The 115343-nt window shown below is 72.7% G+C and carries 96 protein-coding genes and 1 pseudogene (2 of these 97 running past the window's edge); 51 read left to right on the forward strand and 46 right to left on the reverse strand.

The features are described 5' to 3' along the window. From ACGFI8_RS23540 to sthA, 4 genes are all read right to left on the reverse strand, one after another. A protein-coding gene (locus ACGFI8_RS23540; protein ID WP_392807918.1) for an aminotransferase class I/II-fold pyridoxal phosphate-dependent enzyme crosses the window boundary here: on the reverse strand, positions 1-1169 show its 5' portion. Its footprint begins 88 nt before the window's first position; 1169 of the gene's 1257 nt are visible here — the first part of the coding sequence; it begins with the start codon at positions 1167-1169; the stop codon falls past the left edge of the window. 16 nt (positions 1170-1185) lie between these two features. Next, on the reverse strand, positions 1186-4227 hold the full coding sequence (locus tag ACGFI8_RS23545; protein ID WP_392807920.1) for an EAL domain-containing protein: 3042 nt from the start codon (positions 4225-4227) through the stop codon (positions 1186-1188). Between the two features lie 407 nt (positions 4228-4634). Then, on the reverse strand, positions 4635-6200 hold the full coding sequence (locus ACGFI8_RS23550) for an NTF2-like N-terminal transpeptidase domain-containing protein (protein WP_392807922.1): 1566 nt from the start codon (positions 6198-6200) through the stop codon (positions 4635-4637). Between the two features lie 19 nt (positions 6201-6219). Beyond that, on the reverse strand, positions 6220-7623 hold the full coding sequence (gene sthA / locus ACGFI8_RS23555) for a Si-specific NAD(P)(+) transhydrogenase (protein ID WP_392807924.1): 1404 nt from the start codon (positions 7621-7623) through the stop codon (positions 6220-6222). Between the two features lie 61 nt (positions 7624-7684). Between sthA and ACGFI8_RS23560 the strand changes: the two genes are divergently transcribed. Continuing rightward, positions 7685-8194, forward strand: coding sequence for a type II toxin-antitoxin system PemK/MazF family toxin (locus tag ACGFI8_RS23560; RefSeq protein ID WP_392807926.1), 510 nt, complete (start codon positions 7685-7687; stop codon positions 8192-8194). A gap of 24 nt (positions 8195-8218) precedes the next feature. Here the strand turns inward: ACGFI8_RS23560 and ACGFI8_RS23565 are convergent, their stop codons facing one another. After that, on the reverse strand, positions 8219-8452 hold the full coding sequence (locus ACGFI8_RS23565; RefSeq protein WP_392807928.1) for a hypothetical protein: 234 nt from the start codon (positions 8450-8452) through the stop codon (positions 8219-8221). A 200-nt stretch (positions 8453-8652) separates the two neighbouring features. Here ACGFI8_RS23565 and ACGFI8_RS23570 point away from each other — a divergent pair, with 200 nt between their 5' ends. Next, positions 8653-8991, forward strand: a complete 339-nt coding sequence (locus tag ACGFI8_RS23570; protein ID WP_392807929.1) for an STAS domain-containing protein — start codon at positions 8653-8655, stop codon at positions 8989-8991. Between the two features lie 20 nt (positions 8992-9011). On the opposite strand, the gene ACGFI8_RS23575 is transcribed toward ACGFI8_RS23570, so the two are convergent. Both ACGFI8_RS23575 and ACGFI8_RS23580 read right to left on the reverse strand, forming a co-directional pair. Further along, positions 9012-9680, reverse strand: coding sequence for a DUF3159 domain-containing protein (locus ACGFI8_RS23575; protein ID WP_392808302.1), 669 nt, complete (start codon positions 9678-9680; stop codon positions 9012-9014). Positions 9681-9748: 68 nt separating this feature from the next. Next, the gene (locus tag ACGFI8_RS23580; RefSeq protein WP_392807930.1) at positions 9749-10876 is read right to left on the reverse strand and encodes an aromatic acid exporter family protein; all 1128 of its coding nucleotides are present in this window, start codon (positions 10874-10876) and stop codon (positions 9749-9751) included. A 169-nt stretch (positions 10877-11045) separates the two neighbouring features. On the opposite strand from ACGFI8_RS23580, the gene ACGFI8_RS23585 reads away from it, so the two are divergent. The 5 genes from ACGFI8_RS23585 (at position 11046) to ACGFI8_RS23605 (ending at position 16278) form a co-directional block, all read left to right on the forward strand. Then, positions 11046-11768, forward strand: coding sequence for a tyrosine-protein phosphatase (locus tag ACGFI8_RS23585; RefSeq protein ID WP_392807932.1), 723 nt, complete (start codon positions 11046-11048; stop codon positions 11766-11768). Further along, positions 11765-12700 (forward strand): 2-dehydropantoate 2-reductase, encoded by a 936-nt coding sequence (locus ACGFI8_RS23590; RefSeq protein ID WP_392807934.1) that lies wholly within the window; start codon positions 11765-11767, stop codon positions 12698-12700. The genes ACGFI8_RS23585 and ACGFI8_RS23590 overlap by 4 nt, the downstream gene beginning before the upstream one ends. 82 nt (positions 12701-12782) lie before the next feature. Further along, positions 12783-13676: a septum formation family protein gene (locus ACGFI8_RS23595; protein ID WP_392807935.1), complete on the forward strand. Its 894-nt coding sequence runs from the start codon at positions 12783-12785 to the stop codon at positions 13674-13676. Between the two features lie 5 nt (positions 13677-13681). Continuing rightward, positions 13682-14584, forward strand: coding sequence for a septum formation family protein (locus ACGFI8_RS23600; protein WP_392807937.1), 903 nt, complete (start codon positions 13682-13684; stop codon positions 14582-14584). Positions 14585-14709: 125 nt separating this feature from the next. Continuing rightward, on the forward strand, positions 14710-16278 hold the full coding sequence (locus ACGFI8_RS23605; RefSeq protein WP_392807939.1) for an ABC-F family ATP-binding cassette domain-containing protein: 1569 nt from the start codon (positions 14710-14712) through the stop codon (positions 16276-16278). Positions 16279-16469: 191 nt separating this feature from the next. On the opposite strand, the gene ACGFI8_RS23610 is transcribed toward ACGFI8_RS23605, so the two are convergent. Next, positions 16470-16985 carry a hypothetical protein gene (locus tag ACGFI8_RS23610; RefSeq protein ID WP_392807941.1) on the reverse strand — a complete coding sequence of 172 codons (516 nt, stop codon included), beginning with the start codon at positions 16983-16985 and terminating at the stop codon, positions 16470-16472. A gap of 87 nt (positions 16986-17072) precedes the next feature. After that, positions 17073-18116: an FAD-dependent oxidoreductase gene (locus ACGFI8_RS23615; protein ID WP_392807943.1), complete on the reverse strand. Its 1044-nt coding sequence runs from the start codon at positions 18114-18116 to the stop codon at positions 17073-17075. 152 nt (positions 18117-18268) lie between these two features. On the opposite strand from ACGFI8_RS23615, the gene ACGFI8_RS23620 reads away from it, so the two are divergent. The 3 genes from ACGFI8_RS23620 to ACGFI8_RS23630 are packed head-to-tail and all read left to right on the forward strand — an operon-like array spanning position 18269 to position 21616. Then, positions 18269-19237, forward strand: a complete 969-nt coding sequence (locus tag ACGFI8_RS23620; RefSeq protein ID WP_392807945.1) for a phosphotransferase family protein — start codon at positions 18269-18271, stop codon at positions 19235-19237. A gap of 46 nt (positions 19238-19283) precedes the next feature. Further along, positions 19284-21065 carry a PAS domain-containing protein gene (locus ACGFI8_RS23625; protein ID WP_392807947.1) on the forward strand — a complete coding sequence of 594 codons (1782 nt, stop codon included), beginning with the start codon at positions 19284-19286 and terminating at the stop codon, positions 21063-21065. Next, a complete protein-coding gene (locus ACGFI8_RS23630) occupies positions 21062-21616 on the forward strand; it encodes a GNAT family N-acetyltransferase (protein WP_392807949.1) in 555 nt (184 codons plus the stop codon). The genes ACGFI8_RS23625 and ACGFI8_RS23630 overlap by 4 nt, the downstream gene beginning before the upstream one ends. Positions 21617-21664: 48 nt before the next feature. Here the strand turns inward: ACGFI8_RS23630 and ACGFI8_RS23635 are convergent, their stop codons facing one another. The 4 genes from ACGFI8_RS23635 to ACGFI8_RS23650 form a co-directional block, all read right to left on the reverse strand. After that, positions 21665-22105, reverse strand: a complete 441-nt coding sequence (locus tag ACGFI8_RS23635; RefSeq protein ID WP_392807951.1) for a universal stress protein — start codon at positions 22103-22105, stop codon at positions 21665-21667. 48 nt (positions 22106-22153) lie between these two features. Beyond that, positions 22154-22690 carry an MgtC/SapB family protein gene (locus ACGFI8_RS23640; RefSeq protein ID WP_392807952.1) on the reverse strand — a complete coding sequence of 179 codons (537 nt, stop codon included), beginning with the start codon at positions 22688-22690 and terminating at the stop codon, positions 22154-22156. Between the two features lie 37 nt (positions 22691-22727). Next, positions 22728-23990 (reverse strand): cytochrome P450, encoded by a 1263-nt coding sequence (locus ACGFI8_RS23645; protein WP_392807954.1) that lies wholly within the window; start codon positions 23988-23990, stop codon positions 22728-22730. Between the two features lie 70 nt (positions 23991-24060). Continuing rightward, positions 24061-25248, reverse strand: a complete 1188-nt coding sequence (locus ACGFI8_RS23650) for a metallophosphoesterase (RefSeq protein WP_392807955.1) — start codon at positions 25246-25248, stop codon at positions 24061-24063. A gap of 122 nt (positions 25249-25370) precedes the next feature. Here ACGFI8_RS23650 and ACGFI8_RS23655 point away from each other — a divergent pair, with 122 nt between their 5' ends. After that, positions 25371-26660: an erythromycin esterase family protein gene (locus ACGFI8_RS23655; RefSeq protein WP_392807957.1), complete on the forward strand. Its 1290-nt coding sequence runs from the start codon at positions 25371-25373 to the stop codon at positions 26658-26660. Positions 26661-26680: 20 nt separating this feature from the next. On the opposite strand, the gene ACGFI8_RS23660 is transcribed toward ACGFI8_RS23655, so the two are convergent. The 3 genes from ACGFI8_RS23660 to ACGFI8_RS23670 all read right to left on the reverse strand — a co-directional run bounded on the left by ACGFI8_RS23660 (position 26681) and on the right by ACGFI8_RS23670 (position 30681). Then, positions 26681-28372: an MFS transporter gene (locus ACGFI8_RS23660; protein ID WP_392807959.1), complete on the reverse strand. Its 1692-nt coding sequence runs from the start codon at positions 28370-28372 to the stop codon at positions 26681-26683. Further along, entirely contained in the window at positions 28369-28791 is a 423-nt protein-coding gene (locus tag ACGFI8_RS23665) for a MarR family winged helix-turn-helix transcriptional regulator (protein WP_392807962.1), read from the reverse strand. The genes ACGFI8_RS23660 and ACGFI8_RS23665 overlap by 4 nt, the downstream gene beginning before the upstream one ends. A gap of 81 nt (positions 28792-28872) precedes the next feature. Further along, complete coding sequence (locus ACGFI8_RS23670; RefSeq protein ID WP_392807963.1) at positions 28873-30681, reverse strand: discoidin domain-containing protein; 1809 nt, start codon at positions 30679-30681, stop codon at positions 28873-28875. A gap of 228 nt (positions 30682-30909) precedes the next feature. On the opposite strand from ACGFI8_RS23670, the gene ACGFI8_RS23675 reads away from it, so the two are divergent. From ACGFI8_RS23675 to ACGFI8_RS23690, 4 genes are all read left to right on the forward strand, one after another. Continuing rightward, a complete protein-coding gene (locus ACGFI8_RS23675) occupies positions 30910-32400 on the forward strand; it encodes an MFS transporter (RefSeq protein WP_392807964.1) in 1491 nt (496 codons plus the stop codon). An 82-nt stretch (positions 32401-32482) separates the two neighbouring features. Further along, positions 32483-32890, forward strand: coding sequence for a VOC family protein (locus tag ACGFI8_RS23680; RefSeq protein ID WP_392807966.1), 408 nt, complete (start codon positions 32483-32485; stop codon positions 32888-32890). Positions 32891-33002: 112 nt separating this feature from the next. Further along, positions 33003-33359, forward strand: a complete 357-nt coding sequence (locus tag ACGFI8_RS23685; RefSeq protein ID WP_392807967.1) for a VOC family protein — start codon at positions 33003-33005, stop codon at positions 33357-33359. A gap of 214 nt (positions 33360-33573) precedes the next feature. Next, positions 33574-35955 (forward strand): ATP-binding cassette domain-containing protein, encoded by a 2382-nt coding sequence (locus tag ACGFI8_RS23690; protein ID WP_392807969.1) that lies wholly within the window; start codon positions 33574-33576, stop codon positions 35953-35955. Between the two features lie 100 nt (positions 35956-36055). Here the strand turns inward: ACGFI8_RS23690 and ACGFI8_RS23695 are convergent, their stop codons facing one another. Next, positions 36056-37603: a hypothetical protein gene (locus ACGFI8_RS23695; RefSeq protein WP_392807971.1), complete on the reverse strand. Its 1548-nt coding sequence runs from the start codon at positions 37601-37603 to the stop codon at positions 36056-36058. An 81-nt stretch (positions 37604-37684) separates the two neighbouring features. Next, the gene (locus ACGFI8_RS23700) at positions 37685-39901 is read right to left on the reverse strand and encodes a peptidase M6 immune inhibitor A (RefSeq protein WP_392807973.1); all 2217 of its coding nucleotides are present in this window, start codon (positions 39899-39901) and stop codon (positions 37685-37687) included. Positions 39902-40372: 471 nt separating this feature from the next. On the opposite strand from ACGFI8_RS23700, the gene ACGFI8_RS23705 reads away from it, so the two are divergent. Next, positions 40373-40795: an STAS domain-containing protein gene (locus ACGFI8_RS23705; RefSeq protein WP_392807975.1), complete on the forward strand. Its 423-nt coding sequence runs from the start codon at positions 40373-40375 to the stop codon at positions 40793-40795. 43 nt (positions 40796-40838) lie between these two features. Further along, positions 40839-41093, forward strand: a complete 255-nt coding sequence (locus tag ACGFI8_RS23710; RefSeq protein ID WP_392807976.1) for a YciI family protein — start codon at positions 40839-40841, stop codon at positions 41091-41093. 256 nt (positions 41094-41349) lie between these two features. Here ACGFI8_RS23710 and ACGFI8_RS23715 read toward each other — a convergent pair whose 3' ends face one another. The 3 genes from ACGFI8_RS23715 to ACGFI8_RS23725 all read right to left on the reverse strand — a co-directional run bounded on the left by ACGFI8_RS23715 (position 41350) and on the right by ACGFI8_RS23725 (position 43329). Next, positions 41350-41586 carry a hypothetical protein gene (locus tag ACGFI8_RS23715; protein WP_392807977.1) on the reverse strand — a complete coding sequence of 79 codons (237 nt, stop codon included), beginning with the start codon at positions 41584-41586 and terminating at the stop codon, positions 41350-41352. A 40-nt stretch (positions 41587-41626) separates the two neighbouring features. Further along, positions 41627-41980 carry an Lsr2 family protein gene (locus ACGFI8_RS23720; RefSeq protein ID WP_392807979.1) on the reverse strand — a complete coding sequence of 118 codons (354 nt, stop codon included), beginning with the start codon at positions 41978-41980 and terminating at the stop codon, positions 41627-41629. A 251-nt stretch (positions 41981-42231) separates the two neighbouring features. After that, a complete protein-coding gene (locus ACGFI8_RS23725) occupies positions 42232-43329 on the reverse strand; it encodes a serine hydrolase domain-containing protein (protein WP_392807981.1) in 1098 nt (365 codons plus the stop codon). 202 nt (positions 43330-43531) lie between these two features. Between ACGFI8_RS23725 and ACGFI8_RS23730 the strand changes: the two genes are divergently transcribed. Beyond that, complete coding sequence (locus tag ACGFI8_RS23730; protein WP_392807983.1) at positions 43532-44818, forward strand: ThuA domain-containing protein; 1287 nt, start codon at positions 43532-43534, stop codon at positions 44816-44818. A gap of 184 nt (positions 44819-45002) precedes the next feature. Further along, the gene (locus tag ACGFI8_RS23735; protein WP_392808305.1) at positions 45003-47135 is read left to right on the forward strand and encodes a cellulose binding domain-containing protein; all 2133 of its coding nucleotides are present in this window, start codon (positions 45003-45005) and stop codon (positions 47133-47135) included. 60 nt (positions 47136-47195) lie between these two features. Here the strand turns inward: ACGFI8_RS23735 and ACGFI8_RS23740 are convergent, their stop codons facing one another. From ACGFI8_RS23740 to ACGFI8_RS23755, 4 genes are all read right to left on the reverse strand, one after another. Continuing rightward, positions 47196-52655: a biotin carboxylase N-terminal domain-containing protein gene (locus ACGFI8_RS23740; protein ID WP_392807985.1), complete on the reverse strand. Its 5460-nt coding sequence runs from the start codon at positions 52653-52655 to the stop codon at positions 47196-47198. A gap of 223 nt (positions 52656-52878) precedes the next feature. Continuing rightward, on the reverse strand, positions 52879-54528 hold the full coding sequence (locus ACGFI8_RS23745) for a cellulase family glycosylhydrolase (RefSeq protein WP_392807987.1): 1650 nt from the start codon (positions 54526-54528) through the stop codon (positions 52879-52881). Between the two features lie 94 nt (positions 54529-54622). Then, on the reverse strand, positions 54623-55345 hold the full coding sequence (locus ACGFI8_RS23750; protein WP_392807989.1) for a hypothetical protein: 723 nt from the start codon (positions 55343-55345) through the stop codon (positions 54623-54625). Positions 55346-55470: 125 nt separating this feature from the next. Continuing rightward, a complete protein-coding gene (locus ACGFI8_RS23755; RefSeq protein ID WP_392807991.1) occupies positions 55471-56079 on the reverse strand; it encodes a hypothetical protein in 609 nt (202 codons plus the stop codon). Positions 56080-56141: 62 nt separating this feature from the next. On the opposite strand from ACGFI8_RS23755, the gene ACGFI8_RS23760 reads away from it, so the two are divergent. The 3 genes from ACGFI8_RS23760 (at position 56142) to ACGFI8_RS23770 (ending at position 59000) form a co-directional block, all read left to right on the forward strand. After that, positions 56142-56849, forward strand: coding sequence for a response regulator transcription factor (locus ACGFI8_RS23760; protein WP_392807993.1), 708 nt, complete (start codon positions 56142-56144; stop codon positions 56847-56849). Beyond that, the gene (locus ACGFI8_RS23765; RefSeq protein WP_392807994.1) at positions 56846-58135 is read left to right on the forward strand and encodes a HAMP domain-containing protein; all 1290 of its coding nucleotides are present in this window, start codon (positions 56846-56848) and stop codon (positions 58133-58135) included. The genes ACGFI8_RS23760 and ACGFI8_RS23765 overlap by 4 nt, the downstream gene beginning before the upstream one ends. Positions 58136-58196: 61 nt before the next feature. Beyond that, a complete protein-coding gene (locus tag ACGFI8_RS23770; RefSeq protein ID WP_392807995.1) occupies positions 58197-59000 on the forward strand; it encodes an alpha/beta hydrolase family protein in 804 nt (267 codons plus the stop codon). A 117-nt stretch (positions 59001-59117) separates the two neighbouring features. Here the strand turns inward: ACGFI8_RS23770 and mmsB are convergent, their stop codons facing one another. From mmsB to chvE, 3 genes are read right to left on the reverse strand one after another with little or no spacing between them, the layout of a single operon-like run. Next, entirely contained in the window at positions 59118-60341 is a 1224-nt protein-coding gene (gene mmsB, locus ACGFI8_RS23775; RefSeq protein WP_392807997.1) for a multiple monosaccharide ABC transporter permease, read from the reverse strand. Between the two features lie 25 nt (positions 60342-60366). Continuing rightward, on the reverse strand, positions 60367-61896 hold the full coding sequence (gene mmsA, locus ACGFI8_RS23780; protein ID WP_392807999.1) for a multiple monosaccharide ABC transporter ATP-binding protein: 1530 nt from the start codon (positions 61894-61896) through the stop codon (positions 60367-60369). A 55-nt stretch (positions 61897-61951) separates the two neighbouring features. Continuing rightward, positions 61952-63079, reverse strand: a complete 1128-nt coding sequence (chvE, locus tag ACGFI8_RS23785; RefSeq protein ID WP_392808002.1) for a multiple monosaccharide ABC transporter substrate-binding protein — start codon at positions 63077-63079, stop codon at positions 61952-61954. Between the two features lie 192 nt (positions 63080-63271). Between chvE and ACGFI8_RS23790 the strand changes: the two genes are divergently transcribed. From ACGFI8_RS23790 to ACGFI8_RS23800, 3 genes are read left to right on the forward strand one after another with little or no spacing between them, the layout of a single operon-like run. Beyond that, positions 63272-64666, forward strand: a complete 1395-nt coding sequence (locus ACGFI8_RS23790) for an acyl-CoA synthetase (protein ID WP_392808003.1) — start codon at positions 63272-63274, stop codon at positions 64664-64666. Positions 64667-64700: 34 nt separating this feature from the next. Continuing rightward, entirely contained in the window at positions 64701-65144 is a 444-nt protein-coding gene (locus ACGFI8_RS23795) for a cold-shock protein (protein ID WP_392808004.1), read from the forward strand. A gap of 1 nt (position 65145) precedes the next feature. Further along, positions 65146-66135, forward strand: a complete 990-nt coding sequence (locus ACGFI8_RS23800; protein WP_392808006.1) for an NAD-dependent epimerase/dehydratase family protein — start codon at positions 65146-65148, stop codon at positions 66133-66135. Positions 66136-66180: 45 nt separating this feature from the next. On the opposite strand, the gene ACGFI8_RS23805 is transcribed toward ACGFI8_RS23800, so the two are convergent. Continuing rightward, positions 66181-67062, reverse strand: coding sequence for a LysR family transcriptional regulator (locus ACGFI8_RS23805; RefSeq protein WP_392808008.1), 882 nt, complete (start codon positions 67060-67062; stop codon positions 66181-66183). A gap of 82 nt (positions 67063-67144) precedes the next feature. Here ACGFI8_RS23805 and ACGFI8_RS23810 point away from each other — a divergent pair, with 82 nt between their 5' ends. Next, on the forward strand, positions 67145-68365 hold the full coding sequence (locus ACGFI8_RS23810; RefSeq protein WP_392808010.1) for an MFS transporter: 1221 nt from the start codon (positions 67145-67147) through the stop codon (positions 68363-68365). Between the two features lie 105 nt (positions 68366-68470). Here ACGFI8_RS23810 and ACGFI8_RS23815 read toward each other — a convergent pair whose 3' ends face one another. From ACGFI8_RS23815 to ACGFI8_RS23830, 4 genes are all read right to left on the reverse strand, one after another. After that, a complete protein-coding gene (locus ACGFI8_RS23815; RefSeq protein WP_392808011.1) occupies positions 68471-69031 on the reverse strand; it encodes a DUF305 domain-containing protein in 561 nt (186 codons plus the stop codon). A 523-nt stretch (positions 69032-69554) separates the two neighbouring features. Further along, positions 69555-70421, reverse strand: a complete 867-nt coding sequence (locus tag ACGFI8_RS23820) for an aminoglycoside phosphotransferase family protein (RefSeq protein ID WP_392808013.1) — start codon at positions 70419-70421, stop codon at positions 69555-69557. 34 nt (positions 70422-70455) lie between these two features. Continuing rightward, complete coding sequence (locus ACGFI8_RS23825; protein WP_392808014.1) at positions 70456-71490, reverse strand: LacI family DNA-binding transcriptional regulator; 1035 nt, start codon at positions 71488-71490, stop codon at positions 70456-70458. A 76-nt stretch (positions 71491-71566) separates the two neighbouring features. Then, complete coding sequence (locus ACGFI8_RS23830; protein ID WP_392808016.1) at positions 71567-75040, reverse strand: discoidin domain-containing protein; 3474 nt, start codon at positions 75038-75040, stop codon at positions 71567-71569. Positions 75041-75366: 326 nt separating this feature from the next. Here ACGFI8_RS23830 and ACGFI8_RS23835 point away from each other — a divergent pair, with 326 nt between their 5' ends. Then, positions 75367-76776, forward strand: a complete 1410-nt coding sequence (locus ACGFI8_RS23835) for a GH1 family beta-glucosidase (RefSeq protein WP_392808018.1) — start codon at positions 75367-75369, stop codon at positions 76774-76776. Between the two features lie 28 nt (positions 76777-76804). Here the strand turns inward: ACGFI8_RS23835 and paaK are convergent, their stop codons facing one another. Continuing rightward, positions 76805-78103, reverse strand: a complete 1299-nt coding sequence (gene paaK, locus ACGFI8_RS23840) for a phenylacetate--CoA ligase PaaK (protein WP_392808019.1) — start codon at positions 78101-78103, stop codon at positions 76805-76807. 122 nt (positions 78104-78225) lie between these two features. On the opposite strand from paaK, the gene ACGFI8_RS23845 reads away from it, so the two are divergent. Then, complete coding sequence (locus tag ACGFI8_RS23845) at positions 78226-78444, forward strand: hypothetical protein (protein ID WP_392808021.1); 219 nt, start codon at positions 78226-78228, stop codon at positions 78442-78444. Between the two features lie 50 nt (positions 78445-78494). On the opposite strand, the gene ACGFI8_RS23850 is transcribed toward ACGFI8_RS23845, so the two are convergent. Further along, positions 78495-78824 (reverse strand): STAS domain-containing protein, encoded by a 330-nt coding sequence (locus ACGFI8_RS23850; RefSeq protein ID WP_392808023.1) that lies wholly within the window; start codon positions 78822-78824, stop codon positions 78495-78497. Between the two features lie 135 nt (positions 78825-78959). On the opposite strand from ACGFI8_RS23850, the gene ACGFI8_RS23855 reads away from it, so the two are divergent. From ACGFI8_RS23855 to ACGFI8_RS23865, 3 genes are read left to right on the forward strand one after another with little or no spacing between them, the layout of a single operon-like run. Then, entirely contained in the window at positions 78960-79388 is a 429-nt protein-coding gene (locus ACGFI8_RS23855) for a hypothetical protein (protein ID WP_392808024.1), read from the forward strand. Positions 79389-79390: 2 nt separating this feature from the next. After that, a complete protein-coding gene (locus ACGFI8_RS23860) occupies positions 79391-79612 on the forward strand; it encodes a helix-turn-helix transcriptional regulator (protein ID WP_392808026.1) in 222 nt (73 codons plus the stop codon). Beyond that, positions 79612-80568, forward strand: a complete 957-nt coding sequence (locus tag ACGFI8_RS23865) for an NAD(P)-dependent alcohol dehydrogenase (RefSeq protein WP_392808028.1) — start codon at positions 79612-79614, stop codon at positions 80566-80568. The genes ACGFI8_RS23860 and ACGFI8_RS23865 overlap by 1 nt, the downstream gene beginning before the upstream one ends. Here ACGFI8_RS23865 and ACGFI8_RS23870 read toward each other — a convergent pair. Further along, a complete protein-coding gene (locus ACGFI8_RS23870) occupies positions 80558-80998 on the reverse strand; it encodes a DUF309 domain-containing protein (RefSeq protein ID WP_392808029.1) in 441 nt (146 codons plus the stop codon). The two genes, ACGFI8_RS23865 and ACGFI8_RS23870, sit on opposite strands and share 11 nt — an antisense overlap. Positions 80999-81064: 66 nt before the next feature. Between ACGFI8_RS23870 and ACGFI8_RS23875 the strand changes: the two genes are divergently transcribed. Then, positions 81065-81325, forward strand: coding sequence for a hypothetical protein (locus ACGFI8_RS23875; RefSeq protein ID WP_392808030.1), 261 nt, complete (start codon positions 81065-81067; stop codon positions 81323-81325). A 293-nt stretch (positions 81326-81618) separates the two neighbouring features. Here the strand turns inward: ACGFI8_RS23875 and ACGFI8_RS23880 are convergent, their stop codons facing one another. Continuing rightward, positions 81619-82413 (reverse strand): maleylpyruvate isomerase family mycothiol-dependent enzyme, encoded by a 795-nt coding sequence (locus ACGFI8_RS23880; protein ID WP_392808032.1) that lies wholly within the window; start codon positions 82411-82413, stop codon positions 81619-81621. A gap of 106 nt (positions 82414-82519) precedes the next feature. On the opposite strand from ACGFI8_RS23880, the gene ACGFI8_RS23885 reads away from it, so the two are divergent. Both ACGFI8_RS23885 and ACGFI8_RS23890 read left to right on the forward strand, forming a co-directional pair. Further along, positions 82520-83362 (forward strand): phosphatase PAP2 family protein, encoded by an 843-nt coding sequence (locus tag ACGFI8_RS23885; protein ID WP_392808034.1) that lies wholly within the window; start codon positions 82520-82522, stop codon positions 83360-83362. 49 nt (positions 83363-83411) lie between these two features. Beyond that, positions 83412-84215, forward strand: coding sequence for a DUF2127 domain-containing protein (locus ACGFI8_RS23890; RefSeq protein ID WP_392808035.1), 804 nt, complete (start codon positions 83412-83414; stop codon positions 84213-84215). Between the two features lie 95 nt (positions 84216-84310). Here the strand turns inward: ACGFI8_RS23890 and ACGFI8_RS23895 are convergent, their stop codons facing one another. After that, positions 84311-84994 carry a GntR family transcriptional regulator gene (locus ACGFI8_RS23895; protein WP_392808036.1) on the reverse strand — a complete coding sequence of 228 codons (684 nt, stop codon included), beginning with the start codon at positions 84992-84994 and terminating at the stop codon, positions 84311-84313. A 266-nt stretch (positions 84995-85260) separates the two neighbouring features. On the opposite strand from ACGFI8_RS23895, the gene ACGFI8_RS23900 reads away from it, so the two are divergent. After that, positions 85261-88953 (forward strand): SpoIIE family protein phosphatase, encoded by a 3693-nt coding sequence (locus ACGFI8_RS23900; RefSeq protein ID WP_392808037.1) that lies wholly within the window; start codon positions 85261-85263, stop codon positions 88951-88953. On the opposite strand, the gene ACGFI8_RS23905 is transcribed toward ACGFI8_RS23900, so the two are convergent. From ACGFI8_RS23905 to paaI, 6 genes are all read right to left on the reverse strand, one after another. Further along, positions 88945-89427 carry a GNAT family N-acetyltransferase gene (locus tag ACGFI8_RS23905; RefSeq protein WP_392808039.1) on the reverse strand — a complete coding sequence of 161 codons (483 nt, stop codon included), beginning with the start codon at positions 89425-89427 and terminating at the stop codon, positions 88945-88947. The genes ACGFI8_RS23900 and ACGFI8_RS23905 overlap by 9 nt on opposite strands. A gap of 73 nt (positions 89428-89500) precedes the next feature. Then, the gene (locus ACGFI8_RS23910) at positions 89501-90328 is read right to left on the reverse strand and encodes an SDR family NAD(P)-dependent oxidoreductase (protein WP_392808041.1); all 828 of its coding nucleotides are present in this window, start codon (positions 90326-90328) and stop codon (positions 89501-89503) included. Next, positions 90306-91565 carry an MFS transporter gene (locus ACGFI8_RS23915; protein WP_392808043.1) on the reverse strand — a complete coding sequence of 420 codons (1260 nt, stop codon included), beginning with the start codon at positions 91563-91565 and terminating at the stop codon, positions 90306-90308. The genes ACGFI8_RS23910 and ACGFI8_RS23915 overlap by 23 nt, the downstream gene beginning before the upstream one ends. Then, a complete protein-coding gene (locus tag ACGFI8_RS23920; RefSeq protein WP_392808044.1) occupies positions 91562-92785 on the reverse strand; it encodes a phenylacetate--CoA ligase family protein in 1224 nt (407 codons plus the stop codon). The genes ACGFI8_RS23915 and ACGFI8_RS23920 overlap by 4 nt, the downstream gene beginning before the upstream one ends. Beyond that, positions 92778-93758: a RimK family alpha-L-glutamate ligase gene (locus ACGFI8_RS23925; protein WP_392808046.1), complete on the reverse strand. Its 981-nt coding sequence runs from the start codon at positions 93756-93758 to the stop codon at positions 92778-92780. The genes ACGFI8_RS23920 and ACGFI8_RS23925 overlap by 8 nt, the downstream gene beginning before the upstream one ends. Next, positions 93755-94141 (reverse strand): hydroxyphenylacetyl-CoA thioesterase PaaI, encoded by a 387-nt coding sequence (gene paaI, locus ACGFI8_RS23930; RefSeq protein WP_392808048.1) that lies wholly within the window; start codon positions 94139-94141, stop codon positions 93755-93757. Before paaI ends, ACGFI8_RS23925 begins: the two co-directional genes overlap by 4 nt. Positions 94142-94290: 149 nt before the next feature. On the opposite strand from paaI, the gene ACGFI8_RS23935 reads away from it, so the two are divergent. The 13 genes from ACGFI8_RS23935 (at position 94291) to ACGFI8_RS23995 (ending at position 110971) form a co-directional block, all read left to right on the forward strand. Further along, positions 94291-95268 (forward strand): RimK family alpha-L-glutamate ligase, encoded by a 978-nt coding sequence (locus tag ACGFI8_RS23935; protein ID WP_392808050.1) that lies wholly within the window; start codon positions 94291-94293, stop codon positions 95266-95268. Next, positions 95265-96551, forward strand: coding sequence for an MFS transporter (locus ACGFI8_RS23940; protein ID WP_392808051.1), 1287 nt, complete (start codon positions 95265-95267; stop codon positions 96549-96551). Before ACGFI8_RS23935 ends, ACGFI8_RS23940 begins: the two co-directional genes overlap by 4 nt. After that, complete coding sequence (locus ACGFI8_RS23945) at positions 96548-97357, forward strand: SDR family NAD(P)-dependent oxidoreductase (protein ID WP_392808053.1); 810 nt, start codon at positions 96548-96550, stop codon at positions 97355-97357. Before ACGFI8_RS23940 ends, ACGFI8_RS23945 begins: the two co-directional genes overlap by 4 nt. Positions 97358-97785: 428 nt before the next feature. Then, positions 97786-99771 carry a BTAD domain-containing putative transcriptional regulator gene (locus ACGFI8_RS23950; RefSeq protein WP_392808055.1) on the forward strand — a complete coding sequence of 662 codons (1986 nt, stop codon included), beginning with the start codon at positions 97786-97788 and terminating at the stop codon, positions 99769-99771. Between the two features lie 99 nt (positions 99772-99870). After that, on the forward strand, positions 99871-101202 hold the full coding sequence (locus ACGFI8_RS23955; protein ID WP_392808057.1) for an amino acid adenylation domain-containing protein: 1332 nt from the start codon (positions 99871-99873) through the stop codon (positions 101200-101202). Beyond that, positions 101199-101441: an acyl carrier protein gene (locus ACGFI8_RS23960; protein ID WP_392808059.1), complete on the forward strand. Its 243-nt coding sequence runs from the start codon at positions 101199-101201 to the stop codon at positions 101439-101441. Before ACGFI8_RS23955 ends, ACGFI8_RS23960 begins: the two co-directional genes overlap by 4 nt. After that, complete coding sequence (locus ACGFI8_RS23965) at positions 101438-102763, forward strand: flavin monoamine oxidase family protein (protein WP_392808060.1); 1326 nt, start codon at positions 101438-101440, stop codon at positions 102761-102763. The genes ACGFI8_RS23960 and ACGFI8_RS23965 overlap by 4 nt, the downstream gene beginning before the upstream one ends. A gap of 14 nt (positions 102764-102777) precedes the next feature. Further along, entirely contained in the window at positions 102778-104487 is a 1710-nt protein-coding gene (locus ACGFI8_RS23970; protein ID WP_392808062.1) for a class I adenylate-forming enzyme family protein, read from the forward strand. Further along, positions 104484-105767 (forward strand): KamA family radical SAM protein, encoded by a 1284-nt coding sequence (locus tag ACGFI8_RS23975; protein ID WP_392808063.1) that lies wholly within the window; start codon positions 104484-104486, stop codon positions 105765-105767. The genes ACGFI8_RS23970 and ACGFI8_RS23975 overlap by 4 nt, the downstream gene beginning before the upstream one ends. Positions 105768-105777: 10 nt before the next feature. Further along, positions 105778-106566 (forward strand): DUF3050 domain-containing protein, encoded by a 789-nt coding sequence (locus tag ACGFI8_RS23980; RefSeq protein ID WP_392808064.1) that lies wholly within the window; start codon positions 105778-105780, stop codon positions 106564-106566. A gap of 9 nt (positions 106567-106575) precedes the next feature. Then, complete coding sequence (locus tag ACGFI8_RS23985; protein WP_392808065.1) at positions 106576-107586, forward strand: threonine aldolase family protein; 1011 nt, start codon at positions 106576-106578, stop codon at positions 107584-107586. 137 nt (positions 107587-107723) lie between these two features. Continuing rightward, positions 107724-109643 (forward strand): Hsp70 family protein, encoded by a 1920-nt coding sequence (locus ACGFI8_RS23990; RefSeq protein WP_392808066.1) that lies wholly within the window; start codon positions 107724-107726, stop codon positions 109641-109643. A gap of 263 nt (positions 109644-109906) precedes the next feature. After that, positions 109907-110971, forward strand: coding sequence for a TetR/AcrR family transcriptional regulator (locus ACGFI8_RS23995; RefSeq protein ID WP_392808067.1), 1065 nt, complete (start codon positions 109907-109909; stop codon positions 110969-110971). 25 nt (positions 110972-110996) lie between these two features. On the opposite strand, the gene ACGFI8_RS24000 is transcribed toward ACGFI8_RS23995, so the two are convergent. Together ACGFI8_RS24000 and ACGFI8_RS24005 are read right to left on the reverse strand one after the other, a co-directional pair. Next, a complete protein-coding gene (locus tag ACGFI8_RS24000) occupies positions 110997-111626 on the reverse strand; it encodes an HAD family hydrolase (RefSeq protein ID WP_392808069.1) in 630 nt (209 codons plus the stop codon). A 4-nt stretch (positions 111627-111630) separates the two neighbouring features. After that, positions 111631-112389 carry a DeoR/GlpR family DNA-binding transcription regulator gene (locus ACGFI8_RS24005; RefSeq protein WP_392808307.1) on the reverse strand — a complete coding sequence of 253 codons (759 nt, stop codon included), beginning with the start codon at positions 112387-112389 and terminating at the stop codon, positions 111631-111633. A gap of 73 nt (positions 112390-112462) precedes the next feature. On the opposite strand from ACGFI8_RS24005, the pseudogene ACGFI8_RS24010 reads away from it, so the two are divergent. From ACGFI8_RS24010 to ACGFI8_RS24020, 3 genes and pseudogenes are all read left to right on the forward strand, one after another. After that, a pseudogene (locus tag ACGFI8_RS24010) lies at positions 112463-112816 on the forward strand (MFS transporter); the annotation flags it as partial. Between the two features lie 404 nt (positions 112817-113220). Beyond that, a complete protein-coding gene (locus ACGFI8_RS24015) occupies positions 113221-114423 on the forward strand; it encodes an ROK family protein (RefSeq protein WP_392808071.1) in 1203 nt (400 codons plus the stop codon). Positions 114424-114609: 186 nt separating this feature from the next. Then, positions 114610-115343, forward strand: the 5' portion of a protein-coding gene (locus tag ACGFI8_RS24020) for an alkaline phosphatase family protein (RefSeq protein WP_392808072.1). It continues 118 nt past the right edge of the window; the window shows 734 of its 852 coding nt (coding positions 1-734); its start codon is at positions 114610-114612; its stop codon lies off the right edge, out of view.

The raw sequence follows: 115343 nt of genomic DNA on the forward strand, positions 1-115343 counted from the left end.
TCGGTGTTGGCCGCGGTGACCTGCACCCGGAAGCCGACCTGGTCGCGCGGCACGCCCGGGTAGGGCGCGAGGGTCACGAACAGGCCCCGCTCCCACAGCAGCTCGGAGACCTCGACGAGGTCGCGGTCCAGCGCGATCGGCAGCTCGATGATCGGCGTGTCGTCGGTGTTCGGGGTGAACACGCCCAGGCCGCGGACGTGGTTGAGCACCCGCATCGACATGCGGTAGAGCTCGGCGCGCAGCTTGTCGCCGCGCTCGGCGTTGACGTCGAAGCCGGCCAGCACCGTGGCCAGCGACGCCGTCGGCGATGGGCCGGAGTACAGGTAGGGGGCCGCGGCCGCCTTGAGCCGGTTCTTGAGCACCGTCGGCAGCGCCAGGAACGCCAGCAGCGACGAGTACGCCTTGGAGAAGCCGCCGACGAGCACGACGTCGTCGTAGGCCTCCCCGAAGTACCGCACGATGCTGTTGCCCGCGACGCCGTAGGGGCTGGTCTCGTCCTCGCGGCGCTCGCCGATGACCCCGAAGCCGTGGGCGTCGTCGATGTAGAGGACGGCGCCGTGCGCCCGGCACAGATCCAGATATTTCCGGACATCGGGGATGTTTCCGGTCATGCTGTTGACGCCGTCCATGCACACCAGCACCGGCGCCGCCAGGGATCCGTCGGCCAGCAGCGACGCGAGCTCGTCCAGGGAGCGGAAGCGCGACAGCGTGGCACCCTGGGCGCGGGCGAAGACGCAGCCGTCCCAGATGGTCTTGTGCGCCCGCGAGTCGACCAGCAGCGTCCCCTGCTGGGCCAGTGCCGGGATCACCGACAGGTGGATCTGCGTGATGGTCGGCAGCACGAGCGCGTCGGGCGCGCCGAGCAGCGCGGCGAGGCGCTCCTCGATCTCGGGGTACAGCGCGGGGTTGCCCAGCATCCGCGACCACGACGGATGGGTCCCCCAGCGGCGTAACTTGTCCTCGACGGCGTCAATGATCTGCGGCTCGAGGTCGAAGCCCAGGTAGTTACACGAGGCCCAGTCGGTCAGCCAGTGCTCGCCGACGCGGATCCGCCGCCCGTCGATCTCGTCGATGACGGCGTCGTAGAAGCGGGTCTGCGAGCGCAGGCGGGCGATCCCGCTGTATCGCGGGTCAAGATCGACTTCCGTGGCGAGCTGTGCGACGTGCAAGTGTCCTCCTGATGGCTCAGGCCGCGGTGCGGCCTCCCCGTTGAGGCCCCGACGCATCGTCCGACAACCATTGACTTGCGTCACCGTAGCTCAACGGCCGCGAGAACAAGTACCCCTGGCCGTGGTCGCATCCCATCGACACGAGTAGTTCCCGCTCGGCGGGAGTCTCGATCCCCTCGGCCACGACCTGCAGTTTCAGCAGCCGGGCCAGCTGAACGATCATGTTCACGACCGCGTGCTGCTCGGTCGAGGAGACGACGGTGTCGATGAAGCTCTTGTCCAGCTTGAGCACGTCGACGGGCAGCCGGCGCAGGTAGGACAGCGACGAGAAGCCGGTGCCGAAGTCGTCGATGGCGATCCGCACGCCGGCCTGGCGCAGCGCGGCGAGCTCCACGGCGACCTCGCCGTCGTCGTGCAGCAGCAGGCTCTCGGTCATCTCCAGCAGCAGGGCGCCGGGCGGCAGGCCCATCCGGTCGATCTCGGCGAGCACCCACTGGGCGAAGTCCGGCGAGCGGAACTGCCGCGCCGAGACGTTGACCGAGACGTAGACCTCCTCGCTCGGGTATGCGATGCGCCACTGCGCGGCGGCGGTGATGGCGTTGCTGAGCACCCAGGCGCCCAGCGGCACGATGAGGCCGCTCTCCTCGGCGACGGAGATGAACTCGTCGGGCGGCACCATGCCCCGGGTGGGGTGGTTCCACCGCACGAGGGCCTCGAAGCCGCGGGTGCGGTCGTCGGCGAGGGTGACGATCGGCTGGAAGTGCAGCAGGAACGCCTTGTCGGCGATGGCCCGGTCGAGGTCTGCGCGCAGCTTGTGCCGCTCGACCACCGCGCTGTGCAGCGACGACTCGTAGCGCCGCCAGCGGTCCCGGCCGGCGTCCTTGGCCACGTAGACGGCGAGGTCGGCGTGGCGCAGCAGGTCCTGCGCGCTGGCCGCCTCGGCGGTCGTGGCCACCCCGATACTGGCGGTGGCGGTGACGGTACCGTGGGCGAGCCCGAACGGCGCCTTGAAGCTCTGCAGCACCCGCTCCGCGACCCGCTCCACGTCGGCGGGCGTGCCCGCCCGGCGCACCAGCGCCGCGAACTCGTCGCCGCCGAGCCGGGCGACGGTCCCGGCCGCACCGTAGGAGCCGTCGACGGCCCGCAGCGCCTCGGTGAGCCGCTGCCCCACCGCGACCAGCAGCGCGTCGCCGGCACCATGGCCGAAGGTGTCGTTGACGACCTTGAAGTCGTCGAGCTCGACGATGAGCACGCCGACGGTGGCCCCGGTCTCCGCACCGGAGGCGACCGCCTCCTGGACCCGGGTCAGGAACACCTCGCGGTTGGGCAGCTTGGTGAGCGCATCGAAGGTCGCCCGCTGGTACAGCTCGGCCTGCAGCCGGCTGCGCTCGGTCACGTCCCGCAGCGTGACCACCACGCCGCGCACGGTCGGCTCGTCGCGCAGGTCCCGGAACGCGGCCTCGACCAGCGCCGGCCGCCCGTCGGCGCCGGTCACCCGCAGGTCCTCGCCGGGCCGGTCGGCGCCGCCGGTGCGCACCTCGTGCAGCCGCCGCTCGACCTCGGTGGCGCTGCCGTCGGAGAACGCGGACGGCAGCGCGGTGCCGACGAGGTCGGAGCCGAACAGCGCCTGGGCCGAGGGGCTCGCGTAGCGGACCAGGTCGTCGGCGCCGACGATGAGGATCACGTCGGCGGTATTGAGCACGAGGGTGCGGAAGTACGCCTCACTGTTGCGCCGCCCGATCTCGTCGCCGAGCGCGATGCGCTCCAGAGCCATGGCGGTCTGGGTGGCGAGGATCTGGGCGGCGTCCTGCAGCCCGACGAGCATCACCTCGTCCGCCGCGACGTAGAGCGCCCGCTCCGCGTCCCGTCCGTCGGCGAGCGCCAGCGGGCAGCACAGTGTCACCTCGAAGTCGCCGAGCGCGACGGCGACGTCGGGGTCCACTGTGGACGTATACGGCATCGACACCTTGTCGCCGAGCGCCGGGCCGAGCGCGACCGCGTGGGAGCGGCCGGGCGGCAGCAGCTCGGCGACGGCGCCGCGCACCGTGCGGGCGACCGCCTCCTCGTCGGTGGCCATGAGCAGCGCGGCACCCGCGCTGCGCAGCCGCCGCTCGCGCTGAACGGTGAGCCGTTGTGCGCGAACCGCCCGGCCCAGCCGCAGCAGGACCAGCCCGGACAGCAGCGCCGACACGGCGGCTATGGCGGCGGCGTCGCGCACCCGGCCTCCCCGCATCTCGACGAACAGCACGATCGGTGCGATGAACAGCGACAGGCCCAGCAGCAGCAGCCGGCCGAGGCGCTCGTCGCCGCCGCGCTGGACCTTGGGCTCGGTGAGCTGCCGCATGGAAGGGTGCAGCGCCGCGACGCCCCACAGCACGTAGAACCCGGCCCAGCCGATGTCGACCGGGCCGCCGGTGTCCCAGTTGCCGGCGAGCTGACGCAGGCCGTACCCGACGTCCGAGCTCAGCAGCCCGATCCCGCCGGCGGCCAGCAGCGCGATCGCGGTGTTGAACCGCACCGAGGCGATGAGCCGCGCGCCGACGAGCAGCACGACGATGTCGGCGAGCGGGTAGGCGATGGAGATGGCCCGGTCCAGCGGGGACAGGCTCTGGTTGTCGACGTACGGGCGGATCAGGAAGATGTACGACAGCAGCCCGAGCCCGGCGGTCAGCGTGATGGCGTCGAACAGCCCGGCGGGGTCGCGGCGCACCACGCCCAGGCGGTAGAGCCAAACCAGGGCCGCGGCGATGAGCACGTAGACCGTGAGGTAGAACGTGTCGGCGACCGACGGGAAGCCGGGCCGGTGCAGCAGCCTCGTCAGCACGTCGGCGGCGAGGTCACCGCTGATGAAGCACGCGACCGCGGCGGCCAGCAGCAGCCACGGCGCCCGGCGGCGCGGCCGGTGCAGATACACGCCGAGCAGGATCGCCGCGACGCTCGCGTAGCCGATCGCGGACCACAGCACGAGGTGGAGTCCGGGCAGCGCAAAGTTGGCGATCACGAGGACCACCATCGTGCCGACGTACCCCGCCAGCACCCCGCGTGCCGACCCGCTCACTCCCAGCTGCCCTTACCTGAAACCCTTACCGGACCCCGCGTTTGCCCGCGGCGAGGCAGACGCTACCCAGTTCGTTGCCGAATGAGGAGTACCTGGCAGGATCGTTCCGAGCGGGCCGCACGACGCTATTCACGCCATTTGCGCATTTGGCGGTTTAGATGGTACTGCCGGAAGCCCGTCACATCTACGCCGCGCGACGAGTTGTTTTACGCACGGCAACCGGTTTCCTCATTCATTCACGCGTTCTTTCGCGATCGTTCGCCCCGCAACGGTCGCCGGGCCGGGTCACGGACGCTGCCGCGGCGAGCCCGGCCGGGGCCAGGCACCGCCGAGCGCCCGCGCGAGTACACCATCATGGCGGATCGCTCCGGCGCGGCCCCGGCGAGGGTGCCCCGGCGCCGCGCCGCCTATTGGATCGCCGCGAGGAACGCCTCCGCGACAGGGCCGGTGACGTCGGCGCCCGAGTCGGCGACGTAGACGCAGTACGCGATGTCGCCGCGGACCCCGGCGCTCAGGCCGGGCACGCTCAGCGCGCCGGAGACGGCGGGGCCGGCGGGGGCCGGGTCGCCCGGCGGCGGGCTCTTGACCAGCGCCGGCTGCTGCCACTTGCCGCGGGTGAGGGCGGCGGCCGCCGCGGCGTAGCCGATCGGGGCGGCGACGACGCCGTCCGGCACGGCCCGGCCGGTGAACACATCCGCGCCGAGGCGCCAGGGCGCGCCGACGCCGAGCGTGGCCGGGTCGGCGGGCCAGGCCGGGCCGGGCACCTCGCCGAGCAGCGCCAGGTCGTACCCGGCGGCGTCCGGGCCGTTGGCGACCGCGAGCACGGCGCCGTCGCTGACCCGGATCGCGACCAGCGCCGACTGCTTGGCCGTCTTGGCCAGGGCGGCGTCGGCGGCGTTCTGGACGCGCACGTCGAGCGTCGTGGCGACGGTGGCGCCGTCTTGAGCCGGGGCCGTGAACAGCGGTTCGCCGGCCTTTCCCGCGGCGGTGGCCACCGGCGCGGACGCCGACGCCGGCGGCGCGGGCGCCGGTTCGACCGGCACCACGCTCAGCGCGGGCAGGCCGCGCAGCTGGGTGTCGTAGCGCCGCTGCAGCCCGGTCAGGCCCGTGACGTCGCCGGCCTTGAGCGCGCCCTTGCTCGCGTCGATGAGCTCCTTCGTCGCGGGGCCGGAGGTGCCCAGCAGCGCGCGGGCGAACGTGCGGGTCATCGGCAGCGACAGGGTGCCCTCCCGGGTGCGCACGCCGTCGGTGCCGGTCAGGTCGCCGGCGATCTCGGTGTAGTCGGTCCGGCGCAGCGTGACCACGTCGACGAACGCGTCGGGCTTGGCGGCCCTGATCCGCGCGGGCAGCCCCTGCACGCCGACGTCGACGCGCACCGACCGGAACACGATGTCGAGCCGCTTGACCAGGGCGTCGACGTCCGGCACCAGCCGCGGCTCGACGCCGACGTAGACGACGGGCACGTCGCTGACGACCGGCGTGCCGTCGGCGGCGACGATCGTGCCGCGCCGGGCCGCCGTGCTGCGCAGCGTCAGCCGCTGGCCGGTCTGCAGGTTCGGGTAGACGGTCCCGGCGCCGAGGTACACGTGCCAGCGCCCGCCCAGCAGGCGCGCGCCGACCTTGGTGTCGTACGCCCACGTCCGCCCGTCCGGCAGCGGCCACGACACGCCGATGCTCAGCGTGGCGTCGGCGTGGTCGACGGCCGCCTTGCCGTGCGCGGTGAGCGTCGGCCGGCGGGCGGCGAGGTCGCCCTCGATGCCGGCGAGGGCCGCGTTCGCCGCGCCGGGCTCCAGCGCGCGCCCCTGGGGTGCGAGCAGGTCCTGGACGCCGGTGAAGTCCGCCTTGCGCCAGGCCGTCAGGAACGCGGCGAGCCGCTCGTCGACCGTAGGCGGGTCGTCGTCGCACGCCGCCAGGGCGGGCCCGGCCAGGGTCAGGGCCGCGAGCAGAAGCACTATCCCCCGAAGCTTCCTCACGGCCCGACCCTATCCCGGTCTATGCGGACAGCCGGGACACCGACCGCATCTTGTTCATCGCGTCAAGCGCGGCAACCTTGTAGGACTCCGCGAGCGTCGGGTAGTTGAAGACCGCGTCCACCAGGTAGTCGACGGTCCCGCCGCAGCCCATCACCGTCTGTCCGATGTGGACGAGCTCGGTCGCGCCCGTGCCGAACACGTGCACGCCGAGGATCTTCCGGTCCTCCGGCGAAACGATGATCTTCAACATGCCGTACGAGTCGCCGATGATCTGGCCGCGGGCCAGCTCCCGGTAGCGGGAGATGCCGACCTCGAAGGGGATGTTGTTGTCGGTCAGGTCGTCCTCGGTGCGCCCGACGAAGCTGATCTCCGGGATGGTGTAGATGCCGATCGGCTGCAGCGCCTGCATGCCGCGCACCGGCTCGTCGCAGGCGTGATGGGCGGCCAGCCGGCCCTGCTCCATCGACGTCGACGCGAGCGCCGGGAAGCCGATGATGTCGCCGACGGCGTAGATGTGCGGCACCTCGGTGCGGAAGTGCTCGTCGACCTTGATCCGCCCGCGCTCGTCGGCGGTCAGCCCCGCCTTGTCCAGCCCGAGCAGGTCGGCGGCGCCCTGCCGGCCGGCCGAGTACATGACCGCGTCCGCCGCGATCCGCTTGCCGCTGGCCAGCACCGCGACGGCGGCGCGGCCGTGCCGCTCCACCGCGGCGACCGACTCGCGGAACCGGAACGACACCGAAAGGTCCCGCAGGTGGTACTTCAACGCCTCGACGATCTCCAGGTCGCAGAAGTCCAGCATGCGCTCGCGCCGCTCGACGACGGTGACCTTGGTGCCGAGCGCGGCGAACATCGACGCGTACTCGATGCCGATGACCCCGGCCCCGACCACGACCATCGACCCGGGCACCTTGTCCAGGTTGAGGATGCCGTCGGAGTCGATGATCGTCACCTCGTCGAAGTCCACGCTGTCCGGCCGCGCCGGCCGCGTCCCGGCCGCGACGATGATCTTCTCCGCGGACACGTGGGACTCGCGCCCCTGCTCGTCCTCGATCACGATGGTGTGCGGGTCGACGAAGCGCCCGGTGCCCTGCAGCAGCCGTACCCGGTTGCGGGCCAGCTGGCTGCGGATGACCTCGATCTCCCGCCCGATCACGTGCGCGGTGCGGGCGCCGAGGTCGCCGACCGTGATGTCCTCCTTGACGCGGTAGCTCTGGCCGTACATCTCCCGCTGGTTGAGACCGGTCAGATACATCACGGCCTCACGCAGCGTCTTGCTCGGAATGGTCCCGGTGTTGATGCAGACCCCACCGATCATGTTGCGCCGCTCGATGACGGCGACCCGTCGGCCGAGCTTCGCCGCGGCGATGGCGGCCTTCTGCCCACCCGGCCCGGAGCCGAGGACGAGGACATCGAAGTCGTACATGGGCCACAGTGTCCCGGCCGCGCCCGGGCTCGTAAAGTCGGGGCCCGTTATGGTCGTCGGCGTGAAACGACTCCTTCAGGCGGTGGCGACGCGCCTCGGCATGCGCCGCCGGTCCGCTCCCGTCGCCGCCCCGGCCGCCCGTCCGGTCCCGGCGCCGCCCGGCCCGCACCACCCGGTGCCCGGCCCGCCGCCGCGGCACGAGACGCAGAAGCTGCTGATGTACGCCCCGCAGCTGGACGGCGACGCGGACCCCGGCGAGATCGTGTGGACGTGGGTGCCCTACGAGGACGACCCGAGCCAGGGCAAGGACCGCCCGGTCCTGGTCGTGGGGCGCAAGGGCAGCTCGGTGCTCGGCCTGATGCTGTCGAGCCAGTCCGAGCGCGACGGCCAGCGCAACTGGTTCGCGCTGGGCCCGGGCTCATGGGACCGTGAGCAGCGCCCGAGCTGGGTACGCCTGGACCGCGTCCTCACGGTCGCCGCCGACGGCATCCGCCGCGAGGGCGCGATCCTGGACCGCGAGCGCTTCGACCGCGTCGCCGCGGAACTGCGCTCGGGCTACGGCTGGTCCTGACCGCCGTGCGCGGGGTGGCGCGGCTCAGGACTTCGCCGGGGCCATCGACAGCATCCGGCCCAGTTCGTCACGCATGACCGCCGCCGCGGCGTCGAAGTCCTCGGCGGTGGTCTCGGTGCCGTCGCGGGTCACGACCCGCCGGTCGGCGTCGGTGAGCCCGAGCAGCCGCGGCGTCTCCCCCGGCCGGTCCCCGCTGGCCAGCACGAATGACAGTTCGGCGGCGGTCATGCTGAGCTGTTCGGTGGCGGTCCCGTCCATGGTGTCCATCCCGTCGCGGTCGCGGCAACGAAAAGCCGCGGTGATACGCCGCTGCGAAAGGGGGCATACACGCGTCGCTGTGCACAACGGCTCCGCACGGCCCGGGGTCACGCACCGAATCGTCCGGGGGCGGTAACATGCCGCGTGTCCGAGCGAGAGGTGCCACGATTGAGGCGGCGCAGCAGGCAGCGGGAGCGCGCATGACCGACGGCATCGCGACCGGCACCGTCGGCGGGTGCGTGGTGGTCACGCCCACCGGCGCGCTCGACGTCGCCACCTCGCCGGCCCTGCACACGCTGCTGCACCAGACCCTCGACGACGGCGCGACCCGGCTCGTGCTCGACCTGTCGCAGGTCGACTTCATCGACTCCACCGCGCTGCGGGTGCTGGTGTCGGTGCACAAGCGGCTGCGGGAGAGCGGCGGGTTCGCCGTGGTCTGCCCGCACGCACGGCTCCGGCGCATCTTCGACCTGACCGCGCTGGACCGGGTGCTGATCCTGACCGGCACCGTCGATGAGGCCCGCGCGGCGCTCGAGTAGCGCGCCGCCGGAGGACGGCGCTACCGGGGCTGCAGGACCCGCGGGTGGCGGATGCCCGGGTGGCCCTGCGGCAGCGAGCGGCGCAGCACCCACCAGCTGACCGCCAGGCACGCCGCCACGAGCGGCCAGGTCAGCACGGTCTGCGCGGCGGCGAGCCACAGCACCTGCCCGGCCCACCAGAGCGGGACGAAGACGAGCAGCCGCACGAGGTACTGCCCGACCCACACCCAGCTGGCCCGCTGGTACGCCCGCAGCAGCTGCGGATCGGCGCGCCACCGCGCCTTCTGCCCGAGCACCGTGCCGACGACCAGCCCGAGGAACGGCCAGCGCACCAGGATGCTCGCCGCCCACGCCAGCGCGCTGGCCGCGTTCGTGAGCACCCGGACCCCGAAGAAGTCCTCGGCCCGCCCGGTCCGCAGCGCCACCAGCGCCCCGACGCACACGACGAGCAGGCTGACCACGGTGCCGATCGGCCGGCGCCGCTCGGCCACCCGCCACGCCGCCACGCCCGCGCCGGCCAGCACCGCCACGCCCGCGCCCAGCGGGATGGAGTGCCCGCCGCCGAGCCAGCCGGCCGCGAACGCGAGCACCGGGACGGCGGTCTCCACGGCCGACCGCCAGCCGCCCAGCAGCTCGCTCAGCGTCTCCCCGGACTCCCCGGACTCCCCGGCCTCACCGTCGCGCGCCATCCGTCCCCCGCTCACCCGTTACAAACGAAGGTAAGCCTGCCCTATGCAGAACGGTCCAGGCAAGGAACTCAGCGGCGTGGGAGCGTGTCCGGGTCGATCAGCGCCTCCGCCTCCTCGCCGACGATGTCCTGGCGCAGCTGGTCGAGGCGGCCGAGCAGCGACACCGAGTCGAGCACGGCAAGCGCCGTCGGGAACACCGTGTGTACCTGCTCCACCGCGGCGATCAGCCCGGCCCGCAGCGAGGTGTCGTCGGACGGCTCGCCGTCGACGCGCTGCTCCAGCAGCTCGGCGAGCGCGGCGAGCAGCGCCCGGAGGGTGTCGCGCTCCAGCGCCGGCGCCTGGCCGGGCCGGTCGTAGAGCCGGTCGACCGCCAGCGAGATGGCCCGCACCTGCAGGGTCACGCGGGTCAGCCACAGCTGCTCGCGCCGCGCCTCGTTCACGTCGCGGCGCAGCCGGCGGGCGAAGACGTCGAGGAGGGTAACCTCCTCCACCCCGGCGATCGCGGCGCCCGCCTCGGCGCTGACGTCGTTGAGCTTGCGCGACTCGGGGATCCACCCGTGGCGGTCGTCCGGGCCGAGCGGCTCCTCGTCGCCGGCCCGGGCGACCAGCTCGTCGGCGATGCGGCACAGCACACCGACGCACGCCTGCCCCCAGGCGTTGAGGGCGGCGCGGACCTTGCGGGTGTGCGGCGGCTCCGGTACGACGACCGCGATGGTCAGGCCGACGACCGAGCCGATGGCGACGTCGATGAAGCGCCATTGGCCGTACCCCCGGGCGACCGGCGCCAGCACGAGCACCGCGAGGGTGGCGATGGTGACCTGGTTGCGCGCCAGCGGCGTGTTGGTGATCTGCCGGGCCACCGCGAGCGCGGCGAACGCGGCGAGCGCCAGCGACCACCAGGTGAGCCCGAGCAGCTGCGTCCAGCCGATCGCGAGCACCGTGCCGACGAGGTTGGCGAACAGCAGCTGCAGTCCGGTGGCGATCGAGCCGTACACGCTGGCCTGCAGCGTCAGCACCGCGATCACCGGCGCGAAGAGCACCGCCGCGTTCTCACCGAACTGCCGGGCGAGCACCCAGGCGGTCGTCGCCGCGGCGGTGGTCTTCAGGACGGTGAGCCAGCTGGGCCGGCTCTTCGGCACGCTGGCGAGCAGTGTGCCGAGGGGCTCGGTCACCACGGCGTGCGGTCTGCGCGGCACGCCACGATCCTCTCAAACTCCGGTTACCGCACCGAGTCGCGCGCCAGACGGCGGTACGCCCGCCGTCGACGTCGAGCCGGGCGTCTCCTTCAGACATCTCCGGCGGTTCGGGTTCCAAACGGACTCACCGGAAACAGACGATTCAGGAGTCGCACGCTATGGTCCTCGCGTGCGGAACTACGACCATCCCAACCTGTTCAACTTCCGCGACCTGGGCGGTTACCCGGTTCCCGGCGGCCGCAGCACCCGCTGGCGGCGGCTGTACCGCTCCGACTCGCTGAGCCGCATCGACCCCGCCGACGCCTCCTCGTTCACCGCGCTCGGCGTGCGCACCGTCATCGACCTGCGCCGGCCCCGCGAGATCGAGCGCGACGGGCGCATCCACGCGTTCGACGGGCTCACCTACCACCACCTCAACCCGATGCACGCCGAGTGGGAGGAGGCCACCGACCACGACGAGCCCAGCGACGCGCGATGGCTGGCCAACCGCTACCTCGACCTCGCCGAGCACGGCCACGCCGCGATCTCCGCCGCGGTCGAGGTCATCGCCGAGGCCGACAACGCGCCGGTCGTCGTGCACTGCGTCGCGGGCAAGGACCGCACCGGCGTGGTGTCGGCGGTGACGCTCGGCGCGCTCGGCGTGCCCGACGAGGTCATCGCCGAGGACTACGCGCTGACCAGCGCCGCGACCGACCGGACCATGGCGTACCTGCGCGGGCTGCACCCCGAGATCGCCAAGATGCCGGACCGGTGGCTGCTCTCCCCCGCCGAGACGATGCTGATCTTCCTGGGCGACCTGCGGGCCCGCCACGGCTCGATCCGCGCATACCTGGGCCTACCGGAGGACACGTACGCCCGCCTGGAGGCGAGCCTGCTGGAACCCACGGCATGACGCGGGTCTGCGTGGTCGGCGCCGGGGCCGTCGGGGCGGTCTTCGGCGCCCGGATCGCCGGGCCGCTGTCGGTGCTCGCCCGCGGCGCGACCCTGGCGGCGCTGCGGGCCCACGGCTGGGCCCTCAACGGCGCGGCCCGGCCGGTGACCGCGAGCGACGACGCGGCCGACCTCGGCGAGCAGGACGTGGTCATCCTGACCGTGAAGGCGCACGCGCTGCCCGCCCTCGCCCCGGCCCTGAAGCCGCTGCTGGGGCCGGACACCGTGGTGATACCGGCGCTCAACGGCGTGCCCTGGTGGTTCTTCCCCGACCGGACCCTGCGCAGCGTCGACCCGCACGGCACGGTCGGCGCCACGCTGGACCGGTCCCGGGTCGTCGGCTGCGTGGTGCACCTCAGCGCCGCGGTGACCGCGCCCGGCGAGGCGGTGCTCACCGCGGGCAACGGGCTCATCCTCGGCGAGCCGGACGGCGGCGGCAGCGAGCGCCTCGACGCCGTGGCGCGGCTGCTGGAGGCGTTCGACGTGACGCTTTCCGCCGACATCCGGCGCGACGTGTGGTACAAGCTCTGGGGCAACATGACGGTGAACCCCATCTCGGCGCTGACCGGCGCGACGGCCGACCGCATCCTGGACGACCCGCTCGTCAACGGGTTCGCGCACGCCGTCATGCGCGAGGCGGCCGCGATCGGGGCGCGCATCGGCTGCCCGATCGAGCAGACCCCGGCCGACCGCAACGCGGTGACCCGCCGGCTCGGCGCGTTCAAGACCTCGATGCTGCAGGACGCCGAGGCCGGCCGGCCGCTGGAGCTCGACGCCATGCTGACCGCGGTGCGCGAGATCGCCGTGACCGTGCAGATCCCGACGCCGGCGCTGGACGCGTTGCTGGGCCTGACCCGCCTCGCGGCGCGCGAACGCGGCCTGTATCACGATTGAGCAAGGTCAACTGTTCGGTTGATTCCGATTGGCCCGAGAAGTTGACATAGTGCCCCTCGCATCGTTCGCGGGGGAGGCAAAAGTGAAGCGAATCGCGGTGCTGGCGTGCGCCCTGGCGCTGCTCGGCACGGGCGCCGGCTGCGGCGGGCCCAGGGTGGGCGACGGCGACCTGACCAACAACTGGGCGATGCTCGGCACGCCCAAGGTGCCCGAGCCCAAGGCCGGCGACTGCTGGACGACCATGGCGACGACGATCGGCAAGATGAAGTCGAGCGGACTGACCCAGGCGCCGTGCGACATGGAGCACATCTTCGAGACAGCCAAGGTCGGCCACTTCACCGGCACCGCGGCCGACTCCAGTTCGCCGCCGTCGCCGTCGCAGCTGACCGAGGCGTGGACCGACTGCGACAAGGCGGCCTTGGACTACCTCGGCGCCGAGTGGCAGGCCGGACGGGTGCACGTCGTGGTCTCCTCGCCGACGAACCGCCAGTGGACCGGCGGCGCGCGGTTCTACCGCTGCGACATCGGTGCTCTGCGCACCGAGGCCGGCACCTTCGAGCCGCGCCACGACACGATGAAGGGCGTCCTGGCCTCCGACGGCGACCTGAAGCTGGGCTGCGGCACCCAGGTCGGCACGACCGCGGACAGCTGGGACGACATCACGCCGGCCAAGTGCACCGAACCGCAGGACGTCGAGTACGTCGGCTCCGTCAGCAGCCCCGGCAACGACTACCCGGCCGACGGCAAGGCCTACGACGCCGCGTTCGGCAAGACGTGCCAGGCGAAGATGCTCGCGTACATCGGCATGAGCCGCAGCCACTGGTCGTCGGTGAAGGCGCTGTACTACGGGTTCTGGATGACGACCGGCTCGAAGGACGAGTGGACGGCCGGCAACCACACCGCCCGCTGCTACCTCATGATCGACAAGAAGAAGATCACCCGGTCGCTCAAGGGCGCCGGCGACGTGAGGATCTGACCGCCGTGCGCCGCCTGGCCTTGATCGCGATCGCGCTGCTGCTGGCCGGTACCGCCGGCTGCACAGCCCGCCCTGCCGGTACCGACGGCGACCTCACCAACGACTGGGCCATGCTGCCCGCGGCGAAGGTCCCGGAGCCGGTCGTCGGCGAGTGCCACAACTCCGGCGGCTACCACACCTACGACGTCTCGGCGTTCGACGGCGTGGCGCCGCCGGTGCCCTGCGACCAACCGCACCAGCTGGAGGTCGTGGCCGTCGGGCAGCTGCCGGCCGAGCTCGCCAAGGCCGCCAAACTGCCCGGCCGCGACCAGTTCGCGTCGCTGTTCCCCGATTGCGAGCAGGCCGCCGCGCAGTACCTCGGCGGCGACTGGCAGGCCGGCCGCGTCTACCTGTACCTGCAGCCCCCGACGTACGCCCAGTGGCTCGGCGGCGCGCGCTTCTACCGCTGCGACGCGGTCGCGACGGGGTCCGACAGCCACCAGATCGTGACGTACGACAAGACGTTCAAGGACGCGGTGCGGCCCGGTGGCGGCCTCGCCCAGGGCTGCGGCACGACGGCCGGCGGCACCAAGGACACGTTCTTCGAAACCGTCGAGCCGACGCCGTGCGACCAGCCCCACGACATGGAGTTCGCCGGATACGTCACCGCCCCGGCCACGGCCGCGTGGCCAGACAACGAGAAGACCAACGACGACCTGTTCGGCAAGGCGTGCGAGGCGAAGATGCTCGCGTACACGGGCATGTCGAGGGCCTGGTACAACCGCCAGCGCGACGTGTACTACATCTGGTGGCGGCCCTCGGGGCGGACCGGCTGGAAGGCCGGCGAGCACTCCTCCCGCTGCTTCTTCCTGCTGCACAACCGCAAGCTCAGCCGGTCCGTCAAGGGCATCGGCGACGCCCCGTTGTAAATCACGTTGCGGGCGGCGGGCCCGGCCGGTTACCTTCAAGGGGATGTGATCACCGGCCCTTCCCGCGCCCGCGACCGAGGCACCTTGCCCGGCGGGCGGAAGCGTCTACCCGCCGGCGGTCTTTCTTGTCTCTCGCACCCCTGCTCGCCCATGACCTCGTGCGCACGTTCGGCACCCGCCGCGTGCTCGACGGGGTGTCCCTCACCGCCGCGCCCGGCCGCCGCATCGGCCTGATCGGCGAGAACGGCACCGGCAAGTCGACGCTGCTGCGGCTGCTCGCCGGCGCCGACCAGCCCGACGGCGGCACCGTCGTGCGCCCGCCCGATCTCGGCTTCCTGCACCAGGAGATGCCGTACGACCCGCACGCCACGCTCGCCGACGTGCTCGACGACGCGCTGCGCGAGGCCCGCGCGTGCCTGGCGGCCATGGACGCCGCGCTCGCCGGCGGGCGCCTGGACGAATACGCGGCGCTGCTCGAGCGCGCCCAGGAGATCGAGGCCTGGGACGCCGACCGGCGGGCGGAGATCGTGCTCGCCGGGCTGGGTCTGGCCGCGGTACCGCATGATCGGCCCCTGCGAACCCTGTCGGGCGGGCAGCGCGGCCGCCTGGCGCTCGCGGCCCTGCTCGTGCGGCGCCCGGCCGCGCTGCTGCTGGACGAGCCCACCAACCACCTCGACGACGCCGCCGCGGCGTTCCTGGAGGAGCAGCTGCGCGGCATGCCCGGCGTGGTGGTGCTGGCCAGCCACGACCGGGCGTTCCTCGACGCCGTCTGCACCGACCTGATCGACCTCGACCCGGCCGTCGACGGCCCGGTGCGCTACGGCGGCGGGTACACCGCGTACCAGGCCGAGCGCCACGCCGAGCGGGAGCGCTGGGAGCGCCGCTTCGCCGAGGAGCAGGAGGAGCTCGCCGACCTGCGCCGCGCGGTCGCCGTCACCGCGCACCAGGTCGCACACAACCGGCCCAAGCGCGACAACGAGAAGATGAACTTCGGCCGCACCACCGGCCGGGTCGAGCAGCAGATCTCCCGCCGCGTGCGCAACGCCGCGCGCCGCCTCGACACCCTCACCCGCGAGCAGGTCCGCAAGCCCCCGCCGCCGCTGCGCTTCCGCGCCCGCGCCCTGGCCGCGGAGGCCGACGGCCTGCTGGTCTCGGCGCGCGACGTGCGCGTCCCGGGCCGCCTCGCCCTCGACCGCCTCGACGTCCCGGCCGGAGACCGCCTGCTGGTCACCGGCGCGAACGGGGCGGGCAAGTCGACGCTGCTGGCGGTGCTGGCCGGCCGGCTGCCCGCCGGGGGCGTGCGGCGCCGCCCGGGCCTGCGCCTCGGCCTGCTCACCCAGGACACGACGTTCGACCGCCCGGACCGCACCGCGCTGCAGACCTACGAGACGGTCCTCGGCGCCGATCTGGCCGAGTCGGTACCGCTGCGAAGCCTCGGCCTGCTCGCCCCGCGCGACACCGCGAGGCCGGTCGGCGACCTCTCGGTGGGCCAGCGCCGCCGCCTGGCCTTGGCCCTGCTCATCGCCGACCCGCCCGACCTGCTGCTGCTCGACGAGCCGACCAACCACCTGTCCCCCGCCCTGTGCGACGAGCTGGAGGAGGCCCTCAACACCGGCCCGGGCGCGTTCGTGGTCGCCAGCCACGACCGCTGGCTGCGCGCCCGCTGGCCGTCGCGAAGCCTGCACCTGCCCTGACCGGGGCGGCCCCGCCCGCAAGATCACCGCTGGCAGACTGAGGCCATGGTGTCGGCCGGCTTCGCGGGCCAGTCGAAGGCGGCGCGCACGGCCCGCGCCCTGCTGTCCGAGGCGGGCGACGCGCGGTGACCGGGCGACGGCCGGGCCGTGCGTTCCGGCCGCACGCCTCCGGAAGCGTTCCCGCCGCGGCGCTACGGGAGGTCGGCCGTCTCCCCGGTCGCCTCGTCGGTGACGTGGACGCGCTGGCCGTCGGGCGGGCGGTGGCGCGGCGTGGCCAGGACCGCGGCCAGGCGGGTGACGCCGTCGCGCCACCAGTCGCAGGCGGGCACGCCGAACAGGCCGGGGTCGAGCTCGGAGCGGATCGTCACGTCGAGGTCGCACCACACGTGTTCGCCGCCGGTCAGCCGCGCCTCGCACGGCGGGGCGACGTCAACGACGGTGGAGCGGGACAGCTCCGTGTACCACATCCCGGTCCGGATGATGTCGCCCACGGGCTGTGCGTCGCCCGCGGCCGGTGCCGTGACGCGGGCGCCGCGCACGGACGCCGACAGGGCACCGCCGCGGTGCAGGGTGAGCTCGACCCGCGGCGCCTCCTTGGCCAGCCGCAGCAGGTCGGCGGCCGTCCAGGCGGCGATGACGAGCGGCCAGTCGGCGGCCGGGTAGGCACCGAAGTACATCCCCGGGTGCGCCTTCACCGAGTCGGACACCGACCGTACCCGTGCGCGCAGGCGCGGTAACCCATTGTCAGCCACGCCGGAGATTGTGACAGTCGCCTCCGTCGATGCACAGTCCGCTCAGAAGGATTTAACAATCGCCACGCCGGCGGCGGGGCGCAGCAGCGCGGCGATCTCGCGGACCGCGTCCCGGCCGGCGCGGTTGGCCCCCACGGTGCTCGCCGACGGGCCGTAGCCGACCAGGTGCAGGCGGGGCTCGCGGACCACGCGGGTGCCGGCCATCCGGATGCCGCCACCGGGCTCGCGCAGGTGCAGCGGGGCCAGGTGGGCGAGGTCGGCGCGGAAGCCGGTAGCCCAGATGATGGCGTCGAACGGCTCGAACCGCTCGCCCCACATCGCGCCGCCGGGGACCAGCCGGTCGAACATCGGGTGGCGGACCAGGGCGCCACGCTCCAGCGCCGCGCGGGCCAGGGCGGTGTAGCCCAGGCCGGTCACGCTCACCACGCTGCGCGGGGGCAGACCGGCCTCGACCCGCTCGGCGACCCGGGCCACCACGTCGCGGCCGTAGTCCTCGGTGAACTCGCCCTCGTGGAAGACCGGCTCGCGGCGGGTCACCCAGTAGGCGTCCGGGAGCTCGGCTAGCACGTGGATCGCCGAGTTGCCGCCGCCGACCACCAGCACCCGCCGGCCGGCGAACGCGGCCGGGCCGCGGTAGTCGGCGTAGTGCGACTGGCGCCCGGCGAAGTCCGCGATGCCGGGATAGAACGGCACGTACGGCGATCCCCAGGTGCCGGTCGCGTTGATCACCGCCCGGGCGTCCCACACGCCGCCGGCCTCGGTGACGACCCGCAGGCCGCCCTCCGTGCGCGACACCGCGCGGACCGGCGCCGGGCGCAGCACCGGCAGGTCGAAGGCCAGCTCGTACGCGCGGAAGTAACCGGCGACGACCGGCGCGGCCGGGCCCGACGGCGGCGGCGTGAAGGGCATGCCGGGCAGGTCGAAGATGCGGTGCAGCGACTCGACGCCCAGCGACGGCGAGCGGTGCCGCCACGCGCCGCCCGGCCCGCTCCCGGCGTCGAGCACCACGAACGACAGGCCACGCCGCCGCAGCGCGTGGGCGGCCGACAGGCCCGCCTGCCCCGCGCCGATCACCACCACGTCCACGGCGGGTAGAACCCCGCCGCGGACGCGTGGCATACCAGCGGGTGACGGACCTTACTCCACGAAGTGTCGCGGCATCACAACTGCAAGATCAGCAAGGGCGGGCGCGGTCGGCGGGCCTCCCCAGCGGGGGCTCGGCCGCGTAAGGTGTGCGCGTGTCCGCCGTCATCAGCCCGACCCAGCGCCAGCTGACCGCCGAGTCCGTCGCCGCCGTGCTGCGCGAGCGCTTCGGTCGCACCGCCGTCCACTGTGGACCACTGTCCGGCGGCACCTTCGCGGCCGTCTGGCGGGCTACCCTCGACGACGGGACCGAGGCGGCCGTGAAGATCGGCCCGCCGCCCGGGGTGCCGCTGCTGCGCTACGAGCGGGGCATCATCGCCGCCGAGGCGCGTTACTACCGGCTGGCCGGGGCCGCGGGCGGGGTGCCGGTGCCGCCGGTGCTCGACGCCGACGACGAGGTCGTCGTGGTCGGCCTGCTGCCCGGCCGGCCCCTGACGGAGCAGCCGGAAGATCAAAAAGCCGAGGATTCGGTACGGCGGGAGCTCGGCGCCGCCCTGCGCCGCCTGCACACCGTGAAGGGCACCCGGTTCGGCTATGACGGCGACGGCCGGACCGGCGGCGAGACGTGGCCCGAGGCGTTCGTGGCGATGACCGCCGACCTGCTCGCCGACGCCCGCGACTGGGGGGTCGCCCTGCCGGTGCCCGACGAGCGGATCATGGACGCGTTCGAGCGGCACTCGGGCGCCCTGGCCGAGGTCCGCGAGCCGGCCCTGGTGCACTTCGACCTGTGGGACGGCAACGTGCTGTGCGACGCCGGCCGGCTCACCGGGCTCGTCGACGGCGAGCGGTACTTCTGGGGCGACCCGCTCTACGACCTCGTGTGCACGGCGATGGGCCGGCGGATGGAGGAGGAGCCCGGGCACCCGGTGCTGCTCGGATACCACGGCCCGGCACCGCACGCGTTCACGGCGGCGGAACGGGCGCGGCTCATGATGTACCGAATCCAGTTCTATCTTCTGCTTTTGGCCGAAATGCCGAGCCGTGCGATGACCGGTGAGGTGGCGCGCGAACGCCGCGAATGGGTGACACCATTGCTGCTGGCGGAGCTGCGCGACCTGGGCTGACCGGCGCCTGTGTGGTAAGAAACGCTATCCAACGGTGAGGATGTCGATGGGCGTGTTGAGCGGTAGGCGACTCCTGATCGGCTACGCCGGACTCATGACGGCGCTGGCCGCCCTGCTGTTCGCCCGGCCCGACCTCAACTCGGTGGCGTGGGCCGGCATGGGCCTGTGCGCGGCCGGTGCGATCGTCACCGGCATCGTGCGCGCCCGTCCGCAGCGCTCCTTCGCGTGGTGGGCGCTGGCCGGCGCGCTCATCTCGATGATGGTCGGCGACGTCATCTACGGCATCTACGCGCCGGAAGGTGGCCCCGGGCCGGTCGTGGCCCAGATCGCCTACCTGGCCATGTTCCCGGCCGGGGCGGTGGCGCTCATCGGCCTGACCCGGGAGAGTGCCCTCCTCGAGGACCGCTCCCGCCTGCTCGACCTGCTGGCGCTGGGCACCGCGGCACTGCTGGCGAGCTGGGTGTTCGTCGCCTCGCCGCGGATGGCCGGCGGCGGCATGACGGCCGCGGACTGGTCGACCCAGGCCGCGTACACGCTCGGCGACGCCATCGTCGTCGTGGTGACCGTCCGGCTGGTCACCGCCGCCCCGCGCAACGCCTCCGCGATCCTGCTCGCGATCGGCGCGGCCGGGATGCTCGTCGGCGGTGTGGCCTACGACATCGGCCAGGCCGCTGACGGCGGCCTCAAGGCGGGCGGCCCGGCCGACCTCGCCTACGTCGTGCTCTACGCGGCCTGGGGCGCCGCCGCGCTGATGCCGTCGATGGCCCGGCTGACCGCCGCCCCGTCCGGCCCTGTGGGCGCCGCCCGCGAGCCCGTCCAGGGGCTGCGCATGGTGCTGCTGCTGGCCTGCGTCGCGTTCGCGCCGCTGCTGCTGCTCGTGCAGGCGATGACCGGCGGCGTGCACGACGGCCCGATCATCGCGGTGGCCTCCGGCATGACCCTCGGTCTGCTCGTCGTGCGGCTCAGCGACGCGGTCGGCAAGCACGCCAGCGCCCTGCGCCGCGAGCGCGCCCTGCGCCAGGCCGGCACCGTGCTCGTCGCCGCCGCCGACCCGGGCCAGGTCGCCGTCGCCGTGCAGGCCGCGGTGCGCACCCTGCTGCCCGAAGGGGCCGAGTACGACATCGTCGTCGACTTCAGCCTCACCGACCTGCTGCCGCTGGGCGAGTTGTCCGCGCCCCGTGTCCAGCCCGTCGCCGACATCCCGCCGCTGTGGAGTGCGCGGCTGGCCGGGTACGACCACGTGCTGGTCTGCCCGCTCGACGCCGGCGTGCTCTACGTCGCCGGCACCCGCCGCGACCTCCTGCCCGCGCTCGACGCCGTGTCCGTGGTCGCCGGGCAGGCCGCCCTGGCGCTGGCCCGCATCGGCCTGACCGAGGCCGCCAGCCGCCGCGACAGCGACGACTATCTGCGCGCGGTCACCGAGCACGGCACCGACGTGGTCCTGGTGCTGGACGACGACCAGCGCATCCGCTACACGAGCCCGTCGGTCACCGACGTCCTGGGCATCTGGCCGACCCCGTTCGCCACGCTGCGCGAGATCGTCGCCCCGGAGGACCGCGATCAGGTGCTGCGCACCGTCAAGCGCGCCCTGAGCGGCGACCGCGACGGCACCAGCGACCTGTGGAGCCTGCGCCGGCCCGACGGCGCCCGCGTCCTGGTCGAGGTCATCTTCCGCGACCTGCGCGACGACCGCCTGGTCCGCGGCATGGTCGTGACCCTGCGCGACGTGACCGATCAGCGCCGCGCCGAGCACGAGGTGCTGCGCCGCGCCTTCAACGACACCCCCGGCGCCCAGAACCGCGACAGCTCGGCCCGCAAGTTCCAGTGACGGACGTCGTCGACGCCTGGGAGACGGCGCTGACCCCGGCCGACCACGAGGCCCTCTCGGCCCTGCTGACCGCCGCGTTCCCGGGCTCGGAGTTCGGCCCTGGCCGCTCCTGGCCGGCGTCCTGGGCCCGCAAGGAGGCCCGCTTGTGGCTGGCCGCGCCCGACGGCACGCCGCTGGCCCACCTGGGCCTGGAGCGCCGCACGGTCGGCACCCCGGCGGGCGACCTCCTGGTCGCCGGCGTGGGCGACGTGGCCGTCTCTCCCGCCCACCACGGCCGTGGCCTGGGCGCCGAGCTGATGCGCGCCCTCGACGCCCGGCTGCGCTCGGGCCCGTTCGCGGCCGACTTCGGCTTCCTGCAGTGCCGCGAGGCGGTCGCCGGGTTCTACGCCCGCACTGGCTGGACCGCGGTGGCCAACCCGACCCGCTACCTGGCCGTCACCGACGCGCGCACGGTCCGCGAGGGCCACTGGCCGACGTTCGTCCGCCCGGGCCGCCGCGACCTGCCCGAGTGGCCGGACGGCCTGATCGACCTGCGCGGCCTGCCCTGGTAGGGGCCGCCACCGGCGCCCACCCGGAAGGGCGCCCTCACACCGGGCGTCCTACGGGACCACGGTGACCGGCCAGCGGCCGGACTTGACCAGGCGTACGGCCAGCGAGCCGACGAAGCGATGGCCGAAGCGGCGCGACGAGCCGACCACGACCGCGTCGGCGCGCAGGTCCGTGGCGATGCGGACCAGCTCCGCGTAGGGGTCGCCGCGCACGGCGATGAAGTCCGTGGACACCCCGGTGTGCAGGGCGCCCTCCTCGACCTGGCGGCGCATGTCCTCGATCGACTCGTTGATGGCCTGCTCGACGGCGCCCGCGGCCTCGGCGATCAGGCGGCTCGCGGCCGGGGCGCCCGTCACGAAGACCACGACGAGGCGGGCGCGCTGGCGGCGGGCCAGGCCGGCGGCGTACGCACCGGCGCGCATCGACGTGTCCGATCCGTCGACACCGACCACGATGACTTTGGGTCCGTCGGTCCCGAGTTCGAACTGCACGCGAACAGCATGCCCCAGGCGTCCGGCGCCGTCCCTTCGGGGCGGTGGCTACTGCGGGTCGCGGCGGTGACCGGCGTGCGGCTCGTCGTCGCTGACGAAGTGGTTGGTGAACCGGCTCGCGTCCAGGTGCTTGAGGATGGGGAGGTACCGCAGCTCGAGCGTCAGCAGCACCAGCAGCGTGGCGCCGGACGCGACGAGGAGCAGGCCCTCGCCGGCGCAGGCGCCGATGACCGCGGCGGCCAGGATCGTCGCCGCGGTCGTCACGCCGTGCAGGGTCGCGAGCTGACTCTGGCTGCGCCCGACGCTTTTCGGCGCCGACGCGATCGGATCCTGCGCGGTGGCCTGCGGCGGGTTCTGCCGGAACAGCAGGCCCGCCCCGATGAACCCGACGCCGGTGATCGCCCCGGCCAGCGCGGTGGGCGCGTTGTGCTCGGCGAGCACGCCGATCACCCCGCCGGCGACCCCGACCAGGGCGAACGTCCGGTCGCCGGCGGTCGACCCGCGCAGCTCCCGCTCGTAGCCGAGCGCAAACGTCAGCGCGAACGAGACGAACAGCCGCCCCAGCAGGACGAGGTCGTGTGTCACGCGGCCATCCTGCCCGATGGGCGCCAGCCGCGCTTGCTCAGATCGTCACGGGCAGGCTTTCGAATCCCCGCAGGACCCGGGTGCTCCGTCGCTGGGGCGTGCCGTCGATGCGCAGGTCGGGATAGCGCTCGAACAGCATCCGCAGGCCGATCTCGCCCTCGAGCCGGGCCAGCGCCGCGCCGAGGCAGTAGTGCACGCCCCCGGAGAACGACAGGTGCTCGCGGGCGTTGGCCCGCGTGACGTCGAACCGGTCCGGGTCGGCGAACACCCCGGGGTCGCGGTTGGCGCCGCCGAGCATCGCCATGACCACCTGCCCCGGCTCGATGCGCTGCCCGCCGATCTCGGCCTCCCGCTGGCACACCCGGGCCGTCACCTGGACCGGGGAGTCGTACCGCAGCATCTCCTCCACGGCGTTGCCCCACCGCTGGGGCTCGTCGCGCAGGATCGCCAGCTGTTCCGGGTGCCGCATCAGCAGCCAGGCGCCGGTGCCCAGCAGGTTGACCGTGGTCTCGAAGCCGGCGGCGAGCAGCAGGCCCGCGGTCGCCAGCAGCTCGTCCTCGCTGAGGTCGTCCAGTTGCACCAGCTGGCTGAGCAGGTCGTCGCCGGGGTCGCGGCGCAGCCGGGCGAAGTGCCCGCGCATCCACACGTTGACCCGTTTGATATTGATCTCCGTCCGGCGGTACGTCATGAAGGGCAGCCCAAGGTCCAGCGTCGGCGCGGCCGCATTGCCCCAGGCGAGCAACTTCCGGCGCATGTCCAGCGGGACGCCGAGGATCTCCGCGATCACCGTGACCGGCAGCAGGGAGGCGAAGTCGGCGACGAGGTCGGTGGGCTTGTCCCGCAGCAGTTCGTCGCAGGTCTGCTCGATGCGCGGGCGCAGGCCCTCGATGGCGCGGGCGGTGAAGACCTTCGAGACCAGCCGGCGGTACCGCGTGTGATCCGGCGGATCGACGACGAGCATCGACGGCGGGTCGACCGGCCCGATCGGGGAGCTGCGGCGGCTGAACCGGAACATCAGCGCGACCGGGGCGGGCAGCGGCCGGTCGGTGAATCCGACGCCGAAGGCGTCGTTGCGCAGCACGGCGCTGACCAGGTCGTGGCGGGCGGTGGCCCACATCAGGCGGCTGTGCACCAGCGGCGCGGTGTCGCGGATCGTCTTGTAGAACGGATACGGCTCCTGGCGCACGGCCGCATCGGTGAAGAATCTCGCCTGCTCGTCGCCCTTGCGCGCGGCGGCGTTGATGCCCGCCCGCATGAACCCGTGCTTCGTGGCCCAGCGAATCGCGGTTCCCGGCAACATGGCCCACCCCCTTGGTACTTTACGGTACCAAGGGGGTGGACGGTGGTCTACCTCGTCTCGCTGACGGCGGTCACGCCCCCGCGCGCAGGGTGATCTCGGTGATCTCGCTCGGCGCGAACACCCGGAACGGTGGCCCCCAGAAGCCGGTGCCGCGGCTGGTGAACAGCTGGGTGCGCGCCCCGTGGCGGGTCAGCCCCTGCACCACCGGCTGGTCGACGCGCACGAGATAGTGGAACGGCCAGATCTGCCCGCCGTGGGTGTGCCCGGACAGCTGCAGGTCGATCCCGTGCGCGACGGCGGCGTCGATCTGCTTCGGCTGGTGGGCGAGCAGCAGCACCGGCAGGTCGGGATCGGCGCCGTCCAGCGCCAGCGCGTGGTCGGCGCGGTGGCCCTCCAGGCCGGTCGCGGCGGCAGTACGGTCGTCGACGCCGGCCACGACGAGCCGGTCCCCGCCGCGCTCGACGACGATGTGCCGGTTGTGCAGCGGCTCCCAGCCGAGCGCCCGCATGTGGTCGAGCCAGCCCTGGGCCTCGCCGAAGTACTCGTGGTTGCCGGTGACGTACACCCGCGCGAGCCGGGCCCGCACGTCCCCGAGCGGAGCGGCCTGGGCGGTGCGCTGGGCGACGGTGCCGTCGGCGATGTCCCCGGTGTGCGTGACGATGTCGGGCTCCAGCGAGTTGACCACCTCGGTCACGCCCTTGGACCACGCGACACGGTCGATCGGCCCGTAGTGGGTGTCGGTGAGCTGCACGATCTTCAGCCCGTCGAGCCCGGCCCCGAGCCGCGGGATGCGCACCTCGACGCGGCGCACGCGCGGGACGCGCATCGCCTCGCGATATCCCCAGGCCCCGAGCCCGACGGCGACGATCGCGGTGAAGCCGGCCGCGACCCGCGAGCGCACCGGGTCGTCGACCCCGCCGGCGAGCAGCGCGAGGCGCAGCAGGTCCCCGGCCAGGGCCCAGACGAACAGGATCCACACCGCCCCGAGGATCGTGTCGCCGGTACGCGCCGCCCAGTCCACGCCCCGCCCGTGGCCGAGGAACATGGTGACGGGAAACACGACGAGCACCGCCGCGAAGACCAGGGTCCCGAGCACCTGCACGACGCCGGGCCATTCGTTGCCGGCCATGACGAGCGACCACCACGGCACCCCGAACAGCAGCCCCAGCACAACGGTGAGCGTCGCCACGAACGCGAGCGGCCGAAGGAGCGAACGCCGCCGAACGGCAGGACCCGATACCGCCTCAGAAGTCGCCATTTGGCAATATTGGCACGCCGTGCCACGCACTTGCTGAGAGACACCTGAGAGAAAACTGACTGTCGGTAGCCGGCGCGGAGCGGAAACAGTTTGTGCGACCCCTCGCCGGGTAACGGTCGATCATGGCACGGTACGGCGACGACATCGTTTGCCTCGCCGCGCGGATCGAGGAGCCCGGCCAGCTCGACGAACTCGTCGAGCGGGTAGGTGACGCGCGGGTGGTGATGCTCGGCGGGGCCACGCACGGCACGCACGAGTTCTCATGGTGGCGGGCGGCGCTCACCCGGCGGCTGATCACCGAGCGCGGCTTCTCCTTCGTGGCCGTCGAGGGCGACTGGCCCGACTGCGCCCGCGTGGACCGGGCCGTGCGATGGCACCCGGACACCCCGCGGATCGATCCGCGCGAGGCCCTGCTGGAGTTCGGCCGGTGGCCGACCTGGATGTGGGCCAACGAGGAGGTCGCCGACTTCGGCCGCTGGCTGGCCCGGCACAACACCGAGCTGGAGGAGCCCGATCAGGTCGGCTTCCACGGCCTGGACGTCTACTCGCTGTGGGAGTCGCTGCGGGAGATCATGGTGTACCTGCGCGAGCACGACCCCACGATGGTGCCCGCGGCCCTGGAGGCCTACCGCTGCTTCGAACCCTTCGCCGAGCAGCCCCACCAGTACGCGATCGCGACCCGGTTCGTGCCGATGAGCTGCGAGAACGAGATCGTCGACCTGCTCATCGAGCTGCGCCGGCGCGCCGCGCGGGACTCGGGGTGGTTCGACACCTGGCAGAACGCCGAGGTCGCGCTCAACGCCGAACGGTACTACCGCGCGATGGTCGGCGGCGGCCCGCAGGCGTGGAACATCCGCGACTGCCACATGGACGAGTCCCTCGCCCGCCTGCTCGCGCACTACGGCAGCGACGCGAAGGCGATCGTGTGGGCGCACAACACGCACGTCGGCGACGCGCGGGCGACCGACATGTTCCTCACCGGCGAGGTCAACATCGGCCAGCTGGCGCGGCAGCGGTACGGCCGCGACGACGTCGCCCTGGTCGGCCTCGGCACGCACCGGGGCACGGTCGTGGCAGGCGAGTCGTGGGGCGCACCGGCGCACGTGATGCCGCTCCCGCCGGCCCGCGACGGCTCGCTGGAGGACTTCCTGCACGCCGCCGCGCCCGAGCGGGCGTGCCTCGTCTTCCCGCCCCGGGACGGCCGCCCGGACCTGCTCACCGCGTGGCTCGACCATCGCACGATCGGCGTGGTCCACGACCCGTCGCAGGAGCGCGACGAGAACTACGTCCCAACGGTCCTCGGCGACCGCTACGACGCGTTCCTGTGGTTCGACCTAACCGAGGCGCTGTGGCCGCTGCACACCAGGCGCGTCGACGAGCTGGAACAGGAGACGTACCCGGCCGGCGTGTGACGCCCGGCGGCCGCCCGGGATCAGCGCCGGCGGACGTGACGGCCGCGGGAGGCCGACGCCACCGTGGCCAGCAGGGTCATCACCGTCGCCGCGCCGAACACCACGACCAGGCCGTCGTGGAAGGGCTGGGCGATGAGGTTCGGGAAGAACTCGTGGCCGGTCAGCGTGGCCACGTTGCCGGCCGGGAGCGTGGCGAGCACGGCGCCGCCCAGCAGGTGCTCGATCGGGTTGCTGCCCAGGAACGCCGCGAACAGGGTGCTCACCGGGGGCAGGGACGCGACCGAGGCGGCGACGTCGTGCGGTACACCCTGGGCGGACAGGCCCGCCGTGAGCGTGTCCGGCAGGGCTCGGGCGAGGCCCGCCACCATGAGCGAGAAGAACACCCCGATCGACAGGGACGTGCCCGCGTTCTGGAACGTGCCCCGCATGCCGGAGGCGACGCCGCGCTGGTTCGCCGGGACGCTGCTCATGATGGCCGACGTGTTGGGGGCGGCGAACATGCCCTGGCCCAGGCCGCTGAGCAGCAGCAGGGCGGCGAACAGCGGGTAGGGGAAGTTCACCGGGATCAGCAGCAGGCCCGCGAACGCGGCGGCGACCAGCACCAGGCCCGTGGTGGAGAACAGGCGGGCGCCGAAGCGGTCGGAGAGGTACCCGGAGACCGGGCCCGCGATGAGGAACCCGGCGGTCAGCGGCAGCATGAAGATGCCCGCCCACAGCGGCGTGTCCTCGAACCGGTACCCGTGCAGCGGCAGCCAGATGCCCTGCAGCCAGATGATGAGCATGAACTGCATTCCGCCACGGGCGACCGAGACCAGCAGCGCGGCCAGGTTGCCGGCGGCGAACGCGCGGATGCGGAACAGTCCCAGGCGGAACATCGGCTCGACCGGACCCAGCCCGAACAGGCGCGACTCGATGACGACGAACGCGATCAGCAACGCCACGCCGAGGCCGACGCCGCCGAGGACCTTCGGGCTCGTCCAGCCGGTCGGGTGGCCGCCGTAGGGCTGGATGCCGTACGTCATCGAGGCGAGGATCAGCGCGGTGCCGGCCGCGAACGTCACGTTACCGGCCCAGTCGATCGGGGCGCGATGGCGCTCGCCGGTCTCGCGGAGGCTGCGGTACGACCAGATCGTGCCCACCACGCCGACCGGCACGCTGACCCAGAACACCGCCCGCCAGTCCACGGCGGCGAGCACCCCGCCCAGCAGCAGGCCCAGGAACTGCCCGGCGAGCGCGGTGATCTGGTTGATGCCCAGCGCCATGCCGCGCTGGCTGGCCGGGAACGCGTCGGTGAGGATCGCCGCCGAGTTGGCGGTGAGCATCGCGCCGCCGAACGCCTGCACGATGCGCCAGCCGATGAGCCACAGGGCGCCCGACGCGGCGCGGAACGGGTCGACGGAGAGCGCGACGGAGGCGATCGCGAAGATCAGGAAGCCGGTGTTGTACATCCGGACGCGGCCGAACATGTCGCCGAGGCGCCCGAGCGCCACGACCAGCACCGCGGACACGAGCAGGTAGCCCATGATCATCCACAGCAGGTAGCCGATGTTGCCCGGCGCCAGGGGGTCCAGGCCGATGCCGCGGAAGATGGCCGGCAGCGAGATGATGACGATCGAGCCGTCGATGGTGGCCATGAGCATGCCGAGCGTGGTGTTCGACAGCGCGACCCACTTGTACCGGTCGTGCTTCGTCCGCTCGAGGGTGGCCGTCACAGCTCCTCCGCCAGCCGGTCCAGCAGCCGGGCCGCCTCGGTCAGGGCGCGCCGCTCGTCGTCGTCGAGCCGGCCGATCGCCTCGGCGAGCGCGTGCGTCTTGAGCGAGCGCCGGTCGGTGAGCAGCCGCCGGCCCTCGTCGGTGATGCTCATCAGCACCCGCCGGCCGTCGCCCGGGTCGGGCGAGCGCGAGACGAGGCCGCGCTGCTCCAGGGCCTGCAGGGTGACGCCCATCGCCTGCGGCTTGATCCGGTCGCCGATCGCCAGCTCGCCCGGGGTGGCGGCGCCGTCGCGGTCGAGGCGGGACAGCACCGACGCCTCGGAGAGGGTCAGCTGCCCGGGCACGTGCGTCTGGCGGAGCCGCCGGACGAGCCGGCCGACCGCGATCTGCAGCGCGGCGGCGGTGCTCTCGTTCTCCATATAGTAAATGTAGACTGATAAACCTGGACTGAAGAAAGGGTGGCGCGGGTGAACCACGCCACCCCCTTCCCTCGGGACGGGTCAGAAGCCGACGGCCACCAGCAGGTACTGCGGGTTGCCGTGCGAGATGAACGAGGACTGGCCGGCGTAGTCGTCGTACGGGAAGCCGTACGCCAGCTTGTTGATCGCGTGGTCGTGCCAGAACTTCGCGTAGTAGTTGGCCGGCGCCGCCTGGTAGTACAGGCTCGGCGTCGACCAGTCCGACTGCGGCAGCTGGCGCACGTGCCGGTTGAGCGCGGCGCAGTTGCCCGGGTCGTTGGCGAGCACCCCGGCGCAGCCGAACACGTCGGAGGTCGGGGCGTTGATGCCGTACTGCGACGCGTAGGCGGTGAAGTAGTTCTGGTTCACCCCGCCGGAGCGGAACGTCGGGTCGCTGCCGGGCGCGATGATCCGGTAGGGCGCCTGGGACTGGGCCAGGACCTTGAACTCCTGCGGGACCTCCGCCTGGAACTTGGCGAAGGTGGCCTCCCGCGTCTCGGTGAAGGTCTGGTAGTCCTCGCCGACCTGCACGTCGTAGCCGTCCTTGGCGTGCAGCCGCATCGCGATCTTCAGGCCGAACGCGTCGACGCGGGTGGTGTTGCCGTTGAACACCGCCGGGCCGACGGTGAACTCGATGAAGTCGTAGTACTGGCTGTTCGGGCTGCCGACGTAGAAGTACATCCGGCCGGCGGTGTTGGCCGGCATGTCGAAGTACGGCTGGTCGGCGATCGAGTGCACCTGGCCGTTGTAGCTCCAGTACACCTGGCTGTCCGGGTAGCGGCCGTTGGTGCGGTTGAGCACCTTCACCATCACGACGTTCTGCGCCGCCGGGATCGTGCTGGTGTCGCCCCAGAACTGGTCCGGCGGCGGCGTGCTGGTCGGCGGCGTGCTGCCGGGCGTGGTCGGCACGGTGCCGATGACGCGCACGCCGAACTCCCACAGCGAGTAGCCGTACGCGGTGGCCCGGACGGTGCCGTACATGCGCACGTAGCGGCCCGAGCCGGAGGCGGAGATGTTCTGCACCCCGCCGGCGCCGGTCGTGGTGCTGTAGATCGTCGTCCACGACGTGCCGTCGGCGGAGACCTGGATCTGGAAGGACTTCGCGTAGGCGGCCTCCCAGTTCAGGTCGACGCCGCAGACGCTCGCGGTGCCGCCGAGGTCGACCTGGATCCACTGCGGGTCGCTGAAGGCGCTGGACCAGCGGGTGCCGGTGTTGCCGTCGAAGGCGGCCGAGGCAGGCGTGCCGGCGTTCTCCGCCGAGGAGGCGGTCGCCGGGCGGCCCTGGGCGGCGTTGGCGGTGCCGCAGGTGCCGGTCGAGAACGAGCCGAACACCTGGAACTCCCACAGCGAGTAGCCGTAGGCGGTGGCCCGGGCGGTGCCGTTCATGCGCACGTACCGGCCGGAGCCGGACACCGCCAGGGTCTGCACCCCGCCGGTCCCGGTGGTGGTGCTGTAGATGTTCGTCCAGGTCGTGCCGTTGGCGGAGGTCTGGATCTGGAAGGACTTCGCGTACGCCGCCTCCCAGTTGAGCACGACCTGGTCGATCGTGGCCGTCTGGCCCAGGTCGACCTGGATCCACTGGGGGTCGCTGAAGGCGCTGGACCAGCGGGTGCCGGTGTTGCCGTCGACGGCGGCCGAGGCGGGCGTGCCGGCGTTCTCCGTCGAGGAGGCGGTGGCCGGCTTGCCCTGCGACAGCAGGGTGCTCGCGGCGCTGGCGTTGCCGATCGTGAATGCCGCGTAGCCGACGAGCAGAGCCGCCACGGAGAGCGCGCTCACGATCAGCGGGCGCCGCCGTTGCTTCTTACCTCTGTCGATGTCTTGCTGGGTGGGTGGTCTGGTCTTGTCGAGCATCAAGGCTGCTCCCTGACGTGGGTTGGGGCGTCGGCGATCGACGCCGCACCTCGGGATGCGCCGGGTCAGGCGGTGGACCGGCGCTGGCGGGCGTTGGTCGCTGGCGGGGATGAGAGAGCGCTCTCTCGATAGCAGCCTTATCGATTCGCACGCTCACGTCAAGTGGCGGGTTTTGATGTCTGGCGCATCGGGCACGTCCTGACGCAGGTGCTTCCTGGGAGGTGCACGTTGGCTGACACACAATCGGCATCCGCCCCCACCGGCGGAATCATCCGCAGCCTGATCCCGGCCCGGATCGACAGGCTCGGCTGGGCCCCGTTCCACACCCGGATGGTGCTGGCGCTCGGCACGGCCTGGGTGCTCGACGGCCTCGAGATCACCATCGCCAGCGCCGTCGGCGCCGTGCTCAACAAGCACGAGACCCTGGGGCTGTCCAGCACGCAGGTCGGCGCGATCGCCACCGTGTACCTGCTCGGCGAGGTCTTCGGCGCAGTGTTCTTCGGCCGCCTGTCCGACGCGCTGGGCCGCAAGAATCTCTTCATCGTGACCCTCGGCGTCTACCTCGCCGGCAACGCGCTCACCGCACTGACCTGGGGCAACGACGCTTTCGGCCTGGCCTTCCTCTACCTGACCCGGTTCATCGCCGGCGCGGGCATCGGCGGCGAGTACGCCGCGATCAACTCCGCGATCGACGAGATGATGCCGGCGAGGTATCGCGGCCGCGTCGACATCGGCGTCAACGGCACCTACTGGGGCGGCGCCATCATCGGCACCCTGGGCACGTACGTGCTGCTCAACCACGTCTCGCTGAACGTCGCCTGGCGGCTGGGCTTCCTCATCGGCCCGATCATCGGCCTGCTGATCTGGAATCTGCGCCGGCACCTCCCGGAGAGCCCCCGCTGGCTTCTCATGCACGGGCGCGAGCAGGAGGCGGAGGAGGCCATCGCCCAGATCGAGCGCGACATCGCGTCATCCGGCCAGGCCCTCGCCCCGGTCGACGAGTCGAACGCGCTGGAGATCCGCCCGTCCTCCGGCCACGGCTACCTGGCGCTGCTGCGCGTGCTCTTCTCGCACATGCCGGCCCGCTCGACGCTGTCGGCGACCCTGATGATCACGCAGTCGTTCCTCTACAACGCGATCTTCTTCACGTACACGCTGGTGCTGTCGAAGTTCTACCACGTCGACGCCGAACGGACGCCGATCTATCTGATCGCCTTCGCACTGGGCAACCTCGCCGGCCCGCTGCTGCTGGGCCACCTCTTCGACTCCATCGGCCGGCGCAGGATGATCGCCGGCACGTACATCCTCTCCGGCGCGCTGCTCGCGGTCTCCGCGTGGATGTTCGACGCGGGCATCCTCAACGCGTTCACGCAGACGCTCGCCTGGTGCGTCATCTTCTTCTTCGCCTCGGCGGGGGCGAGCTCGGCGTACCTCACCGTCTCGGAGATCTTCCCGCTGGAGATCCGCGCCCAGGCCATCGCGGTGTTCTTCGCCATCGCCCAGTGCTTCGGCGCGATCGGCCCGGTCTTCTACGGCTGGCTGATCGGCGAGGGCACAGACCCGGGCAAGCTGTTCATCGGCTATCTCGTCGGCGCCGCCGTGATGATCATCGGCGGCGTGGTGGAGATCGTGCTCGGGGTGGACGCGGAGGGCAGGTCGCTGGAGCACGTGGCGACCCCGCTGTCCGCCGTGAGCACCCGCCCCCGCGCCACCGGCTGACCGCCGCCACCGGGCGCGCCGGGCCCGCTACCGATCAGGATTCGAGAAGCACGGGCCACTGCGCGCCGCTAGCGTGAGGGCCATGGACCTCACCATTCACGGCACGTTCCTGCCGCACGAAGACCCGGAGGCGGCGCTGGCCTTCTACCGCGACCTCCTGGGCTTCGAGGTGCGCAACGACGTCGGCTACGGCGGGATGCGCTGGATCACGGTCGGGCCCCCGGACCAGCCCGGCACGTCCATCGTGCTGCACCCGCCGGCCGCCGACCCCGGCATCACCGACGACGAGCGCCGCACCATCGCCGAGATGATGGCCAAGGGGACCTACGCCATCATCACGCTGGCCACCGCCGACCTCGACGGGGTCTTCGCGCGGCTGCAGGAGAGCGCCGAGGTCGTCCAGGAGCCGACCGAGCAGCCCTACGGGATTCGCGACTGCGCCGTGCGCGATCCCGCCGGCAATCTCGTGCGCATCAACGAGCGGCGCTGAGCCGGCCCGCTCCCGAGCAGCCCTGATCCACCGACCGCAGAACAAGCATGCCCTCATACCGGGCATATCGAAACATACAGGGTCGTTTCGACCCACGACTTCAGGAGCGAACATGAGCGACCCTTCCAACCAGGGAATCAAGACCGTGCTGCACCCCGTGTCGGACCTGGAGGCAGCCAAGGCGGTGTACACCGCCCTGCTCGGCATGCCGCCGCAGACCGACTCGTCCTACTACGTCGGCTACGAGGCCGCCGGTCAGCAGATCGGGCTGGTGCCGGGCGGCGGAGCGCAGGGCATGAGCTCGCCGGTGGCCTACTGGCACGTGTCGGACATCGAGGCGAAGCTGGCCGAGGTGACGGCCGCGGGTGCCACCGTGAAGGAGCCCGCGCACGACGTCGGCGGCGGCCGCCTGGTGGCCACCGTCATCGACCCCGACGGCAACGTGCTCGGGCTGCTGCAGGACCGGTGAGCGGTTCGGAGCGAAGCGGAGAGGCCGCTCACCATAGGCGCAGGTTCAGCTCACGCTGCGGCCGGAGCGAAGGAGGTAACAGCGTGAGCGGTGCGCCCGGCCCGCCCGGCGTCGTCCGGGCGGGCCTTCGCCACCCCGGCCGGCACCGCCGATCAGGTAGACAGTAGACAGCGGGCCGTCGCCGCGACCGCACCGACGAAGGAGAACCGGACATATGGCCACGAGGACGGGCACGCAGTCGTCTGAGCTGCAGGTCGCCGACAGCCACGATCTGATCCGCGTGCAGGGCGCGCGCGAGAACAACCTCAAGGACGTCAGCGTCGAGATCCCGAAGCGCCGGCTGACGGTGTTCACCGGCGTCTCCGGCTCGGGCAAGAGCTCGCTGGTCTTCGGCACGATCGCCGCGGAGTCGCAGCGGCTGATCAACGAGACCTACAGCGCCTTCGTGCAGGGCTTCATGCCGACGCTGGCGCGGCCGGAGGTCGACCTGCTGGAGGGGCTGACGACGGCGATCATCGTCGACCAGGAGCGGATGGGGGCCAACTCCCGCTCCACGGTCGGCACCGTCACCGACGCCAACGCGATGCTGCGGATCGTCTTCAGCCGGCTCGGGCAGCCGCACATCGGCTCGCCCAACGCGTTCTCCTTCAACGTGCCCACGGTCCGGGCGAGCGGTGCGATCACGGTCGAGCGCGGCGACAGCAAGGCCGTGAAGAAGACCTTCACCCGCGCCGGTGGCATGTGCCCGCGCTGCGAGGGCATGGGCAACGTGAGCGACTTCGATCTGTCCCAGCTCTACGACGACAGCAAGTCGCTCAACGAGGGCGCGCTCACGATCCCCGGCTACAGCATGGACGGCTGGTTCGGCCGCATCTTCAACGGCTGCGGCTTCTTCGACCCGGACAAGCCGATCCGCCGGTTCACCAAGAAGGAGCTGCACGACCTCCTCTACAAGGAGCCGACCAAGATCAAAGTCGACAACGTCAACCTGACGTACGAGGGCCTGATCCCGAAGATCCAGAAGTCGCTCCTGGTCAAGGACCGGGAGGCGATGCAGCCGCACGTCCGCGCGTTCGTGGACCGGGCGGTCGTCTTCACCACGTGCCCCGAGTGCGACGGCACCCGGCTCACCGAGGCGGCCCGGTCGTCGAAGATCATGGGGATCAACATCGCCGACGCCTGCGCGATGCAGATCAGCGACCTGGCCGAGTGGGTCCGCGGCCTCGACGAGCCGTCGGTGGCGCCGCTGCTCGGCGCGCTGCAGCACAACCTCGAGTCGTTCGTGGAGATCGGGCTGGGCTACCTCTCGCTCGACCGGTCGTCGGGCACGCTGTCGGGCGGCGAGGCGCAGCGAGTCAAGATGATCCGCCACCTCGGGTCCTCGCTCACCGACGTCACCTACGTCTTCGACGAGCCGACGATCGGGCTGCACCCCCACGACATCCAGCGGATGAACGACCTGCTGCTGCGGCTGCGCGACAAGGGCAACACCGTGCTGGTCGTGGAGCACAAGCCGGGGACGATCGCGATCGCCGACCACGTCGTCGACCTCGGCCCCGGCGCCGGCACGGCGGGCGGCACCGTCTGCTTCGAGGGCACCGTCGAGGGGCTGCGCACCAGCGGCACCATCACCGGCCGCCACTTCGACGACCGGGCCTCCCTCAAGGCGACGGTGCGCAGGCCCACCGGCAAGCTGGAGATCCGCGGCGCGGCGGCGCACAACCTGCGCGACGTCGACGTCGACATCCCGCTCGGGGTGCTCGTCGTCGTCACCGGCGTCGCCGGCTCCGGCAAGAGCTCGCTCGTGCACGGGTCGATCCCCGCCGGCGAAGGTGTGGTGTCGATCGACCAGGGCTCGATCCGCGGCTCGCGGCGCAGCAACCCGGCGACATACACCGGGCTGCTCGAGCCGATCCGCAAGGCGTTCGCGAAGGCCAACGGCGTGAAGCCGGCGCTGTTCAGCGCCAACTCCGAGGGCGCCTGCCCCACCTGCAACGGCGCCGGCGTCACCTACGTCGACCTGGCGATGATGGCCGGCGTCGCGACCACCTGCGAGGAGTGCGAGGGCAAGCGGTTCGAGGCATCGGTGCTCGAGTACCGCCTCGGCGGCCGCGACATCAGCGAGGTGCTCGCGATGTCGGTGACGGAGGCCGAGGAGTTCTTCGGCGCCGGCGAGGCGCGCACGCCCGTAGCGCACGCCATCCTCGACCGGCTCGCCGACGTCGGGCTCGGCTACCTCAGCCTCGGCCAGCCGCTCACGACGCTGTCCGGCGGCGAGCGGCAGCGGCTCAAGCTGGCCACCCGCATGGGCGACAAGGGCGGCGTCTACGTCCTCGACGAGCCGACCACCGGCCTGCACCTCGCCGACGTGGAACAGCTGCTCGGCCTGCTCGACCGGCTCGTCGACGCCGGCAAGTCGGTCATCGTCGTCGAGCACCACCAGGCGGTCATGGCGCACGCCGACTGGATCATCGACCTCGGCCCCGGCGCCGGCCACGACGGCGGGCGGATCGTCTTCGAGGGCACCCCGGCCGACCTCGTCGCCGCCCGCTCCACCCTCACCGGCGAGCACCTCGCGGCCTACGTCGGCGCCTGACCGAGGCCACCGGTCCGGCCCGACGCGGCTTCGCGGTGCCGGGCCAGACCAGGCTCCGCGACCAGGAGCGGGTGGCGGCCCGGCGCGCCGCAGCGCCGGGTCAGCGCGCCGCGCGGAGGGCGGCGATCAGCTCGGGCGGGGCGCCGTCGAGCTCGGCCAGCCGGGCCGGCGTGAAGCCGAAGCGGTCCCGCGCCCGCGGGTCCAGGCCGGCGGCCAGGAGCCTCGGCAGCAGGCGCAGCCGGGACTCGTCCGGCACCAGGCACGGCAGCAGGTGCAGCAGCGTGCGGCCGTCGCCGTCGCGGCAGTGCGGGTCGATGCCGGCGTCCAGCATCGACTCCAGCGTGTCGGACTCGCCGGCGGCCACCCTGGACATCAGCTCCCGGCGCGCGTCGCGCAGAGAGCGGGCCAGCCGGCTCGGGCCGCCGCGCCAGGCCGTGTACGCGCCCGCGCAGCCGGTCGGTGGCGGGCCGCCCAGGGCGAGCATGGCCGCCTCGCGGTCGACGTAGCCGGGCGGGTGCGGGGTGCTCAGCACGCCGTCGCGAAACTCCGTGCGGTGCCAGTCGGCGCCGCAGCGCACGCGCACCGGGGCCGGCGGGCGCATGTCCGGCGGGCCGGCCGGCTCGGCGCCGGGCAGGGCGGGGAACAGCGCCGCGGCGACCAGCGGGTGCAGCTCGTGCGGCGCGATCCGGCCGTGCACGAGGTCCCGGAAGTCCTCGGGCCAGAACAGCTCGGTCAGCGGCACCGGGGCGGCCGGCTCGCGCCGCAGCCGCAGGGCCTCCACGACCCGCAGGCGTGGGCGGGCGGCGCCGCCGGGGTCCAGGCGGTCGAACCACAGGACCCAGTTCGAGCCGGCGGGCGCCCAGGCTGCGGTCAGGCCGTCGCGGACCGCGGCCCGCCAGGCCGCGGCCGGCAGTTCGGGCGCGGCCAGTGCGTCGCGGTGGGCGATCGCCTCCTGCCAGCCGTCGTGCCGGCCCTGGGCCAAGTCGTCGAGGTCGAGGTCGAAGCCGGCCTCCTGCCAGCCCTGCTCCGGGCGGTCCTCGCGGAAGTGCCGCAGGACCCGCTCGGCCACCGCCTCCGGGCCCGCGCCCTCCGAGCGGGCGCCGTCCGGGGCGAAGCAGGGCAGCCGGGTGCGGCCCCCGCAGCGCGCGAGCAGGCCGGCGGTGTGCCGGGCGTCCCAGAGCTCGCGCAGGCCGGCGAGGCTCATCGCGTGATGCGGCGCGGGCGGGACGCCGAAGCGCAGGGTGAAGCGGGCCGGGCCGGCTGACGACGCCGTGCGCCCCGACCAGGGGCCGGAGGCGTGCGACGGGGCCAGGTACAGCGCCCGGTCGCCGTGCAGGCTCAGCGAGAACACGTCGCGGGTCTGGTACACCGCCGCGCGGTAGCGCGAGTCCGCGCGGGCCGGGTGGTCCCGCAGCCGCAGCACGTGCCAGCGCAGCAGGTCCGGGACGAGGTGGCGCAGGTCGTCGTCGACCGCGGCGGACACCTCGGCGCCGTGCTCGCGGGCGATGGCGCGCGGGTCGACGGCCGCCTCGATGCCGGCGACCGCACAGGCGCCGGCCCAGTCGCCGGCGGCGCGGCGCTCGTGCGCGGCGGCGATCTGGTTGCGCGTCAGGCCGTACCGTGGCCGCCGCTGTTGCTCGTTCGGCATCGCCGGCAGTGTAGTGGGGGCCGGAAGACGGACGACCCCACCGCCCGCGAGGGGTGGTGGGGTCGCCGGTGTACCGAACCGTCAGGCTCCGCCGCCGCCCGGCTGGACGACGCCGTTCACCGTGAGGGTGTACGGCGCGTACTGCTGCACCTGCTCCGTCGGCTCGTCGTAGGCGACGATCGCCACGACCTTCGGGAACAGCGACAGCAGCGCCAGCTGGATCCAGTTGAGCTGCAGGTTGTCCTTGCCGTTGTACTCGAACTGCCAGGCGAACGCGTGGGCCTCGTCGATGCCGACGAGCTTGACGTTCCAGTTCTTGACCGTGACCGGCTTGATCTGGCTCGGGGACTTGAACGGGGCCAGGCTGGACCCGTCGCTGAGCAGCGTGCCGCCGACCTTGATGTCGTCGACGAGCAGGCCGCCCTCGTTGACACCGCCGTCGCTGACGTACCGGAACGAGAGCAGGATCGACTTGCCGGCGAAGGCCGACAGGTCGAACGTGTGCTGCTCGAAGCCGTTCGTCGTGCCGTTGAGGCCGGGGCCCAGCGGCGCGGGGACGGTCTTGTCACCGGGGATCGAGGTGTACGTGCTGCCACCGTCGGTGGAGACCTGGACGTATCCGTAGTCGTAGCCGAGCTCGGCGCCGTACTTCGCGAGGAAGGTCAGCGTCGCGTTGGTGGCCGGCACAGTCACCGGGATGACCGCCGAGGCGTCGGTGTTGTTCGCGTTGCCGGAGAACAGCACCGAGTTGCCGGCCCGGTCCGGGTCGTTGCCGACCAGGGTCCAGGCCAGCGGCAGCGTCGGCAGGGTCTTCGCGCCGCTGAAGTTCAGCGAGCGGAGGTCCTTGCCGGCCAGCGCCTTCCCGTTCTTCTGCAACAGCACGTAGTCCGCGCCGTTCGGGGCCGCGCCGGGCACGCTGTAGGACTGCGGGTTGGCCAGGTTGACCGTGGACCGCAGGCTCTTGGACGTGACGTTCTTCTTGTCCGCCCCGAGGACGATCCCCAGCTTGGAGTCGCCGACGATCTTGTCGAGCAGCACCATGCTCTGGTATTCGTGCAGGACCGTGTACACGTCCTTGGCGCCGTACGCCTTCACGGCGGCGTCGAGGCTCGCGAGGCCCTGCAGCTCACTGTCGCGGTGGAGCCGCTCGATGATGCCCTGACCGAAGCGGTCGTAGAGGTACAGCATCAGCTCGTAGGCGTTGCCGTAGTCGGCGAGCACCCCGTTGCCGTTGCCGCCCTCGCCCCAGAGGTTGAGCGAGTTCTGGGCACCGCCGCAGTCGCGGGGGTTCGGGTTGTACGGCGTCTGCACCGGCCCGAATCCCTGGAAGCAGTACAGGTGGCTGTCGCCGCCCTTGTCGAAGACCGTCTTGGTCCCGTCGACGTATCCGGTGAGCGTCTGCGCGAAGTCGGACAGACCCTCGTTCATCCACGTCGTCTCGTTCGGGTCCGAGTAGGACTCGACCAGGTGCTGCCACTCGTGCGCGAACGTGCCCTCGTAGAGGCGCGGGCGGCCCGGGCGGCTGGTGCACAGGTCCGACGTCGGCGCGTCCGCCGGGTCGGCACCGGTGCGGTGCTCCCAGTCGTAGGCGTCGATCGTCATGACGTTGCGGTCGAACAGCTCGTTGAACTGCGTGGAGAAGAAGCCGGCGATGTAGGTCGGCGCGGCCGGGAACGTGTAGTAGTTGGCGTCCCGGACGTTGTCGACCAGCGTCACCGTCTTGTTGCCGCCGCCGGTGTACACGCCACCGTTGCCGTTCCTGTCCGGGCCGAGCAGCGCGTTGCTGCCGTCCCGGTCCGGCGGGGTGGCGAAGGCGGCGGTCTCCTTCGGATACATGTTGGTGTCGAACTCGTGGATGAAGTTCGCCACCTGGGCGTCGGTCACCGTGGTGGTGTTCGGCACCTGGTTGCGGCAGTCGCCCGCCGGGAACGAGGTGTCGACGGCGACCCAGACCTCAATGTGCTCGCCGACGCCGCGCAGGATGTAGTCCTTGCGGTACAGCGTGCCCTTGTAGTCGTCGGAACCCAGCCATTGACGGACCGTGCCGACCGGCGGGGTGGCCGCCGCGGCGAGCGTGGTGCGCTGCTTCGCCCTGCCGCTCGCCATCTTCGACGTGTCGACGACCTTGCCGTCCAGCGTGAAGTTCGTGCGGGTCATCTCCCGCACGTCGGACCCGCCCGTCGTGGCCGGCGCCGGGACCTTCGCCGGAGCCGCGTGCGCCGGCACGGCCGGCAACGCGACGAGCACCGGCACGGCCAGGGCGACGGCCGCGGTCGTGGCCAGGCCTTTTCTCACCATGGAGCCTCCTTACGACGGCGCGCGGGACCGGGCGGGATTTCCGCCTGGATCCCGGTCGCGCCGGGTTCGGGATCGTATTGACAAGGCACACTATCGCCGGGGCCGACATCGGCGAACGTCGCATCGAAGGCAGAGGGTGTTCGCAAGGGGTTGCCGGGCTTGCCGCCCGTCGCCGGACCGTGATTATCGTCGATGTTCGGCCGCGCACGGACCCCGCCGGGGCCACCCGCCCACGGCGGTGACGCAGCGTGACGGCTGGAACGCGAGCGTCTGTAACCGGGACACGCGAATCGGTCATCCGGTTGCAGGCGGGCACGAATTCACCGCGAAAACATCCGGCCGGGCCAATGGCGCCGCCGACCGAAGGATCACGCACCGCTACGTCCGGTGGTCCGGGCACCGGCCGGACGGACGGGGTTCCCGGCTGGACAGCGGTTCACGGACCGTCACCGCAGAACGTATCGTCGCAGCATGACAGCCCTGACCCTCGCAGTGGAACGACTCGCTGCCGCCACGGTGCTGTCCTGTCACGGGGAGCTGGTGGCGGCCAGCGCGATGCAGTTGGAGACCGCGCTGTCCCAGGTGCTGTTGCGGCCACAGACTCGAATCGTCGTCGATCTGGCCGCGGTGGCCACGATCGACTGCACGGGCGTGATGATGCTGCGCGTGACCGCGGGCATCGCCACCGAACAGGGCGGATCGCTGGTCCTGGCCGGCCCGAACACGCAGGTCGTGAACACGCTGCGTGAGGGCGGGTCGCTGAGCACCATTCCGACGTACCGCACGGTGCAGGCCGCGCTCGACAGCGACGCCGGCGCGCTGATCACCGAGACCGACGCGGCGGCGGCCCCCACGGCGTGGCCGATGAACCGCTCGGACCGCCGCACCGCCTGACCGCGCCGTGTAGAGAATCGCCGCGCGGCGCCGACCCTCGGGCATGACGAAGTTTCTGTTGCTGCACGCGCGCGTCGCGGCGCCGCCGCCGGACCTGGCCGGCGAGCTGCTCGACGCGCGGCGCCTCGCCGACCCGAGCCTGGCCGTGGTGGTCGGGGCGCCGGTCCGCGGATCCTTCATCGGGTACTGGCTGATCGACGTCGACTCGCTGGAGCGCGCCGTGGAGATCGCGGCGAACACCGGCGGGCCGGTGGAGATCCGCCCGCTGATGAGCGACGGCCCCGGTCCGGACCTTTGACCCCGGTCCCGCTCGGCTAACGCCTGGCGCCGGCCGCCCGGGCCGCCACCAGGTCGCCGAGGAGGCGCTGCAGCTCGGCCAGGTGGGCCGGCGGGTAGACGCGGCCGGCGGGGTCGACGACCCGGCGCACGCCGCGCAGTAGGCGCCAGGCGTCGCCGGCGTGGCCGAGCTGGGCGAGGGCCTGGGCCTCCAGCCAGTCGCAGGGCGGAGCGCAGCCGCTCGGGCGCCGCCGCGGCCCGCTCGTCGGCGTCGACGCTCAGCACCCACTCGGGGGCTCCGGCCGCCGCGACGGCCGCGTTGCGCGCCGCGGCGAAGCGCCCCGCCACTCCCCCGTGCTGACCGTGGCCCCGAGCGAGCGCGCCAGGGCGGCCGACCCGTCGGTGGAGCCGGTGTCGTGCACGTGTACGCCGTCGACCGCTCCGCCGAGGGAGGCCAGGCAGCCGGGCAGGTTGACCGACTCGTCCCGGACGATGAGCACCGCGACCAGGTTCACCCCGACCCGATCGGCGCGAACGCCCCGGGCCTGAGCAAAATCAGCGGCCGACGGTGGCGTGGTACTGGTCGACGATCTCCTGCTTGATGCGGCCGCGGTCGGAAACCTGGAATCCGACCCCTTGCGCCCATTCCCGGATGGCCCGGTTCTGGTCGCGGTCGCCGCGCGTCGTGCCGCGTCCCCGGCCGGGAGCAGTTCGGGCCCCAACGGTCGTGCTGCGCCCCACCTTGGTGCCCGCGGAAATGTAGGGCTTCAGCGCGGCGCGCAGTTTCTCGGCGTTCTTCTTGGACAGGTCGATCGAATACTGCACGCCATCGAGGCCGAAGGTGACACTCTCATCGGCGGGCTTACCGTCCAGATCATCGATCAGTTCCTGAATGACACGCTTGGCCATGCCGGCCGACCTCCCGTGAGCGACACGAACGTACTGTAGGAAACGGAGCCCGTCGGAAAACAGTATCGCCAATCTATTGATTCGACGCCAGATAGGCGACGAAAACAGTTCTTCACCGATCGTGTCGGTTCAATTACAGGGACACCGGGCGCGGGCGGTACGGACTACGCCGGAGCCGGTGAGCGCGGCGCGTATTTTTCCGCCGAACCGACCGTGAAACGATCCACCACGGCGCTTTTCCGCCGGCCCAGTCAGCCGGTCAGCGGCGGACAGGCCGCCAGCAGCGCCTCGCTGACCGCGTTGTGCGCCGCGGCGCCGTCCTCGCGGGGCAGCAGGAGATTGGTCAGGTAGGCCACCGCGAGCCGCCGCGTCGGGTCGGCCCACGCCAAGCACACGTTGCTGCCGTTGTGCCCGAACGCCTCCGGGCTGCTCGTGCGCCCCATCGGCCGGGGGCGGTGCGGTTGCAGGCCTGGCCCGCCGAGCTGGAAGCCGTGCGACCAGCGGATGGGCAGGCCGATGTGGCCGTCCACGGTGCCGTCGCTCGTCGGGGTCGTGGCCACCGCGAGCGTCGCCGGGGTGAGCAGCCGTACGCCGTCCAGCTCGCCGCCGCGGACCAGCAGCGCGTACAGCACCGCGAGATCGCGGGCCGTCGTCGAGATGCCGGCCGCGGGAATCACGGCGCGGCGGGTCGAGCGGCGGTTCAGGTGCGCCGCCGCCGCGAGCGGCCCCGGCCCGCGCCCGCGGATCGGCACGTGCCGGGGCCACTGGGCGTCGGGCAGCCCGAGGTGGGTGTCGCGCAGCCCCAGCGGCCGCAGGATCTCGGCCCGCAGCAGCTCGCGGACCGGCTCGCCGGTGACGCGGCGCAGCAGCTCGCCGAGCAGGAAGCCGTAGCTGACGTACTGGTACGCCGGCCCCTCCCCGGCCGGGAAGCGCGGCCGGGCGCGCTCGACGGCGCGCACCGAGTCGTCCCAGTCGGTCATGGCGAGCGCGTCGCGCAGGGTCGAGCGCGCGACCGGCAGCCCCGACCGATGCTGCAGGACGTGCCGCACGGTAATCCCGCCCTTGCCGTTGGCGGCGAACTGCGGCCAGTGCGCGGCGACCGGATCGTCCAGCCCGAGCGCGCCACGCTCGGCCAGCCGGTGCACGAGCAGCGCCGCGAACGGCTTGCTCGTGGAGAAGATCCAGAACAGGGAGGAGGACTCGCAGCCGTATGCCCGGTCGAGCACCACCACGCCGTCACGCACCACGCACAGCTGAGCGGCGCCGCCCCGGTCGCGCACCAGCCGGGCGGCGGCCTCGAGGCCGTCACGGTCCACGTCGCCGGTGTCGCGTTCGCCCCAGTCGAGCACGGCAACCAACCTACCCCCGCACCGCACGGCGTCATCGGGCGGAGCAGACGTGACCTCGGGCCGGACGGGCAGGTCAGGACTTAATTGGAGACTTACTTTAACTATTAGGGTTCTTTACCTTGTGCGGGACCTCATCGATGGCCGATGATTCGACAGAGCGGATCCGCCCATCCCTCCCGCCTACACCCGAAGGACCCCAACCGTGCGCAGAAAGCTGGCGCTGGCAGCGCTTGCCCTGTTGACGGCGTTGGGGGTGGGCCTCGCGATCCGGCCCGCCCTCGCCGCCACCCCGTTCAAGGTGCTCGCGTTCTACAACGGCACCTGGGACGCCGCCCACATCGACTTCGACAAAGAGGCCAGGGACTGGTTCCCCCAGCAGGGGGCCCAGAACGGCTTCACGTGGGAGGCCACGACGGACTGGAGCCGGCTCAACGCCGGCAGCCTCGCGCAGTACAAGGTGATCATGTTCCTCGACGACGCGCCGCCGGCCGCGCAGCGCGCCGCGTTCCAGCAGTACATGCAGAGCGGCGGCGCGTTCATGGGCTTCCACGTCAGCGCGTTCACCACCGACCCGGGCTCCTGGAGCTGGTACTACAACACGTTCCTCGGCTCGGGCGCCTTCCAGACCAACACGTGGGGCCCGACCCGGATCACGTACAAGGTCGAGGACCGCAATCACCCGTCCATGGCCGGGCTGCCCGCGACCTTCCAGTCGGCGGTCTCCGAGTGGTACTCGTGGAGCAACGACCTGCGGCAGAACCCGAACATCGACATCCTGGCGTCGGTCGATCCCAGCAGCTTCCCGGTCGGCACCGACCCGAACCAGTCCTGGTACGGCGGCTACTACCCGATCCTGTGGACCAACCGCAACTACCGGATGCTGTACGCCAACTTCGGCCACAACGGCATGAACTACACCACCAACACGCGCACCTCCTCGACGTTCGACAGCGCCAACCAGAATCGCTGGATCATCCAGGGCATCCTCTGGCTGGCCGGAGAGTCCTCGACGCCGCCGTCCTCCGCCCCGCCCACGTCCAGCGGGCCGATCTCGCCGTCGGCGTGGTACTCGGTGGTCAACAAGAACAGCGCCAAGTGCGTCGACGCCCGCGCGGCCGGCACGGCCAACGGCACGGCGATCCAGCAGTACACCTGCAACAGCACGAACGCGCAGCAGTACCGCTTCCAGCCCACGAGCAACGGGTATGTGCGCATCGACAACCGCGGCAACCCGGCCCAGTCGCTCGACGTGACGAACAAGTCCACTTCGGACAATGCGCCGATCCAGCTATGGGCGTACGGTGGCGGCACCAACCAGCAGTGGCAGCCGGTCTCCGAGGGCAACGGCTACTACCACTTCGTCAGCCTGGCCAGCGGCAAGTGCCTCGACACCCCGGGTGCGTCCACTTCGGACGGTGTGCAGCTCGTGCAGTACGCCTGCAACGGCACCGGCGCCCAGTCGTTCCGCCTGGTACAAGCGCTTTCCTGAAAGTTTCATCGATCCCGGGACCGCGACCTGCGGTCTCGGGATCGATGACTTTCGAAACCCTTGCCGCGGGTCTACGGTCCGGCCGCAACAGGCCCCTGCGGATGAGGAGCGGATCGTGCGAAAAGCGGTGGCCGCCTCGGCGGCAATCCTGGCCGGCGGCGTCGGCGCCACGTACGCGGTGCACATGGCCGCCGCGGCGGCCGCCGGATGCCGGGTCACGTACACGGTGACCAACCAGTGGCAGGGCGGTTTCGGCGCGAACGTCGACGTCACCAACCTCGGCGACCCGATCAACGGCTGGGCGCTGACCTGGACCTTCGCGAGCGGCCAGGCGGTGACGCAGGCGTGGAGCGCGACCGTGACGCAGAGCGGCACGGCGGTGTGGGCGGCCGACGCGGGCTACAACGCGGCGATCGCCACCGGCGCCACGGTGTCGTTCGGCTTCAACGGATCGTTCACGTCGGCGAACCCGGTCCCGGCCGCGTTCGCCCTCAACGGCGTGGCGTGCAACGGTACCGCGCCGACCACTCCCCCGGCGTCGTCCTCGCCGCCGCCATCCTCACCGCCGCCATCGTCCCCGCCGCCGCAGGGCGAGACCGGCCGCCAGATGGAGAAGCTGGACCGGGGCCTGATCTCGGTCCGGTCGGGCAGCGGCAACCTGGTCTCCTGGCGGCTGCTGGGCACGGAGGCCTTCGAGACCTCCTTCAACGTGTACCGCGGGAGCACCCGAGTGGCCACGGTGACGAACTCGACGAACTACCACGACGCGGGCGCGGCCGCCGACGCCTCGTACACGGTCCGCGCCGTCGTCGGCGGGGTCGAGCAGGCGGCCTCGCCGGCCTCCCTGCGCTTCACCGGCGGCGAGTACCTCGACGTGCCGATCCAGTCACCCGGCGCCATCTACAGCGCCAACGACGCGTCGGTGGGCGACCTGGACGGCGACGGGCAGTACGAGATCGTCCTCAAGTGGGACCCGTCGGACTCCAAGGACAACTCGCAGTCGGGTGTCACCAGCAACGTGTACGTCGACGCGTACCGGCTCAACGGCCAGCGGCTGTGGCGCATCGATCTGGGGCGCAACATCCGGGCCGGCGCGCACTACACGCAGTTCCAGGTGTACGACTACGACGGCGACGGCAAGGCCGAGGTCGCGATGAAGACCGCCGACGGCACCCGCGACGGCACCGGCAAGGTCATCGGCGACGCGAACGCCGACTACCGCAACTCCTCCGGCTACATCCTGTCCGGCCCCGAGTACCTCACCATGTTCAACGGCCAGACCGGCGCCGCGATGTCCACGGTGAACTACGACCCGCCCCGCGGTACCGTCTCCAGCTGGGGCGACAGCTACGGCAACCGCGTCGACCGGTTCCTGGCGGGCACGGCCTACCTCGACGGCAAGCGCCCCTCCCTGATCATGGCCCGGGGGTACTACACCCGCACCGTCATCGCCGCGTGGGACTTCCGCAGCGGGGCGCTGACGAAGCGCTGGACGTTCGACAGCGACGCCTCCGGGAACTCCTCCTACGCCGGGCAGGGCGACCACCAGCTCGCGATCGCCGACGTCGACGCCGACGGCCGCGACGAGATCGTGTACGGCGCGATGGCCATCGACGACAACGGCACCCGGCTGTGGAACACCGGCAACGGCCACGGCGACGCGCTGCACGTCGGCGACCTCGACCCGGCCCGCCCCGGCCTGGAGGTGTTCAAGGTCGACGAGGACGGCACCAAGCCGTCGTCGTGGATGGCCGATGCCCGCACCGGCCAGGTGCTGTGGACGACCCCGCCCAACGGCGACAACGGCCGCGGCGTCTCCGACGACATCTGGGCGGGCAGCCCGGGCGCCGAGTCGTGGTCGGCCGCGGCGGACGGCCTGCGCGACACGCACGGCAACGTGGTGGCCTCCCGCAAGCCCGGCTCGACGAACTTCGTGATCTGGTGGGACGCCGACACCACCCGGGAACTGCTCGACGGCACGCACATCGACAAGTACGGCCCGAACGGCGACACCCGCCTGCTCACCGCCTCCGGCGTGCACTCCAACAACGGCACGAAGTCGACCCCGTCGCTGTCGGCCGACCTCTTCGGCGACTGGCGCGAGGAGGTCATCTGGCCCACCACGGACAACACCGCGCTGCGCATCTACAGCACCACGACGCCGACGACGACCAAGCTGTACACGCTGATGCACGACTGCCAGTACCGCGAGGCGATCGCGTGGCAGAACACGGCGTACAACCAGCCGCCGCACCCGTCGTACTTCATCGGCAGCGGCATGGCCGCCCCGAAGCAGCCCGTCATCTACGTGCGCTGACCGGCGTCCACCCGGGCACCCCGACGAACGCGAACGTCGGGGTGCCCGGCCGGGCGGCGGCTACGAGGCGGCGAGGCCGCGCTCGACGGCCGCGATGATCTGCGGGCGCAGCGCCTCGGGGCGGATGATCGCGTCCACGGAGCCGACCTCGACCGCGCGCTGGATGCTGTGCACGCCGTCGAACTCGGCGGCCACCTCGCCCAGCTTCTCCGCCCGGACCGTGGCCCGGACCTCCATGAGCTGCCCGACCAGCGCCGCCCGCTCGCCACCGGTCGCCGCGGCCACCCGCGCCTCCAGCCCGGCCACCCTTGGGTCCTTCGCCGTGCGGGCGTCGACGTCGCCGGAGAAGACCACGGCGGCGGCGGGCGCGCCGCCGATGACGGAGGCGAACGAGCCCTCCACGGCGAGCACGGTCATGTTGGGGTTGAGCGCCTTGGAGAACACCACGAACGCGCCGCCGTGGTAGCGCGAGATCACGCAGAACACGATCGGGCCCTCGAAGTTGACGATCGCCCGGCCGATCTCCGCGCCGTACTCCAGCTGCAGCAGGCGCATCGACTCGGGCGAGCCGTCGAAGCCGGACAGGTTGGCCAGCACGACCAGGGGGCGGTTCCCGCTGGCCGCGTTGATCGCCCGGGCGGCCTTCTTGGACGAGCGCGGGAACAGGGTGCCCGCGGTGTAGGTGTCCGGGCCGTCGGTGGGCGGGAAGCCGCGCCGCGGCACGGACCGGGACTCGATGCCGAGCAGGCACACCGGGATGCCGCCGAGGTGCACGTCCTGCACGACCGCGGTCTCGGCGTCGGCCATGCCCGCCCAGCGCTCCAGGACGGCGTGGTCCTGGTCGGCCAGGGCCCGCATCAGCGTGCGGATGTCGAACGCCTTCTTGCGGTCGGGGTTGCTCTCGCGGGAGAAGATCTCGCCGACGGTGGTGAAGTCGCTGTCGGGCACCGCGTGCGGGTAGCCGGAGATGTCGCGGTCGAGCGGGTCGGACGTGTCCGCCCGGCGCGGCCGGGGCTCGCCGGGGGCGATGTAGGTGTGGTCGTAGTGCGCCATGAGCACGTTGCGGGCGGCCCACAGGTCGGGCGCCCAGTACTGGGCCTGGCCATTCGGGCCCATCACCCGGTCGTAGCCGCCGATGCCGAAGTTGTCCTCGGCCGACACGCCGCCGGAGAAGTCCAGCGACTGCTTGCCGGTCAGCACCATGGCGGAGTCCGGGGTCATCACCAGGATGCCCTTGGTGTGCATGAGCATCGTGGCCTCGGCGTTCCAGTACGGCTGGGCGCCGACGGTGATCCCGGCGACCACGATGTTGATCTCGCCGCCGGCCTGGGTGAACTCGACGATCCGCTTGAGCGCGGCGGCCACCCAGTCCATGTTCTCGGTGCCGGAGCTCATGGAGATCCGGGCGCCCGCCGACAGCGCGAACCAGTCGAGCGGCACGCGCATCCGCTCGGCCAGGTCGAGCGCGGCGATGACGCGCGCGCACTCCGCCTCGGCCAGGGCGCCCAGCGACTTGGTCGGGTCGCCGAGCAGTACCACCCGGGTGACGCCCTCGGGGTAGCGCTCGGTCGGCGTGCTCACCACGCCGGCGACGATGCCCGCCTTGTTGTGCCCCCTCGGCCGCTCGACCGGGACCAGCGCGCCGATGTCGTTCAGGTCGTGCTCGACGAAGCTGCCCTCGGGCCCGGCGAGCATCTCGGTGAGCTCGTACGGGTACGTCGTGCCGCGCCGGCGGGCCGAGAGCACCTTCTGCCGGTAGTCGTCCAGCGGCTGGACCGGCTCGGCGGTCGGCGCGGTGACGGACACCTGGATGCCGGCGTCGTAGGAGATCTGGACCGCCATGTCGGTCACCTCGCCGGTGGCCTCGTCGCGCCGGCGGTGCAGGAACAGGACCTCCTCCAGGCCCGCGCCGGCCGTGATCGGCACCACGCGATGGACGACGAGGCTCAGCTCCTCGATGGTCAGCTCGGTCGGCGGCCAGACGTACAGGGTGATCCGGTTGGTGTCGAACCGCTTCTTCGCGGGCCGGCCCGCCTGGACCTTGCGGATCGCGTCGAGGCACGCGTCCAGGGCGCCCTCGAGCGCGGGCAGCGCGATGATCCGGCCGTCGGAGTCGCGCAGCGGCGTGAGGTCGCGGACCTGGGCCATCGCCGCCAGCCGCTCGTCGGCCGGGTTGTCCGGGGCGACGCAGTGGAAGAGGAAGACCTCCTCGTCCGCGGACGGCAGCCGGGTCAGGTCGAAGTTGCGTAGCCGCGGCAGCTGCAGGCGCTGGGCGATCAGCGGGTGCAGCCCGCGGATCACCCGGTCCTCACCCAGGCCCGGCCGGAAGGTGAAGTGGTGGTGCATGGCCGAGCCGGTGCGCCCGGCGACCGACATCGTCACGCGCTGGAGCACGTCCAGCAGCCCGGCGCGCTCGATGATCTCCCGCAGGGTCGCGGCCATCGCGTCCGGGTCGGGCTGCTCGCGCCAGGTGAGGTACACGTCGGCGACGGAGTCCGCTCCGGCCAGCCCGGCGACCTGCTGCAGGGTCGCGGGCAGGTCGGCGAAGTCCGTGGCCGCGGCGACAACCCGGAAGCGCTCGCCGTCGCGGTCGTACTCGGCGGTGAAGAACGAGCGCCCCGCGACCTCGACGCAGCGCGCGTCGAGCGCGCCGCGGTTGCCGTAGTAGCGGCGGCTGAGCACCTCGAGCATCGGGCCGTGGTCGGCGCTCGGCGCGCCGATGCGCTGGCCGAGCAGCCGCACGAGCGGCTCGGGCGAGGCGACCATGTGCGCGATCCGCTCGGCGCGGTCGGGCGCCGCCGGGTTTTCGTCGAGGTGGCGCAGGTGGCCGCGGACGCCCGCGTACACCTCGGCGCGCTTGCGGCGCAGCATCGGCTGGCCGGCCCAGCGGAACACGATGCTGCGGGCCAGGTCGCCGACGACCGGGAACCGCAGCTGGGTGGCGGAGATGAGGTGCTCCAGCGCCTGGCCGACCAGCTCGCGCAGCCCGTCGTCGGGCAGCGGCTCGGTCAGCCACTGCTGCAGGAACGTGACGATCACCGAGACGTCGGCCGAGGTGCGCTGCTGGGCCAGGAAGATCCGGAACACGGCCTCTTCCAGCGCGGGCGTGCGCTCGAAGTCGTCGATGCCGTAGTGGGTGAGCACCCGGGCCAGCCGGCTGCGGAAGGTGTCGGACAGCCCGGCGCGCTCGACGTCGAGGCTCTGCAGGTAGGTGTGGAAGTACTCCCGCGGGCTGTGCACCCGGTTGTCGGCCCTGCCCTCCTCGCCGGCCGGCCGGTTGCGGCTCAGCTCGGCCAGGTCGGCGAACACCCGCAGCAGCTCGACCTCCTGCTCGATCGGGCGGCGCCTGAGCTCGGCCCGCGCGGCCAGGTATTTCGACAGCGCCCGGCGCTCGTCGCGGGGGTCAAGATCGTAGCCGAGCAGCAGGCTGCGCAGGTCGGCGATGCCGCGTGCCATCCGGGCCTCGGCGGACAGGCCGGCCGGCTCGGGCGGCAGTTCGAGGTCGACGGCCTCGGCGGCGGCCGAACCAGCGCCGGCCGTCGCGGCCTCGTCGCCGATCGGCTCCAGGCGCAGCAGCGGCGCGCCGGTCTCCACCTGGCTGCCGACGGAGACCAGGCACTCGCGCAGCCTCGCCTTGAACGGCGCGCGCAGCACGGTCTCCATCTTCATGCTCTCCAGGACGAGCACGGGCGCGCCCGCCTCGACCTCGTCGCCGGCCACGAGCGGGGTCGCGACGACCAGCGCGGGCGCGGGCGAGCGCAGCACGCCGCCCTCGTCGCGGCCGACGCGGTGCGTGATGCCGTCCACCTCGACCAGGTGTACCGGCCCGTGGGTGTGGGTGACGAGCCGGTGCCGCCGGCCGTTGACCAGGATCCGGCCGGTGTGCTCGTCGAACCGCTCGAGCTCGGCGTCGACGGTGGACGCCTCGCCGACGCCGACACGGAACCGGTGCGGCCCCGTCTGCGCGACGGTCACCCGGTAGCCCGCCCCGCGCAGCTTGAGGTCGATCGGCCGGCCGCTCTCGTGCTGCACCTGCGGGCGGCCGCCGTGCGCGGTGGACAGCAGCCGCTGCCGCTCGACGAGCGCCTCGTCCTCGTACGCCTCGATCGCGGCCGCGGCCAGCGCGACGCCGGAGTGCTTGGTGGACACCAGGCGGCCCTCCGCGCGGACCCGGTCGATCCAGCCGGTGTCCGCGCTGGCGTCGATCACCTCGGGCTGGTCGAGCAGGTCGAGCAGGAAGCTCTTGTTGGTGGCGCCGCCCTCAATGATCACCGTGGTCTCGGCGACCGCGCGGCGCAGCCGGCCGAGCGCCTCGTCGCGGGTGCGGCCATACGCGATGATCTTGGCGATCATCGAGTCGAAGTCGGCCGGGATCACGTCGCCCTCGCTCACCCCGGTGTCGACCCGGATGCCGGGGCCGCTGGGCAGCGCCAGCCGGACGATCCGGCCGGGCGCCGGGGCGAAGTCGCGGTCGGGGTCCTCGGCGTTGAGCCGGGCCTCGACGGCGTGCCCGGCCTCGGCCGGGACCAGGTCGCCGAGCCGGCCGCCGGCGGCCACGTGGATCTGGGCCTTGACCAGGTCGAAGTCGGTCGTGGCCTCGGTGATCGGGTGCTCGACCTGCAGCCGGGTGTTGACCTCGAGGAAGGCGAACAGCCGCTCGCCCGGGTGGTAGAGGAACTCGACGGTGCCCGCGCCGCGGTAGTCCACGGCCAGCGCGAGCCGCTCGGCCGCCGCCTTCAGCTCCCGGGCCTGCTCGGGGGCGAGCACGGGGGACGCGGACTCCTCGATGACCTTCTGGTTGCGCCGCTGGACCGAGCAGTCGCGCACGCCCAGCGCCCACGCGGTGCCCTGGCCGTCGGCGATGACCTGCACCTCGACGTGGCGCGCGCCGGTGACCAGGCGCTCCAGGAACACGATGCCGCTGCCGAACGCGCGCTTGGCCTCCAGGCTCGTGCGCTCATAGGCGTCGGCCAGCTCCTCGTCGCTGCGAACGACCCGGATGCCCCGGCCGCCGCCGCCGGCGGTCGCCTTGAGCATCAGCGGGTAGCCGATCTCGGCGGCCGCGCGCGTGGCCGCCTCCAGGCTCTCGACCGCGCCGCGGCTCCACGGCGCCACCGGGACGCCGACCTCCTCGGCGATCAGCTTCGCGCCGATCTTGTCGCCGAGCTTGCGCATGGCGTCGGCGCTCGGGCCGATGAAGGTGACGCCGATCTTGTCACAGCGCTCGGCGAAGGCGGGGTCCTCGGCGACGAAGCCCCAGCCCACCCAGGCGGCGTCCGCGCGCGTCTCGACCAGCGCACGTTCCAGGACGCCGTGGTCGAGGTAGGGGCGCGCCGACGCGGGCCCGAGGCAGTAGCTGTCGTCGGCCTCGCGGACGAAGGTGGCGGTGCGCTCGGCGTCCGTGTAGAGGGCGATGGTCTCGATCGGCGGTGCCCCGGTCACGGCGTTGAGCTCGCGGACGGCGTGGATCAGCCGCATGGCGGCTTCTCCCCGGTTGACGATGGCGATGCGGCTGAACACCGAGTAAGCCTCCCAAAGGTGCGGGAACCACCTCGGGGCAGGGGTACCCGTCCGACAACCATTCCCCCTACCGTCGGGTAGAGAAACCACCGGACTCGCCACCTGCAACGGGCGAAAGTTGTGGACACCCGCCAAATCCCACATGCCGGACCGGCGGGTTCCGGTGAGCCCGGGTGAGCACGGCCCGGGGAGGCGCCGAATCCCTCCCCGGGCCGATTCCCCCTTATGCGCAGGTCGAGCCGTTGAGCTTGACGCCCGAGGGGGCGGGGCTCGACGGGCCGTTGGCGGTGAAGCCGATCGTCGCCGAGGCGCCCGGCGCCAGGGACGTGGCCCAGCTCGGGGCCTGCGCGGTGAACGTCGTGCCGGACTGGGTGACCGTGGCGTTCCAGCCGTTGGTCAGCGCGACGCCGGACGGGACGGTCCAGGTGACGGTCCACGGGTTGATCGTCGTGGAGCCGGTGTTCTTCACCGTGACGCTGGCCTGGAAGCCGCCGGACCAGGCGTTGTCGATCACGACCGTGGCGGTGCAGCCGCCCGTGGGCGGCGGGGCCGACGGCGACGAGGACGCCGACCGGGACGGCGACGGCGAGGTGGACGCCGACGCGGACGCCGACTTGGACGGGGACGCGGACGCCGAGCCCGTGGGGCCGGTGCCGCCGCCGACCGGCGGGATGAGGTACGGCTGCAGGATCGACTGCTTCTGCTGGTTGACCGTCTTCCAGTCGTCGCCGACGATACCGCCCGTATCGCCCGAGTTAGGGTTCCATGACCAGTAGGTGAAGTTCATGCCCGTAACGCCGGTTCCCATGTACTGCATGAGCTTCTGCAGCCACACCACGTCCTGCGGGTTCTGCAGCGTGCTGCCGAACTCGCCGACGAGCACCGGGGCGATGTTCTGCTTCTGCAGGTAGCCCCAGAACTGGTCCCAGATGCCGGGCAGGTTGTTCGGGAAGGTCGGGTCGTCGAACCACGCCTGGTGGAACACCGAGTTGGCGTACTCATGCGCGGAGTACACCAGCTTGTTGGGCTTGTTCAGGCGCACCGGGTACTGGCCGGCCTTGGACAGGTTGCCGCCCCACCAGCCGCACGGCTCGGTCGGCTGGCCGTTCCACACGTTGGCGTTGCCGCCGCTCGGGCAGCTGACGCCCTCGACGACGATGAGCCAGTTCGGGTTGGCGTCGAGGATCGCGTTGCCGGCCCGCTCGGCGGCCAGGCGCCAGTCGCGGTTCACGTCGCCGCAGCCCCAGCAGGCGCCGGTGCCGTTCGGGTCAGTACCGTCGGCGTGCGGCTCGTTGTGCAGGTCGGCGCCGATGACGGTGGGGTTGTTGGCATAGCGCTTGGCGAGCATCTGCCAGTTGCTGATCCAGGTCGCCTCGGGCGTGGCCGAGACGTACCACAGGGCGCTCTGCCCGGCGGAGGTCGGGCGGTGCCGGTCGAGCAGGATGCGCATGCCCTTGCTGCCGGCGTAGTCGATGACCTTGTCCAGGATCTGCAACGGCGTCAGGCCCTGCAGGTCGGGGTTGCTGTACCCGTCGACGCTGTTGGCCTGCGCGCCCGGCTTGAGCGCGTCGTCGGAGTACGGCACCCGGATCGTGTTGTACCCGAGGCTCGCCATCTGGTCGATGTGGTCCTTCCACGGCCGGGCCCACAGGCCGTGGAAGGTCTTGTTGTCAGTCTCCATGCCGAACCAGTTGAGGCCGGTCAGCCGCACCTTGGTGCCGGTGGCGTCCACGAGCTGCGCGCCCTGGGTGCTCAGGTACCCGGTTCCCGTGCCGCCGACGGCCGCCGACGCCTGGCTGTTCAGCCCGATGACGACGGCGGCGCCGACGAGAGCCATGCTGCTGGCCGCGACGGCGGCCCAGAGTCTCCTCATGGGAGCTTTCATAGGAGCCGGATGCGCTACCGCGCAGCCAGCGCCCGGGCACGTCCCACGTTCGCCCAGCTCAGCGCGGTACAGCCGGGGAAACTTACACCGCCGGCAGCGACGCCAGGAGCTTGCTGTGCGCGTCGAGGACCTGCGCCGCGGCGGCCTTCGTCGCCGGGTCGGCGCCGGCCTTGCCCTCGGACGTGGCCAGCGCGACGGTCCCGGTGAGGTGCTCGCGCAGCACCGCGACCGCCTTCGCCGCGCGCTGGTCGGCGGGCGCGTCGCGGACGGCCGCGAGGTCCGCGTCCAGCACCATCCCCGGCAGGTCGTGCCCGGCGTGCTCGGTGGGGTTCTCGATCCCGCCCCCGCCGGCGAGCGCGGCCCGCAGCGTCACGAGCTCGGCCCGGTGCCCGTCGGCCCCGCTCACCGCCGCGCCCTGCAGCGCCGGCACGTCCTTGGCCAGCTCGAACAGCGGCAGCGCGCTGTTGTCGAGCGAGATCATGAGCTGCAGGAACGCGAGGTCGGTCGGGTTGAGCACCCCGACCACGTCCGGCACGCCGCTGGGCGGCTCCAGCGGCGGCGCCACCGGCTCGTGCGCGGGCCGCGCCCACAGCACCACCACCGTCAACGCGGCGACGAGCACGACGGCGACGGCGAGCACCCGCCGCCACGCGTCCCGGCGCGCCGGGTCGTCGTCCGGCGCCGGCGGGGCCTCGTCCGGCGCCGCGGGCGGTGCGCTCGTCGTCCCGTCGCCCGCCGGAGCGGGCGACAGCGCCACGCTCGAGCCGTTGATGTGCTGCTCGCCACCGGGGGTCGCGCTGCTCACGATCCGACCGTAGGGCCGAGCCCGGGACGGGTGCTATTAGCTGCGCATGAAGTTGTCCCGATGTTTTTCGACGCCCACGAATATCTCTTTTAACCTGGAGATAAGGGTGAACCGGCGCGGTAGCGTCAGGAGCCGATCCGGGTCACCTGGCCGTGCGGCGCGTTCTGCCACCACATGCAGTCGACGAGGTACGCCGCGCCGCCCGACGACGAGACGAACTGCACGACGAGCCGGCTGGGTTCGGTCTGCGACTGCGACACCGAGAAGCCGTCGCGGGGCGTTGCCGTGACGACCGAGACGACGCCGGCCCGGATGCGGATCACGGCGTCGCCGCCGTCGGAGCGAAACGACCTGAGGTACACGTCGACGCCGTCCGTGCCGGTCGTGACCGTCCAGCCGTCGACCATCCGGGCCGGGGCGGCGGTGGTGGGCTTCTGTCCGCCCGGTGCCGATGCGCCGGCGTGGGCCGGCGGGGCGCTCGTCGGCGGCGTGAACGCGGAGCTGGGGTCGGACAGGATCGTCGGCTCGGGCCGCGGGGAGCCGGTCGCCTGCGCCGGCAGGGTCTGCGTGACGACCGCCCGGTTGCCGCGCTCCTCGTCGGTCGCGGCCGGCATCATGTCCTGGGGCACGGCGGTGCGCAGCACGGGCCGCAACGCCAGCGACGCCACGCCGATGCTCGCGGCCGTGGCCAGGCACCACAGCAGCACCGGCACTGCGCCTCGCCTAACCCGCATCGACGGATCCTCTCACGCGGGTCCGGACAAAGGGTCCGGCAAGGTGGCGATAGCGTGTTGCCATGCCGCTCATCCTGCTTGTCGAGGACGACGTCGCCGTCTCCGGTGCCCTGTCCCGGGCGCTGACCGACGCCGGGCACGTGGTGCGCCCGGTCGGCAACGCCGGATCGGCGCTGCGGGTCATCGCCACCGACCCGCCGGACCTGGTCATCCTCGACCTGGGCCTGCCCGACATGGACGGCCTCGACGTGCTGCGCATGCTGCGCGGCATCTCCAACGCGCCGGTCATCGTGGCGACCGCGCGCCGCTCGGAGCGCGACATCATCCGGCTCCTCGACGCCGGCGCCGACGACTACGTCACCAAGCCGTTCTCCAGCGCCCAGATGTCGGCGCGGATCAACGCGGTGCTGCGCCGCGGCCAGGGCACGCCGGGGCCGGCCGCCCCGCCGGCCGGGGTGACGGTCGGTGCGCTGCACGTCAACCCGCAGCAGCGCTCGGCGTCCATCAACGGCCGGCCGCTGCAGCTGACGAAGAAGGAGTTCGACCTGCTGGCGTATCTCGCCCAGCGGGCCGGCCGCGTGGTCAGCCGCCGGGAGCTGCTCACCGAGGTGTGGCAGCGCCCGGACAGGTCCGGCGAGGACCAGACGATCGACGTGCACGTGTCGTGGCTGCGGCGCAAGCTGGGCGAGAGCGCCACCGCGCCGCGATATCTGCGCACGTTCCGAGGGGTCGGGGTGATGCTCGTCGACCCGGATCAGGCGCAAGCATGAGAAGCGCACTCATGCGCCTGTCGTTCGCGATCACCTCGATGATCGCCCTGGCGTTCCTCGTGCCGCTGGCGTACGTCACCAAGCAGATCGCGCACGACCGGGCCCTGGCCGAGGCGCGATACCAGGCCGACGCGATGGTCGCCGCGCTCGCCTCGGCGCCCGGCAACGGCTCCGGGTCCCTCGACCTCGCCGTGGCGACCGTGCCGGCCGGGCAGTCGGGGCGGCTCGCGGTACACCTGGTGGGGGAACCGACGGTCGGCACGAGCCACGCCCTGCCGTCCGACGTCGACCGGGCGGCCCGCCAGCGGCGCTCGCTGACGGCCGACGCGCCCGGCGGCGTCGCCTACCTGCAGACCGTGGTGCTGGACGGCGACCGGACCGCCGTCGTGGAGGTGTACGTCTCCGACGCCGACCTGAGCCGGGGCGTCGACGCGGCCTGGCTCGCGCTCGCCGGCCTCGCCGTGGTCCTCGTCGCCGGCTCCATCCTGGTCGCCGACCGGCTCGGCGCGCAGATCGTGCGGGCCACCCGCAAGCTCGCCGACGGCGCCCGCGCGTTCGGCGACGGCGACCTGCACGCCCGGGTCGAGCCCGACGGCCCGCCGGAGCTGCGCGACGCCGCCCGCAGCTTCAACCGCATGGCCGAGCAGATGGTCGCGTTCGCCGACGCCGAGCGCGAGCTGGCCGCGGACCTGTCGCACCGGCTGCGCACCCCGCTCACCGCACTGCGCCTGGACGCCGACGCCATGCCGCCCGGCCCGATCGGCGAGCGGATGCGCCAGGCGTTCGACGCCCTCGACGACGAGATCGAGCAGATCATCACCGCCGCGCGCCGCTCCGCCGCGGACCGCCGGCCGGAGACCACCGACCTGGTCGAGGTCGTCGCCGACCGGCTGGCGTTCTGGTCCGTGCTCGCCGAGGACCAGAACCGGCCGTGGCGGGTCACCGGCGGGCACGAGCCCGTGTATGTGCCCGTCGCCGAGTCCGACCTGGTCTCGGCCGTGGACTGCCTGCTCGGCAACGTCTTCCAGCACACCGCCGAGGGCACCGCGTTCGAGGTGCACGTCTCCGCGCGCGGGCTCGTCGTCGACGACGCCGGGCCGGGCATCGCCGATCCCGACCGGGCGCTGCGCCGCGGCTCCAGCGGCGCCGGCTCCACCGGCCTGGGGCTGGACATCGTCCGCCGGGTCGCCGAGGCCACCGGCGGCCGGCTGGTCATCGAGCGCGGCTCGCTGCGGGGCGCGCGGATCGCGATCGAGCTCGACCCGTCCGCCCGGATCGTGCGCTGAGCGTCGCCGCGGCCGCACAACGGGTACACGCGAAATCCCGGCGGCGCCTATCCTCGTCGGCATGCGTCGCCTCGCCCCCGTGCTCGCCCTCGTCACGGTCCTCGGCACAGCCCTCGCCGCCTGCGGCTCGTCCGGCCCGTCCGGCTCGTCCGGATCGTCGCCGGCCGCCTCGCCGGCGCCGCACGCCGGCAGCGCGTGCCCCGACGAGTCGAAGGACGCCGGCCGCCAGGTCAGCTTCGCCGACGCCAAGGACGGCACGGTGCTGCGCGGCATCCTGATGAACCCGGACGGGAAAGGCCCGGGCGTCGTGCTGGGCCATCACAACACCGGCTCGGTGTGCGAATGGCTGCCCTTCGGCAAGACGCTCGCCGGGAAGGGGTATCGCGTGCTGGCCTTCGACTTCGCCGGCGAGGGCGACTCCCAGCCGCACACCGGCACCGGCACGGTCGACCTGGACATGCTCACCGCCGCCCGCTGGCTGCGCACCCAGGGCGTCACCGACCTGGTGCTGATGGGCGCCTCGAAGGGCGGCACGGCCGCGCTCGCCGCGGCGCAGGAGCTCGACCCGCGGCCGAAGGCGGTCGTCACGCTGTCCGCCCCGGCCACGTTCCGCGGTGTCGACGCCCTCGGCGCCGCCCGTAAGGTCACGTTCCCGGTCCTGTACTGCGCCGGCGCCCTCGACTCACCGTACGGCGAGCAGGCACAGGAGCTGTACGACGCCACCCCCGCGGCCGTCGACCGCCGGGTCGTCGTCGGCCCGACCGCCACCGAGCACGGCACCTACCTGCTCACCGGCAGCGACCAGGATCGGTTCACCAAAGCCATCGACGACTTCCTGAGCAAGAACGCCCCGCCGGCCGCGTGACCCCGGCCGTGGACCCGATCCCCGCTCCTCAAGGCCGTCCGGGCGGGGTGGGCCGCCGACGCCCCGAAGGCGGCCCACCCCCTTTCTCCCACCGGACACCCGAGGAAAGCCGGAACCTCAGCGGGAGCGGCCGGCGCGGCGCTTCGCCCATACGTCGAAGGCCACCGCGGCCAGCAGGACCAGGCCCTTGACCAGCATCACGCGCTCCGGCGGGGAGCCGATCAGGGACATGCCGTTGTTGATGACGGCCATGATGAGGCCGCCGGTGATGGCGCCGACCACCTTGCCCACGCCGCCCTGCACCGCCGCGCCGCCGATGAACGCCGCCGCGATCGCGTCGAGCTCGAAGGCGTTGCCGGCGGTCGGGCCGGCCTGGTTGAGCCGGCCGGCGAAGATGATGCCGGCGATCGAGGCCAGCAGGCCCATGTTGACGAAGATCCAGAAGGTGACCTGCTTGACCTTCACGCCCGACAGGCTCGCCGCCTGCAGGTTGCCGCCGACCGCGTAGATGTGCCGGCCGAACACGGTGCGCTGCGAGACGAGGGTGTACGTCAGCACGAGCGCCGCCAGCAGCACGAGCACCCACGGCAGGTTCTTGAACCGGGCCAGCTGCACGATGATGTACATCAGCACCAGCGAGGCGCCGGCCAGCTTGGCCACGAACACCGGCATCGAGTCGACCTGCTGGCCGTAGCCGATGCGCCCGCGGCGGGCGCGCCACTGCACCACGACGATGCCGGCGACCGCCGCGATGCCGACCAGCAGCGTGAAGAGGTCCGCGCCGCCCAGCGGGCCGAGGCCGACGTTGTTGAGGAAGCCGGGCGTGAAGCCGTTGGCCAGGGTGCGCACGTCGTCCGGGAAGGGGCCGATGCCCTGGTTGCCCAGCACCGTCATGGTGAGCGCCCGGAAGACGAGCATGCCGGCCAGGGTCACGATGAAGGCCGGGATCCCGAAGTACGCGATCCAGAATCCCTGCCAGGCCCCGATCAGCGCGCCGGCGACCAGCGTCACCAGGATCGCCAGCGGCCAGGGCACGTGCGCGTCGACCATGAGCACGGCGGCGAGGGCGCCGGTGACGGCGACGACCGAGCCGGCGGACAGGTCGATGTGCCCGGCGATGATGATCAGGATCATCCCGATCGCGAGGATCAGGATGTACGAGTTCTGCACGACGATGTTCGAGATGTTCTGCGGCTCGAGCAGCGAGCCCTGGGTCAGGATCTCGAACAGCACCACGATCGCCGCGAACGCGATGTAGATGCCGCTCTGGCGCAGGTTCACCGAGAACCGCGTCGGTGGCGTGACGGTCGGCTCGACCGCGGGCTCAACCACAGTGGTCATGGACGGGGTACTCCTATGAATCCTGTTATTCCGTGATCCGGGTCATGAGGTGCATCAGCCGCTCCGGGGAGAACTCGGCGCGCTCGACCGAGCCGGTGATGCGGCCGGCGGACAGGGCGTAGATCCGGTCACAGATGCCGAGCAGTTCGGGCAGCTCGGAGGAGATGACGAGGATCGCCTTTCCCTGTTCGGCGAGCTGGTTGATGATCGAGTAGATCTCGTACTTGGCGCCGACGTCGATGCCGCGGGTCGGCTCGTCGAGGATCAGCACGTCGGGGTCCGTGAAGATCCATTTCGCCAGTACGACCTTCTGCTGGTTGCCGCCGCTGAGCGTGCCGGTGACGGTGCCGACGCCCGGCGCCTTGATGTTGAGGCTGCCGCGGAAGTTCTCGGCGACCTGGTACTCGCGGTTGTCGTCGACCCAGCCGCGGACCGCGAGCTTGCCCAGCGCCGCGCCGGAGACGTTGCGCTGGATGTCCTCGATGAGGTTGAGCCCGTAGCGTTTGCGGTCCTCGGTCGCGTAGGCGATGCCGTTGGCGATGGCCTCCTCGACCGTGCGCAGGCTGATCGGCTTGCCGTTCTTGTAGACCTGGCCGGTGATCCCCACGCCGTAGCTGCGCCCGAAGACGCTCATCGCCAGCTCCGTGCGCCCGGCGCCCATGAGCCCGGCCAGCCCCACGATCTCGCCGGCCCGCAGCGTCAGCGACGCGCCGGAGACGACCTCGCGCCCGTGCTGCGTCGGCGAGTGCACGGTCCAGTCCTCGATGCGCAGCACCTCCGCGCCGATGTTCGGGGTGTGCGGCGGGAACCGGTGCTCGAGGTCGCGGCCGACCATCCCGGCGATGATCCGGTCCTCGCTGACCGTGCCCGAGCGCATGTCGAGCGTCTCGATCGTGCGCCCGTCGCGCAGGATCGTGGTGGAGTCGGCGATCGCCTCGATCTCGTTGAGCTTGTGCGAGATGATCACGCAGGTGATGCCCTGGTCGCGCAGGCCGCGCAGCAGGTCGAGCAGGTGCGCGGAGTCCTCGTCGTTGAGCGCCGCGGTGGGCTCGTCGAGGATGAGCAGGCGCACCTCCTTCGACAGCGCCTTGGCGATCTCGACGAGCTGCTGCTTGCCGACGCCGATGTCCATCGCCGGGGTGACCGGGTTTTCGCGCAGCCCGACCCGGTCCAGCAGCGCGGCCGCGTCGGCGTTGGTGCGGTTCCAGTCGATCAGGCCGCGCTGCACGCGCTCGTTGCCCAGGAAGATGTTCTCCGCGATCGACAGGTGGGGGATGAGCGCCAGCTCCTGGTGAATGATGACGATCCCGCGCCGCTCGGAGTCGCGGATGCCGCTGAAGTGGCAGGGTTGCCCGTCGAAGAGGATTTCCCCGGTGTACGTCCCGTGCCCGTACACCCCCGAGAGGACCTTCATCAGGGTCGACTTGCCGGCGCCGTTCTCTCCGCAGATGGCGTGGATCTCGCCGCGGCGCACGGTGAGGTTGACGTCGTCCAGGGCGGTGACGCCCGGAAACGTCTTGGTGATGCCCCGCATCTGCAGGAGCGCGTCCGTCATGCCGTTCTCTCCTCGACGCCCCGCCGGGGGCCGCGGGGCCCCCGGCGGATCACCCTTACTTGAGCTGGTCCTCGGTGTAGTAACCGGAGTCGATCAGTACGGTCTTGTAGTTGGACTTGTACACCACAACCGGCTCGAGGAGGTAGGACGGCACGACCTTCTTACCGTTGTCGTAGTCCTTGCTGTTGTTGACCTCGGGCTTGCCGCCCTTGAGCACGGCGTCGGTCATCTTGACGGTGACGTCGGCGAGCTTGCGGGTGTCCTTGTAGATCGTCGCGTACTGCTCGCCGGCGATGATCGACTTCACCGAGGCGACCTCGGCGTCCTGGCCGGTCACGATCGGGTACGGTTGGCCGGCGGTGCCGTAGCCGCTGCTCTTCAGCGCGGACAGGATGCCGATGGAGAGCCCGTCGTACGGGGACAGCACGCCCTGCACCTTGGTGCCGCCGTTGTACGTCTTCGTGATGATGTCCTCCATGCGCTTCTGGGCCGTCGCCGGGTCCCAGCGCAGGATCGCCACCGTCTTGAAGTCGGTCTGGCCGCTCTTGACCACGAGCGTGCCCTTGTCGATGTACGGCTTGAGGGTGTCCATGGCGCCGTTGAAGAAGAACGTGGCGTTGTTGTCGTCGGGCGAACCGGCGAACAGCTCGATGTTGAACGGTCCGGTCGCGGTGCCGTCCGAGCCGTCCTCCTTCTTCAGGCCCAGGCCGACCAGCAGCGAGGTCGCCTGTTGCACGCCGACCTTGTAGTTGTCGAACGTGGCGTAGTAGTCGACGTTCGGCGAGTTACGGATCAGGCGGTCGTAGGCGATGACCGGGATGTGCTTGTCGGCCGCCTCCTGCAGCTGGGTGGTGATGGCGGTGCCGTCGATCGAGGCGATGATGAGGACCTTGGCGCCCTTGGTGATCTGGTTCTCGATCTGGTTGACCTGCGTCGGGATGTCGTTCTCGGCGTACTGCAGGTCGACCTTGTAACCGAGCTTCTCCAGGGCGGCCTTGACGTTGTTGCCGTCGGCGATCCAGCGCTCCGACGACTTGGTCGGCATCGTGACCCCGATCAGGGAGCCGGCGCCGGCGGGCGCGTTGGCCTCCTTGTCGGCGGTCTTCTCGCTCGATCCGCAGGCGGTCATGCTGAAGGCGACCGCGAGGCCCACCGCCGTCGCGGCGATACGTGTGAACTTCATGCTTCTCCCTCAGGGCAGCGCGCAGCGATCGGCCGGCGGCGCATGTGAACGCTGCCACCGACGCGATTTCGAATTTGTTGCCGGGGCGTTGCCGCCACAGTGTTAACGCTCACAAAGACGGGTGTCAAGACGAGCGGATAGATCGTGATCTGGCCGTTCTGCACGCTCCGCGCGCGTGTGACGATTGGGCCCATGCGCCTGCTCAAGGGACTGCACGCCCATGCACCCACCGTGTCCGTCGCCGGTCGCGTGCTGTCGGCCGAGCGGTTACTCAACGCCGCCACGGCGGTCGCGGACGACGTCCACGGCGCCGCCACGGTCGCGGTCGATGCCACCCCGACGCTGGAGACCGTCGTGGCGGTGACCGGCGCGCTGCTCGCCGGGGCCGCGGTGGTGCCCGTGCCGGCCGACGCCGGCCCGGCCGAGCGCGAGCACATCCTGCGCGACTCCGGCGCCGAGGTGACGCTGGGCAACCGCACCGGGCCGTTCGCCGCCCCGGTGCCGGTCGACGTGAACAGGGGCTCGTCGGGCTCGTCGGCCGGATACCCGGCGCCGCCCGGGGACGCCGTCGCGCTCGTCATGTACACCAGCGGTACGACGGGAGCCCCGAAGGGCGTCGAGCTGACCCACGCCGCCGTGGAGGCCGGGCTGGACGCGCTCGCCGAGGCGTGGGCCTGGACCCCCGAGGACCGGCTCGTCCACGGCCTGCCGCTGTTCCACGTGCACGGCCTGATCCTCGGCGTGCTCGGCGCGCTGCGGCACGGCTCGGCGCTGACGCACACCGGCCGCCCGCACCCGGCCGCGTACGCGGCCGCCGGCGGCACCCTCTACTTCGGCGTGCCGACCGTGTGGTCGCGCGTATGCGCCGAACCCGCCGCCGCCCGCGCCCTGCGCCCGGCCCGGCTGCTGGTCTCCGGAAGCGCCCCGCTGCCCGCGCCGGTCTTCGAGCGGCTCTTCGCCCTCACCGGCCACCGCCCGGTCGAGCGTTACGGCATGACCGAAACCCTCATCACCGTCAGCAGCCGCGCCGACGGCGAGCGCCGCCCCGGCCAGGTCGGCGTGCCGGTCGCCGGCGTGCGCACCCGGCTCGTCGGCGAGGACGGCGCCGAGGCGCCCCGCGACGGCGAGACCATCGGCGAGCTGTGGGTCGACGGCCCGATGCTGCTGCGGCGGTACCGCGGACAGCCCGAATCGGCGGCCCGCACGCCCGAAGGCTGGTTTCGCACCGGCGACCTAGCCCGCATCGACCCCGACGGCTGGCACCGCATCGTCGGGCGGGCCTCCACCGACCTCATCAAGTGCGGCGGATACCGCATCGGCGCCGGCGAGGTCGAGGACGCCCTGCTCGCGCACCCGGCCGTACGCGAGGCCGCGGTCGTCGGCGTCCCGCACGCGGACCTCGGCGAGGCGGTGACGGCCTACGTCGTGACCGCCGGCGCAACGGTCGGCGAGCGCGACCTCATCGAGTTCGTGGCAACACACCTGTCGGTCCACAAACGGCCACGTGTCGTACACTTCGTGGACGTCCTGCCACGCAACGCCATGGGCAAGGTGCAGAAGAAGCGGCTGGCAGGTCCTACGCTGTAGGGCAGACTTTTTTCTTGGTGGGTGGTGGTTCGCGGTGGAGACGGGCCGGATTCTGCGGTTCGACGAGGTTCGTGGTTATGGTTTCATCGCGCCGAACGCCGGCGGTGAGGACGTGTTCGTCCACGCCAACGACTTCGGCGAGCAGCGCCATCTCGTGCACCCCGGCATGCGGGTCGAATACGAGGTGGAGGAGGGCGAGCGCGGCCTGAAGGTCTCGACCGTGCGCATCCTCGACATCTCGGCCCGCCGCGAGCACTCCCGGGCCACTGCCTCCCCGTTCGCGCCGGTGACCGCGGCGGCGGCCGGCTCGTCCGGGGAAGACGACGGCCTGTGCGACGTGCTGTCCAGCCGCGAGTTCACCGCCGAGGTGACCGAGCTGCTGATCCAGCACGTGCCGTCGCTGACCGGCGGCCAGATCGCCCAGGCCCGCCAGCACCTGGTCAGCTTCGCCCGCAGCCACGGCTGGGTGGAGAGCTGACATGGCGTTGAAGGTCCTGTTCATCGGCGGCAGCGGCATCATCAGCTCCGCGTGCTCGCGCCTGGCCGTCGAGCGCGGCATCGACCTGCACGTGCTCAACCGCGGCGAGTCGAACCACCGGCCGCTGCCGGAGGGCGCCAAGGTCCTGCGCGCCGACATCCGCGACGCCGCCTCGGTCCGCGAGGCGATCGCCGGGCACACCTTCGACGCCGTCGTCGACTGGGTCGCCTTCACCACCGACCACGTCCACGCCGACATCGAGCTGTTCCGCGGCCGCACCGGGCAATACGTCTTCATCAGCTCCGCGTCGGCGTATCAGACCCCGCCGGCCCGCCTGCCGGTCGTGGAGTCCTCGCCGCTGCGCAACCCGTTCTGGAAGTACAGCCGCGACAAGATCGCCTGCGAGGACCTCCTCGTCACGGCGTACCGCGACAAGGGCTTCCCCGCCACGATCGTGCGCCCGTCGCACACGTACGACCGCACCCTCGTGCCGTTCGACGGCGGCTGGACGGTCCCGGCCCGCATGCGCGCCGGCAAGGAGATCGTGGTGCACGGCGACGGCACCTCGCTGTGGACGCTGACCCACCACGAGGACTTCGCCCGCGCGTTCGTGCCGCTGCTGGGCCACCCCCGCGCGGTCGGCGACGTCTTCCAGATCACGAGCGACGACGTGCTGACCTGGAACCAGATCGCCGAGCACCTCGCCGTCGCGCTGGGCACCACCGCGAAGATCGTCCACGTCCCGTCGGACGCGATCGCGGCCGCCGACGCGGAGTGGGGCGCGGGCCTGCTGGGCGACAAGGCCCACTCGATGGTCTTCGACAACGCGAAGGTCAAGGCCCTCGTCCCGGACTACGTGGCCACGATCCCGTTCCACCACGGCGCCCGCGAGATCGTCGCCTGGTTCGACGAGGACCCGGCCCGCCAGGTCGTCGACGAGCGCCTGGACAAGGTCATGGACGATCTTGTCGCCCGCTGGCGATTGGGCTGAGCCGACGGTCAAGGCGGTGCTGAAGGATGTGGCGGCGGCGGCCGGTCAGCGGCGGTAGGCGTCGACGAGGTCCAGCAGGGCGCGCAGGGCGGCGCTGGGGCGGCGGGCCGACGCGGTGGCGACGGCGAAGGTCCAGCGCAGCCGGGCGTCGACCGGCAGCACCCGCAGGCCCGGCTCCTCGGAGACCGAGAAGCGCGGGATGAGGGCCACGCCGAGGCCCTCCCGGACGTACTGCCGGACGGTGGCGATGTCGGCGACCTCCAGGGCCACGCGGCGGCTCAGGCCTGCGGCGGCGAAGCCCCGGTCGACCTCGGTGCGGTTGCCGTACCCGGGCGGCGAGTCGACGAACGGCTCGTCGGCGAGGTCGGCGAGGGTCAGCCGGGGGCGGCCGGCGAGCGGGTGGGCGGCCGGCAGCACCGCGACGATCGGCTCGGCGGCCAGGGTGCGCACCGACAGGCCGGTCGGCACGCGGCCGGACAGCGACAGGAACGCCACGTCGAGCTCGCCGTCGAGCAGGTCGGCGGCCAGGCCCGCGGAGCCGGTCGGGGCCGCGCGCAGGCGCAGGTCGACGGCCGGGTGCTCGGCGCGGAAGCGGCCCAGCAGGCCGGGCAGGTCGACGAAGCCGACCGAGATCAGCGTGCCGATGCGCAGCTCGCCGCGCAGGCCGCCGCGGACCTCGGCGACGGCGTCACGGGCGGCCTGGGCGGCGTCGATGGTGGCGCGGGCGGCCGGCAGCAGGGCGGCGCCCGCGTCGGTGAGGACGACCCGCTGCGAGCTGCGCTCGAACAGCGGTGCGCCGAGCTCGCGCTCCAGGGCGCGGACGGCGGCGGAGACCCCCGACTGCACCACGCGCAGCCGCTGCGCCGCCCTCGTGAAGTTCCGCTCCTCGGCGACGGTCACGAAGTACACCAGATGCCGCAGCTCCATGGGGCACATCATCGCATTTCGTGATGCTGCCCAGCACGAAGATTCGTTGTCGGTGCTGATGCCGGCGCGGCACAGTGGCGCAATGACCACCGTCCTGTCCCGCCCGGCGGCCCCGCGGGCCGCCCGCGACCGCCGGCTCAGCCACGAGCAGGGCTTCTGGGCGATCGCGCTCGCATTCGCCGTGTCCCTGGCGTTCACGGTCGTGCCGACGCCGCTCTGGGCGCTGTACCAGCGCCACGACGGGTACTCGACGATCGCCGTGACCGTCGCGTTCGCCGCGTACGCGTTCGGCGTGATCGTCAGCCTGTTCCTCGCCGGCCACGTGTCGGACTGGCTGGGCCGCCGCCGCGTGCTGCTCCCGGCGGTGCTGCTGGAGGCGGTCTCGGCGACGCTGTTCCTGACCTCGACGTCGCTCGGCGTGGTGATCGTCGCCCGCGTCCTGTCCGGCCTCGGCATCGGCATGATCACGGCGACGGCGACCGCGCACCTCTCCGAGCTGCACGCCGCCGCCCGCCCCGGCGCCGGCCGCGCCCGCGGCGACCTCGTCGCGACCGTGGCCAACCTGGGCGGCTTCGCGCTGGGCCCGATCACGTCGGGCCTGCTGGCGCAGTACGTGTCGGCGCCGCTGCGCACGCCGTACCTGGTCTTCCTGGGCCTGCTGCTCGTCGCCGCGCTGGCCGTGTCGCTCGTGCCGGAGACGGTCGCGGTGCGGTCGCGCCGCTACCGCCCGCAGCGCGTGGGCGTCCCGGCCGCGACGCGCCCGCGGTACTTCGCCGCGGCCACCGGCGCCTTCGCGTCGCTGTCGGTCCTGGGCCTGTTCACCTCCCTGGCGCCCGCGTTCGTCGCCGGCACGCTGCACCACCCGTCGCGCGCCCTGGCCGGCGCTGTGGCGTCGCTGGTCTTCGGCACCGGCGCGCTCGCCCAGGTGCTGCTGCGCCGCCGCCGCACGCGCGACCAGCTGGCCGCGGGCCTGACCCTGATCGCGCTCGGCCTGGCGACGCTCACCGCCGCGGTGTGGGCCGAGTCCCTGCCCGCGTTCCTGGCAGGCGGCGTGCTGGCCGGCGCCGGCGCGGGCGCCCTGCTCAAGGGCGCGGTCTCCACCGTGGTCGACCTGGCACCGCCCGCGATCCGCGGCGAGGCCCTGGCCGGCCTGTTCCTCGGCGGGTACCTCGGCCTGGCCGTCCCGGTCCTCGGCCTGGGCGTGTTGACCCAGCTGGTCAGCGCGCCGGTGGCACTGCTGGGCTTCGCCGCCGCGATCGTGGCCGTGGCCGCCGCGGTGAGCCGGCCCCTGCTCCGCCCCTGAACGCGCGGCGTTTCCGGATATGTCCGCCACTTCTTGACGGACATATCCAATATTTCGGTTATGCGTCGGTTCCGGCGAAGGCCGGGGAGCGCGGCAGTCGGCCGGTTACTTCGGGAGGCGGGCGCTCGCGCCGCCGCGGGTCTCGGCGACCTGCTGCGCCAGGGCCTTCACCGCCGGGCTGGTGCCGTTGGCGATCTCGGAGGCCGCGAGCCTGGCCAGCTGGTCGAGGTGCTCCCGCAGGCAGTCGACGGCCTGCCGCTCGAACTCCGCCCCCGAGCCGGCCCGCAGCGCGGCCAGCCGGTCGGCGTCGACGAGGCCCGGCATCTTGTGGCCCTTGTGCGGGTTGTCCTTGGGCAGGCCGGCCTGGTCGGAGAGGGCGCGCAGCCGGGGCAACTCCCCGTCGTACACCCCGCGCAGCTCCCCGGCGAGCGCGACCAGCGCCGGGTCGGACGCCCGCTGCCGTAGCAGATCGAGCACCGGCAGCAGTTGCTCGTCCATCGGGATCATCAGCTCGACCCAGGCAAGATCGGTACCGCCGAAGTCACCCGCGGCGGCAGCGACGGAGGCGGGCGGCGCGGGGTGTTGCACGGTGGCGGGCGCGGCGCAGCCCGCGGCGAGGGCCAGGACGGCGGCGAGCGGTAGCAGCGGGTTCGGCAGGCGTCGCATGGCGGTGAGCCCCTTCCGGCGGCGGTACGCGGATCCTGCGGCTGCGGCGGTCCCGGGCGCCCAGAGCCCGGAGCGGACCGCCGCAGCCGCAAGGTCGGCGCGGGGTGCGACCACTCGCGCGGCCGCGCCCGGTGGCGGGGACCCCAACCCGGTCACCGCCACGACGCATGCGGAGCGTCCGATACCGCTCGATACCCGGCCCGGACGCCGCGCCCGGCCCGGCGCGGCGGGTGTCCCCGCCCGGAGACACCGGGACGCCCGGGCAGCCCCCGCCTGGTGACCAACCCGAACGACCATGGCTCGTACGCCACCGGCCGGGCGCCTCAGTCAGCCCCCGTCAAGCCCGTTGACCCGCTGAGCTGGCCGCCCCGGACAGCGCGCTCCGCCGGCACCCGACCCTTTGGAGAGCGCTCTCCGTACCGCCAGTCTCCCGCCTGGCCGGAGCCCTGTCAACGGCGGGGAGGGCGTTGCGCGGGGCCGTCGGGCGAGATCATGGGAGAGCGCTCTCCGGAACGAGCGCCCCTCACCCCAGACGCACCTCGCGCAGGGTGTGCTCGGCGATCGCGGCCATCTCCGGGGGGCACGTCGCGTCGGCGGCGATGGCGGCGCCGATGTTCAGCGCCCAGCCGCGCGCCCGCTGCCAGGTCGCCTCGTCGCGGCCGAGGCCGGAGCCCAGCGCCGCACGGAACGCGGCCCGCGCCGGGGCGTCGAAGACCAGCCACGCGGCGGCGAGGTCGGTGGCCGGGTCGCCCGAGGTGAGGTCGCCGAAGTCCAGTACCGCGGCGAGCCGCCCGTCGGGGCCAGCGAGCAGGTTGCCGGGGTGCGGGTCGCCGTGCACCCACAGCGGCGGCCCGGCCCAGAACGGTACCGCCACGAGCTCGTCCCACAGCCCCCGCAGGCCGGCGGGCACGCGCCCGGTGGCGAAGCGCTCGGCCATCGCCTCCGCGCGGGTGGACAGCGGCACGCCGCGCACCGGGTTCGGCGGCGCGGCGGCGGGCGCGGGCACGTGCAGCGCCGTGAGAAACCCGGCCAGCTGCTCGGCGAACGCGGCGCGCGGCGCGACCGGGCAGGCGGCGACGACGGTGCCGGTCAGCCACGGCGTGATGCTCCACGGGAACGGGAAGCTCGCCGACGGCACGCCCACCCGCACGGGCACCGGGACCGGCACCGGCAGCACCGCGGCGAGCTGCGGCAGCCAGCGCTGTTCGCGGTACACCAGCTCGGCGGCGACCCGGCGGTGCGGCAGGCGCACGGCCAGGTCGGCACCGAGGCGGAAGATGGCGTTGTCCCAGCCCGTCGCGACCGGCGACAGCGGGCCGTCGAGATCGGGGTGCTGCTCCAGGATCAGTCGGCGCACCAGGGCGGCGTCCACGTCGATGTCGGCTTCCACCAACACAGCATGCCAACATCCACGAAATCCAGGGCTACGCGGACTGGCGTACCACCAGCTTCGGGTCGAAGATGACCGACTCCACGCGCAGCGCCGGGTCGTCGATGCGGGCCAGGACCAGCCGCGTCGTCTCCGCGGCCATGTCCTCGAGCGGGTGGCGCACCGTGGTCAGCTGCGGCCGCGCGTCCAGCGCCGCGCTGCTGTCGTCGAAGCCGATCACCGCGATGTCGTCGGGCACCCGAACGTTGCGCGTGCGCAGGGCCATCAGCGCGCCCTGGGCCATGAGGTCGTTGGCCACGAACACGCCGTCCAGGCCGGAGTACTGCGACATCAGCGTGAGCATCGCCGACTCGCCGGACTCGTAGGTGAAGCCGCCCTCCACCGTGGGGAACCAGGCGTGCCCGTGCCGGGCCAGGGCCTGGCGGAAGCCGGTAAGGCGGTCCTGCGAGGCGGGCACGTGCGCCGGCCCGGTGATCATGCCGAGGCGGGCGCAGCCGCGGCCGATCAGGTGCTCGGCGGCCAGGGCGCCGCCGGCGTCGTTGGCCAGGTCGACGTACGAGATCGGCACCGGCTGTGCGGGGCGCCCGACGAGCGCGGCGGCGACGCCGGCGTCGCACAGCTGCTGCGGCAGCGTGTCGTCGGGGTGCAGCGACAGGACCACGGCCCCGTCGGCCTGACCCTGGCCGAGGTCGCCGACGAGCCGGGTGCGGGCCTCCTGGGTGCCGACGATCTGCAACGCCAGCTGAATGCCCTTCGGCCGCAGGACGCTCATCACGCCGCCGACGATGCGGCCGAAGAACGGGTCGGCGAAGAACCGGCGCATGAACGGGTCGTCATCGTGCGACACCGCGTCGGAGACGACCAGCGCCACGGTACCGCTGCGGCGCGTGACGAGCGATCGGGCGGCCCGGTTCGGCACGTAGCCGGTCGCGTCGACGGCCTGCCACACGATCTCGTGCAGCTTGGGGTCGACGTTGCGTACGCCGTTGATGACCCGGGAGACGGTGGCCCGGGATACGCCCGCGGCCTCAGCAACGTCTTCGAGGGTCGGTCGCCGTTTTTCGCTCATCACGCGCTTTTATAGCACGACGCCGGAAAGCGCTCTCCGGGCAAAACTCCCAGAGAGCGCTTCCTCGTCGAAATGCTTACCGGTATACGCCGAACTCCCAGAGGGAATATCCGTACGTAGTGGCCCGGACCTGCCCATTCATCCGCACGTACCGCGCGTTGCCGTTGACGTTGATGTCGTCGAACCCGCCGTCGCCGGCCGTGGTCGAGTAGATCGTCGTCCAGTTGGCGTTGTCGTCGGACGTCTGGATCTGGTAGCTCTTGGCGTACGCCGCCTCCCAGGCCAGGAACACCTTGTTGAAGGTCTGCTTACTGCCGAGGTCCACCGTGATCCACGCGGTGTCGACCCACTCGCTGGCCCAGCGGGTGCCGTAGTTGCCGTCGGTGGCGTACGAGGGCAGCTGCGGGCCGTTGGCGCCGGTCGGCTGGTAGCTCGACGCGGTCGTCGGCTTGTTCAGCGCGATGTTCGTGCCGGGGATCGACGGCGCGACGACCCGGAACGAGCGGGTCTCGATGCCGACGTTGCCCTGGCCGTCGAACGCGTACACGTAGATCTTCCACACGCCGAGCGTCTCCGGCGCGGTCACCGTGAACGTGGTGCCGTTCTGCGTGAAGTTCAGGTTGCGCAGGCCGGTGCCGCCGGTGATGTACTTGTCGCTGGCCATGAGGTTGTAGCGGATGGTGTCGCCGTCGGGGTCGCTGGCGGCGACGTTGACGGTGAACTGGCTGGCCGCCGGCACCGCGGTCTGGTTGCTGACCGTCATCGAGGTGATCTGCGGCGCGGTGTTGGCCAGCGGGGAGCCGGTGTACGCCTGCTTCAGCGCCCCGTAGCCGAGCCGCCGCCAGCCGCCACCGTAGGTGTTGAGCCACACGCCGCCGAAGTCGTTCTCCAGGCCGTAGTGGAACTCGGTCGCGCCGAGCGCCACGCCCGGGTGCGACTTGATGGCGTTCCAGCTGGCCGTGTAGCCGTCGCGCTTCTGCAGGTCGGTCGGCTCGGTCGGCACGCCGTTGACGTCGTTGGGGACCTCCCACTCGCCGGACGGGCCGGCCTCGGTGACCACGTACGGCTTGGTGTACCCGCCGTTGATCCAGTCCTGCTTGACGTTGCCGATCGCGCCGTAGGAGTTCACGGCCAGCAGGTCCAGGTGCGGCGAGTTCGCCTTGTAGTACGGCCACGCGCCGGTGTAGGCGTCAGTCGAGGTGACCGGGTGGTTCGGGTCGGCGGCGTGGATGGCCACGGCCAGCTCGTCCACGTACTTGGCGTACGCGACCCGGCGGGCCTCGACGTCGGCGGCGGACAGGCCGTGGTCCTGCATGGTGAGGATGACCTCGTTGCCGACGTCCCACATGAGCACGCCCGGGTTGTTCTTCAGGGCGTTGACCCGGTTGACGATCTCGGTCTTGGTGTTGTTCTTGTACGCGGTGTCGTTGACGTAGTCCGCACCCTGGTTGAGCCAGTGCCCGACGATCACCTTGATGCCCTGCTGGGCGGCGCGGTTGAGCAGCTCCGGGGTCTGCGCGTCGTCGACGCCCCAGGTGCGCACCGTGTTGACGCCCATGTTCTTCAGGTCGCGCATGTACCCGTCGGCGGCGCCCTGCGGCGGGCCGTAGGTCAGGCCGCGGACCTCCCACGGCTGGCCGTTGACCTGCAGCTGCCAGTTGCCCTGGCTGCCGGTCACCTTGACCACGCTCGGGCCGGCCGGCGTCGCCGGGTCGGTCATCGCGGCAGGGGTGGTACCGGTCGCCTTCGACACGGTGACCGAGTCGACGGCGAGCACGCCGCCGGAGGTGGTGTTGGGCGTCGGGGTGGTGAAGCCGGCGATCGCGTTGGGCAGCGAGCCGCCGATGGACAGGTCCAGGCGCAGGTAGAAGCCGTGGTGCACGGCCGCGTTCCACGCGGTCACGCCGACCTGGCTCTCCCGCACGACCCACGACTGCTTGCCGTCGAGGTAGAAGCGGATCTCCTCGTCCGTCTTGGTCCGGTCGATGACCTGGGTGTACTCGTGGTAGCCGGTCTGGCAGCCGGTGCAGCTGGCCAGGCCGGAGCTGCGGCCGTTGTACTCGCCGCACGGCCCGTCGGGCGCGGTGCCGCAGTGCAGGGTCTGCGCCAGCTGGCTGCGGCCGTTGACGTCGGTCATGATGTCGGTCTCGCCGACACCGGGCCAGTTGTTGAAGTTGCCGCGGTACGCCGCACCGGTGGCCCGGAAGCCCGGCCAGTAGCCGGCGCCGTTGGCGACGTCGGGCTGCTTGATCAGCGCGGTGAACTTGACCTGCTCGCCCGGCCCGGCCTGGAAGTCGGTGCGCTGGGTCTCCAGGCGGCCCGAGGTCCAGTTGCCCGCGCCGTCGCGGATCGCCTTGATGTTCAGGTTGCCGGCGCCGTCGAGGTACACGTTGGCGGTGCTGTTGCTGGCGGTCTCCACCTCGCCTGTCCCCCAGTTGGCGGCGCCGCCGGGGAACTGGGTGCCGGTGCGCAGGATCCAGTTCGCGGCCGACGGCGAGGTGTTCGCGGCGCCGTCGAAGGTGTCGGTCCACACGGTCGTCCAGCCCGGCTCCTGCGTCGGGGAGGTCGACGGGGTCGGCGACGCGGTGGGCGAGGCCGACTGCGTCGGGCCGCTGCTGGTGAAGACCTTGAACTCCCACAGCGAGTAGCCGTACCCGCCGATGCGGGCCGTGCCGTACATGCGCACGTAGCGCCCGCTGCCCGACACGTTCAGCGTCTGCGTGCCGCCGGTGCCGGTCGTGGTGCTGTAGATGTCGGTCCAGCTGGTGCCGTTGGTCGACGTCTGGATCTGGAAGGCCTTGGCGTAGGCCGCCTCCCATTGCAGGACCACCTGGCAGATCGACTGGGTCGAGCCGAGGTCGACCTGGATCCACTGCGGGTCGCTGAACTGGCTGCCCCACCGGGTGTTCGCGTCGCCGTCGAAGGCGTAGCTCGCGGCGGTGCCGGCGCCCTCCGACGAGGAGGCGGTGGCCGGCTTGCCCTGCGCGACGTTCGTCGTGCCGCAGGCGCCCGACGACGGGTTGCCGCCGCCGCCGCTGAACGAGCCGTAGACCTTGAACTCGTACAGCGAGTAGCCGTACCCGCTGCCGCGGGCGGTGCCGTACATGCGCACGTAGCGCCCGCTGCCCGACACGTTCAGCGTCTGCGTGCCGCCGGTGCCGGTCGTGGTGCTGTAGATGTCGGTCCAGTTCTGGTCGTCGGCCGACGTCTGGATCTGGAAGGCCTTGCCGTAGGCGCCCTCCCACTGCAGCGTGACCTGGCTGATCGTGGCGGTCGCGCCGAGGTCGATGCGGATCCACTGCGGGTCGCTCCACTGGCTGCCCCAGCGGGTCCCGTCGTTGCCGTCGTTGACGTTGCTGGCCGCCAGGTCGGCGGACTGCACCGACGAGGCCGTGACCGGTTTGCCTTGCGAGATCAGGCCGTCGGCGGCGCGCGCGAACGGCGCGACCACGACGGCGACGGCGGCGACGACGACGGCCACAAGGGCGATGCGCCATCGCGAACTGAGCAGTTTCCGCCAGGTGGGGGCGGACGTGTGCGCCGGATGCACGAGAGGCTCCTTGCTGGGGTGTGAGGAGGCGCGGCGGCGGTTTGGAGAGCGCTCTCCGATTGGTCGCAGTGTTGTCCGGCACTTTCGGCCGTGTCAAGTGTTTGGCTGTTTGCCAGCCCGGCCCACATTCGGTCAAGAAGTGCCCGCGAAGCGGGCATGGGGGGTGTGGGGTGGGAACCCCCACCGATGCTCGAGCGAAGCGAGAGCCAGGCTAGCTGACAGGACCTTGACACCCGGCCACGCCACGTCGCAGTCTGGTCACACGGTTTGGAGAGCGCTCTCCAAGCGTATCCACAGGGTGATGACTTCGACACGGGGTGATACGTGTGAGCACGACGGCGGTCCAGGCCACGCAGGGCCGGCTGACCTTTCCCACGAACTTCTGGTGGGGCGCCGCCACGGCCGCCTACCAGATCGAGGGCTCGGTGGACGCCGACGGCCGCACCCCGTCGATCTGGGACACCTTCGCCGCGCAGCCGGGCCGGATCGACAACGGCGACACGGGCGCCACCTCCACCGGGCACTACCTGCGGTACCGCGACGACGTGCGGCTCATGGCGGAGCTCGGCCTGTCGGCGTACCGGTTCTCGGTCGCGTGGCCGCGGATCCGCCCGGCCGGCGGCGCCGGCGTGAACGAGGCCGGCCTGGACTTCTACGACCGGCTCGTCGACGAGCTGCTCGCCGCGGGCGTGCGACCAGTCGCCACGCTGTACCACTGGGACCTCCCCCAGGAGCTCGAGGACGCGGGCGGCTGGACCAACCGCGAGACCGCGCTGCGCTTCGGCGACTACGCCGCGGCCGTCGCCGCCCGCCTCGGCGACCGGGTCGCGATGTGGAACACGCTCAACGAGCCGTGGTGCTCGGCGTTCCTCGGGTACGGCACGGGCGGGCACGCCCCCGGCCGGCGCGGCCACGTCGGCGCGCTCACCGCGACCCACCACCTGCTGCTCGCGCACGGCCTCGGCGTCGCCGCGCTGCGCGCAGCGGGGGTCGCCGGGCAGGTTTCGGTGGCGCTCAACGCCGGCGCGGTACGCCCGCTGACCGCCGACCCGGCCGACGCCGACGCCGCGCGCCGCATCGACGGCCTGCTCAACCGCATCTTCTTCGACCCGATCCTGCGGGGCGCGTATCCGGCCGACACCATCGAGGACACCCGCGAGCTGACCGACTGGCATTTCGTGCGCCCCGCCGACCTGCCCGTGATCGCCGCGCCGATCGACGGCGTGTGCGTGAACTACTACCAGCCCGACCTGGTCAGCGCCGCGCCGGAGGGCCGGCTCGACCACGCCACGCCGTATCCCACCGCCCAGGCCGTGCAGTTCCACCCCACGCCCGGCCCGGTGACCCACATGGGCTGGTCGGTGGACCCGACCGGGCTGCGCGACCTGCTGCTGCGCATCCGCCGGGACTACGGCGACCGCCCGATCTACGTCACCGAGAACGGTGCGGCGTACGACGACAGCGTCGGCCCCGACGGCGGCATCGACGACCCGGAGCGCATCGGCTACCTGCGCGCCCACCTGGCCGCGGTGCACGAGGCCATCACCGCCGGCGTCGACCTGCGCGGCTACTTCGTGTGGTCGCTGCTGGACAACTTCGAGTGGGCGTTCGGCTTCAGCCGCCGCTTCGGCCTGATCCACGTCGACTACGCGACGCTGGGGCGCACGGTGAAGGCGAGCGGCCGCTGGTACTCCGAGGCCATCGCCCGCAACGCCATCGACCCGCCGCTGACCTGAGCCGGGGCGGGGCGCCGGTCAGCGCTCGTCAGCGTTCATCGAGGACGCGGCGCATCTTGCCGACCGAGCGCTCCACCGCGCCCGGCTCCAGCACCTGCACGCGCAGCGTCACGCCGATCGAGCCCTTCGCGGCGTGCTCCAGGGCCGCGGCCGCCGCGGCGGCGGCCTCCGGCGTGGCGTCGGGGCGGCGTTCCGTGCGTACCGTCAGCACGTCGAGGCGGTCGTGGCGCGACAGCACGCACTGGAAGTGCGGGGCCAGGGCGGGCTCGCGCAGCAGCAACTCCTCGATCTGGGTCGGGAACACGTTGACGCCGCGGACGATCATCATGTCGTCGCTGCGGCCGGTCACCTTCTCCATGCGGCGCATCGTGCGGGCGGTGCCGGGCAGCAGGCGGGTCAGGTCGCGGGTGCGGTACCGGATGACGGGCATCGCCTCCTTGGTCAGCGACGTGAGGACCAGCTCGCCGCGCTCGCCGTCGGGCATTACCGCGCCGGTGTCCGGGTCGACGATCTCGGGGTAGAAGTGGTCCTCCCAGATCGTCAGGCCGTCCTTGGTCTCGGCGCACTCGTTGGCCACGCCGGGGCCCATCACCTCGGACAGGCCGTAGACGTCGACGGCGTGCATGTCGAGGCGCCGCTCGATCTCGGCGCGCATGTCCTCCGTCCACGGCTCGGCGCCGAGGATGCCGACCTGCAGCGACGTCTCGCGCGGGTCGAGGCCCTGGCGGACCATCTCGTCGACGATCGCGAGCAGGTAGGACGGGGTCACCATGATGACGTCCGGGCGGAAGTCGCGGATCAGTGTCACCTGACGCTCGGTCATGCCGCCGGAGACGGGCACGACCGTGCAGCCGAGGCGCTCGGCGCCGTAGTGGGCACCGAGGCCGCCGGTGAACAGGCCGTATCCGTAGGCGACGTGCACGACGTCGCCGGGGCGGCCGCCGGAGGCCCGGATCGAGCGGGCCATCAGGCCGGCCCACGTTTCGATGTCGGCCGCCGTGTAGCCCGCGACGGTGGGCCGGCCCGTGGTACCGGAGGAGGCGTGCAGGCGACGAATGCGCTCGCGCGGCACGGCGAACATGCCGAACGGGTAGTTGGCCCGCAGGTCGTCCTTCGTGGTCATGGGAAACCGCGAGATGTCCGACAGGTCCGTCAGGTCGTCCGGCGCCACGCCCGCCGCGTCGAACGCGGCCCGGTAGTGCGGGACGTTGGCGTAGGCGGTGCGCAGCGTGGCCCGTAGGCGGGCGAGCTGCAGGGCGGCCAGCTCGTCGCGGGAGGCGGTCTCGATCGGTTCCAGGGTGCCCGGGGCGGGGGTGACATCGCGCACACCAACATCCTGCACCCGCAGCTCAGCCGGTGCGTGCCGGCCGTCACCGCGCATTGGTCAGAGATGATCTTTCTGAATCGATACAGTAGCACCGGAAGCCAACGACGAAGGAGTACACGAACATGGAGACCGCAACCCGCCGCCTGCGCGCCACCGTCGCCGAGCGCGTCGAGGCCCGCCGCGCACGCCGCCGGCTGGCCCGCGAGATCGCCGCGTACCAGACTCCGGCCGAGCGCCTGGAGCTGGACCTGATCCTGGGCCGGCACACCGAGGAGCAGATCGCCGAGATCGACGCGATCCTGCGGGAGCAGCGCAACGCCCGGGCGCTCGACCTGACCTAACGCGGACGCGCGAGGTGCGGCACCCGCCGGCGCCGGAGCTCGACGCGCCGTCATAGCGCCGCGACGGCCGCCTCGACGGTGTCGAAGAGCGCGAACACCTTGTCCAGCCCGGTAATGCGGAACACCCGGCGGACCCGCTCGTCGGTGCACACCACCGCGAGCCCGCCGCCGGTCTCCCGGGCCCGGTTGTACGCCCCGATGAGCACGCCGAGCGTCACCGAGTCCATGAACGTGACGGCGGAGAGGTCGACGACGAGCCCGGGGTGTGCGTCCTGTGCGGCTCCGACCGCCTCGCGCAGCTGCGCCGCGGTCCCGACGTCGAGCTCGCCCTCGGCCCGCACCACGCCATGCCCGCCGACCGTGTCGATCGTGAACGCCACCCGTAGACCGTAGCCGTCATCGGCGGCGGCTCCGGGGCGGGGGCATGACGGACCGCCAAGTAAAGAATTCTTGACACGATGTCCGATCAGCTTTACCTTCGAGGATGTCAAGGATCTTTTACATGGAGTGGGTCGATGTCCTATCTCGAGAAGCGGGCCTGGATCTACGCGATCGTCGCCCTCGTCGTGCCCGTCGCCTACGTCGCGACGCTGCTCGTGCGGGCGCCCGCGGCCGGGCTCGCCACCAGTCACTACGTCGTGCCGCTGCTCGTCGCCGTCGGCGTCGCGATCGTGCTCAACATCGCGGCCGGGACGGTCGCGGCGTCCGGGGCGTCCGGGGCGTCACGGGAGGCGCGGGCCGGCGACGAGCGGGACCGGGCCATCGGCCGGCTCGGGGAGTACGCCGGCTACTACGTGGTCAGCATCGGGGCCGTGGTGCCGCTCGTGCTGGCGATGCGCGAGGCGCCGTACTTCTGGATCGCCAACTCGCTGTACCTGGCGATCGCGCTCTCCGCGCTCGTCTCGTCGGTCGTGAAGATCATCGCGTACCGGCGGGGGCTCTAGGCGTGGGCAAGCCGACCCGCGTCACCAACTCGATCCGGGCGCTGCGCTTCGCCCACGCGGAGATGACCCAGGCGGAGCTGGCCGAGCGCATCGGCGTGACCCGGCAGACCGTCATCGCGATCGAGCAGGGGCGCTACTCCCCCACGCTGGAGACGGCGTTCCTGATCGCGCGCGTCTTCGCCGTACGGCTCGAAGAAGTCTTTCAATATCCGGAGGAGTCCTGATGAGAGCGATGGTCCGGGAGGAGTACGCCGCGCCGCTGGAGCCGCGCGACGTGCCCGAGCCGGCGATCGGCGCCGGGGGCGTGCTCGTGCGGGTGCGCGCGGCCGGGGTGGACCAGGGCGTGTGGCACGTGGTGACCGGCCTGCCGTATGCGGTCCGCCTCGCCGGGTTCGGGCTGCGCCGCCCGAAGCTCCCGGTGCCCGGCCTCGACGTCGCCGGCGTGGTGGCCGCGGTCGGCCCGGGGGTCACCGGGCTGCGCCTCGGCGACGAGGTGTTCGGCGCGTGCGACGGCGCGTTCGCGCAGTTCGCCGCATCGGACGAGCGGCGGCTGGCCCGCAAGCCGGCCCGCGTCTCGTTCGAGCAGGCCGCGACCGTCGCCTCGTCCGGGGTCGCGGCGCTGCAGGGCCTGCGCGACGCGGGGCGACTGCGGGCCGGGCAGCGGGTGCTGGTGCTCGGCGCCGGCGGGGCGGTCGGCACGTTCGCGGTGCAGATCGCCGTCGCCCTCGGCGCCGAGGTCACCGGCGTGTGCTCGGCGGCGAAGGCGGGCCTGGTCCGCTCGCTCGGTGCGGCGCACGTCGTGGACTACGCCCGCCAGGAGCCGCAAGGGCGCTGGGACCTCGTCCTCGACACCGGCGGCGCCCGGCCGCTGCGGGCCCTGCGCCGGCTGCTCACCCCGGCCGGGACGCTGGTCATCGTCGGCGCCGAGGGCGGCGGGCGGTGGCTGCAGGGCAGCGACCGGCAGCTTCGGGCCGGGCTGCTCGGCGCGTTCACCCGCCAGCGGCTGACCGGGCTGATGGCCAAGGTCGGGCCGGAGCCCCTGGAGACGCTGCGCGCGATGATGGACGACGGCCGCGTGTCCCCGGCGATCGACCGCACCTTCCCGCTCGATCAGGCGAACGAGGCGATCGCCTGCCTGCGCTCCGGGCGCGTGCGGGGCAAGCTCGCGCTTACGATCTGAGCCGCGGCGGCCCCTCCCGGCGCTGCGCCACGAACGCGACCAGCCCGGCCACGTCGATGCCGTGCGGCGGGTCATCCCGATACGCCTCGATGCGCAGCGCCGCCCGCTCCAGCAGCCGGGCCGCACCCGCCGCGTTGCCGCGCCCGGCGTGTGTCAGCCCGACGGCGAGCTGCGCCAGCCCCCGCCACAGCTCCCGCTCGGCGTCGGGCGCGGCCTTCCAGGCGGCCTCGAGCACCTCGTGCGCGTGGAACGGCCGGCCCTCGTCGAGCAGCCGCTGGGCCTGCTCGAGGGCCTCGTCCGGGGTCACCGTCAGGTCGTCGGGCATCGTCGGCACGCCGGCCGCTCCGCGGGGCAGCGGCCGCCCGAGCTCGTCACGCGGGCGCGCGCTGCGGGCCCTTCCGGCCGCGTCCCGGTCCCTGTCGCGATCCACCCTCCGACCGTACTTCACGTAAATCCGTGACGGTGGAGTAGCTCGATGTCAGGCATGATGGACCGCGTGACGCAATGGGAATACGCGCGACTGGAATACCGTGCGGCGGGCACGCTGGGCACGGACAAGTTCGAGGACTGGGACGCCGTGTTCCACCACCCCGGCGGGGTGCAACGCTGGGGCACGGACGAACGGTTCAACGACCTGCGCCACCTCAACCGCGCGGGCGCGGAGGGCTGGCAGGCATACGACCGCGCCGCGATGATCATCGGCCAGCCGCACCGGCTGCACGCCGTCACGTACTCGCTGCGCCGGCCTCTTAGCTAGCCTGGCTCTCGCTTCGCTCGAGCATCGGTGGGGGGTTCCCACCCCACACCCCCCATGCTCGCTTCGCTCCCACTCTTGGCGGGCGCTTCGCGCCCCTGGCGTCCCGGTTGCTCTTTCCTGCGGGCGCCTTCGGCGCGGGCGAGTCCAGGTCCACGCCGCTTCGCGGCACTTTTTGCCTGCGCTTCGCGCCCCTGGCGTCCCGGTTGCGGGCGGGCGCCTTCGGCCAAGCAGCGATGACCGCGGCGGTGCCGCGGGCCGGGCAGCCATCGACCCGGCCCGCGGTACCCCGCCGGTCAGTAGCCGGGGAAGACCGCGCGCAGGTCGTCCAGCGTGATCGGTCCCGAGATCTGCACGTCCGCCGGGGTGTACTCCGGCTTGAGGCGCCCGGCGGCCAGCCGCAGCCACGCCTCCAGGGTCAGCGACAGCTCGCCGTCGGGCGCGGCCGGCGCCTCGGCGGTGAGCGCCACCGGGTCGGCCAGGTGCAGACCGAGGGTCTCGCCGGTGTCGGTGAGCCGCACGAGCAGGTCCGCGGTGCGCCCGTCCAGGTTGGCGGGCTTGGCGATCCAGCCGAGCAGGCCCTCGATCCGCTCGGTGAGGAGCGCGGCCGCCTCCGGCGCGAGCACCGCCGACGGGTCGAACGCGACCCGGACGTCCCAGTCGTGGTACGCGAACTCGCTCAGCCGCAGCAGCGCCGAGGTGGCCACGTCGACCGGCTCCGGCATCCAGCCGACGTCGATGCGGTGCGAGGCGCGCTGCTGCGGCGTGAACGCCTCGTACGCCTCCACGAGGCGCCGGTTGGCCTCGGGGAATGCCTCCTGCCGCTCCTGCGGCGTCATGCCGTCCCAGCGGGCCCAGACGCCCTTGTTGAAATCGAAGTCCGGGGCCGGCCGGCCCTCCAGGGACGCCCGGACGGCCTCCAGGTTGATCTCGGCGCCGCTGCCCAGGTGGCTGATCACCTGCGACACGTCCCACTCACTGGCCGCCGACGGCCCGGTCAACTGGTCCGCGGTCAGGCCGGCGACCAGCGTGGACAGGTCGTCGTGGCCCTGGCGCAGGGCGGCGATCGTGAGATCGGCCCGAGTGCTCATGAAACCCCCTAAAATTTGAAGCATAAACAAACCGGTGACGCACGACACGCAATGGGTGCCCAATCAGCAATATTGCCGGTACCGCAACATCAGGTAGCTTCGCTTGGTGAACGCGGGGGCTGGGATAGGTGAACGCGAGCGCACCACACGGTTACGGCCCCGCGCCTGGACCGAGCTGCTGCTGGTACTCGGGCTGTTCCTGGCGTACAAGATCGGGCGGCTCGCCGTCGACGGCCGCGTGGGCGCCGCCTTCGCCGACGCCGACCTGATCTGGCAGATCGAACGGGCGCTGCGCCTGCCGGACGAGGACTCCGTCCAGCACGTGCTGCTCAGCGCCGAGGCCCTCGTGCGGGCCGCGAACGTCTTCTACGCCGTCGTGCACTTCCCCGCCACGATCGCGTTCCTGGTCTTCATGTACTGGTTCCGGCCCGAACACTACATTCGGTTCCGGCGGATCCTGGCCTGGCTCACCGCGATCGGGCTGGCGATCCACTTCGTGTTCCCGCTCGCGCCGCCGCGGATGATCAGGGGCCTCGGCCTGATCGACACCGCCGCCGCCTACGGCCCGTCGGTCTACGGCCCGCCGCAGACCGACACGTTGAGCAACCAGTACGCGGCCATGCCGTCGCTGCACGTCGGCTGGGCGCTCGTCATCGCGGCCGGGCTCATCCACGCGACCCGGAGCCGATGGCGCTGGCTGTGGCTGGCCCATCCGCTCGTCACCATGCTCGTCGTCGCCGGCACCGCCAACCACTACTGGCTCGACGGCGTGGTCGCCGCCATCCTGGTGGGCGTCCTGCTCGTGGCCACCAGCCGGCAGGAGCACCCGTCCCCCTCCGTGCCGGTGCAGGTGCGCCGCACCGGAGACGGGACGCGGGAGGCGGTCGTGAACACCGCCGCGGTGATCGTCCACACGGCCGAGGGCGGCGTGCAACCGGCGAAGCCGTAAAGCCGACGTGAACGGCGCGCCGGTGGCGCCGATGCGGTATCAAGGTCGCGTGGATTGGAACCTACGCACCTGCGCGCGCCGCGGACACGTGACCTACGCACCCACCGAGGACATGTTCCGCGAGAAGCTGCACGCCACCACCCCGGTCGGCCCCGCGTGGCGCTGCCTGCGGTGCGGGGACTTCGTCATCGGCGAGCCGCAGCGGACCGGCCCCGCCGAGCGGGCGCCGATCGTGCTGCGCGGCCGCGCCCTGCGCGACGCGCTGATCCTGCGGCTGCTGTCCCTCGAGCGGTTCATCAAGGGCCTGCTCTGCCTCGCCGCCGCATACGGCGTGTTCCGCTTCCGCAGCCACCGCGACGGCGTCGAGCGGGCCTTCAACGAGGACCTGCCGCTGCTCAAGCCGTTCATGGACAAGGTCGGCTGGAAGTTCGAGGACTCCGCGATGATCCACACCATCCGGACCGTCATCGAGGCCGAGTCCAAGACCCTGCTCTGGGTCGCCGCCGGCCTGGCGCTCTACGGCACGTTGCAACTCGTCGAGGGCGTCGGCCTGTGGCTGCTCAAGCGCTGGGGCGAGTACTTCGCCGTCGTCGCCACCTCGCTCGGCCTGCCGATCGAGATCTACGAGATCATGGAGAAGATCACCGTCACCCGGGTCGGCGCGCTGGTGATCAACATCGCGGCGGTGCTGTACATCCTGCTCTCCAAGCGGCTCTTCGGCCTGCGCGGCGGGCACGCCGCGTACGAGGCCGAGCGCCACGAGACGAGCTTCCTGGAGGTGGAGCTCGCCGCCAGCGAGCCGACTCTGCCCAGGGGCCTGCGCAACCCGAAGGTGCCCGCCGGCATCCGGTGACACAACCGTCATGGAAACTGCCACTGGCGGGAGACGTGACGGCGTCGTATAGTTGAACGCGAGACCGGCATCTTCCCCCGTGGATGCCGGTCTTCTTATTGTTCTGACGCCGACGGCACCTCGGTGCCGACGTTCTTGCGGATCGTGCGGATCGCGTTCAGGTTGTGCTCGCGCGCGCACGCCTCCAGCACTCCCGCGTCGTCCTCGCCCCGCTCCAGCCGGTCCAGCAGCGCGTCGTGCTCGTCCACGGCCGTCGACAGCCGCAGCGCCGGGTAGAGCGTCATGAGCACCCGGGACGCGTCGATGCGGTCCCAGATCCCGTCCAGCGACTCGATCACGTAGCGGTTGCCGCAGCAGCGGTACAGCGCCCGGTGGAACCGGCGGTGCAGCAGCATCACCGCCCCGTGGTCCATCTGCTCCGTCGACGCGGCCTCCCGCAGCGAGGCGTTGAGCCCCCGCGCCTCCGCCAGATCCGGGGGCGTGATCCGCGGCGCGGCCGCCGCGAACGCGAAGCCGTCCAGCAGCGCCAGCATCTCGACGAGTTGCTCCCACTCGTCGTCCTGCAGCTTCGCCACCCGGGCGCCGACGTTGCGCTCGAAGTGGACCAGGCCCTCCGCCTCCAGCCGGCGGATGGCCTCGCGCACCGGCACCGGGCTGATGTCCAGCTCCCGGGCAAGGCTGCTCAGCACGAGCCGGTGCCCCGGCCCGTATCGCCCGTCGACGATGCGTTCACGGATCTCGCGGTACGCGATCTCGTGCTTGGAGGGCTCAGGGTGCACGTGCACATCCGCTCTTGACAGGGTCCGGGCGGGCCCACAATCATATACGATGCGCATCATATACGATCGCCGATCCGTTACCGGTGGTGCGGCCGAGGTGAACGGGGGCGGCCGCACCACCGATGACGGATCGGCGCACGCTCGATCGATCACGCCGAGTCAGCATGCCAAGGCCCCGCTCCCGGCGGGATAGCGGGCGGTGCTGCGTGGTGAGACGGTCCCGCCGCGCCGCGCGGAAAGCACCCCCTGTGCGTACGCTGGCAGTGATGGGCGACACCCCGGCCGAACCGTTCTTCGGCGACACGGAGGTCAGCCGCGACCTGGCGGCGGTCGACTGGGCGGCGACCCCGCTCGGGCCGCCGGCGTCGTGGCCGCAGAGCCTGCGCTCGGTGGTGCGCATCCTGCTCGGTTCACGCTTCTCGATGTGGATGGCGTGGGGCCCGGAGCTGACGTTCCTGTGCAACGACGCCTACCGCCGCGACACGCTGGGCAAGAAGTACCCGTGGGCGCTGGGCCGCCCGTCGGCGGAGGTGTGGGCCGAGGCGTGGGACGAGGCCGGGCCACGCATCCGCACCGTGCTGGAGACCGGCCAGGCCACCTGGGACGAGGGCCTGCGGCTGTTCCTGGGCCGCAGCGGGTACACCGAGGAGACCTACCACACCTTCTCCTACAGCCCGCTCACCGACGACGACGGCGCGATCGCCGGCATGCTCTGCGTGGTCAGCGAGGACACCGACCGCGTCGTCGCCGAGCGCCGCATGGCCACCCTGCGCGACCTGAGCTCCGACCTCGGCGCGACCCAGAGCGAGGCGGAGCTGTTCGCGGCCGTGGCCCGGCACCTGGGCGACCGCCCCGACGACCTGCCGTTCACCCTCACCTACCTCTTCGACGGCGACGACACCGTGCTGGCCTGCGCGACCGGCGTCCCGGCCGGACACCCGTGCGCCGACCCGGCCGTGTGGCCGGTCACCGACGGCGCCCCGCTCACCATCGGCGGCCTGACCGGGCTGCCCACCGGCGCCTGGGACGAGCCGCCGACGCAGGCGCGGCTGGTGGCGCTGCCGCAGCCGGGCGAGGGCCGGCCGTACGGCTTCCTCGTCGCCGGCCTCAACCGGTACCGCCCCTTCGACGACGCCTACGCCGGCTTCGTCGACCTCGTCGCCGGGCAGATCGCCGCCCGGCTGGCCACCGCCCGCGCCTACGCGGCGCAGCGGCGCCGCGCCGAGAGCCTGGCCGAGGTCGACCGGGCCAAGACGGCGTTCTTCACCAACGTCAGCCACGAGTTCCGCACCCCGTTGACGCTGCTGCTCGGCCCGGCCGAGGACGCGCTCGCCGAGCAGGCCGAGCCGCTGGGCACCGCCCAGCGGGCCCGGATCGAGGTGGTACGCCGCAACGCCGAGCGCCTGCTGAAGCTGGTCAACACGCTGCTGGACTTCTCGCAGCTGGAGTCGGGCCGGCTGGAGCCGCGGCTGGAGCCGCTCGACCTGTCCGAGGTCACCGCCGAGCTGGCCGGCATGTTCGCCCCGGCGGCCGAGCGGGCCGGGCTGCAGCTGATCGTCGACTGTCCGCCGCTGCCGCGGCCGGTGTACGCCGACCGCGAGATGTGGGCGAAGATCGCGCTCAACCTGCTGTCGAACGCGCTGAAGTTCACGTTCGCCGGCTCGATCACGGTGCGCCTCGCCCCGGCGGGCGACGGGGTGGAGCTGAGCGTCACCGACACCGGCGTCGGTATCGAACCGGCCGACCAGGGCCGGCTCTTCGACCGCTTCCACCGCATCATGGGCGCCCGCTCGCGCACCCACGAGGGCTCCGGCATCGGCCTGGCGCTGGTCGCCGAGCTGACCGCGCTGCACGGCGGGCGGGTCGGCGTGCGCAGCCGCCCCCGGGAGGGCAGCACGTTCACGGTGCGCATCCCCTACGGCGCGGCGGAGGCGGGCGCGACGCCGCGGACCGCCGGCCGTGTCCACGCCGACACCGGGCCGCAGGTGCGCGGCTACCTGGCGGAGGTCGAGCGGTGGGTGGGCGCCCCGGCCGCCGCGCCGCCCGCGGGGCTCGGCCCGGGCGCGCCGCGAGTGCTGGTCGTCGACGACAACGACGACATGCGCGAGTACATCCGGCGCATCCTCGGCACCGACTACCGCGTGACGGAGGCCGCCGACGGCGTGCAGGCGCTGCGGATGCTGCGCGCCGACCCGCCCGACCTGGTGCTCACCGACGTGATGATGCCCAACCTCGACGGGTTCGGGCTCGTCGCCGCGCTGCGCGAGGACGAGGTCGCCGGGCACCTGCCGGTCGTCATGCTCTCGGCCCGGGCCGGCGACGAGGCGACCGTCGAGGGCCTCGACGCCGGCGCCGACGACTACCTCGTCAAGCCGTTCAGCCCGCGCGAGCTGCGCGCCCGGGTGCGGGCCAACCTGGAGTTCGACCGCATTCGCCGCACCCGCGACGAGCTGCAGCGCAACCGGGAGCTGCTCGACCAGGCGCAGCGGCTGGCCTCGGTCGGCTCGTGGGAGCTGGACCTGGCCACCGGCGACATCCGCGGCTCCGAGGAGTTCCTGCGCCAGTTCGGGGTGACCGCCGAGCAGCTGCTCGACGAGCACGGCCGCCAGGTCATCAACAGCCGGGTCCATCCCGACGACCGCGTCCGTGTCGACGCGGCCATCGACGCCGCCGTCGAGGGCGCGCCGCTGGACTACGAGTCGCGGGTCCTCATGGCCGACGGCGAGCTGCGGGTCTTCCGTACCATCGGCGAGCTGGAGCGCGACGCGGCCGGCCGCCCGGTCCGGCTGCGCGGCTCCAACCAGGACATCACCGAGCAGCGCCGCGCCGAGCAGGCGCTGGCATCCGCGGCCGCCGCGCAGGAGGCCGCCGCCCGCGAGCACCGCATCGCCGACCAGCTGCAGCGCAGCCTGCTGCCCCCGGTGACCCTCGCCCCGGAGCACCTCGAGGTCGCCGCGTACTACCGCCCCGGCGTGGCCGGCACCCAGGTCGGCGGCGACTGGTACGACGTCATCGAGCTCGGCGCCGACCGCACCGCGCTCGTCATGGGCGACGTCATGGGCCGGGGCGTGCCCGCCGCCGCGGTCATGGGCCAGCTGCGCGCCGCGGTGCGCGCCTACGCCCGGCTCGACCTGCCCCCGGCCGACGTGCTCGAGTACCTCGACGGCGTCGTGCGGGACCTGCGGGAGGACCAGATCGTCACCTGCGTCTACGCGGTGTACGACCCCGGGGAGCGCAGCCTCACGTACGCCAACGCCGGCCACCTGCCGCCCCTGCTCCTGCTGCCGGGCGCCGAGCCGCGCCAGCTCACCTCGTCCGGCCCGCCGCTGGGCACGGGCCCGCTGACCCTCGCCGAGGAGCGCGTCGAGCTGCCCGTCGGGGCGCTGCTCACGCTGTACACCGACGGCCTGGTCGAGCACCGCGACCGCGACCTCGACAGCGGCATCCTCACCCTCGCGAGCCTGGTCGGCGACATCGCGGGCCCCCTCGCCGAGGTCCCGGACCGCTTGGTCGCGCTCCTGCTGCCCGACGGACCCGACGACGACATCACGCTGCTGCTGACCCGGGTCGTCGGCGAGCCCGGCGACGAGCAGTCGGTCATCCACCGCATCCCGGCCCAGGAGCGCGCGGTGCGCGACGCCCGCCGCGTGGTCGACACCACCCTGCGGCGCTGGCACGCCCCGCCGCGGGTGGTCGACGACCTGGTCCTCGTGGTCAGCGAGCTGACCGCGAACGCCGTGCTGCACGGCCGCCCACCGATCCAGCTCCGGCTGCGCCGCACCACGACGCACGTGGTACTCGAACTGCACGACACGGCCCCGTACCTGCCACGGAAACAACGCCCCACCCCGGACGACGAACACGGCCGCGGCCTGCAGCTGGTCTCATCCCTGTGCGACCGCTGGGGCACCCGCCCAACCGCCGACGGCAAGGCGGTCTGGTGCATGCGCTCAATCTGACCGCCGGCTAGGCGCCGTCGGCGAGGTGGGCGAGGATCGCGGCGCGGGTGGGCCGGCGGTCGATCTCCATGAAGCGTTGCGGCCGGCGAGGGGCTCGAAGCCGCTGCGGCGGTACACCTCGTGGGCGTCGCGGGTGGCCAGCAGCAGGCGCAGGACGCCGGCGGCGGTGAAGTCCTCGACCATGGCGTCGACGAGCCAGCCGCCGAGGCCGCGGCCCCGGTGCGCGCGGTCGACGTACACGTCGCAGATCCACACGAAGGTGGCGCCGTCGGTGACCGCGCGGGCGAAGGCGACCTGGTCGGGGCCGGCGAGGATCGTGTACGGCACCGAGCCCTCGATCGACCTCGCCACGACCTCATAATCGCGCCCGGCCGCCCAGTACGAGTCCTCGGACAGCCACCGGTGCACGACGGCCTTGTCAACCCGGGCCGGGTCGGTGGTCAGCAGATACCCGTCACGTACGCGTTCGCTCACGTGCGGCAGCGTATCCACCGCGCCCCGGACCGTCGCGGTCCAAAGTTCGATCAGCGGACCGGGTCCCGAACGGTCAGGCCAGCCACGCCCGGGTCATGGCCTGCGTTTCGGTACCGTCGACGTCGGCGAGCTTGCGGGCGAGGTACCGGGCCGCGTGCGCGCTCGTCGGGATGCGAAACGGCGGCGCCTCGGCGGTCAGCGCGGCCACGATCACGGCGGCGACCTCGGCCGCGGTCTGCGCGCCTTCCACCGCGCCCGAGGCGACGAAGCGGCGGTAGGCGCGAAACGCGTCCGCGTAGGGGCCGGCCGAGGCCAGCAGGGCGGCCGGGTCCAGCGGCGAGGACGCCACGAACGCGGTGTCCAGGACCGCGGCGGGCTCGACGATGCAGATCGTGACGCCGACGGCGGCCGCGGTCGGGGCGAGCGCCTCCAGGTAGCCCTCGACGGCGAACTTCGCCGCCGAGTAGGCCTCGTTGAACGGCTGGCCGATCACGCCGCGGACGCTGCCGACGGTCACGACCCGGCCCCGCGTGGCCCGCAGGTGTGGCAGCGCGGCCCGCGTGACGGCCAGGACGCCGAAGAGGTTCACCTCCAGGTTGGCACGGATCGCGTCCAGGGACGCCCGCTCCAGGGTGAAGGCGTTGTTGGCGATGCCCGCGTTGTTGACGACGGCGTCGAGGCGGCCGTGTGCGGCGAGCACCGCCCCGACGCAGGCGGCGACCGAGTCCGGGTCGGTGACGTCGAGCTCGCGCACGTCGACGCCGTCGAGATCGGTGGGCTTGCGCATGCCGGCGACGACGGTGAACCCGGCCGCCGCGGCGGCCAGCGCGGTGGCCCGGCCGATGCCGGTCGAGGCGCCGGTGACCAGGACGACGGGGTCAGGCTGCGGTGTACGGGACATACTCGCGCTCCAGCATCGGCTGCACCGGGGCCAGCGGCAGGTACGCGGACAGGCCGATGACGGTACCGCCGAGCATGGTGGCGGTCACCGCGGTGCGGATGTCCATCGCGTGCGACAGCGCCGTGACGACGAGCCCGCCGGTGAGGGCGCTCAGCGGGATGACGCCCCACGTGACGGTGCGGTACGCGGCGTAGATGACGGCCTGGTCGGCGACCGGCATCCGGGCCTGGCGCACCGACTGGCTGCAGATGTTGTACCAGGCGAAGAAGAACATGTACGCGGCCAGCGTGGCGGCGAGCACGACCGCCGGCGCGCCCAGGCCCATCGCCAGGATGCCCAGGCCGCAGGCCGAGTGTGCGGGCATCGCCCAGGACATCATCCGGGCCGGGCCGAGCCGCCGGCTGACCGCGGGGGCGACCAGGGCGCCGGCGACCGCGCCGGCCGCGCCGACGGTCATGACGGTGCCGAAGACGCCGACGCTCAACCCCCAGCCGTTGTACGCCAGGACGGGCAGCTGCGTGACGAAGACCGGGCCGCCGATGTTGGCCAGCAGGGTGCCCGCCGTGCAGCGGCGCAGCACCGGGTCGCGCCAGTTCGCGCGGACGCCGACCAGCAGCCGCTCGCGCAGCGAGCCGGTCGGGCCACCGAGCGCGCCGAGCGGGCGCATGGCCCGGATGCAGGCCGCGGAGAACAGGTAGCTGGCCGCGTCGACGAGCAGCCCGGCGGCCCCGAGCAGCTGGTAGAGGCCGCTGCCCAGGGCCGGGCCGCTGACCTCGGCGGTCATCCGGCTCGTCTCCAGGCGGGAGTTACCGGCCACCAGCCGGTCCCGCTCGACGATATGGGTGAGCGCCGGCACGTACCCGATGTTGAAGAAGACCGTGGCGGCGCTGATGACCACGACGCAGCAGAACAGCATCGGCACGGACAGCACGCCGCGCCAGTAGGCGACCGGGATGACCGCGACGGCGGCGCAGCGCAGCACGTCGCAGGCGATGAGCAGCCGGCGCAGGTCCCACCGGTCGACGAGCACGCCGGCGACCAGCGACAGCACCGGGATCGCGAGGTACTGCGCGGTGGAGACCAGCCCGACCTGCAGCGGCGAGGCGTGCATGGCGAAGATGAGCAGCGCCGGCACCACGAACAGCGTGACGCGGTCGCCGGCGTTGCTCACCGTCTGCCCGGCCCACAACAGGTTGAACTGCCGGCCGAGGGAGGCCCGGGCGATGGTCGTGGTCATCGCGGGCGGCGGACCACGAGGTTGGGGACCTTGCCGGTGCGCTCGTTGCCGATGAGCGCCGGCACGACGCTGACCTCGAGCGCGTCGGCGTTGCGCTGGAACACGATCGACGGCCCGAACGCCGAGCCCAGCAGGTGGCGGTGCACGGCGTCGGCGAGCCCGGTGTCCGCGGCGCCCGTTGGGAGCACCAGGACCTCCAGGACGCTGCCGCGGTCGTCGAACTCCTTCACCACCAGCTGGGCGCGCGCCACTCCGGGCAGGGTGCCGACGTCGCGGACCAGGTCGTCGACGTTGACGAGGTGGCCGCGAAACTTGATGAGGCCGTCGCGGCGGCCGAGCACCTGGAACGCCCGGCCGGGGCGGCCGCACGGGCAGGTGACGAACCGGCCGGCGTCGCCGGTGCGGTACCGCAGCACGGGGTTGAGCCCGTGCGGGTCGAGCGTGGTGAAGTCGAGCATCTCGTCGTCAGCGGCACAGACCAGCTGCGAGGGCAGGGGGTGCCAGGTGTCGGCCGGGCAGTCGGGGGTGTTCGTGGCCACGACCCACGTCTCGGTGCTGCCGAACATGCCCCAGCGCCGGGCGTTGGGCGCGACCGCGGCGAGGTCCTCGTCGAGCTGGTCGCTCCAGGCCTCGCCGAGGAACAGCACGGCGCGCAGGTCGGGCAGCTTGACGCCGGCGTCGCGGGCGTGGCCGAAGATGAGCCGCAGCACGCTCGGGGTGCCGCCGAACGCGGTGACCTTCCGCGCGGCGAAGAACGCCAGCCACGGGTCGTACTCGTCGCGGGTCATCGCGCCGAGGTTCATCGCGGTGCAGTGCACGTGGTCGGTGTAGGCGTTGACGAGGAAGTGCGCGCCCCACATCTTGCCGGCGCTCCACCCGTTGACGAACACGTCCTGCGGGCCGATCGGCCGCCACTGCTCGTACACCTCGCGCATGTAGAGCCCGGTGGGCGCGTAGCCGACCTGGGGCGCGCCGGTGCTGCCGCCGCTCTGGAACACCCACGTGGTCGCGCCGGCGGCCCGCGGCTGCAGGTGCGACAGCGCCGCCTGCAGGTCGTCCTTGAGCATGGTGGGCAGCGCGGCCAGATCGTCCAGTGTGGAGGGTTCGGCGATCCCGGCGTAGCGGGGCGCGAGGGCCGGCACCGAGCGCAGCTGGGTGAGCAGGTGGCGCACCCGGGCGACCCCGGCGGTGTCGAGGCCGTCATGCGAGAACTCAGGCATTGCGGGCTTCCCTCCAGGCTGCGTGTGCCCGGCGGTACGCGCCGAACCGGGCGGCGATGAGGTCGTGCTGGACGGTCGCGTCGCCGTCCGGGTTGATGCCGATGGCGCCGTCGGTCTCGATCTCCGACAGCCAGAACCGGGTGCCGTCGTGCAGGAAGTCGACGCAGAAGTACGGCGTGGGGATCCGTTCGGTGAAGTAGTCGACGGTCGCGGCGAGCTCGCCGGGCAGCGGCGCGAACCGCATGCTGCCGCCACGGCTGCGGCTGGAGCACGGCGCGTCGCCGGTGGGGCTGCGCACCAGCACCGCCTCGACCCGCCCGTCGACGACGTGCAGGCGGTAGTCGCTCGTGCCGGCGCCGAGGTACGGCTGGCAGACCAGCGTGGTGTCGCCACCCTGCGCGAGGCTGAGCAGGCCGCGCAGGTCCTCGACCGAGCGGGCCAGGCACACGCCCCAGCCCGACGCCCAGCCGGCCGGCTTCACGATCGCCGGGAACGTCAGCCCGTCGAGCGCCGGCTCGTACAGGCGGTGCTGGACGTCGCGCCCGCAGCCGATGCGCACGGTCGGGATCGGCGGGATCGGCGAGCCGGAAAGGAACAGGTTGGTGGCGAGCTTGTCGTTGACGATCGCCGACAGCCACGGCGGGATCGGCAGGTAGAAGCCGGCGTGCTCGAGCACGGCGTAGACCGCGTACTGGTTGAACACGTCCATGGTGTGGTACGGCAGGGAGTACAGCGCCGTGATGAACGCCGTGTCGTCGGGCGACACCTCCTCGGCGTCGACGTAGACGCGGGGCCGGCCGGCCCGCAGCCCGTCGACGGCGATCGCGTCGGGCGCGTGGATGGTGAAGGACATGCCCAGCTCCGCGGCGACCTTCTGGTAGGCGTCCCAGAACACCCGCCGCCACAGCGCCCCCTGCCGCGCCGACTCGCGGTCCGGGAACACCCAGCAGATGCGTTGCAGCGTCTCGCTCATCGCTCTCCTCGCTGTCTTGGCAGGGCCGCGCTCTGCCCGCGGAACTCGGCGACCACCTCGCCGCCGGCGGTCCGCACGGTCACGTCGTAGATCCCGCACGCGCCGGCGGCGGCCCGCTCGGCCGCGACGGCGGTCAGCTCGGCCCCGATCGGCACAGGCCGCAGGAAGACGATCTGCGCCGCCTGGGCGAGTGCGATCCGGCCCTGGTTGCACGCGTAGGCGAACGCGGTGTCGGCGAGCAGGAACACGTACCCGCCGTGGGCGATGCCGTGCAGGTTGGCCATGTCGGCGGTGACCTTCATCCGGGCCGTCGCCCGGCCCGGGGTCACCAGCTCGACCTCGATGCCGTGGGCCTGCACGACCCGGTCGATGCTGCTCGTCACGCCGGCTCACCTCCGCCTGCGGAGGCTGCCGCAGCCGGCTGCGGATCGGCCACGGATCCGGTGGCGGGGGGCGTACCGCGATCGTGCGGCGGATCCGTGGCGGCGCCCGGGACACTGCCCTGCACCCATCGACGAGCAGGGGGTTGGGCATGCTGCGACGAATGTGCTGGCTGTTTCCGGACCGGGAGTCCAGCCGGACCTCGGCGACCTGGAACGCGGCGTTCTGGCAGACCTATGCCGAGGTCGCCAAGGAGCTGGACCTGTCCTGGGAGCGGGTGACCCCGGAGTCGGTCGCCGTGGACGCCCTGGACCCGGCGCGCCCGCGGGTGCGCATCGACGGCGCGCCGGTGTCGCCGGAGGACACGCTGTTCATCACCTCGCTGTACTCGCTGCCGTACCAGGCCGCGGACGTGTTCAACCAGCTGGCGCTCTACGCGGTGCTCGAGCAGGCGGGCTTCTACCTGCCGCACCCGACGTCGCTGGCCACGCTGTGCAACGACAAGCTCGCCTCGGTGCTGTTCCTGCGCGACTGCCCGGTGCCGCCGATCCCGACGGTGCGCATCGGCTCGGGGCGCGACCTGGTCTACGACGACTACGAGGCGTCCATCGCCGCGCTGCCGTATCCGGCGCTGGCCAAGCCGTCGGGCTGGTGCGCCTCGCGCGGCATCAACCTGGCCCGCGACCCGCACGACGTGTGCGGGCTGCTCAGCCTCGCCCAGGGCGGGGACACCGCGCTGGTGTTCCAGCCGTACCTGGGCCGCTCGACCGTGGACTACCGGGTGTACCTCGTCGACGGCGAGCCGCTGGGGGTGCTGGTGCGCCGGCCCGGCGACGGGGCGCTCTACACGCAGTTCAGCACCGGCGGCTCGCTGGCGTACACGGACCTGCCCGACGAGCTGCGGCCCGCGATCGCCTACTTCCGGGACAAGCTGCCGGTGCCGTACCTGTGCGCCGACTTCCTGCACGACGGCACCCGATTCTGGCTGTCGGAGATCGAGCTGGACGGCACGATCCAGTGCCCGGACGCCCGTTCGCCGGAGGCGGTGCGCACACAGCGCGAGCTCATCGCGGCCCGGTTCGACGCCTACCGCCGCGGTCACGCGCGCCGGTTCGCGGGCACGCCGTGACGGCCGCCGAGGCGCCGGTGCGCCTGGGGCGGGAGTTCAACCTGCTGTGGGCCGGGCAGACGGTGAGCAACATCGGCGACAAGATCAGCATCTTCGTGGTACCGACGCTGATGATCCTGGTCCTGCACGCCTCGCCGTTGCAGGTCGGGCTGGTGGCCATGGCGCAGTACCTGGCGATCCCGCTGCTGAGCCTGGTGGCGGGGGCGCTGGTGGACCGGTGGGACCTGCGCCGCACGCTGATCGGCTGCGACCTGGTCCGGGCCGCGGTCATCGCGCTGGTCCCGGCCGCCTACTTCGGGGACTTCCTGTCGGTACCGCTGGTCTTCGCCGTCGTCGCCGTCGTCAACGCCACGGCGGTGTTCTTCAACGTCGGCTACACCGCCACCATCGCCTCGATCGTCGGGCCGGACGGCCGGGTCAAGGCGTACTCCCACCTGGAGGCCAGCCGCACCACCTCCGACGTGGTCGGGCCCGCCGTCGCCTCCGGCATCTACGTGCTGCTCGGCGCCGGCGCGCTGCTGGTGGACGCGGCCACGTTCCTGTTCTCCGCCGTCCAGATCCGGGCCATGAAGCCGTACGGCGGGGGCGGCGGCCGGCAGGAGTCGATGTGGCGGCGCCTGGCGCACGGGGTGCGGCTCAACTGGACCGACCCGGTGCTGCGCCGGACGCTGCAGGGCACGCTGCTGGCCAACATCGGCGGGCCGATCTTCGTGACGGTGCTGCCGATCCTGGCGTACCGCGGCCTGGGGATGTCGGTCGGGGCGCTCGGTACCGTCATGTCGGTCGCCGCCGCCGGCGCCGTGGCCGGCTCGCTGGTCGCGCAGCGGGTCAGCCGGCTGCTCGGCCCGGCCCGGCTGATCCCCTGGTCGATCTTCCTGCACTCGCTGGTCGGCCTGGGCATCCTGTTCGCCCCGGCGCTGCCGGCGGCGCTGGTGCTCGGCGCGACACTGACGCTCTACGGCATCTTCATGGTCTGGTACAACGTCAGCACCGCCGCCGTCCGCCAGGCGCGGGTGCCCTCGCGGGACCAGGCCGTGTCGCACGCCGCGTTCCGCACCATCACCTGGGGCGTGATCCCGTTCAGCGTCCTCGCCGGGGGCATCATCGTCGATGCGCTCGCCGGGCGGCTGGGCATCCTCGGCGCCTCGAAGCTGACGATGGTCGGCGGGACGCTCATCGGCACGTTGTTCGCGGCGATCCCGCTCGCCCCGCTGCACGCCCTGCTGCGCCGCGAGCGGGAGACGGCGCCGGCCCCGCAGCTGAGCGAGGTGAGCACCACATGACGAAGGTTCTGCTGGTGACCGGCGCGTCGACGGGCATCGGCCGGGAGGTCGCGACCGCCGCGGCCGCGGCCGGCTGGACGGTGGCGGCCGGGATGCGCAAGCCGTACGACCTGCCCGGCATCGACGTGCGCGAACTCGACGTCACCGACCCGGACTCGGTCGCGGCCTGCGTCGAGGGGGTCGCCGCCGACCACGGCCGGCTCGACGCCCTGGTGAACAACGCCGGCGTGGGCAACACCGTACCCACGATCGAGATGGCCGACCTGGCCGCGTTCCGGGCCAACATCGAGGTCAACTTCTTCGGCGTGGTCGCGATGACGAAGGCCGCGCTGGCGCACCTGCGGGCCTCGGGCGGGCGGGTCGTGACCCTCGGCAGCACCCGCGGCCTGGTCGGGCAGCCGTTCAACGAGGCGTACTCGGCGGCGAAGTTCGCGGTCGAGGGGTTCATGGAGAGCCTGGCGCCGGTCGCGGCCGGCCTGGGCGTCACCGTGGTGCTCGTCGAGCCCGGGCCGGTGCTGCAGACCGCGTTCGCGGCCAACACCGGGGTGACCCGCGAGTCGCTGCTGGCCTCGGCCGGCCCCTACGAGCCGGTGCTGCGCCCGTATCTGGACTGGGTCGCCCGCACCGCCTGGCCGGGCGCCCAGCCGGCGTCCGAGGTCGCCGGGATCGTCCTGGCCGCGCTGAGCGAGCCCGACCCGCCGCTGCGGGTCCTCACCAGCGACTGGGCGCGGGAGTTCGTGGGCGTCAAGCTCGCCGACGCCGACGGTACCGTGATCCGGAAGCTGGCCCGTTCCTGGCTCGCCTGAGAACGTTTCCCCCGCGCCGCTCGAACAATCGTTCGAGCGGCGCGGCTTTGTATATCCATCGATCATTACTGATGTTGAATGCCATTCCAGGGATTCTTGTCGATGCCTGGCCTGCCGGGTTTCGCGGCACTGGCGGCGAGCGTGGCAGCCTGCCACCATAGCGGGGGTTCCACGGCAAACCCACGCTTCGCCGGATTACGGCCGATCGAGGCGTATGCCGGCATAGGCCCGAACTCGCGGATGGCGCGAATCGGCGCGACGTTCCGGCCGATTCGCCCCCTCGGCCGCGCACGCACAGTGACCATCCTCCATGGGGCTTGCCCCGGCCTGTCGTCCTCGTGCACGAATAGATGCCCGATCGCGAACCGATCGGTCGCAATCGATCACACGCACACGATGTGTGTCAGCCCGAGGGAAGAGGTTCATCGATGCTCGAGATATCGCTGCTGGGGCCGACCGAGGCACGTTTATCCGGCCGTACCGTTTCCCTGTCGCCGTTGGAACGTAATGTGCTCGCCATTCTGGCGTTGTCCAGAAATGCGGTGGTGTCCACCGAGCGGATCATCGAGCTGCTGTGGGGCGACCGGCACCCGGCGGCGCCGCGCTCGCGGGTACAGGGCCTCGTCTCGGGGCTGCGGCGCAAGGTCGGCGCGGCGCTGGCCACCCGGCCGCCCGGGTACGTGCTGGAGGCCTCCGGCGCCACCACCGACCTCGACGCCATGCAGGCGCTGGTGCGCCGGGCCCGGCGGGCGACCACGGCCGCGGACACCGCCCGCGAGCTGCGCGCCGCCCTCGACCTGTGGCGCGGCGACCCGCTCGACGGCGTCACCGCGCCCGGCGCCGAGGTCGAGCGGGTACGCCTGGCCGAGCTGCGCATCGGGCTGTACGAGGAGCTGTTCGAGGCCGAGCTGGCCACCGACCCCCGCGCGGACCTCGCCGGCGTCGCGGACCTGGTCGGCGAGGTCTCGGCGCTGCTGGCGGCCAACCCGCTGCGCGAGCGCCTGGCCGGGCAGCTCATGCGGGCCCTGCTGCGCGCCGGGCGGCAGGCCGACGCGCTGCACGTGTACGAGGCGCTGCGCCACCGCCTGGCCGAGGAGCTGGGCAGCGACCCGTGCGCGGAGCTGCGCGCCCTGCACGCGGCGATCCTGCGTGGTGAGGCCCGCTCGATGGGCGCATCGATGAGCACCGCCCCGGCCCCGGACGCCTGGCTCGACGCCGTCGCCGCGTCGGCGCCCGCGGCGACGGCCGGCTCGATGGCCTCGGCCGCTGCGGTGTGGCTCGCGCACGCGCCCGACGTCGAGCCCGCCCAGCCACCCCGGTCACACACGGCGTGGCCGCCCGGCTTACCCTCCGCACCGCCCGGCGCGTTACGGCCGCCGGCCACGCTGCCGGCCAGTGTCGGGCACTTCACCGGCCGGGACGAGTCGCTCAAGGCGCTCACCGACGCGGTGACCCGCCCCGCCGACGAGCCGCGCGTCGTGCTGGTGTCCGGCCTCGGCGGGCTCGGCAAGACCGCGCTGGTGGTGAAGTGGGCGCACGGCGCGGCCGGCGACTTCCCCGACGGGCAGATCTTCGTCGACCTGCACGGCGGCGCGCTGTCGCCGATCGGCGCGCTCGGCGCCGTGCTGACCGCGCTGGGCGCCGGGCGCGACGAGCTGCCCGACGGCCTCGACGAGCGCACCGCGCAGTACCGTGCCCACCTCAACGGCCGCCGGGTGCTCATCGTCGCCGACGACGCCGGCTCGGTCGAGCAGCTGCTGCCGCTCGTGCCGCCGACCGCGGCCGGGCAGCTCGTCGTCACCAGCCGGCTGCGGCTGCCCGCGCTCGCCGCGCACCACGCGGTCGAGGTGCTGCCGATGGATCCGCTGACCGCCGAGGCGACCCGGGAGCTGCTCGAGCGCACCTCGGGGCGGGAGCTGCGCCACCACGACCCGGCCGCCGAGCGCCTCGTTCGCTGGTGCGGCGGCTACCCCCTTGCCGTGCGCACCGCCGGGCTGCGGCTGGCCGCCCGCCCGGGGCAGTCCCTCGAGTGGTTCGTCGACGAGCTCGCCGACGGAGCCGAGCCGCCGTTCGAGGGCCGCAGTGTCCCCGCCGCGCTCGCCCCGGCCCTCGACAGCGCCCGCGCCGCGCTCAGTCCCGCCGCCGCGCACCTGTTCGGCCGGCTCGGGCTGCAGCGCGGCGCCGCGATCGCCGTGGACCGCTCGATGGCCGCCACCGACCGGGCCGTGCGCCGGGTGCGGCAGCTGCTCGACGAGCTCGTGGCGGTCAACCTCCTCGCCGAGTCCGGGCCCGGTGGGTACCGCTTCCACGACCTGGTGCTGCGCTACGCCCGCGAATGCGGCGCCGAGCTCGTCGACCGCGACGCCGTGGACGAGTGGATGCGCCACCGCATGCGCGTGGGCACCGCCGTGTAGCCGATCCGCAGCCGATCTGTAGTGATCGATGCCACGCTCGTCGGACCGAACGGCCCGTCGAGCAGGTGAGGTGGCATCATCGACGCGCTCCTGAACGCCGTGACCGCCCACGCGGCGCGGCATCCGCTGCGCCCGGCGCTCGTGCACAACGGCATCACCGTCGGCTACGGACGGCTGGCCGAGGACCTGGCCGCCGTACGGCGCCGCCTCGGCGAGCGCCCCGGCACCGTGGCCGTCGAGGCCGTGCACGCCCCGGCCACGATCGCGGGGCTGCTCGGCGTGTGGGCGGCCGGCGGCACGTACTGCCCGATCGACCCCGCGTTCCCGGCCGCACGGCGGGCCGCGATGATCGAGGCCGCCCGCGCGAGCCGCGACGACGATCTGGCCTACGTGCTGTTCACCTCCGGCTCCACGGGGGCGCCGAAGCCCGTCGGCACGCCCCGGGCGGCGATCGGCACCGTGGTCCCCGCGCTGTGCGAGCTGTTCGGGCTCACAGCGGACGACCGGGTGCTGCAGTTCGCGTCGCTCAACTGGGACACCTGCTTCGAGGAGATCCTGCCGACGCTGCTGACCGGGGCGGCGGTCGTGCTCGCCGACGACGCGCACAGCGGCTCGTTCCCGCGGTTCCTGCGCGCGGTCGAGCGCGACGGCGTCACCGTGCTCGACCTGCCGACCGCGTTCTGGCACGAGCTGGTGCGCCACCTCGCCGCGGCCGGCACCGGGCTGCCGCCGTGCGTGCGGCTCGTCGTCATCGGCGGCGAGGCGGTCGCGCCGGCCCGGCTCGCCGAGTGGCGGGCCCTGCAGGCCGTGGGCACCGGGCGGGTGCGGCTGCTCAACACGTACGGCTGCACCGAGACCACGCTCATCACGCACGCGATCGACCTCGACGGCGAGGAAGCCGCCCCGATCGGCCACCCGCTGCCGCACGTGCGCGAGCGGATCGGGCCCGGCGGCGAGCTGTGGATCGCCGGCCCCGCGCTCGCCCGCGGCTACCTCGGCCGCCCGGACGAGACCGCCGGGCGCTTCGTGGAGCTCGACGGCGAGCGCTGGTTCCGCACCGGCGACCGGGTGACGCGCCGCGCCGACGGGGCGCTGCTGCACGAGGGCCGGCTCGACCGGCAGGTGAAGATCCGCGGCATCCGGGTCGACCCCGGCGAGGTCGAGGCGCGCATCGCCGAGCACCCGGGGGTGCGGGCCGTGGCGGTGGTGCCGTCCACGCTCGGCGGCCACACCGTCCTGACGGCCTACGTCGTGCTGAGCGCGGACCTGGCCGCCGGCACGGACCTCGAAGCCTTCCTCCGCGAGCGGGTGCCGGCGCATCTCGTGCCCGCGCGCATCGCCGTCGTGCCCGAACTCGCCTACACCGCGAGCGGCAAGGTCGATCGCCTTGCCACCGCATCAGCCCATCGCGCCGAGGAGGCCCTGCGTTGACCGTCGACAAGCTGATCGAGATCTACGCCGAGGTGCTGGAGACGCCCGGCATCGCCCCGGACGACGACTTCTTCGCCGCCGGCGGCGACTCGCTGCTGGCCACCCGGGTGCTCAGCGCGGTCGCCCGGGCCGGCGGCGCCGAGCTCACCTTCGAGGACTTCCGCGCCGCGCCGACCCCGGCCGGGCTGTCCGCGCTGCTGACCGCGCACGCCGGGGCGCCGCTGGGCGTGGCACCGTGAGGGTCGTCGTGGTCGGCGCGGGGCTGGCCGGGCTGACCGCCGCCACCCGGCTGGCCGCGGCCGGCGCCGACGTCACCGTGCTGGAGGCGCGGGAGCGGGTCGGCGGGCGTACCCACGGCCTCGAGATCGCCCCCGGGACGTGGGTCGACGCCGGCGCCGCCTACCTCGGCGAGCGGCACACCGCGCTGCTGGACCTGCTCGCCGATCTCGGCCTGAAGACCGTGCCGACCGCGATGGAGGGCGCCAGCCGCTTCGCCCTGGACGGCACGGACGGCACGGTCGAGCAGCGGCCGGGGCGGTTCCCGCCGCTGGCCGCCGTCGCCCTCGGTGACCTGTTCGACCGGCTGGAGGCGCTGACCCGGCGGGTCGACCCGGCCGCGCCGTGGCTCAGCGAAGGGGCCGCGGACCTCGACGCGACCACCGCGGCCCAGTGGGCGCGCGACAACCTGGCGCACCCCGACGCGCGGACGTTCTTCCCGCTGTTCCTCGGCGAGATGATGGCCGCCGCGCCCGGGGACGTCTCCGTGCTGCACATGGCGTTCTACCTGCGCTCGGGCGGCGGGCTGCGATACCTCAACGCGTTTGAGGGCGGCGCGCAGGACAGCCGCGTCGACGGCGGCGCCCACCAGGCGGCGCAGATCCTGGCCGCGCGGCTCGGCGACCGGGTCGTGCTCGGGCACCCCGTGACCGCCGTGCACCAGGACACGCACGGCGTGACCGTCGACGGGCGGTACCGCTGCGACGCCGTCGTGGTCGCCGTGCCGCCGCTGCTCGCCGACGCCATCGACTTCCGCCCCGCCCCGGCGGCGCCGCGGGCCGGGCGGGGCACGGTGCCCGGGTGCGCCGTGAAGGTACACCTCGTCTATCCGTCGCCGGCGTGGCGCGAGCACGGCCTGTCGGGCTGGTCGGTCAGCGCGGCCGGCCCGCTGACGTCCACAGTGGACGACAGTCCGGCCGGCGGCGGGGCCGGCGTGCTCACCGGGTTTGTCACCGGCGCCGACGCGCACCGCTTCGGCGCGCTCGGCGCCGCCGAGCAGCGGGCGGCCGCGACCCGGCAGGCGGCGCGGCTGTTCCCGGGGCTGCCCGAGCCGGTCGCCGTGCACGTCACCGACTGGGTCCACGAGCGCTACAGCCGCGGCTGCTACGCCGCGCTCATGGGCCCCGGCGACTGGCTCGCGACCGGGCCGCGGCTGCGGGAGCCGCACCACCGCGTGCACTGGGCCGGCACGGAGACCAGCACCGAGTTCTTCGGCCTCATGGAGGGCGCGATCCGCTCGGGCCATCGGGCGGCGAGCGAAGTCATCATTCGTCACCAACGTTGAACGAGGGTATCGCCATGAGCGACAACGCGCAGAGTCCGGTCGCCCCGCTCGCCGTCCGGGAGCGGTTCATGACCGAGCCCGGCCTCGGGGCCGGGAACTTCCTGCAGTACGCCGTCGACCACAACCCCAACCGGGCGCTGCCGATGGTGTTCAGCCACCACCCCGACCACACCGGCGGCGTGTTCCTGCGCGGCCACAGCCTGCTGGACCTGGCCGCGCTGCGCGACCGGTACGCGAAGTGGTACCACACCAACGGCGTGCGCCCCGGCGAGCCCGTCGCCGTGGTCGTCGCCGAGGGCCTGGAGCCGCTGCTGCACTTCCTGGCGCTGACCGCACTCGGCGCGATCCCGGCGATGGTCAACGACGCGATGCGCCCGGACGTCATGGTCCGCTACCTCAACCACGTCGGCGTGGTCGGCGTCGTGGCCGACGACACCACCCGGCTCGCCTCCGCCTACCGCGCCGACCCGCAGCGGCGGCCCCGGTTCCTGGCGCTCGCGGCGGAGGTGCAGGCGTTCGACGCGGCCGGGGCAGGACTGCCCGAGGTGTACCCCTTCCAGCACAAGCCCGACGACGTGGTCGCGCTCATCCACTCCTCCGGCACGACCGGTACCCCGAAGTCCACGATGCTCGCCCACCGCCAGTTCTGGAACGGCAAGCAGCCGCGCATGGTGCGCTTCCCGGCCGAGCCCTACGACCGGCTCATGTCGCTGATGCCGCACACCCACGCCGGCGGGCTGAGCTACTTCCTCACCGCGATCCTGCTGGGCCTGCCCGTCGTGGTCATGGGCGACCACCGGCGGGTCACCGTCGAGCCGGTGATGGAGGCGTTCCGCCCGACGATGGTCGCGTCGTTCCCGCGCACGTTCGTCGAACTGGCCACCGGCGAGCTGCCCGTGAAGGGCGCCGCGCGGGTCCACTCGTGGTTCAACACCGGCGACTCCGCGCACTACGGCCACATCCGGCGGCTGGTGCAGCTCGGCGAGCGCCCCGCCGGGCTGATCAAGCCGTGGCTGCTGCCCAGCGACGCGGCGGCCGAGGCGGCCCTGCCGGGCTCGCAGTTCGTCGACGGGCTCGGCTCCTCGGAGATGGGCATGGCCCTCTTCGGCGGGATCACCACCCCGGAGACGCCGCGCAACGACCGTTGCGTCGGCAAGCCGCTCGAGGTCGTCGAGCACGCCACGATCCTCGACGAGGACGGCGACGAGCTGCCGGACGGCACCGTCGGGCTGCTGGCGGTGAAGACCCCGTCGCGGACCCCCGGCTACTGGCACAACCCGCGGCTGACGGCGAGCTTCGAGCTCAACGGCTACTGGCTCACCGGCGACGTCGCCTACCGCGACGCCGAGGGCGACTTCTACCACCTCGACCGCACCGTCGACGTCATCGACACTCTCGGCGGCCCGGTGTACAGCCTGCCGATCGAGGAGGTGCTGCTGGCCGACTGCGCCGATGTGGTGCGCGACTGCTCGGTCGTCGGCGTGCCCGCCCCCGAGGGCGGCCAGCGCCCGATCGCGGTCGTGCAGCTGCAGGCCGACGCCGAGGGCTGGGGCGAGGACGCGATCCTGGAGAAGGCGAACAAGGAGCTCGCCGGGGCCGGCCTCGCCTCGCTGGCCGCGGTGCGCGTCGCCCGCGTCGCGGCCGACTTCCCGCTCGGCCCGACCGGGAAGGTCCTCAAGCGCGAGCTGCGGGCCCGGCACGCGACGCTGCTGTCCCACGGATGACCGCGTACCGCTACGTCCGCACGGCCCTGGTCGAGCCGGACTGGCGGCGGCTGCCCGGCTGGCGCGGCGTCACCGAGAGCGAGTGGCGCAGCGCCGGCTGGCAGCGGGCGCACTGCGTGAAGACCCCGGCGCAGCTGCGGGCGGTGCTCGGCTCGCTCGTCGACGAGGACTTCTACGCCGACCTCGCCGCCGACCAGTCGCGCTTCGCGACGATGTCGATGCTGCTGCCGCCGCAGATGCTCAACACGATGGTGCCAGGGTCGGTGCCCACCGCCGAGGCGCTGCGCGCCGACCCGGTCCGCCGCTACATGCTGCCGCTGGCCTCCGACCGGCACCCGCGGTGGCCCAGCCATCCGCTCGCGCAGCGCGACTCGCTGCACGAGGCCGAGATGTGGGCGGTGGAGGGGCTCACGCACCGCTACCCCACCAAGGTGCTCGCGGAGCTGGTCACGACCTGCCCGCAGTACTGCGGCCACTGCACCCGGATGGACCTGGTGGGCAACTCGACGCCGCAGGTGCTCAAGGCCCGGCTCGCGCTGAAGCCCGCGCACCGCCGCGACCTGATGCTCGACTACCTCAAGCGCACCCCGGCCGTCCGCGACGTCGTCGTCTCCGGCGGCGACGTGGCCAACGTGCCGTGGCACCAGCTGGAGTCGTTTCTGCTGCGGCTGCTCGATCTCGACTCGATCCGGGACGTGCGCCTGGCCACGAAGGCGCTCGTCGGCCTGCCCCAGCACTGGCTGCAGCCCGCGGTCGTCGACGGGGTGGCCCGGGTCGCGGCCCTGGCCCGCCGGCGCGGCGTCAACCTGGCCGTGCACACCCACGCCAACCACACGGCGTCGGTCACCCCGCTGGTCGCCGAGGCGGCCCGCGCGCTGCTGGACGCCGGAGTGCGGGACGTGCGCAACCAGGGCGTGCTGCTCGCCGGGGTCAACGACAGCGTCGCGGACCTGCTCGACCTGTGCTTCGCGCTGCAGGACGAGGCCGGCATCCTGCCGTACTACTTCTACCTCTGCGACATGATCCCGAACGCCGAGCACTGGCGGATCCCGCTGTCCGCGGCGATCGCGCTGCAGGACGGGCTGATGGGCTACCTGCCCGGGTACGCCACGCCGCGGCTGGTGTGCGACGTGCCATACGCCGGCAAGCGGTGGGTTCACCAGGCCGTCTCGTACGACCGGGAGCGCGGCGTCTCCCTCTGGACCAGCTCACGTTCTCCCTACTACGACCCGATCCACACCCTGCCCGAGGCGGGCCAGCAGTGGTGGTCCGCGCACTGAGGAGAGGCACATGTCACGCTACGACTGGGGCGACACGCACCCCGGGATCGAGAAGCTCAAGGCGGAGATCCGGCCGGCCCGCGACCGCGTCGTCGGCCACCCGCTGTACGCCGCGCTGCGGACCCACGCGGCGATCGTCACGTTCATGGAGCACCACGTGTTCGCCGTGTGGGACTTCATGTCGCTGCTCAAGTCGCTGCAGCGCAGCCTCACCTGCGTCGACGTGCCGTGGGTGCCCAGCGGCCCGACCGGCAGCCGCCGCCTCATCAACGACATCGTCCTGGTCGAGGAGAGCGACGAGCTGCGCGGCGGGTTCATCAGCCATTTCGAGTTGTACCTCGAGGGCATGACCGAGTCCGGCGCCGAGCGCTCGGCGATCGACGCGTTCATCGCCGCCCTCCGCGACGGCGTCGCGGTGCCCGACGCCCTCGTGGCCGCCGGCGCGCCCGGCCCGTCGGCGGCGTTCACGAACACCACCTGGCAGTTCATCCGGGAGGCGCCGGTGCACTGCCAGGCCGCCGCGTTCGCCTTCGGCCGCGAGGACCTCATCCCCGACATGTTCGAGCAGGTCGTCAGGGTCAACGAGCGCGGCGCCGGGCGCCTGGACACGTTCGTGGACTACCTGGCCCGGCACATCGAGGTCGACGGCGAGGAGCACACCCCGATGGCCATGCAGATGCTCGCCGACCTGTGCGGCGACGACCCGGTGAAGTGGACCGAGGCCGCCGACACCGTCAACCACGCCCTCGCCGCCCGCGCGCGGCTGTGGGACGGCATCCTGGCGGCCGTCGGGCAATAGATTGGGCGGGTGTACTTCGTCAGTGACAACAACGCCGGGGTCCACCCGGACGTGTTGGCGGCCGTCGTGGCCGCCAACGACGGGCACGCCCGCTCCTACGGCGCCGACCCGGTGACGGCGCGCGCGGAAGAGCTGTTCCGCGACCACTTCGGCGCGCACGCCGAAACGGTGTTCGCCGTCACCGGCACCGCCGCCAACGTCATCGCCCTGGCGGCGGTGCTGCGCTCCTACGACACCGCGCTGTGCGCCGAATCCGCGCACGTGTACACCGACGAGTGCAACGCGCCCGAGCGGTTCACCGGCGCCCGCCTCACCGTGGTGCCCACCGCTGACGGGCGGCTCACCCCGGCGCAGGTGGCCGCGTTCGCCGCGAGCGCGCACCCGCCCCACGCGCCGCGGCCGCGCGCCGTGTCGATCTCGCAGCCCACCGAGCTCGGCACCGTCTACACCGCCGCCGAGTTGCGGGCCGTCGCCGACGCCGCGCACGAGCACGGCCTGCTGCTGCACGTCGACGGCGCCCGGTTGGCCAACGCGGCCGCGGCGCTGGGCACCGGCCTGGCCGAGGCCGCCGCCGGCGCCGACGTGGTGTCCTTCGGCGGTACGAAGAACGGGGCCCTCGCGGCCGACGCCGTGGTTTTCCTCGACCCCGCCCTGGCCGGGGCCCGGCGGATGCTGCAGAAGCAGGCGATGCAGCTGCTGTCGAAGGCGCGTTTCGTGGCGGCCCAGTTCGTGGCGCTGCTGTCGGGGGAGCTCTGGCGTACCAATGCCGAAACCGCCAACGCGACGGCGTCCCGGCTCGCCGGGGTGCTCGCCGGCCTTCCCGGTGTGGAGCTGCTCCATCCGGTGCGGACCAACGCCGTCTTCGCGAGCCTGCCCCGCCCGGCCCTGGCCGCGCTGGACGGCTACGGCGGGGTGTGGGAGCCCGGGGGCACGATGGTGCGGTTCATGACCGCGTTCGACACCACCGACGCCGACGTCGACGCGTTCGCCACCGTCCTGCACGCAGCGCTCAACCGCTGACCGTCCGGCTCGGCCCGTCCGGGCCGCGGCGTTCCTACCTGTTCGCCATCGCCCTTCACGCAGCGTTCACCCGCTGATCGGCCGATCGGCCCGTGCGGCCGATGCCCGGCGGCCTGCGGCCTTCCTACATTGAGCCCGTGACCTTCGGGGTACGCCTCGGCATCGACTTCGGCACCCTCACCACAGTCGCGGCGCTCGCCGGCCCGGATGATGCGCTCCGCCCGCAGCTCTTCGACTCCGACCTGCCGGCCGACGCGGCGCGCGAGGCGCCCGCCGCCGAGCACGTCGCCGCGGTCCTGGCCCGAGTGGCCGCCGAGGCCGTCCGCGCCGCCGGCGCCGTGCCGCCCACGGTGCTCACCCACCCGGCGGCCTGGCGGCCCGACCGACGCCGGCTGCTCGCCGGTGCGGCCCGCCTGGCCGGGCTCGGCGACCCGGAGCTGCTGCCGGAGCCGGTGGCCGCCGCGCGGTACTACACCGCCGTCCTCGGCCGGCACGTCCCGGCCGGCAGCTGCCTCGTCGTCTGCGACCTCGGCGCCGGCACGTTCGACGTCAGCGTCGTACGCCGGGCCGCCGACGGCTTCTCGATCGCCGCCGCCGACGGGCTCACGGACGTCGGCGGTCTCGACCTCGACGCCGCCGTCGTGCGGCTGGCCCGGGCCCGCACCGCCGGCGACCCGGCCTGGGACCGGCTCGACCGGCCGCGCACGCCCGAGGAGGCCGCGGCGCGGCTGCGGCTGTGGCACGGCGCCAGGGCCGCCCGCGAGGAGCTGTCCGCCGCACCGGTCGCCGAGCTCTACGTGCCGCTCGTCGGCGCGCTGCCCATCGCCCGCGACGAGCTCGAGCGCGCCGTCGAGCCGCTGCTGGACCGCACCGTCGAGCGCACGGTCGCGGCGCTGCGCGACGCGTGGGTGACGCCGCAGGACGTGGCCGGGGTGTTCCTCGTCGGCGGGGCCAGCCGGACGCCGCTGGCCGTCGACCTGCTGCACCGGGCGCTGCGCATCGCCCCCGTCGCCGTCGAGCACCCGGACGTCGTCGTCGCCTGCGGCAGCGTGCAGGAGGTGCGGGCCGCCGCGCCCGCCGCCCCGCCTCCGCCGACCGCCCGGCCCCGCGCCAAGCCGGCCCTGCTGCGCACCTTCTCCCCCGGCGGGATCGTCCGCGGCGCGCCCCCGGTCCACGCGGTGGCGGTCAGCCCCGACGGCCGCCTGCTCGCCGCCGGCGGCGACGACCGCCGGGTGCGGGTCTGGGACCTCGGGACCGGGCAGGTCCGGTACACCCTCGGCGACCACGACGGCGCGATCCGCTCGGTCGCCTTCAGCCCCGACGGCGCGCTCATCGCCTCTGCCTGCGGCAACCCCCGCCGACCCGGGCGGACGCTGCGCGTGTGGCGCGCCGGCGACGGCCGCCGCAGGCACGTCTTCGACACCGACCCCGGCGGTCCTGCCGCGATCACCTTCCACCCGACCGGCCGCCTGCTCGTCGCGGCCGGCCGCGACGGCGCGATCCGCCTGTTCGACCTCGCCGGCGGCCGCCCGTTCACCCACCGCCCGGCCGGCGGCGCCGCGATCCACACGCTCGCGTTCAGCCCCGACGGCGCCGTCCTGGCCACCGGCGACGACCGGGCCGTCGTCGCACTGCACCACGGCGCCCCTGCGCTCCGCCGCAGCGCCGCGCCCTTCTTGCCCCGGCACGGCGGGGCGGTGCTGCACGGCCACCGGGGCGCGGTGCTCGGCGTCGCGTTCGGCGGCGCCCTGCTGGCCAGCGCCGGCGCCGACGCCACGGTGCGGTTGTGGGACCCGGCCTCCGGCGCGCCGCACGCGACGCTGGAGGGCCACACGGAACCGGCGACCGCGGTGGCGTTCAGCCCGTCCGGGACGCTCCTGGCCAGCGCCGGCCTCGACACCACGATCCGGCTGTGGGACCCGGCGACCGGCGCGCACCTGCACACCCTCGACGGGCACGACGGTGCCGTGCACGCCGTGGCCTTCGCCCCCGACGGAGCGACCCTCGTCTCGGCCGGCGCCGACGGCGCCGTCCGCCTCTGGAACGTCTCGGGCTGATGCATCGGATGCATCGCCCTCTTCGTCCCGGGCCGGTGCACCGCTTGTTTCGCCGCGGGCTTGTGCTTCGCCGCGGGCCTGGGTTCTCAGCGCGGCCAGGACGGTCGCCCACATTCCGCCGAATCCGGGCAGTACCAATCGCGCGATCTCGCGGGTGTCGGCCATGCGGCGGCTCCTGAATGTCGCGATCAGATGTTCCCATCATCTGGATGGTGACGGTATCCTGAATCGGACCCGCCGGCAACGCCCACCGAGGAGCTCGATTGGACCGTCTCAGCCGCGCCGAAACGCAGCAGCGCACCCGTGCCCGGGTCCTCGCCGCCGCCCGCGACGAGTTCACGTCCCGCGGCTACCGCGATGCGAAGATCGACGCCATCGCCGAGCGCGCGGGCCTCACCCGCGGCGGCGTCTACTCCAACTTCCCGGGCAAGCGCGCCCTGTACTTCGCCGTCCTCGCCGAGGACGCCACCAGCACCCCGGCACCGCCGCCGTCCGCCCCGGGCCGGACCGCCCGCGAGGCGCTGGGCCGGTTCGCCCGCGCCTGGCTGGGCCGCCTCCCACTGATGGCTGACGGCGAGCGCAGCCCCGGCCGGCTGTCGGTCGATCTGGTCCCCGAGATCCTGGCCGACGAGCGCACCCGGGTGCCATACGCGCAACTGCTCCGCCTCGACGCCGTCCTGCTCGGCCTGGCGCTCGAACAGTTGCACCCCGCCGCCGGCCGCCGGGTCGGCGTGGCCGGAACCGTGCTCACCCACCTGCAGGGCGCCGGCCGCCTGGCCGCCGCGGCACCGGGCTTCGTCGACGAGTTCGCGGTGGTCGGCGCCTGCGAGCGGCTTGCCGGCCTCGACCTGGAGGAGGTCTGGGACCCGCCGTACCTGGCGCATGCGCCGAGGCCCCGCCTCATCGACGAGCCTTGGTCCCCGCCACCCGCCCACGACACGGTCCGCGACGCGCCCCTGCCCGAGGCCGACTCCGGCGTGGTCGCGGTCCTCGGCCTGCACCGGGCATCGGCGATCGAGGAGGCGGTCCGGTCGGCGCCGCCGGGCGTCCCCGTCACCGCCGTGCTCGTCACGGGGGCTCCCGACGAGCTCGCGGACCTCGCCCGCCTGGTCCTGGCCGAGCTGCTCACCTGCCTGCGCCCCGCGTTCCCGCCCGCCGCCTGGCCCGATCTGCGGGTCGTCCACGATCCTTCGGGAGCGCTCGCGGCCGCCGTCGGCGTGGAGGTCGTGAGCGACGCGACGGAGACCGCCGTACACATCCGCTCGGGCCGGATCGTCGCCCGCGCCGACGGCTTCGGCGCCTGCCACGCCGCCGCCTCCGTCGGCTGACCCACGCGCCCGCCGGACCTCGTCGTCAGCCCCGCGGCGCGGTATCCAGTTCGGCGTCGATGGCCCGACGGGCCTGCACGCAGTCGACGAACAGGTGGGTGCGCATGCCGATGTCCTCGGCAGCACGGATGTTCTCGACGCGGTCGTCGATGAACAGGGTGCGCCCTGGCGCGACCCGGAGTGCCTGACCGCACCATCGATAGGCGTCCGGCTCGGGTTTCGTATGGCCGATTCGGCAGGAGAAGGCGACCACGTCGAAGTGCCGCAGCCATCGGTGGTGTTGCTCGTAATGCCGGGCCAGTTCTTCCGGGATGTTCGACAGCAGCGCGACCCGCCGCCCAGCCGCCGCCATCTGCTCGACCAGCGTAACCATGTCGTGGTCGACGGCGCTCCAGCTCGCGACGTCGGCGGCGATGAGACCGGCGATGCGGTCGCTGTCGAACGTGGCGCCGAGATCGGCTGCGACGCGCCCCCAATACTCCGAGCCGGTCACCTGGCCACGATCGTAGGGAGGGCGAAGCCGCCAGTACGTCTCCCAGAACGCCGCGACCATACGGTCTGCGACACCCGCCGTCGCCGCCAGCGACTGCCTGCCCGATGGTGACTGTTGGCGGGCGATGACACCGAACAGGTCGAACAGCACGACGTCCGCCACCTGGTCACACCTTCCGCACGACGACACCGGCGGCGCTCAGCGCGGCCGTCTCGCTGTCGGGGGCGTCCTCTGCGGTGACGACGAGGTGCACCGCGGACGCGGGCGCGACGAAGGCCAGGGCCGTGTGGGACAACTTCGACGCATCGGCGACCGCGATGACGCGGTGGGCCGAGGCCATCATCGCGCGCTTGATCGCCGCGTCGGCCAGATCGTAGGCGGTCAGGCCGTTCGCGGCGTTCAGGCCGCAGCAACCGATGACCGCGGTGTCGAAGCGCAACGCGGCGAGCGACGCCTCCGCCAGCGGGCCGGTGAGCGCCAGTTCGCCGGGGCGCGGCTCCCCGCCGGGCAGCAGCAACTGCAACTGCGGCGCGCCGACCAGCGCGTTGGTCGCGTGCAGCGACAGGGGCATGACGGTCAGGCGGCGGCCGATCAGGGCGCGGGCCACTTCGAGGCAGGTGGTGCCGCTGTCGATGACCACCGCCTCGCCGTCGGTGAGCATGTCGGCCACGGCCGCGGCGATACGCTGCTTGGCCTGCTGGCCGTCATGCGCGCGGAGCGCGAACGGGGGCTCCTCGCCGCGCATCAGCAGGCTTCTGGCCCCGCCGCGGTAGCGCTCCAGCACGCCCTGCTCGGCCAGGATGTCCAGATCCCGGCGGATCGTCATCTCCGAGGTACCGGTGAGTTCCGCCAGTTCCGCCACGCTGAGCTGGCCGCTGTTCCGAACGGCATCGGTGATGTGCCGGTGCCGGTCCACGCTCGTCATCCCTCTACTAAACACCATGCTCGTTCGGAGAGCAAACTTCCGAACACCAAACATGTTTGTTACGTTCGAAAGCATGTTGCTTTCCCTGCGGGCTGCCCGGCTGGCCACCTTCACCTACTTCGCCCTCAACGGCTTCGTGCTGGGCATCTGGATCGTCCACATCCCCGCCGTCGAACACCGCACCGGCATCAGCCACGCCGTGCTCGGCTGGCTGCTACTGCTCCTCGGCGCCGGCGCCTTCAGCGGAATGCAGCTGGTCGGGCCCCTCGCCGACCGCTTCGGCGCGCGCCGGGTCGTGCCGCTCAGCGCGGCGCTGTGCAGTGCGGCGCTCGTCCTGCCCGCCGTCGCCGTGAACGCCTGGACGCTCGGCGTGGCACTGCTGGTGTTCGGCATCGGCAACGGCAGCCTGGACGTCAGCTTGACATCCTCCCCTCCCTAAAGGGGAGGGGATTCCCTGAGTCACCCCAGGGGTTTCCTGCTTCACCGCCGACTGCCCCGTCTGGGAGGACTCCCGTTGAGGTCTTACACCAGCTCCACAGGCAGACACCGCCAGCCCGGCGGCCAAAATGTTGCGTGCCGCGTTCACATCCCGGTCATGGACGGTGCCGCACCCAGCGGCTTGCGCGCCGGTCGGGTAGCAGCGGAACTTGAACGCCCGCTTCACCGTCCTGGACATGCCACACATCTTGGCCGTTCTATTTGCGAGCCTCGCGGTGACACGCGGGCAGACGCCAATCCGCCCTGGCGGCGAATCAGCCGTGCCCGTCCTGCTCCGCAGGGGGTCCGTTTCCTCCCCCGCCTGAAGGCGGGGGTCTCCACGGAAGGAATCCGATGAGCCACCCGCGGAGGCGCGGCAGCGCCGGCCGCGCAAGCCTGGGCACACTGCTGCGACACGTGCACCTGCACGGGCCGCTGTCGCGCGCCGCACTGGCCAGGCTGATGGGCGTTGATCGCAGCACGATCCTGACGCTGACGGCCGAACTGGCCGCGGCCGGTCTCGTACGGCAGGAGCATCCGATCGGTACCACGGGTGTCGGCCGCCCGTCGCTCGTCGTGCGCCCGGAGTCCGAGCGGGTGTACGTGCTCGCCTTCGACGTGTCCGCGGACCGGCTGGTCGCAGCGCGGGTCGCCCTCGGCGGACCGATCATGGACCGCAGGACGGCAACCCGTCCGCCGGCCGGAGCCGGCTTCGACGACGAGGTCGGCGTGCTCGCCGGATTCGGGCGGGATCTGCATGCCGCCGCCCCGGCGAACTCGGTGTGCGTCGGCACGGGCGTCTCCTACAGCGGCACGATCAGCCCGGGCGACGGCAAAGTCCGATACAGGCCAGAGATGGGCTGGGTCGATCAGGCGTTCGGCACCGACCTGCAGCGGGCACTCGACATCGGACACCCCGTCGCCGTCGGCAACGACGCACACGTTGGCGCCATGGCCGAGTATCAGCGCGGCGCCGGCGCCGGCGCACCGAACCTCATCTACCTGCACGGCGACATCGGTGTGAGCGGCGGCATTCTGGTCGGCGGCGAACTGCTGGGCGACGAGGGCGGATACGGCTGCAAGATCGGGCACATGCTGGTCAACCCGTACGACGGGCGGCACTGTCGATGCGGCGCACGCGGCTGCCTGGAGGCCGAGACCGGGCAATCGGCGCTGCTGGCCGCCGCGGGCCGCTCCGACGAGCAGTTCGGCCGCGACACGGTACGCGCGATTGTCCGCGACGCACGCGCAGGCAACGAGGCGGCAGCGGCCGCGCTGTCCGAGATCGGCGGCTGGCTCGGCATCGGCGTGGCCAACCTTGTCAACATCATCGACCCGGCCGTGGTGATCTTCGGTGGAACGCTGCGCGAGGTGTACGCCGCAGCCGCGCCGCAGGTGGCCGCCCGGATCGCGCAGCACACGATGCCGACAACCCGGAACCGCCCCCGACTGCTCCTGTCCGGCCTCGCCGACGACACCACGTTGGTCGGTGCCGCCGAACTGGGATTCGCCGCACTGCTCGCCGATCCGCTGCAGCACACGGCACACGCCGTCTGAGACGCCCACAGCGGCGGGCGCAATCCGTTGCGGCGCCTGGGCTGCGGCCCTCGCGGAACCATTACGTATTGATGTACACCGAATAATTCACCGCTAGCACGCATCCCGGTCAGGCCACACTCATGATCGTGTATTCGTGGCTCTCGACGATGTGGCGTCATCCCTGCCCACGAAGGGGGAGCCTTCATGTCGATCCGCCGGGTGGTGCTCGCGCTCGCGACCACCGCCCTCGTCGCCACCGGCGTGACCGCCGCGGCGTCGCAGGCGCAGGCCGCGACCAGCGTGCCGCGCTTCGACCACATCGTTCTCGTGATGTTCGAGAACCACGCCTACTCCCAGATCAGCGGCTCCAGCAGCGCCCCGTACTTCAACTCCCTGGCCACCCAGGGCGCGAAGTTCACCAAGTCGTACGCGATCACGCACCCGAGCCAGCCGAACTACATCGCGCTGTTCTCGGGCTCCACCCAGGGCGTGACCAACGACAACTGCCCGAAGAACTTCACCGGCGCCAACCTGCAGTCGCAGCTGGCCGGCGCCGGCCTGACGTTCACGGGCTACTCGGAGTCGATGCCGTCCAACGGGTACACGGGCTGCTCGAGCGGCAACTACCAGCGCAAGCACAACAGCTGGGTCGACTTCAGCAGCGTGCCCGCGGCGTCGAACCTGACGTACGCGAGCTTCCCGTCGTCGTCGAACTACGCCAGCCTGCCGACGGTCGCGTTCGTCACGCCGAACATGTGCAACGACATGCACGACTGCTCGGTCGCCACCGGCGACACCTGGCTGAAGAACAACCTCGACGCCTACGCCCAGTGGGCCAAGACGCACAACAGCCTGCTCATCGTGACCTTCGACGAGGACAACAGCGCCGCGCTGAACCAGATCTTCACGGTCTTCGTCGGCGCGAACGTCAAGGCCGG

Origin of the sequence: Dactylosporangium sp. NPDC048998, assembly GCF_043197855.1 — a bacterium.
Classification (GTDB): Bacteria; Actinomycetota; Actinomycetes; order Mycobacteriales; family Micromonosporaceae; genus Dactylosporangium.

Excerpts from the sequence above, each read along its gene's own strand:
- sthA (WP_392807924.1), bottom strand. The coding sequence starts at position 7,623 with ATGTACGACTTCGATGTCCTCGTCCTCGGCTCCGGGCCGGGTGGGCAG.
- ACGFI8_RS23565 (WP_392807928.1), bottom strand. The coding sequence starts at position 8,452 with ATGGACGGGACCGCCACCGAACAGCTCAGCATGACCGCCGCCGAACTG.
- ACGFI8_RS23570 (WP_392807929.1), top strand. The coding sequence starts at position 8,653 with ATGACCGACGGCATCGCGACCGGCACCGTCGGCGGGTGCGTGGTGGTC.
- ACGFI8_RS23575 (WP_392808302.1), bottom strand. The coding sequence starts at position 9,680 with ATGGCGCGCGACGGTGAGGCCGGGGAGTCCGGGGAGTCCGGGGAGACG.
- ACGFI8_RS23590 (WP_392807934.1), top strand. The coding sequence starts at position 11,765 with ATGACGCGGGTCTGCGTGGTCGGCGCCGGGGCCGTCGGGGCGGTCTTC.
- ACGFI8_RS23625 (WP_392807947.1), top strand. The coding sequence starts at position 19,284 with ATGGGCGTGTTGAGCGGTAGGCGACTCCTGATCGGCTACGCCGGACTC.
- ACGFI8_RS23645 (WP_392807954.1), bottom strand. The coding sequence starts at position 23,990 with ATGTTGCCGGGAACCGCGATTCGCTGGGCCACGAAGCACGGGTTCATG.
- ACGFI8_RS23650 (WP_392807955.1), bottom strand. The coding sequence starts at position 25,248 with ATGGCGACTTCTGAGGCGGTATCGGGTCCTGCCGTTCGGCGGCGTTCG.
- ACGFI8_RS23655 (WP_392807957.1), top strand. The coding sequence starts at position 25,371 with ATGGCACGGTACGGCGACGACATCGTTTGCCTCGCCGCGCGGATCGAG.
- ACGFI8_RS23665 (WP_392807962.1), bottom strand. The coding sequence starts at position 28,791 with ATGGAGAACGAGAGCACCGCCGCCGCGCTGCAGATCGCGGTCGGCCGG.
- ACGFI8_RS23670 (WP_392807963.1), bottom strand. The coding sequence starts at position 30,681 with ATGCTCGACAAGACCAGACCACCCACCCAGCAAGACATCGACAGAGGT.
- ACGFI8_RS23680 (WP_392807966.1), top strand. The coding sequence starts at position 32,483 with ATGGACCTCACCATTCACGGCACGTTCCTGCCGCACGAAGACCCGGAG.
- ACGFI8_RS23685 (WP_392807967.1), top strand. The coding sequence starts at position 33,003 with ATGAGCGACCCTTCCAACCAGGGAATCAAGACCGTGCTGCACCCCGTG.
- ACGFI8_RS23690 (WP_392807969.1), top strand. The coding sequence starts at position 33,574 with ATGGCCACGAGGACGGGCACGCAGTCGTCTGAGCTGCAGGTCGCCGAC.
- ACGFI8_RS23695 (WP_392807971.1), bottom strand. The coding sequence starts at position 37,603 with ATGCCGAACGAGCAACAGCGGCGGCCACGGTACGGCCTGACGCGCAAC.
- ACGFI8_RS23700 (WP_392807973.1), bottom strand. The coding sequence starts at position 39,901 with ATGGTGAGAAAAGGCCTGGCCACGACCGCGGCCGTCGCCCTGGCCGTG.
- ACGFI8_RS23705 (WP_392807975.1), top strand. The coding sequence starts at position 40,373 with ATGACAGCCCTGACCCTCGCAGTGGAACGACTCGCTGCCGCCACGGTG.
- ACGFI8_RS23710 (WP_392807976.1), top strand. The coding sequence starts at position 40,839 with ATGACGAAGTTTCTGTTGCTGCACGCGCGCGTCGCGGCGCCGCCGCCG.
- ACGFI8_RS23720 (WP_392807979.1), bottom strand. The coding sequence starts at position 41,980 with ATGGCCAAGCGTGTCATTCAGGAACTGATCGATGATCTGGACGGTAAG.
- ACGFI8_RS23735 (WP_392808305.1), top strand. The coding sequence starts at position 45,003 with ATGGCCGCCGCGGCGGCCGCCGGATGCCGGGTCACGTACACGGTGACC.
- ACGFI8_RS23745 (WP_392807987.1), bottom strand. The coding sequence starts at position 54,528 with ATGAGGAGACTCTGGGCCGCCGTCGCGGCCAGCAGCATGGCTCTCGTC.
- ACGFI8_RS23755 (WP_392807991.1), bottom strand. The coding sequence starts at position 56,079 with ATGCGGGTTAGGCGAGGCGCAGTGCCGGTGCTGCTGTGGTGCCTGGCC.
- ACGFI8_RS23760 (WP_392807993.1), top strand. The coding sequence starts at position 56,142 with ATGCCGCTCATCCTGCTTGTCGAGGACGACGTCGCCGTCTCCGGTGCC.
- ACGFI8_RS23765 (WP_392807994.1), top strand. The coding sequence starts at position 56,846 with ATGAGAAGCGCACTCATGCGCCTGTCGTTCGCGATCACCTCGATGATC.
- ACGFI8_RS23770 (WP_392807995.1), top strand. The coding sequence starts at position 58,197 with ATGCGTCGCCTCGCCCCCGTGCTCGCCCTCGTCACGGTCCTCGGCACA.
- mmsB (WP_392807997.1), bottom strand. The coding sequence starts at position 60,341 with ATGACCACTGTGGTTGAGCCCGCGGTCGAGCCGACCGTCACGCCACCG.
- mmsA (WP_392807999.1), bottom strand. The coding sequence starts at position 61,896 with ATGACGGACGCGCTCCTGCAGATGCGGGGCATCACCAAGACGTTTCCG.
- chvE (WP_392808002.1), bottom strand. The coding sequence starts at position 63,079 with ATGAAGTTCACACGTATCGCCGCGACGGCGGTGGGCCTCGCGGTCGCC.
- ACGFI8_RS23790 (WP_392808003.1), top strand. The coding sequence starts at position 63,272 with ATGCGCCTGCTCAAGGGACTGCACGCCCATGCACCCACCGTGTCCGTC.
- ACGFI8_RS23800 (WP_392808006.1), top strand. The coding sequence starts at position 65,146 with ATGGCGTTGAAGGTCCTGTTCATCGGCGGCAGCGGCATCATCAGCTCC.
- ACGFI8_RS23805 (WP_392808008.1), bottom strand. The coding sequence starts at position 67,062 with ATGGAGCTGCGGCATCTGGTGTACTTCGTGACCGTCGCCGAGGAGCGG.
- ACGFI8_RS23810 (WP_392808010.1), top strand. The coding sequence starts at position 67,145 with ATGACCACCGTCCTGTCCCGCCCGGCGGCCCCGCGGGCCGCCCGCGAC.
- ACGFI8_RS23815 (WP_392808011.1), bottom strand. The coding sequence starts at position 69,031 with ATGCGACGCCTGCCGAACCCGCTGCTACCGCTCGCCGCCGTCCTGGCC.
- ACGFI8_RS23825 (WP_392808014.1), bottom strand. The coding sequence starts at position 71,490 with ATGAGCGAAAAACGGCGACCGACCCTCGAAGACGTTGCTGAGGCCGCG.
- ACGFI8_RS23845 (WP_392808021.1), top strand. The coding sequence starts at position 78,226 with ATGGAGACCGCAACCCGCCGCCTGCGCGCCACCGTCGCCGAGCGCGTC.
- ACGFI8_RS23855 (WP_392808024.1), top strand. The coding sequence starts at position 78,960 with ATGTCCTATCTCGAGAAGCGGGCCTGGATCTACGCGATCGTCGCCCTC.
- ACGFI8_RS23865 (WP_392808028.1), top strand. The coding sequence starts at position 79,612 with ATGAGAGCGATGGTCCGGGAGGAGTACGCCGCGCCGCTGGAGCCGCGC.
- ACGFI8_RS23880 (WP_392808032.1), bottom strand. The coding sequence starts at position 82,413 with ATGAGCACTCGGGCCGATCTCACGATCGCCGCCCTGCGCCAGGGCCAC.
- ACGFI8_RS23900 (WP_392808037.1), top strand. The coding sequence starts at position 85,261 with ATGGGCGACACCCCGGCCGAACCGTTCTTCGGCGACACGGAGGTCAGC.
- ACGFI8_RS23910 (WP_392808041.1), bottom strand. The coding sequence starts at position 90,328 with ATGTCCCGTACACCGCAGCCTGACCCCGTCGTCCTGGTCACCGGCGCC.
- ACGFI8_RS23915 (WP_392808043.1), bottom strand. The coding sequence starts at position 91,565 with ATGACCACGACCATCGCCCGGGCCTCCCTCGGCCGGCAGTTCAACCTG.
- ACGFI8_RS23920 (WP_392808044.1), bottom strand. The coding sequence starts at position 92,785 with ATGCCTGAGTTCTCGCATGACGGCCTCGACACCGCCGGGGTCGCCCGG.
- ACGFI8_RS23925 (WP_392808046.1), bottom strand. The coding sequence starts at position 93,758 with ATGAGCGAGACGCTGCAACGCATCTGCTGGGTGTTCCCGGACCGCGAG.
- ACGFI8_RS23935 (WP_392808050.1), top strand. The coding sequence starts at position 94,291 with ATGCTGCGACGAATGTGCTGGCTGTTTCCGGACCGGGAGTCCAGCCGG.
- ACGFI8_RS23945 (WP_392808053.1), top strand. The coding sequence starts at position 96,548 with ATGACGAAGGTTCTGCTGGTGACCGGCGCGTCGACGGGCATCGGCCGG.
- ACGFI8_RS23950 (WP_392808055.1), top strand. The coding sequence starts at position 97,786 with ATGCTCGAGATATCGCTGCTGGGGCCGACCGAGGCACGTTTATCCGGC.
- ACGFI8_RS23970 (WP_392808062.1), top strand. The coding sequence starts at position 102,778 with ATGAGCGACAACGCGCAGAGTCCGGTCGCCCCGCTCGCCGTCCGGGAG.
- ACGFI8_RS23975 (WP_392808063.1), top strand. The coding sequence starts at position 104,484 with ATGACCGCGTACCGCTACGTCCGCACGGCCCTGGTCGAGCCGGACTGG.
- ACGFI8_RS23980 (WP_392808064.1), top strand. The coding sequence starts at position 105,778 with ATGTCACGCTACGACTGGGGCGACACGCACCCCGGGATCGAGAAGCTC.
- ACGFI8_RS24005 (WP_392808307.1), bottom strand. The coding sequence starts at position 112,389 with ATGACGAGCGTGGACCGGCACCGGCACATCACCGATGCCGTTCGGAAC.
- ACGFI8_RS24015 (WP_392808071.1), top strand. The coding sequence starts at position 113,221 with ATGAGCCACCCGCGGAGGCGCGGCAGCGCCGGCCGCGCAAGCCTGGGC.